We start from the raw sequence: 108,786 nt of genomic DNA, 5'->3' as shown, positions 1-108,786 counted from the left end.
ATCAGGGCCGGCAGCAGGAGCAGCACCCCGGTGAGGGAGACGATCGTCGTCGCGGTGTGCCGCAGCAGCGCCCCGAGACCGAAGCCGGCGAGCGCGCACACCGGCGCGAGGAGCGCCGACGCGGCGACGGCCCGGAGCACGCCCTCGTCGCCGATCGCCATGCCGACGCCCCGGCCGTCGAGCACGGCCTGCGTGGCGGCGAACGAGACCACGGCGACCAGCACCCCGTACACCAGCATCACGACGGCGAGGACGAGCGTCTTCGCGGCGACGACGGCCCGACGGGCCGGGACGGCGGCGAAGGTCGTACGGATCTGCCCCGTGCCGTACTCGCCGACGATCACCAGCGCGCCGATGGAACCGGTCGCGAGGATGAACACCATGGCCCCGCCGAGCGTGAACGCGTCCCGCATCGCCCAGATCGGCACGAAGAGTTCCTTGATGCCGTCCGGGTAGTTCGGGTAGTTGCGGTAGTCGGCGAGGGTCGCGTTGAGGTTGACGCCGAGGGCGGCGACCGCGCCGACGGCGAACGCCCAGGGCGTGGAGCGCAGCGACCACAGCTTCATCCACTCCGCGGCGAGCAGGTCACGAAAACGGGCCTTCGGCATCAGCGGTACTCCACACTGTCGGCGGTGAGCTCCATGAACGCCTCTTCGAGGGAGGAGGCGCGCGGCGTCAGTTCGGCGAGCGGGACGCCGCACCGGAAGGCGACGAGACCGATCCGGTCCGCGTCGATCCCGGTCACGACCAGCCCCCTCTCCTCCGTCCGTACGGTGGCCCCCTCGGCCCTCAGGGCATCGGCGAGGCCCGGGGCGGCGGCCGGCTCCGCGGCCCGCACGCGCACGCTCCGGCGGGTGCCGCGCGCGGCGAAGTCCGCCACGCTCTCGGCGGCGATGAGCCGGCCGCGGCCGATGACGACGAGGTCGTCGGCCGTGTGCTCCATCTCGCTCATCAGATGGCTGGAGACGAACACCGTGCGGCCCTCGGCGGCGAGCCGCCGGAACAACCCCCGCGCCCACAACACGCCCTCCGGGTCGAGGCCGTTGACCGGCTCGTCGAAGAGCAGCACGGGAGGGTCGCCGAGCAGCGCGGCGGCGATTCCGAGGCGCTGCTTCATCCCGAGCGAGTAGCCGCCGATCCGCCGCCGTCCCGCCCCGGCGAGGCCGACCTCCTCCAGGACCTCGACGGCCCGGCGGCGCGGGATGCCGTGGGTGCGGGCGAGCGCGGCGAGGTGCGCCTCGGCGGTCCGGCCGCCGTGCACGTCGTGCGCGTCGAGCAGCGCCCCGACGTCCCTCAACCCGCGCGGCAGGTCCCGGAACCGCCGCCCGCCGACGGTGGCGGTCCCGGAGGTCGGCTCGTTCAGCCCCAGGATCAGCCGCAGGGTCGTCGACTTCCCGGCCCCGTTGGGCCCGAGGAACCCGGTCACACGCCCGGGCCTCACGGCGAAGGTGAGGCGGTCGACGGCGGGGCGGTCGGAGGCGGAGCGGTCGACGGCAGGGCGGTCGGAGGCGGGGCCCGGGCCGGGCGCGGGGCGGCCGCCGGCGGAGACCGGGCCGGCCGGGGTACGGGCGGCGGAGCCCGCGCCCGCCGCGGCGCGGGCCTCGCCGTCGGCGTCATGGGCCGTACCGGCGGAGGGGCGGCCCTTGAGGCGGGACCGGGCCGGCAGGCGGGATGGGCCGAGCAGTCGGGACCGGGCCGGGCTTCGTCGTCCGTAGTGCTTGGTCAGTTCGTGGACTTCGATCATGCGCCCCACGGTCGCGGGCCCGCACCCCCCGGCACATCGGCTCGGCGGCCACAACCGGGGACCGGGGGTGGCCCGGGGGCGTACTCCCCCGGGCCGATGTCCCGCCACGCGGCCGCGCCTACGATCACGACCATGCCCGCCACCACCACCGACCGCCCGTCCCACGGGCGGACACCGGCGGTCCTCGCCTGGGGCGCGGCCGTCGTCCACCCCTTCCTCCTCCTCATGGCCCTGCGGACCGGCCCGTACCGCTCCACCGAGCTGCGGTTCTTCCTCACCTCCGTCACCGTGGGCCTCACCCTGCCCCTGGCGCGCCGCCACCCGCTCGCGGCCCTCGGACTGCTGCTCGCCGGGCTGTTCGCGGCGGCGACCACCCGGCCGGAAGCCGCGCTCCTGTACCTCCCCGTGCTCGCCGCCGACGCCGTCGTCGCCCTGATCGCCGCCACGCGCCCGCTCCGGGTCCTGCTGCCCGCGGCCCTCGGCGCGCTCACCGTGCAGATCGCGGCCGCGACGTACACCACCTCCGGACAGGACGTCTTCGTCAGCACGATCACGGCCCTCGCGCTCGCCCTGCTCACCGCCGGGCTCCTCGGCCGGTCCGTACGCGAACGGCGCAGCCACACGGCGGAGCTGCGGGCCGCGACCGCCGCCGAGGCCGTCGCCGCCGAACGGCTCCGGATCGCCCGCGAGCTGCACGACGTCGTCGCCCACAGCATCGGCGTCATCGCCATCCAGGCGGGCGTCGGCCGCCGGGTCATCGAGACCCAGCCCGCCGAGGCCCGCAACGCGCTCGCCACCATCGAGACCACCAGCCGGGAGACCCTCGCCGGCCTGCGCCGCACCCTGGGCGCGCTGCGGGGCGCCACCGACGACGGCCGTCCGGCACCGCGCGACCCGGCGCCGGGCCTCGCCGACCTGGAACGGCTCACCGCGTCGACGGCGGACGCGGGGGTACGGGTCGAACTGCGGCGCCTCGGCGACCCGGACGTCACGCTCCCGCCGGAGGTCGACCTCGCCGCGTACCGGATCGTGCAGGAGTCCCTCACCAACGTCGTCCGCCACGCGGCCACCCCCACCTGCCGGGTGACGGTGGAGCGGCGCACCGAGACGCTGCTCGTCGAGATCGCCGACGACGGCCGCGGCACGCCCGGCGCGGACCAGGGGGGCGGCTACGGCCTCGTCGGGATGCGCGAGCGCGCCGAGCTCCTCGGCGGCAGCCTCTCCGCGGGGCCCCGCCCCGGCGGCGGCTTCCACGTGACCGCGCTGCTGCCGCTGCCGGCCGGCGCCGCCCAGGAAGGAACCCCCACCGCATGAACCGCGCGATCCGCGTCCTCCTCGTGGACGACCAACCCCTCGTCCGGGCCGGTCTGCGCGTCCTGATGGCCGACAACCCCGACCTCACGGTCGTCGGCGAGGCGGGCACCGGCACGGAGGCGGTCGCCCTGGCCCGGGAGCTCGGGCCCGACGTGGTGGTGATGGACGTCCGGATGCCCGGCATGGACGGCATCGAGGCCACCCGGATCGTCACGGCGGGCCCCGGCGCGCCGCGGGTCCTCGTCCTCACGACCTTCGACGACGACGAGTACGTGTACGGGGCGCTGCGCTCCGGCGCGAGCGGCTTCCTCGTCAAGGACATGGCCCTCGACGACATCCTCGCCGCGATCCGGGTGGTGGCCTCCGGGGACGCCCTGATCGCCCCGGGCGTGACGCGCCGGCTGATCGAGGAGTTCGCGGCGCGCCCCGAGCCCGCGCGCCGACCCTCCCGCGGCCTCGACGGGGTCACCGAGCGCGAACGGGAGGTCCTCACCCTCGTCGGCCGGGGCCTGTCGAACGGCGAGATCGCGGAACGGCTCCACATCAGCACGGCGACCGCGAAGGCGCACGTGGCACGGCTCTTCACGAAGCTGAACGCGCGGGACCGGGTGCAGCTGGTGATCGTCGCGTACGAGACGGGCCTGGTGCCGTGACGCCATCGGCCGCCTGCCGTACGGCACCGGCCCGGCGCCGTGACACCATCACTCACGTGCTCGACATCGGCTACTCCCTCTCGCGTCGCTTCCCCGACCCTCCGCAGACCGACTACCGGCGCGCGGACGTCCACGCGCTGCGCCACGACCTGTTCTGCGGGGACGTGTACCTCGCCGACACCGAGGCGGACCGCGAGGTGTCCACAGCCTGGGGATGGGTGCCGGTGCTCGACTTCGCGTGGGCGCTGTGCGACATCGTCGAGCAGCTCGACCAGGACCCGCGCGGCAGCCGCGCCGCGCAGCCGCAGTACGCGGAGCTCGACTTCACCGAGTCCACGGACCGGATGCTCTTCGAGCGCCGCTTCGGGTGGGTGGACGTCGAGGCGGACTGGATGCCGGGGGACGAGCCGCCGGTCACGTTCAACCACGCGGAACTGCGGCGCGAGGCGCGGGACTTTCTGCACGACCTGATCGCGGACCTCACGGACATGCACGAGGGCCTGGCCGACAACCCGGCAATCTGGTCCCTCCAGTCCCGCTTCCCCCGAGTGCCGTAGGCCCGGCGCCCCCCGTTGTGGGCAGGCGTTCCGCAAGGGGCGGAACGGGTGGGCACAACGGACCCGCGCCCTGTCGGCGCCAGAGGCTTCCGCGCCCTGACCCGCACCCCGTGTGCACCGTCGCTGGTGGTGCGGGTTCAGGCGCGGAACGCGGAGGCGCCGCTAAGGGCGCCGTCCCGTGTGCCCACCCGTCCCGCCTCAGCGGGACGATTGCCCACACGGGGGTGGGCCGAGGCACGCCCTCCAGGGCGCGGGGCCACATGGGCGGGGGCCGGGGCGCCGCCCAGCCGGGCGCGGGCCCACACGGCAGGTGGGCACCGCCCAACGGGGGCGGGGGCACCGCCCCACCGGGTGCCGCCCCGCCCTCAGTCCTCCACCCGCACCCCCAACCGCGCCGCCAGCACCGGCGCCAGGTCCAGCAGCTGCCCCGTGGAGATCACCGCGCCCGACAGCGACTCCACACCCCCCGTGATCTCCAGCCGCTCGGCACCCCGCAGGTCCACGTCCGTGAGTCGCGCCCCCGTGAAGTCCACGCCCTTGAGCACGCAGTCCACGAACTCGACCCGCTGCAGGGTCGCGCCCCCGAAGTCCGGTTCGTTCAGGACGCAGCCCTCGAAGACGACGTCCTTCAGCCTCGCCCCCCGCAGGTTCAGGTAGTCGATCTTGCCGCCCTTGACGACGACCCTCTCCAGGACCGCCCCGTGCAGCTGCGTCCCGCCGAGCCGCGCCTCCAGGAGCACCACGTCCCGCAGCTGCGCCCCGGCGAGCTCCGTGCCCACCCCCCGTACCCCCGTGAGCACCGAGTCCAGGAACCGCGCCGCCGTGAGCCGTGCCCCGTCGAGCCCGCACTCGCGCAGCACGCAGTCCAGGAACCGGGCCCCCTCGCCCGACTGGCCCGTCAGGTCGAGCCCGGCCAGTTCGAGGCCGTCGTAGTCCCCGTCCGGTTCGAGCCCGCCCCCGTACGTCTCCAGCGGAGGCAGCCGCACCTCCGGCCGCCGCGCCCCCGCCACCTTCTTCTTCCGATTCCCGGTCGTCGCCATGCACCCCATCGTGACGTACGCCACTGACAACGCCTCCGATGTCACATCCGGCGGCCCGCTGCCCGTCCCCCGTACGAGACCTTCACGAAGGAGACGGACATGCGGAAGCTCACGATCATCGGCGGCGGTTTCGCCGGACTGACCGCCGCCATCACGGCCGCCGAGGCCGGCACCGAGGTGACCCTCCACGAGGCGCACCGGACGCTCGGCGGCCGGGCCCGCACGGCCGACGGCCCGTACCGCACGAACGAGGGCCCGCACGCCCTCTACAGCGGCGGCCCGCACTGGACCTGGCTGGAGCAGCGCGGCCTCATCGGCGCCCTCGCCTCGCTGCCGCCCGCCGAGGCCGTCCGGTTCCGCGTCCACCGCGACGGCGCCCTGCGCCGCACCCCGCCGCTGGGCCTGTTCCGTCAGGCCCGCCGTACCCCCGAACAGGCGCCCGTCGACGTCGACTTCCGCACCTGGGCCACGGGTCTGGCGGGCGAGCGCACCGCGCGCGTGGCCGCCGCGTACAGCGGGGTCGCGCTCTTCCACCACGACCCCGGCTCCCTCTCCGCCCGCTTCGTGCAGGAGCGACTGCACCGGTCCACCGCCCTGCCGCCCGAGGCGCACTACCCCCGGGGCGGCTGGGGGCAGCTGATCGACCGGATGGCCACGCGCGCGCGTGAGCTGGGCGTACGGATCGAGACCTCGTCCCGGATCGACACCCTGCCGGTGGGCGGCGGGCCGGTGATCGTCGCGACCGCGCTGCCCGCCGCCGCCCGGCTCCTCGGCGACCCGTCGCTGACCTGGGAGAGCGGCCGTACGGTCCTGTTCGACCTGGCGCTGCGCACGCGGAAGGGCGACCCGTTCGTGATCTCCGACCTGGACGTGCCCGGCTGGATCGAGCGGTACACGGCGCAGGACCCCTCGCTGGCCCCGGCCGGGCAGCAGCTGATCCAGGCGCAGCTGCCGATCGGCCCCGAGGCGTCGAAGGCGGACGGCGTCGCCCACGCCGAGCGGCTGCTCGACCTGGGCTTCCCCGGCTGGCGCGAGCGGGAGGTGTGGCGGCGGGAGTCCGTCTCCCAGGGCCGTACGGGCGCGGTGGACCGGCCGGGCACGACCTGGCGCGACCGGCCGGCCGTCGACCGGGGCGACGGGGTGTATCTGGTGGGCGATCAGGTGGCGGCGCCGGGCGTGCTGGCGGAGGTGTCGTTCACGAGCGCGGTGGAGGCGGTGTCGCTCGCCCTGCGCGCGACTCTCCGCAGCAAGGACCGGCTTGACCTCAAGCACGCTTGAGGTTGGAGGCTGGCCGCGTCACAGCGCTCGTCCGCCCGTCCGACGAACAGGGGAACCGTCATGCACGCCATCCGCCTCCACGCCTTCGGCCCCGCCGAGAACCTCACCTACGAGGAGACGCCCGACCCCGTGCCGGGCCCCGGCCAGGTCCGCGTCCGGGTCGCGGCGGCCGGTGTGCACCTCCTCGACACCGCCCTGCGCGAGGGCGCCACGGGCCCCTTCCCCGCGCCCACCGCGCTTCCGACGATCCCCGGCCGCGAGGTCGCCGGCACCGTCGACGCCCTCGGCGAGGGCACCGACCCGGTCTGGCTCGGCCGGCGGGTCGTCGCCCACCTCGGCATGAACCCCGGCGGCTACGCCGAACTCGCCGTCACCGACGCCGCCCGCCTCCATGCCCTGCCCGACCACCTCGGCGAGGCGGAGGCCGTCGCCATGATCGGCACCGGCCGCACCACCCTCGGCATCCTGGGCTTCACCGAGCTCGGCCCCGACTCGGTCGCGATCGTCCCGGCGGCCGCCGGCGGCATCGGCACCCTGCTCGTCCAGTACGCCAAGAACGCCGGCGCCACCGTGATCGGCCTGGCCGGCGGCCCCGCGAAGGTCGCCCTCGTCGAGGCGAACGGCGCGGACCTGGCCGTCGACTACAAGCGGCCCGACTGGCCGGAGAAGGTCCGCGCGTACCTGGGGAACCGCTCGGCGACCGTCGTCTTCGACTCGGTCGGCGGCGACACCGGGCGCGCCGCCGTCGACCTGCTCGGCAAGGGCGGACAGCACCTGGTCTTCGGCTGGTCCGGCGCCGGACTCCACGACGGCGAGCCGCTCGCCTTCACCGAGGAGGAGCTCACCGCTCGCGGGATCACCTCGGAGTCCGTCCTCGGCCCCGTCATGATCCAGAAGGCGGGCGGCGACATCCGTACGCTCGAACTCGCCGCCCTCGACGCGGCGGCCACCGGCACCCTCCGCCCGGCGCTCCACCGCTTCCCGCTCGCCGAGGCGGCGGAGGCCCACCGCGCCCTGGAGACCCGGGGCACGACGGGCAAGGTGGTCCTGGTCCCTTGAGGGGTCAGTGGTACTGGTCCCTTAAGGGGTCAGTGGTCCTGGTCCCCTAAGGGGTCAGACGCCGAGGACGTCCCAGGAGTGCGCCTTGAACTCCTTCGTGAAGTCGGGGTGGTCCTCCCACATCCGGGCGATGGAGCGCAGCACGTCCCAGTTGTGCTCCAGAGCCTGGTCGACGACCTGGCGCAGCTCCGGCGCCGTCTCCCGCTTCTCCACGAGCCCGTTCACCGCCGACGCGGCCTGCACGGTGTAGCGCAGGGCGCGCAGCGCCCGCGACGTGTCGTCCATGCCGAACCCGTGGTCGCTCCCGTTGGCGGGGTCGAAGAGCGGGGTCAGCCGCGCCTCGATGAAGCCGGTGATCCGCTGGAACCGCTGCTCAATGTCCATGCCCCTTTCCTACACCGTCGCCGCGCCCAGCTTCGCCAGGGCCCCGTCGGTCAGGCGGTACACGGTCCACTCGTCCTGCGGGCGGGCGCCCAGGGACTCGTAGAAGTCGATCGAGGGCCGGTTCCAGTTCAGGACCGACCACTCCAGGCGCTCGTAACCGCGCTCGACGCAGATGCGGGCCAGTTCGCGCAGCAGGGCCTTGCCGTGGCCGCCGCCCCGGGCCTCGGGGCGGACGTACAGGTCCTCGAGGTAGATGCCGTGGACTCCGCGCCAGGTCGAGAAGTTGAGGAACCAGAGCGCGAAGCCGACCGCCTCGCCCGTCTCCGTCTCGGCGATGTGCGCGAAGGCAGCGGGCCGCTCGCCGAACAGCGCCTCGTGGAGCATCTCGGGGGTCGCGCGGACCTCGTGGAGGGCCTTCTCGTACTCGGCGAGGTCGCGGATCAGGGCGTGGATGACGGGGACGTCGGCAGGCGTGGCAGTACGGATCATGGCCCCACCCTGCCCCGGATCAGACCCTCCTGGCCAGCAGGATCCGGGCGAGGGCGGCCTGCTCGGCGCCGAGCGCGGTCTCCCCGTCCGCGACGTCCCAGAGCCCGTTCTGAAGCACCCGCCCCAACGTCCACGCAGCCGCACGCCGCCGGTCCCCGACGACCTCGGCCAGCAGATCGAACCGCCACAGCACCTCGTCGGGATCGAGGTCCGGACCCAAGCGGTCCATCAGCGCCGGAAGCAGCTCGAACCCCGGGGCCCCCGCAAGCGGCTTCGGATCGATCGCCAGCCAGGGCTCCCGCTCGCCCGCCAGGACGTTCCCGAGGTGCAGGTCCCAGTGGAGCAGCCGGTCCCCCGGCTCGCCGGCCACGTCCCGTACGACCGCGGCGCAGTCCCGCAGCAGGGCCGCGTCGTCCGCGCCGAGCCGGTCCACCGCCGCGGGCACCCGGTCGAGCATCCGGGCCGCGATGTCACCGAGCGTCCGGAGCCCCTCCGGCGCGGGGACGGCGACGAGCCGGGCGAGCAGGCCCGCGACGATCCGGAGCGCCTCGCGGGTGTCCGCGACCGTGGACAACGGCCGGGCCTCGTCGAGCCGTTCGAGGAGCATCGTCCCGGTCGCGGCATCGTGATCGAGCAGCCGCACCACGCCGCCCCCGTCCCAGGCGCGCAGACCGAGAGGCTCCCCCTCCGTCTCGTCGTCGAGAAGCTGCAACTTCAGAGCGGCACGCGTACCGTCGGCGACCCGCTCGACGGGCAGCACCAGCGAGGCCACCCCGTGCATCGAGGACCCGGTGACCCGCAGCCCCCACCGCCCGAGAAACTCCTCGGCCCGCCCGGGCAGCCCGGCGACGAACGCCCGCCCGGCCTCGCCGTTGTACTTCGCCTGCGACTGGGCCAGTTCCTCCGGTACGTGAATCACCCGGCGAGCGTAGTGACCGGCGCCCGCCCCCGCCTCCGGGTTTCCCCTGTATCCACAGACCCCTGGCCAGGGGTCTTCAACTGCTGGTCTTCAAAGTCGAGTGAGTGAGCGTAACCATGCGTGAGTGAGTGTCGTCGGTCAGGTCATGAATCTCACGGAATGGGCGAAGACGCAGGGCGTGCATCCGCAGACCGCGTATCGCTGGTTCCGCGAGGGGACGCTGCCGGTACCAGCTCAGCGGGTTGGGCCGCGCACGATCCTGGTGAACATCGACGCCAACGCGGCACCGGAAGCCGTGGGTGGTCTGGGCCTGTACGCCCGTGTATCTGCCCACGACCAGAAGAACGACCTTGAGCGTCAGGTGGACCGACTGTCTGCGTGGGCGGCCAAGACCGGGAACAGGGTGGTGCGCATCGAAACCGAGATCGCATCCGGCATGAATGGTGCCCGTTCGAAAGCGCAGCGTCTGCTGGCCGACCCTGCGGTAACCACGGTCGTGGTCGAGCGCAAGGACCGGCTTGGCCGGATGAACGTCGAACTGGTCGAAGCCGCCCTGTCTGCCTCGGGCCGTCACCTGCTTGTTCTTGATGAGGGTGAAGTCGAAGACGACCTGCTGCAGGACATCATGGATGTACTGACATCGTTCTGCGCCCGTCTGCACGGACGCCGCTCCGCGAAGAACCGGGCGAAGAAGGCGCTGGAGGCAGCCCTGCATGGATGACCTCCGTCCGATCGGCGCTCCGTTCGTCGCGCCCGGACCATCCGGTGTGGCGATCCGCGACCGCCTGGAGGGCCTGATACCCGATGATGAGAAGGTGCTGCGCCTGGTGGGCGCTCTTCTCGGATCGCTCGCCTCCCGTGACCTCAGGGCGCGCTGCACCGACGGCCTGGAGCACTCCACCGAGACGTGGGCCTCCCGTAAACGGGAGTTGACGGCCGTGTCGTCGTCCCGCTGGGCTGGGGCGATCACGAAGGCGACGCACGATCAGTGGGCGCTAGCCCGGCGCGGGCAGGCCGCCCACATCCATGGCCTTGAGGCGGGTATCCGCACGATCGCGCACCGGTTGTCCCTCCCCATCGGCGAGAAAGGCAGGAAGCGGGCGCCTGGCGGATACGGCTCCACCCGCGAATGGTTTTACAAGACGCGCCGCCTCCACGTACTCGAAGACCGGCTCGCCGCTGTGCGGGCCGACCGTGAGGCAGGTGTCGTCCACGTGACACGGGGCGGTAAACATCTGGTCAACACCCGCCACAACCTCGACGCGGCGAAGCTGACCGAGGCCGAATGGCGTGAACGCTGGGAAGCAGAGCGCTGGTTCCTCCAGGCTGACGGCGAGTCCGGCAAGCGCTTCGGAAACGAGACGATCCGCGTCACTCCGGATGGCGAGGTGAGTATCAAGCTACCCGCGCACCTCGCCGAACACGCCAACAGCAAGCACGGCCGGTACGTGCTCGCCGCGAAGGTTCGCTTCCCGCACCGGGGGCAGGAGTGGGCCGACCGCGTCCAGGCCAACCGGGCGGTCGCCTACCGAATCCACCTGGACGTCACACGCGAGCGCTGGTATCTGACCGCTTCCTGGACCTTGCCCGTCACCAAGTCGATCCCGATCGAGACCGCACTTGCCGACGGCGTGATCGGCGTGGACACCAATGCGGATCACCTTGCCGCCTGGCGCTTGGACACACACGGCAACCCCGTCGGGCAGCCTCGAAGGTTCTCCTACGACCTCAGCGGGTCGGCCGACCACCGTGACGCGCAGGTACGCCACGCCCTGTCGCGGCTGCTGAACTGGGCCAAGACCTGCGGCGTCGCCGCTGTCGCGGTCGAAGACCTCGACTTCGCCACGGAGAAGACACGGGAGAAGCACGGCCGCAAGCGCCGGTTCAGGCAGCTCATCTCGGGGATGCCCACCAGCAGGCTCCGCGCCCGGCTGACTTCCATGGCCGACGCCACCAGCATCGCGATCATCGTCGTGGACCCGGCCTACACCTCGAAGTGGGGCGCCCAGCACTGGCAGAAACCCCTCACCTCGAAGAAGCGCAAGACCACCCGTCACGATGCGGCGAGCATCGCGATCGGGCGACGCGCCCAAGAGCATCCGATCCGGCGACGGACGGCACCGCCCCGCGACGACCAGAGCGATCGTCGCGGGCATCGGACCATCCAGGCCGGACCGCAGACTCCTGGGCGTGAGGAAACCCGCCCCCACATCCCCGGACCACGGACACGATCCGTACAGCCGGACGCGGCGCGTATGCGGGCGACCAGGACACCCAAAACCGTTCGGAGTGTCCGCAGTGATCAGGTATGGGTCCCATACTCACTCCCGCTCACTGATCAGGAACGGTAACCTCCGGCCACGCACCCGGAAGAGGGATAGAGATGAGCACGGTCAACGGCACCGTCAACGGCGGCATATCGTTCTGGTACGCGCAGGAGGGCGCCCCCGCGCCCCGCGAACCGCTCCCCGGCGACACCACCGCCGACGTCTGCATCGTCGGCGGCGGATACACCGGCCTGTGGACCGCCTACTACCTGAAGAAGGCCGTCCCCTTCCTCAACATCACCGTCCTCGAAGCCAAGTTCTGCGGGTACGGCGCCTCGGGCCGCAACGGCGGCTGGCTCTACAACGGCATCGCAGGCCGCGACCGCTACGCCAAGCTCCACGGCCACGAGGCCGCAGTCCGCCTCCAGCAGGCCATGAACGCCACGGTCACCGAGGTCGTCGACGTCTGCGAGCAGGAGAAGATCGACGCCGACGTCCACCGCGGCGGCGTCCTGGAGGTCGCCCTCTCCCCCGCCCAGCTCGCCCGCCTCAAGGCCTTCCACGCCGCCGAACTCGCCTTCGGCGAGACGGACCGGGAGCTGTACGGCGCCCGTGAGACGGCGGACCGCATCCGCGTCGCCGGAGCCGTCGGCTCCTCCTGGACCCCGCACGGCGCCCGCCTGCACCCGGTCAAGCTGGTCAAGGGCCTCGCGGCGGCCGTCGAGGCGCTCGGCGTCACCATCCACGAGTCGACGCCCGTCACGGAGATCAAGCCGAAGCACGCGATCACCCCGTACGGCACCGTCCGCGCCCCGTACGTGCTGCGCTGCACCGAGGGCTTCACGGCCTCCCTCGCCGGCCAGCGCCGCACCTGGCTCCCCATGAACTCCTCGATGATCGCCACCGAGCCCCTCACCGACGCCCAGTGGGAGTCCCTCGGCTGGGACGGCCGCGAGACCCTCGGCGACATGGCCCACGCCTACATGTACGCCCAGCGCACCGCCGACGGCCGCATCGCGCTGGGCGGCCGGGGCGTCCCGTACCGCTTCGGCTCGAAGACCGACAACGACGGCCGCACCCAGCCGCAGACGATCGAGGCCCTCCGCGAGATCCTGGTCCGCTTCTTCCCGCAGCTGGCGGGCGTACGGGTCGACCACGCCTGGTCCGGCGTCCTCGGCGTCCCCCGCGACTGGTGCGCCACCGTCACCCTCGACCGCTCCACCGGCCTCGGCTGGGCCGGCGGCTACGTCGGCTCCGGCGTCGCCACCGCCAACCTCGCTGCCCGCACCCTCCGCGACCTGATCCAACAGGACTCGGGCCAGTCGGGCCCCACGGACCTGACCGCCCTCCCCTGGGTGAACCACAAGGTCCGCAAGTGGGAACCGGAACCCCTCCGCTGGCTCGGCGTCCAGACGATGTACGCCGCCTTCCGAGGCGCCGACCGCCGCGAGGCCACCACCCACACCGCGAACACGGACCGCGTGGCCGTCCTGGCGAACCGCCTCAGCGGCCGCTGAGACGCCGACGGGGCCCGCCCCGGCGACAAGCGCCGGGACGGGCCCCGAGGAGCCGGACGAAAGGACCGGTCAGAACAGGTAGTTGTACGAGGTGCCCGGGGTGTCGCCCCAGCCCGTGCCGATCTTCACGCGGGTGGTGTACGGGGCCGTCGCGACGCCCGTGCCCTTGTACAGCCAGAACGCGCCGGCCGAGTCGCGGGCCACCAGGTCCGCCTTGCCGTCGTCGGTGAGGTCGCCCGGGCCGGTCAGCTGCGGGTAGCCGCCCCAGCCCGTGCCGATCTTGACGCGGGGCGCGAACGGCGCGGTCGCGTTGCCGGTGCCCTTGTACAGCCACAGCACACCGGCCGTGTCACGGGCGATCAGGTCCGCCTTGCGGTCGCCGGTGAAGTCGCCGGGGCCGGTGAGCTGGTTGTAGATGCCCCAGCCGGCGCCGATCTTCGTACGGGTGGCGAACGGCGCGGTCGTGCCGCCCGTGCCCTTGTACAGCCACAGCACGCCCGCCGTGTCACGGGCGATCAGGTCCGCCCGGGCGTCGCCGGTCACGTCGCCGACACCCGTCAGGTTGTTGTAGATGCCCCAGCCGGCGCCGACCTTGGTCCGCGCGGTGAGCGGCTGCCACTCGTCCCCGGTCGTCCGGTAGTACCAGAGGACACCGGCGGAGTCCCGGCCGACGACACCGCCGCCCTTGGCCTGGACCGTGATCGGCGAGAGCTTGGCGAGGGAGTTGTAGATGCCCCAGCCGTAGCCGACGTTCTCGGCCCAGTCCCGGAAGGGCGCCGTCGCCTTGCCGGTGCCGTGGTGCCACAGCAGGTTGCCGCTCTTGTCCCGGGCGAGCATCGCGTAGTGCGTGGGCACCGGGCGGGAGCTGACGATCGGGAAGGTCGCGGACTTCTCGGGGTTGCCGATGCCGAAGTCGTAGACCTCGTAGACGGCGTAGGCCTCGATGTTCCACGCGGCGGCGGTGGCGCCGGCGCTCAGGGTGTACGAGACGGTGACGTCGGTCGGCCCGGACTGGCCCGGGTCGATCTCGCAGTACACGCCGCCGTAGTCGAGGTCGGTGCTGTGGTCGCAGTCGGCGATCGGCGAGCTGGCGGTGACCCCGGTGATCGAGACCTGCGTCTCGCCCTCCTCCCAGTCCCGCATGCCCTCGGCCGGCATGAACGAGAGGTCGAGCGTGCCCTCGTCCACCACGTGCAGGGTGAGGGACTGGGTGACCGTGGAGCCCGCCGGCAGGGCCGGGGTGTTCAGGGTCAGCTTGTTCTGGGCGACGTGCTCCAGCGTCTTCGCCGTCACCGTACGGGCGGCGTGCTGGCCGTCCTCCGGCAGGCTGCCGACGATCTGCGCGTCCTTGACGCCCTTGGCGAGGTCCCCGCCCCGCGGGACGTAGACGGCCCCGTAGTGGAGCGTGGTGCCGTCGGCGGTCGACGCCGCGGCGTGGATGTTCAGCGAGGGGAACGGGTTGTCCTGGCTGATCGGGCAGGTGTAGACACCGACGACGCCCGCGCGGGCCGTGCAGGTGTCGGACGGCTCCAGGCTCAGCCCGCTGGGCAGACCCGCCTTCGTCCAGGCCGGGTCGGTCAGCGGGGCCTTGCTCAGGGCGTAGACCAGGGTGCCGTCGGGGATGCCCCCGAGGCTGGTCGGGGACAGCTCGGTCCAGCCCTCACCGGGCTGCAGCACCCGGTTCTCCAGCTCGAACTCGACCACTTCCTGACCGGCGGCGGAGGCCGCACCGGCCCCGGTCACCAGACCGGCCACCAGCAGGGCGGCCGTCCCCCCGAGCGCGACGATTCTTCGCACGAATGAAGTTCCTCTGTGCATTCCCGTACCGCCGCACGGCACGGGAGACCACGGGAGCGCACACGGGCGGCCGTCGACCCCCCGCGGCTACGCCAGGCAAAGACCCCTCCCCCCTGGGCGCCTGCGCAACGTACCCCACACCCCTGGTACGGGCGCATCCGGGTTTCCGGAGACGACGGAGGGCCCCGGACGCGTCATGCGTCCGGGGCCCTCCGACTTCCACAGAGCCGCCTGTCGGAATCGAACCGACGACCTCAAGATTACAAGTCAAGCGCTCTAGCCAACTGAGCTAAGGCGGCAGCGAGTGAAGTGTAACCAACCCGGCCCCGGCCACGGTCGGAAATCTCACGGGCCCGTGAGTGCTGACAGATCGGGCACCGCCGGGTAGCGTCACTTGCGGTTCACCCAGGTGGACTAGACCTCAATCCTTCCTTTACTCGGATCGTCCGGCACGTTCCTGCCGGTGAAGGGACACATCACCATGGCTTCCGTCACGTTCGACAAGGCCACCCGGGTCTACCCGGGTGCCACCAAGCCCTCCGTCGACCAGCTCGACATCGAGATCGCGGACGGCGAGTTCCTCGTCCTCGTCGGCCCCTCCGGCTGCGGCAAGTCGACCTCCCTGCGCATGCTCGCGGGTCTCGAGGACGTCAACGCCGGCTCCATCCGCATCGGCGACCGCGACGTCACGCACCTGCCGCCGAAAGACCGGGACATCGCGATGGTGTTCCAGAACTACGCGCTGTACCCGCACATGAGCGTCGCCGACAACATGGGCTTCGCCCTCAAGATCGCCGGCGTGAACAAGTCGGAGATCCGCGCCAAGGTCGAGGAGGCGGCGAAGATCCTCGACCTCACCGAGTACCTCGACCGCAAGCCGAAGGCGCTCTCCGGCGGTCAGCGCCAGCGCGTCGCCATGGGCCGCGCCATCGTCCGCGAGCCGCAGGTCTTCCTCATGGACGAGCCGCTGTCGAACCTCGACGCCAAGCTCCGCGTCTCGACCCGTACGCAGATCGCCGGCCTCCAGCGCCGTCTGGGCATCACCACGGTCTACGTCACCCACGACCAGACCGAGGCCCTCACCATGGGCGACCGGGTCGCCGTCCTGAAGGACGGTCTGCTCCAGCAGGTCGACTCGCCGCGCAACATGTACGACAAGCCCGCCAACCTCTTCGTCGCCGGCTTCATCGGCTCCCCGGCCATGAACCTGGTCGAGGTCCCGATCGTCGACGGCGGCGTGAAGTTCGGCACGAGCGTCGTCCCGGTGACCCGCGACGCCATCGCCGCCGCCTCCGCCGCCGGCGACACCACCGTCACCGTCGGCGTCCGCCCGGAGCACTTCGACGTGCAGAGCGCGACCTCGAAGGACGGCCTGGCCGTCACCGTCAACGTCGTCGAGGAGCTCGGCTCGGACGGCTTCGTGTACGGCTCCACCCGCGTCGGCGGCGAGGACAAGGACCTGGTGGTCCGCGTCGGCGGCCGTGACGTGCCCGCCAAGGGCTCCACGCTGCACGTCGTGCCGCGCGCCGACGAGCTGCACGTCTTCTCGACCTCCACGGGCGCCCGCCTCAGCGACTGAGACCCGCCCACGGGCGCGCGCCTCGACGACCGAGACCGCTCCCGAGCACTGCCGTACGGCCCCGCGTCTGTTGCAGACGCGGGGCCGTTCGTTTAAACGGGCGCGCCGCGGGCGTACAACGGGCTTACCCCGGAAAACCCCGGCATTCAGGGCCCCGCCCGAACCCCCGCGTCAACACGGGATTCGAAAAGACGCCTCGAACCATCCCTCGCGAGAGTGACTAAATGTCGCCATATCACTACCGGCCGCTACGCTCGCCTGCGTGACGCACACTGCCCGCCGAATCGGCCGCTCTCTCGCCCTCGTCCTGCCCGTCGTCCTGGTGCTCTCGGGAACGCTCGCGGTGTCCGCCGTTCCGTGGGCCGGCCAGGACTCCGGGACCCAGCTGACGGCGTCCTCCACGGACGTCTCCACCCGGGCCAAGTCCCGTGCCCCGCAGGATATTCTCCGCGACCAGCTCCTCGCAGAGCTTCAGGAGAAGGACCCCGGCACGGCCCTCACCCACCTCCAGCGCGAGGTGGAGAACCGGCCCTCCCTCGCCCAGCACTGCTTCTCCATCGCCCGCGCCCTCGGCCGCGCCGCCGTCGAGCACTACGGCCCCTCCCGCGCCCAGGCCTACTCCCGCCCGGTCTGCGACACCTCGTACGCGACCGGCGTGATGCGCGCGAGCTGAGCGTCGTCACGCACATCGGACATACGGGGCGCCTATCGTTCCCCGTATGCACACCTCTCCGACGCAGGCCGTGGTCCTGGCGGGCGGCCAGGGCACACGGCTCCGCCCGTACACCGACGACCGCCCCAAGCCGATGGTCGAGATCCCGGGCACCGGGACCCCGATCATCGGCCATCAGCTGTCCTGGCTGGCCGCCGAGGGCGTCACCGACGCCGTCGTCTCCTGCGGCCATCTCGCCGAGGTGCTCCAGGAGTGGCTGGCCTCCGCGAACCTGCCGCTGAAGGTGACGACGGTCGTCGAGACCGAGCCCCTCGGCCGCGGCGGCGGCCTCAAGTACGCCGCCTCGCACCTGCCGGCCCCGGACCAGCCCTGGTACGCCACGAACGGCGACATCTGGACCCGCTTCTCGCTGCGCGAGATGGCCGCCTTCCACACCGAGCGCGACGCCCTCGCGACGCTCGCCCTGGCCCGCCCCCGGATCCCGTGGGGCGCCGTCGAGACCGACACCTTCGGGAACGTCATCGACTTCATCGAGGCGCCGCCGTCGCCGTTCCTCATCAACGCCGGCGTGTACGTCTTCGCCGCGGCCTTCACGGAGCTCCTCCCCGACCTCGGCGACCACGAGCGCACCACCTTCCCCCGCCTCGCTCGCGAGCGGCGCCTGGCGGGCTTCCCGCTGCCCCACGGCGCGTACTGGAGGGCCATCGACACCGCCAAGGACCTGACGGAGGCCGCGAAGGAGCTGGCCGCCCAGAAGACCTGACGGGCGGGCCGACAGCACGAGAAGGGGCGGCACCGCATCCCGCGGTGCCGCCCCTTCCGTGTGCGTCCGTACGTCAGCCCAGCAGGCCGCCGATCGGGTTGTGCGCACCGCCCGACGTCGAGCCGCTCTCCGACGGGGTGCTGGTCGAGCCGGTCGAGCCGCCGCTCGACGTGCCGCCGCTGCTGCTCGGGCTGTCGCTGGTGGACGGCGGGGGCGCCGGCTTCGACTGCGTGGGCGTACGGCTGCTGGTGCCGGTGCTCGTGCCCTGGGTGGCGGTCGGGCGCTGCTCCTGGGTCCGGGTGGACTCGCGGGTCGTCTCGGTGGGCCGGGTGGCCTCCTCGGTCTTCTCGCTCCGGGCCGGGGCCTCGGTGGTCGCGGAGGGCTCGGGCGCCGTCGAGGCGGCCTTCGAGGGGGCGCTGCTCGTCGGCTCCTGCGGGAGCGGCTGGCCGGGGAGGTGGTTGATCGGGTCGTCGTTGGGGCCCGGGACGGTGACCATCTCGGTGGAGCGGACGGCGCCGCCGAGGACGGAGCCGACGAGGAGGGTGAGGCCGACGACGACGGCGGCGAGAAGGGTGCTGCGGCGGGTGACGCGGCGGCGGAGGTCCCAGAGTTCGGCGCGGGGGCCGAGGGTGCGCCAGGCCTCGCCGGCGAGGCGGCCGTCGAGGGAGTAGACGGGGGCGCCGGCGATGATCAGCGGGGACCAGGCGGCCAGGTAGATGATGTCGGCGGAGTCGTAGACCGGGACGGTCTTCCAGCTGACGGTCAGCAGGAGCGCGGCGGAGAGCAGGCCGCCGACGACCGCGGCGACGCGCTGCCAGAGTCCGAGGACGGTGAGGACGCCGACGACGACCTGGAGGAAGGCGACGGTGAGTCCGGCGCCGACGGGGTGCTGGAGGGCGAAGTCGCGCAGCGGTTCGGCGAGGGCCCAGGGGTGGAGGGAGTTGAGCCACTTCACCATGGAGCCGCGCTCGCCGCCGTCGAAGTAGACGGGGTCGCAGAGCTTGCCCATGCCCGCGTAGATGGAGATGAAGCCGAGGAAGACGCGGAGCGGGAGGAGGACCACGCCGAGGTTCATCCGGCGGCCGGGGTAGTAGGCGTGCCGGACGTTGTCCTGGCCGTGGCGCTGGGCGCCCCGGGCGTGCGGCGCGTCGTGCTCGTACGGCTCGGCGGGCTCGGGCCCGAGGTCGTACACCTCGTCGTAGGCGCCCTCGGCGCGGCGCATCGGCGGCAGCAGGGGCGTCTCGGCGGGCACCACGGGGGTGGGCATGGTGGTGTCGAGGCGCGGGATGGCCTGGGTGTCGCCGACGCCGTGCCCGCCGTGTCCGACGGGTTCGAGCGTGGAGACGGACGACTCGCGCACGGCCTGGAGGAGGCCGGTCGCGCCCGGCGCGGACTTTCCGGTCCACACGACGGGGCGACGGCGCGGGCCGCCCGCGCCCACTCCGGACAGGGCGGCCGTACGAGCCGCGAACTTCGGCTGCGGGGCCGGCGCGAGCCGCACACGGAAGCTGGCGTGGTTCACGATCACCTGGGCGGGATCGGAATCCACCTTGACCATGCTCAGCGCGGGCTGATCGTCGAACCCCGGCCGGGGCGTTCTGGTGTCCACACTCATCTAACCGAGTGATGTGCGGTTAGGACACTGCCTTGACGGTTGCCAAATGTCCGAGGCCCGTCAAGATCACGGCCGGGGTGGTTCCCTCGTTCGGGTCAGCCCATGCGGCGGCGGGCCGCCTCGTAGAGCACGACACCGGCGGCGACACCGGCGTTGAGCGACTCGGCGCCGCCCGGCATCGGGATGCGGACGCGGAAGTCGCAGGTCTCGCCGACGAGGCGGGACAGGCCCTTGCCCTCGGAGCCGACGACGATGACGACCGGGCCGGAGAGCGCCTCCAGCTCGTGCACCTCGTGGTCACCGTCGGCGGCGAGGCCGACGACCGTGATGCCGGCCTTCTGGTACTGCTCCAGGCAGCGGGTCAGGTTGGTGGCGCGGGCGACCGGGGTGCGGGCGGCGGTGCCGGCCGAGGTCTTCCAGGCACCGGCGGTCATGCCGGCGGCGCGACGCTCGGGGATGACCACGCCGTGGCCGCCGAAGGCGGCGACGGAGCGGACGACGGCGCCGAGGTTGCGCGGGTCGGTGATGCCGTCGAGGGCGACGATCAGCGGGTCCTCGTGGTCGTCGTACGCCGCCGCGGCGAGGTCCTCGGGGTGCGCGTACTCGTACGGCGGGACCTGGAGGACGAGGCCCTGGTGGTTCAGGCCGTTCGTCATCCGGTCGAGCTCGGGGCGCGGCGCCTCCATGATGTTGATGTTGCCGCGGCCGGTGGCGAGGTTCAGGGCCTCGCGCACGCGCTCGTCGTTGTCGATGAACTGCTGCACGTACAGCGTCGTGGCGGGCACGCCGTCGCGCAGGGCCTCGAAGACCGGGTTGCGGCCGACGACCATCTCGGACAGGCCCTTGCCGCCGCGGCGGGCGACGGGCTTGCGCTTGGCCGCGTTCCGGGCCATCGCGTTGGAGACGCGGAATGCCTTGTGGCCCTTGCGGTCCTCGGCCTTGGGCGTCGGGCCCTTGCCTTCCAGGCCCTTGCGCCGCTGGCCACCGCTGCCGACCGTCGCACCCTTCTTGTTGGACGTGCGACGGTTCCTGCGCTGGCTGTTCCCGGCCATGACTACTACCTGTTTCCTCTGCTGACGTACGAAGTCTGTAACTGAAGTGTGCCGCCCGGTGTCCCGAGCGGCACGTCTTCTAACGGTTGCCCAGCGTCCAGCGGGGGCCGTCGGGGCTGTCCTCGATGGCGAGGCCGGACTGGTTCAGGTGGTCGCGGATCGCGTCCGCGGTCGCCCAGTCCTTGCGCTCGCGCGCCGACTCGCGCTGCTGGAGCACGAGCCGTACGAGGGTGTCGACGACGCCGTGGAGCTCCTCGCCGCCACCGGTCTCCTCGGCCCAGTGCGGGTCGAGGGGGTCCAGGCCGAGGACGCCGAGCATGGCGCGGACCTCGGCGAGGCGGGCGATGGCCTCGTCCTTGTCGTCCGCGGCGAGGGCGCTGTTGCCCTGGCGGACGGTGGTGTGGATGATCGCCAGCGCGTGCGGGACGCCCAGGTCGTCGTCCATGGCCTCGGCGAAGGCCGGCGGCACCTCGGCGGCGGGGGCGACGGTCGTCCCGGCCTTCTCGGTGGCGCGCTGGACGAAGCCCTCGATGCGGGCGAACGCCGACTCGGCCTCGCGCAGGGACTCCTCGCTGTACTCGATCATCGAGCGGTAGTGCGGGGTGCCCAGGTAGTAGCGCAGGACGATGGGGCGCCAGTTCTTCACCATCTCGGACACCAGCACGCTGTTGCCGAGCGACTTCGACATCTTCTCGCCGCTCATGGTGACCCAGGCGTTGTGCACCCAGTACGAGGCGAACTCGTCGCCGAAGGCCTTGGCCTGGGCGATCTCGTTCTCGTGGTGCGGGAAGATCAGGTCGAGGCCGCCGCCGTGGATGTCGAAGGCGGAGCCCAGGTACTTGTGGGCCATGGCCGAGCACTCCAGGTGCCAGCCGGGACGGCCGCGGCCCCACGGAGTCTCCCAGTCGGGCTCACCCGGCTTGGTCGCCTTCCACATGGCGAAGTCGCGCGGGTCGCGCTTGCCGGTGATGCCGTCCTCGGCGGGCTGACGGAGGTCGTCGATGTCCTGGTTGGAGAGCTCCAGGTACCCCGGGAAGGAGCGCACGTCGAAGTAGACGCTGCCGTCCGCCTCGTAGGCGTGGCCGCGCTCGATCAGACCCCGCATCATCTCGATCATCTCGGGGACGTGACCGGTGGCGCGGGGCTCGTAGGTCGGCGGCAGGCAACCGAGGGCGTGGTAGCCGTCGTTGAACGCGCGCTCGTTCTCGTAGCCGATGGACCACCAGGGGCGGCCCTGCTCGGAGCCCTTCCTGATGATCTTGTCGTCGATGTCGGTGACGTTGCGGATGAACGTGACGTCGTAGCCGCGGTACGCGAACCAGCGGCGCATGATGTCGAAGTTCAGCCCCGACCGGATGTGGCCGATGTGCGGGGCCGCCTGCACGGTGGCACCACAGAGGTAGATCGAGACGCAGCCCGGCGTGAGCGGGGTGAAGTCACGGATCTGCCGGGCGCTGGTGTCGTACAGGCGAATAGTCACCACTCCAGGGTAGTGGGCGTGTGGTAGTGCCCCGATACCTGATCGGGGTCACCGATGACGTTTTTCACCGCTGCCGGGGGCTCATGGGCGGGTTAGGGCCTGTCCGGCGGGTCAGGGTCGGATGGGCCGCGGCGTCTGGTGCGGTGCATCGCAAGGCGCCGGAGCGCCTCGATAGCGGAGCTATTGGGGCGTTTCGGCAACGCGGCGAGGTGCCGTGCCAGGCGTCGCGGCCCCGGCCATGACCCGCCGGACAGGCCCTACGGGGTACACGAGGGCGGTCGCGAGGGCGGCGAGTCCCTCGGCGCGGCCGGTGAGGCCGAGTCCGTCCGTGGTGGTGCCGGAGACGGAGACGGGGGCGCCCGCCGCCTCGCTCAGCGCCTTCTGCGCCTCGTCGCGCCGCTTGCCGACCTTGGGGCGGACGCCGACGACCTGCACGGCGATGTTCCCGATCTCGTACCCCTCGGCCCGGACGATCCGGGCGGCCTCGGCGAGCAGGGTGACGCCGGAGGCGCCGGACCACTCGGGGCGCGAGGTGCCGAAGTGGGCGCCGAGGTCGCCGATGCCGGCGGCGGAGAAGAGCGCGTCGCAGGCGGCGTGGGCGGCGACGTCACCGTCGGAGTGCCCGGCGAGCCCGTACCCGTCACTGTCGGAGTCTTCCCAGAGCAGGCCGGCACACCACAGCTCGCGGCCCTTCTCGAAGGCGTGGACGTCGGTGCCGATGCCGGTACGGGGAATCAGGGGGAAATCAGAAGCCATCGTTGGCCCTCCTGCGGGCGAGTACGGCCTCGGCGAGGACGAGGTCGAGGGGGCGGGTCACCTTGAAGGCCTCTTCGTGGCCTGGCACGACGACGACGGGCGCGCCGAGCTTCTCGACCATGCCGGCGTCGTCGGTGGCGCCCTCGCCGGTGAGGGCGACGGTGGCGTGGGCGTTGACCAGGGTGTCGTGGTCGAAGCCCTGCGGGGTCTGGACGGCGCGGAGGCGGGCGCGGACCGGGGTGGCGACGACCTGCTCGGGGTCGCCGGGCTTCTCGGCCGGCTCGACCTCCTTGACGGTGTCGGCGACGGGCAGCGCGGGAACGACGGCGACGGCCCCGTCCCGTACGGCCTCGATGACGGCGTCCACGGTCTCGACGGGGACCAGGGGGCGGGCCGCGTCGTGGACGAGGACGGTGGTGACGCCCTCGGGGAGCGCCTTGAGGCCGAGGTGGACGGACTCCTGGCGGGTGTCGCCGCCGGGGACGACGAGGTAGTCGGTCCGCTCGGGCAGGGCGTGGGCGTCGAGGAGGTTCTTGACCTCGGCGGCGCCGTCGGAGGGCGCGACCACGACGACGAGCGAGACCGCGCGGGAGGCGGCCATCGCGCGGACGGCGTGGATGAGCATGGGGGTGCCGTTCAGCGCGCGGAGCGCCTTGGGGGCGCCCGGGCCGAGGCGTACGCCCCGCCCTGCGGCCGGGATCACCACGGCGGTACGACTGGGACGCACTTCGTCTGACATCGGTTGCACTCCGGCAGGTTTGTTTCCGCGGCCGACATGGGTATGGCCTCACCGTGCCGGACGCACCGCCTTGACCGGGCCCTTTCCGTGACGACGGTCGAGGCGTGGCCGCGTGGGCACAGGGGTTCGGGCGTAGAGAAGTTCAGGGGGTGCGGGTTACTTCAGCGGTGCGGTGACGCGTACGCCCCGCAAACGTACGCGAACATGAGACGCACGCGAACATGCCGCAGCGCCCGACGGCAGCACTGTGTGGATCACAGCACGCCAGCGGGCACCGCGGCATCGCTTCACTGCTTCACTTGGGCACGCGGCCTCAGGACGCGAGGACCTCGTCGAGGAGAGCCTCGGCCTTGTCCTCGTTCGTGTTCTCCGCGAGGGCCAGCTCGCTCACCAGGATCTGACGAGCCTTGGCGAGCATGCGCTTCTCACCTGCGGAAAGTCCGCGCTCGCGCTCACGACGCCACAGGTCGCGCACCACTTCGGCGACCTTGATGACATCGCCGGAGGCGAGCTTCTCGAGATTTGCCTTGTAGCGACGGGACCAGTTCGTCGGCTCTTCGGCGTACGGTGCACGCAGCACCTCGAAGACCCGGTCCAGCCCGTCCTGACCGACCACATCGCGAACACCGACGAACTCCGCATTGTCCGCCGGCACACGAACCGTCAGGTCGCCTTGCGCGACCTTGAGCACCAAGTAGGTCTTGTCCACGCCTTTGATCTGGCGAGTTTCGATGGCCTCGATCAGCGCGGCCCCGTGATGGGGATAGACCACGGTGTCGCCAACCTTGAACGTCATGTGACAGGTACCCCTTCCGTGGCTATCCAGGGTAACACGGATTCGGCTTCTTCTGAATGGCGTTTTCGCAGGTCAGGGCATATCTCGGGGCTTGACAACGGTGACACGAACGTGCTGCGGAGGGCTTCCGGAAGGCGGTATTCGCAGGTCGGAGCGGCTACATGGACGGAGAGAAACGCGCACGTTACACACACCTGGAGGCCCCCGAGGGAGGGGTGATGTCCGGTTTTGTCGGGTTCGGAGTGGCCTTCTTCGCCTAGTCCGTTCGAGGATCGGCCACTCGTACGGATGCATGCCGGGGTGATTCCCGAAATTGATCAATGGACATCAAGCGACATCGGTACGGGATTTTTCCGAGGTCCGTCTCGGGGGAATGCGGGGCCGCCGCCGAATTGATCAAGGCGGTTATGTGAACAACAGGTCAATGGGTCGTGATCCGGCCACGCGGGGTGACGTCCGAGGAGTGCGCGGCGCGCGACGGGAGGGGCGATGCGGCAGGTCCGGGGGACGGCTGTGACCGGTTAGGGGCGGGTCGGGTGCGGGACGCGGAGTGAGGCTCGGTAACCTAAGCGCGCTGACACACCTTTAGCTGTCCCTTAGTTCCACGCCTGTCCGTACGTCCTAGGAGATGCCGCCGCCGTGAGCCGCAGCCTTCGACGCGGCGCCCTCGCCGCCACCGCCATCGTGTTCTCCGTCGCCGCGCTGTCCGCCTGTGGTGCGGGCAACGACGCGCAGACGCTGGAGGTGCGGCCGGACAACGCCGCCGTCACGGTGGACGACGTCAAGATCCAGAACGCGCTGGTCATCACCCAGCCGCTGCCCGGCACCAAGGGCCCGGCCGCCGTCTCCGCCACCGTCTTCAACAACGGCGGCCTGCCGCAGACCATCGACGCGATCCGCCTGCCCGGCACGGCCGCCGTCGTGAAGCTGAAGGCCGCCGAGGGCGCCGGCCCGATCGTCGTCCCGGCCCACGGCTCCGTCGTCATCGGCGGCGAGGGCAACGCCTCCGCCATGATCGAGAACGGCTCCGAGGCCGCCCGTGACGGCGACGCGCAGAAGGTCGTCTTCAAGCTCAGCAAGACCGGCGACGTCAGCCTGAGCGCCTTCGTCGTCCCGTCGAAGAGCTACTTCAAGGAGTACGGCCCGACGGTCGTCCCGGCCCTCCCGGCGGAGGCGGCGACCGCCTCCCCGACCGCCTCCACGTCGCCCTCGGGCGAGGCCTCGCACGGCGCGGAGACCCCGGCCTCGGGCGAGCCGACGACGGCCGGCCACTGACGCCAGGCAGTCCTACGTGAAAGGGCGCCCCCTCAGGGGGGCGCCCCTTCACGCATTCACAGCTGCTGCCGACCGTTACGGCTCTTCACAGCTCTTCACAGCTTTACGGCTCTTTACGGCTCGAACTTGTAGCCCAGGCCGCGGACCGTCACCAGGTACCGGGGCGCGCCCGGGTCCGGCTCGATCTTGGCGCGGAGGCGCTTGACGTGGACGTCGAGGGTCTTGGTGTCGCCGACGTAGTCCGCGCCCCAGACCCGGTCGATGAGCTGCATACGGGTCAGCACGCGGCCCGCGTTGCGCAGCAGCATCTCCAGGAGGTCGAACTCCTTGAGCGGCAGGTCGACCTTGCCGCCGGAGACCGTCACCACGTGGCGGTCGACGTCCATGCGGACCGGGCCGGCCTCCAGGGCCGCCGGGGTGACCTCCTCCGGCTCGCCGCGACGACGCAGCACCGCGCGGATGCGGGCGACCAGCTCCCGCGAGGAGAAGGGCTTGGTCACGTAGTCGTCGGCTCCTATCTCCAGGCCGACGACCTTGTCGATCTCGCTGTCCTTGGCGGTCACCATGATCACCGGGACGTTCGAGCGGCCGCGCAGCTGGCGGCACACCTCGGTACCGGGCAGGCCCGGAAGCATCAGGTCGAGGAGGACGAGGTCGGCTCCGTTGCGCTCGAACTCGTCGAGGCCGTCGGGCCCGGTCGCCGCGACGGCGACCTCGAAGCCCTCCTTGCGGAGCATGTACGACAGGGCGTCGCTGAAGGATTCCTCATCCTCGACGACGAGCACTCGGGTCACGGAAGGACCTCCGGGGCGGGAAGCGGTTCGGTCATGAGATCTGGGGTGGAGGACGAGGCGGGCCGGCGGTCCCGTACGGCGCCCGCCTCGGGCAGCCGCAGGGTGAAGGTGGAGCCCTGGCCCTCGGTGCTCCAGACGGTGACCTCCCCGCCGTGCGAGGCGGCCACGTGCTTGACGATGGCCAGGCCGAGGCCCGTACCGCCGGTGGCACGGGAGCGTGCCGGGTCGACGCGGTAGAAGCGCTCGAAGACGCGCTCCTTGTCCTTGTCCGGGATGCCGATGCCCTGGTCGGTCACGGCTATCTCGATCACGTCGCCGGCGGGCGCGGCGACACGGCGGGCGGCGATGCCCACCCGCGTACGGGCCGGTGAGTAGTTGACGGCGTTCTCGACGAGGTTGCCGAGGGCCGCGGCGAGCTGGCCCCGACTCCCCCACACGTACAGATCGGCGGCGCCCCCGGAGACCATGGTGATCTGCTTGGTGGAGGCCGGCTGCCGGGAGCGGTCGATCGCCTCGGCGACGAGCTCGTCCACGGAGACCGGCTCGGAGTCCTCCAGCGGGTCGTCGTTCTGCACGCGGGAGAGGTCGATGAGCTCCTGTACGAGGTTGGTGAGGCGGGTCGCCTCGATCTGCATCCGGCCGGCGAAGCGGGTGACCGCCTCGGGGTCGTCCGAGGCGTCCATGACCGCCTCGGAGAGCAGGGAGAGTGCGCCGACGGGAGTCTTGAGCTCATGGCTCACGTTGGCGACGAAGTCGCGCCGTACCGCTTCGATACGACGGGCCTCGGTGAGGTCCTCGACCAGGAGCAGCACGAGCCGCGAGCCCAGCGGGGCGACCCGGGCGGAGACGGCGAGGGCCTCGCCGCGTCCGGTGCCGCGCCGGGCCAGGTCCAGCTCGACCTGCCGTATCTCCCCGTCGCGGCGGGTGTCACGGGCCATGTTGAGCATGGGTTCGATGGCCAGCTTGCCGCCCCGGACCAGGCCGAGCGCGTACGCCGCCGAGCTGGCCTTCACCACGGAGTCGCTCTCGTCGAGGACGACCGCGGAGGAGCGCAGCACGGACAGCACGGTGTCGACGCCGGGCGGGAGCACGGCGTCGGTGTGCAGCGAGGTACGGGTCGGTCGCGCCTGGTCGCGTTCGCTCCAGCGGAACGCCAGCATGGCGATCACGCCGGTGCACACGCCGGCGATCGCTGCCAATGCGGCGACCGCCGCGTTCACGTCCATGCCTCCAAGGTTATGCGGGTGCGCAGACACTCTCCCAGCCGTCCGAGTGGCTGCTCGAACAGTCGTCGCCCAGAGTTCACCGTGGAGATGCGGGTGGTTCATTTGCCCCGGGGGCCGGGGTGGCGCGTGTCGCCCAGAGTTCACCTGGGGGAAAGTGCCGGTTCACATCAGGGGGTGGAACCGGACGCGTAGGGGGCCGAACGTGGGAACGTGGGGGTCCGAGCCCCACCCGGACCCCGGAGTTTTGCGTAGAGAGGGACATCCATGCGGGACGCGTACCACGAGGAACTGGACTCGATCGGCGAGGGCCTGGTCGAGATGGCCCGGCTCGTCGGGTCGGCGATCGGGCGCGCCACGACGGCGATGCTCGACGCGGATCTCAAGCTCGCGGAGAGCGTGATCGCGGCGGACCAGAAGGTCGACGACCTCCAGCACGATCTGGAGGCGCGGGCGATAGCGCTGCTCGCCCGGCAGCAGCCAGTGGCGACGGACCTGCGGATCGTGGTGACCTCGCTGCGGATGAGCGCCGACCTGGAGCGCTCCGGCGACCTGGCGCAGCACGTGGCGAAGCTGGCGCGGCTGCGGTTCCCGGACACCGCGGTGCCGCGTGACCTGCACGCGACCATCCTGGAGATGGGTCAGCTGGCGCAGCGCCTGATGGCGAAGGCGGCCGAGGTCATCATCACGAAGGACGTCGACCTGGCGCTCCAGCTGGAGCAGGACGACGACGAGATGGACCTGCTGCACCGGACGCTCTTCCAGCACCTGATGGACGACCGCTGGAAGCACGGCATCGAGACGGCCGTGGACGTGACGCTGCTCGGCCGGTACTACGAGCGGTTCGCGGACCACGCGGTGTCGGTGGCGAAGCGTGTCGTGTACCTGGTGACGGGTGAGCACGCGGACGAGCTGCAGGCGGCCGACGCGCCGGTGGAGGGCGCATAGGCGCACGGGCTCCGATGCGCCGTTGATGCGCCGGTCCGGGTGGGCATGCAATGGGGGGAGGCGACAGTCGCCTCGAAAGGGAGGGACCCCATGGCCGAATCCCCCATGACGACGGACTCCGCGGCGGAGTCACCGCGTGAGGCGGTGTTCCTGCCCGTGCTCGGCGCCTGCGGCTGCGGCTCGGGCTGCGGCTGCGGCTGCCAGTCGGGCGGTTCATGCCAGTGCGGCGGCTGCTCGGGCTGACCGGTGAGGGGGTGGGGTGCGGTGTCCGCACCCCACCCCCTTCCCCTTTATATGTCGAGGACGCCGACGGTCTGGCCGCCGCTGACCTCACCGGTCGTACGGAATCCCAGCCGCTCGTAGAAGGCGCCGGGCCCGTCCTCGCCGGGCTCCCAGGTCACGTGGAAGCGCCGCTCGCCGCGTCGGCGCAGCTCGTCGCGTACGGCCTCGACGGCGAAGCGTCCGTACCCCTTGCCCTGTGCGTCGGCGGAGATGTTGAGCCGCCAGAGGCCGCTGCGCCGGTCGTCCGGGTCCTCCTCCTCGTTCCACGGGATGTCGAGGAAGGCCATCAGGAAGCCGACGAGTTCGTCGCCGTCGAAGATCAGCCGCGGCCAGGCGTTGTCCCCGAAGGCGTACGCCTCCGCGAGGGACTTCACGACGGGGGCGACGTTGCGCTCCTGATGGGGGTGGACGCGCAGGGCGAGTGCGGCGTCGACAGTGGCGGGGGTGACCCGCTCCAAGCGGAGTGACGTGCTCATGTTCTGGACAGTAACGATTGGTCGTGATCTCCGCCCGCGTTTATCGGGCGGACCCAGAATGACGCTCATGACGCCCACGACGCCCACGCTTCGGCCGCGCCGCACGCTCCTGACCGCCGTCGTCGCCCTCACCGCGCTGCTGCCGGCGCTCGCCGGCTGCACCGTCCCGGTCGCGGGCTTCACCGGTGTCACCGTGACCGCCGAGGGGGAGCCGCTGGGCGTGATCCTCGTGTGCCACGACCAGGTCGACGCGGCGGTGCTGTACCCGGACGAGCCGGTCACCGACCCGGACGCGGAGGCCACGGCGGACGCCGAGGAACCGGAGTACACGGACGGCTGGACCGCGGCCGTACCCGTCACCGGATACGCGACCTGGCCCCTGACCACCCCGCCCGGCTTCGACACCGCCACCAACTTCTGGACCCCCGACGCACCCCCGCACGCGCTGAAGCCGGGTCAGCTCTACACCCTCTACGGCGCGACCCGGGACAGCTCGTGGGCGACGGGCCATCACTCCTTCACCCTGGCGGACCTGAAGAAGCTCACGCCGGACCAGGTCTCGTACTCGGTCGGCGACACGGTCCGGACGACGACGGTGGCGGACTTCCGCGCGCACGCGTGCGAGGAGTTCTGAGCGGAAGCCCGCCGGGGCACGCTACGGCCGGGCGCGCTGCGGCCGTAGCGCTACGGGCGGCGCGCTGCGGCCGGTGCACTACGGGCGGCGCGCTACGGCCGGTGCACTACGACCGGCGCGCTACGGCCGGAAGAAGATCACCGAACGCAGCTTCAGCCGCTCGGTGGCCGGCCGGCCGTGGGGCCGGAGGGTCCAGGAGTCACCGGAGCAGTCGGTCTCGGTGAAGACCATCGCGTACTCGTCCGTGTCGTTGTGCGGCGCGAAGGCGGGCTCGGAGGCGTTCGGGTCGGCGGCCTCGGGGATCGTGAGGCACTCGCCGCTCGCCGGGTCCTGCAGCGTGGCCCGCTGTGTGTCGCCGCTGATGCCGACGAACGCGTAGCTGAAGTCGCCGGTGGCGGCGTGGGCGGGGGAGGCCAGGGCGGCGGTGAGGGCGAGGGCGCCGCAGACGGCGGCGACGGAGTGGCGGAGACGCACGGGGTTCTCGTTTCGGTGAAGACGACCAAGGTCACCCCACCCCTAACCCCGCGCTCCGCCCCGTAAGCGGCGCACCGCAGACGGAAGGATTCGCCCTCACCCGACCGGCCCACAGGGGCCCTACGGAGTGAAGACCTCTTCAAGGCGGTGGATCGCGCCGTCGTCCCCGGTCTCGTACCGGAAGACGAGCCCCGAGTCGGGGTGGGCGTTCACCCAGTCGATCAGCTCCTGCACGCCGATCCGCTGGTTCTCGGTGCTGGTGACGATGGGGTTGGTGGCGGTGACGTACGCGGCCTGGTCGAGGGCCCAGCGGCTCTCCTCGCCGGTGACGACGAACGGCCCTCCGTCGGAGTCGGGCGACCCGCAGCCCCAGGCGCCGTGCTGGACGACGAGGTTGACCTTCCCGGTGCTGCCGTCGAGCTCCTCGATCCGGTAGAGCGCGAACTCGTCGGGGTCGACGTCGTCGGGCCCCGGAGCCGAGTCGACACAGCCGGCGGGGGCGGGCGCGGCGGTGGGCTTCGGCTTGGGCGCGGACGTCTTCGGGGCGGAGGTCTTCGGGGCCGAGGGCTTCTTCACGGTGGGCACGGCGCTCGGAACATCGGCCGACCCGGGAGCGGCGCTGCTCGCCGCGGGAGCGCTCGGCGCGCTCGGCGTGCTCGGCGTGCTCGGCGTGCTCGGCGCGGCGGGCGCGGCGGGCGCGGCGGGCGCGGCGGCGGAACCCTTGTCCTGGCATCCGGTGAGCACGGCGGTCAGCGCGACGGCGGCGAGCGCGAGAGCAGCGGGTCTGAGACGGTCGGCGTTCATCGGGAAGTCCCCCTCTTCACGGGCGACCACCGCGGCCGCACCCCTGCCCCGGAACGTAGCAACGCCCCCACCACCGCGAAAGCGCGTGACCTGCCCTGTCACACATCTGGAACCCCCACAGGACACCACCCGAACAAGACGAAGCCCCCAACCCACCGGAAATCCGGCGGACAGGGGGCTCCTTGAGGCGCGGAGACTACTTCTTGCCCTGGTTCTTGCTCCGACCCTCGCCCTCCCACGGCCCAGACACGGCCCGGCGGCCGGCTACTTCTGTTTCTTCTTCGTCTTACGCTTCTGAACTTCGTAGGAGGACCACTCACCGCGGTGACGGTCGCACCTGGAGGCTCCGATCATGGCAAGGCGCTGACACCGAGTCCCCTTCTGCGTGAGCGCTCCGCACTTGGACTGCGTTCGAGCCACTACTCCCCCTGGTGTCATCAGACGGACAGACCAGCCGAGTGTGTCGAGCGCTCCTGGCTCTGCGGAAGGCGCATGCGGGCGCATGCCTCTTGCCCATGGAGGCACTGGGGCGCACGAGAGCTGAGAACACCGATCGGTCATGGGAGGTCACACAGGCTGCCGGGGAGCGTATGGGGTCAGCCTGGAACGCTGCCGGTTGTTGAGGTCGGTGGTCCGCCGGTGGACCGTGCGCGTATCGGTCAGAAGGGAGGTTCGAGATCGCCGCGGCCATCGCTGTGTGGCCCCCAGTCCCAGGGCTCCTCCCGGAAAGGTTCAGGATCGGGGACGTCGTGGCCCCATGCTTTGAGTGCCTTCCGGGCAACGCGCCGGTTGGGGTCGTCACTGCTGGTGTCCAGGATGTGGCGCGCGTGCACGGCGAGGTGATCGCGGTGCTCGGCGAGCGCGGGGTGCTCGGCGAGGATAAGCGCGGCGAGGACGGCGGCTTCGCGCACGTCCTCGTGGCTGTCCTGCAGGAAGGGCGCGACGGCCCGATAAAGCATCGTGCGCAGGTCTCGGAAGGCCGCCACGGCGGTGTCGTGGGTGAGGAAGCCAGGGAAGTACTGCTCGGTGCGGCCAACAATCTCGTCGGAGGCGTCGTAGGCCGTGGAAACCAGCCAGCTCAGCAGCGTCGCGCGGATGGGGACGTTGCGATAGGGCCGGAGGGTCATGGCCGCCGGGTGGGTGAGGATGCCGGCGACATACATAGCGACGGGGGCGGTGGCTTCGTAGATGGTGTTCTGGTGGCCGACCAGCTCACCCAGCTCCGACAAAGCGGTGACCTGAACCTTGGGATCGGGCTCCAACAGCCGCGCCAGGACTCCGGGAAGGTCCTCACCGTTCCCGAAAGCCGTCTGGAGCGAACCCCAATCAGTCTCCGCCAGGACTACCTGGTAGGGCGGCAAGTCAGCCTCGCGGGGCGCCCCGGCGTTGGAACGGCTGTGGTTCACAGGCCAAACCTAGACCAGACTTCTGACGCGATTCCTTTCCGGGTCAACTCGGTCTGCGGTCCTGCCGTAGGCGGCTGATCGGGCACGCATGGGGCACGGCTCGGGGTGCCGATCCGGCCTGACGTTGAGGGTGTACGCGCACCTCATGCCGAGCAGTGCGAGAGCACACCCGAAAAGCCGTGGCTGACGTCTTCCGGGGCACATACGCTTCCCCGTCACTGAAGAACCGGGGGACGAAATGGCTGACGCGGACGTCACCGAGTACTTCACGCTGATCTGCGACGACCCGTCCTACGCCGTCGTCCTCCTCGACTGCGGGCCGCGCGAGATGGACGTGGTGCGGGCCGTGCGTGAGGTGACCGGGCTGAGCCTCTGGCACAGCAGAGTGCTGACGAAGCGGGCCCCGGTCGCTGTCCTTGAGGACCGGCCCCAGGACATGGCCGACGACGCGGTCGCGGTGCTCCGGAGCGTCGGCGCCCTAGCAGAAGCGCGGCAGGAGCAGGATCCCGGACGTCCCGCGGCCCCGACTCTCTGACGGCCCACAAACGGCCCACGGGTACGAAGAAGCCCCCTCCCAGCGGAGAAACCGCAGGTCGGGGGCTCTTTCGTGGCTAAGGGCTACTTCTTGCCCTGGTTCTTGACGGCCTCGATGGCGGCCGCCGCGGCGTCCGGGTCGAGGTAGGTGCCGCCGGGGTTGAGGGGCTTGAAGTTCTCGTCCAGCTCGTAGGACAGCGGGATGCCCGTCGGGATGTTGAGGCCCGCGATGTCGGCGTCCGAGATGCCGTCCAGGTGCTTCACCAGGGCGCGGAGGCTGTTGCCGTGGGCGGCGATCAGGACCGTGCGGCCGGCGAGGAGGTCCGGGACGATGTTGTCGTACCAGTACGGGAGCATCCGCTCGACGACGTCCTTGAGGCACTCGGTCTGCGGGCGCAGCTCCGGCGGGATCGTCTGGTAGCGGGCGTCGTGGGCCTGCGAGTACTCGCTGTCGTCCGAGAGCGCCGGCGGCGGGGTGTCGTACGAGCGGCGCCACAGCATGAACTGCTCCTCGCCGAACTCGGCGAGGGTCTGCGCCTTGTCCTTGCCCTGGAGGGCGCCGTAGTGGCGCTCGTTCAGGCGCCACGAGCGGCTGACCGGGATCCAGTGGCGGTCGGCGGCCTCGAGGGCGAGCTGCGCGGTGCGGATGGCGCGCTTCTGGAGGGAGGTGTGGAGCACGTCGGGCAGCAGGCCGGCGTCCTTGAGCAGCTCGCCGCCGCGCGTCGCCTCCTTCTCGCCCTTGGCGGTGAGGTTCACGTCCACCCATCCGGTGAACAGATTCTTCTCGTTCCACTCGCTCTCGCCGTGGCGGAGGAGGATCAGCTTGTACGGTGCGTCGGCCATGCGTACGAGCCTAATCGACCGCTGACGATTGACGCGCGTCGTCAATTCGCTGGCGTCCGACGTATGAGATGCGTAAGTTACGAGAGCCGGAAGCAGGGCTTACGCACCACAGGGGGGCCGCCACACATGTCCATCGATTCGCTCAGACGATCAGCCCGCGAGACGGTCTCCGGCCTCCCCCCGGGTTTCTGGTGGCTCTGGCTGTCCACCCTGGTCAACCGGACCGGCGCCTTCGTCCTGACCTTCCTCTCCCTCTACCTGACCGTGGAGCTCGGGCACTCCGCCTGGTTCGCCGGACTCGTCGTCGCCCTCCACGGTCTCGGCGGTGTCGCCGGATCCCCGCTCGGCGGTCTGCTCACCGACCGCTGGGGCCGCCGCCCCACCATGGTCACCATGCACCTCGCGGCCGCCGGCTGTGCCGCCGCCCTCTCCGTCGTCACCAGTGCCTGGGGCATCGCCGCCGTCGTGCTCCTCATGGGCGTCGCGATGCAGGCCGTCCGCCCCTCCATCAACGCGACCATCGCCGACATGGTCCCCGCCCACGACGTGCGCCGGGCGTACGCCCTCAACTACTGGGCCCTCAACCTCGGCTTCGCCATCGCCTCCATCGGCGGCGGCGCCGCCGCCTTTCTCGGTTACCGCACCCTCTTCGTCGTCGACGCCGTCGCCACCACCCTCTGCGCCGTCATCGTCTTCCTCCGCCTCCCCGAGACCCGTCCCGAGGCCCGTGTCGGCAAGGCGGGCACGCCGGTCGTCGAGGAGAAGGTCAGCATGCTGACCGTGCTGCGCGACGCGCCCTTCCGCACGCTCGTCCTCCTCAACCTCCTCGTCTGCCTCGTCTTCACCGCCCCCTGGATCGGCCTGCCGCTCACCATGGCGAACCAGGGACTCTCCCCCTCCTCGTACGGCGTCGTCATCGCCGTCAACGGCATCGTGATCGTCGGCTTCCAGCTGCTCGTCAACAAGCTGACCGACAAGCGCTCCCCCGTCGTCCTCCTCACCCTCTCCGCCCTCCTCTTCGCCGTGGGCACCGGCGCCACCGCCCTCGCCGGCTCCCCCGTCGCCTTCGCCGCGACCGTGGTCGTCTGGACGGTCGGCGAGATGATCCACGTCCCGACGAACGCCGCCGCCACCGCCCGCCTCGCCCCCGAGCACGCCCGGGGCCGCTACCAGGGCGTGATGGGCATGTCCTGGGCGGTCGCCGGCTTCGTCGCCCCGATCGGCGCCGGCGCGATCGTCAGCGGGCCCGGGCCGGATGTGCTGTGGGCCGCGACGACGGCGATCGGTGCGATCGCCGCGGTCGGGTACTTCGTCCGCCTCCGGAAGGCCCTCGCCGACGAGTCCGGGGCGGCCGACGCGACCGGCGAGATCGGAGAGAGCGGAGAGAGCGGCGGAGGCACCCCCGTCGTCCCCGCCGCCGAACCTGTTACCGCCGAGGGCGCCTCGTCCTCCTCCGTCAGCGCCTGACCCCCTCCGGGCCGTCGTAGGCCGCCCACCGCACTGGCGCGAAACCCCTCCCGTCCCTGCGTACTTCCGCCGCTCCCGCCCCGGCGAAGTGCGCGGGGACGACCAGTTCCCGCTCGTCCGCCGCCCGTTCGAGGATCCGCCGGCGACTCGCCGCCGCACCCGCCGGATCCAGGCAGAAGCAGCTGGAGCAGCCGGGGGCGGCGAACTGCACCGGGCTGTGGAGGAGATCGCCGACGAAGACCGCGCGGTCGGTCCCCGAGGCGAGCCGCAGCACGCCGGAGCCGGGCGTGTGGCCGGGCGCGGACTCCAGGACGAGGTTCTCGTCGATGCGGTGCGACCCGTCCCAGAGCGTGACGAGCCCGGCGCGGTGCACGGGCGCCACGCTGTCCTCGTAGATCAGCCGGTCCTCCTCCTGGAGGCCGCCGCCGTACGCGTTCCCCGGGCCGAAGTGGGCATCGTCGGCGGCCGGCACGAGGTACTCGGCGTTCGGGAAGGCCGGCGCCCACTCCCCTCCCGCGTCGTACGTGTTCCAGCCGACGTGATCCGCGTGCAGATGGGTGTTCACGACGACGTCGACGTCCTCCGGGCGGATCCCGGCCCGCTCCAGGCGGCCGAGGAAACCGTCCTGCCGGTGGTGGAAGTGCGGCGAGTGCGGGCGCTCGCGCCCGTCGCCCACCCCCGTGTCGACCAGGACCGTCCGGCCCCCGCTGCGCAGCACCCAGCTCTGCAGCGCCATGACCGTGCTGTCGGCGTCCGGCGTCCAGTGGTCGGGCGCCAGCCACTCCTCGTTGTCCTTCCACAGCTCGGCCCCGGCGTCCGGGACGAGGGTGCCGGGCGGGCCGAACGGGCCCTGCCACTCCACGATCCGGACGATCTCGACGTCCCCCAGGACGATGCTCTGTGCGCTCTCGTTCGTCATGCCGTCGACGGTACGGAGGGGAGAGTGAGCCTCTCAATGCGTGATCGGCTCGTTCGGATACGCGGAAGGCTCACACGTCGGGAGTACGCTGCCGCCCCATGGACGTGGTGAGCGACGCGATCTCGACCGTACGTGCCGGGCAGCCATCCTCCGACCGGGTCAGGGTCGGCGGCCGCTGGTGCGCGCGGCTCGATCCGTACGACGGGGCGGGCTTCCACGTCGTCCTGCGCGGCAGCTGCTGGCTGCTGCCCGACGGCGGGGAGCCGGTCGCCCTCCGCGCCGGGGACGCGGTGCTGCTCCCGCACGGCACCGGGCACGTCATCGCCGACGCGCCCGCCGACGCGGAGCGGGTGGCGCGGGCGGTGCCCTTCGACCGGTGGGCCGACGGGACCCTGCCGCACCCTCCCCGTACCGAACCCGGCGAACCCGGCGAACCCGAGGTCGAGATGGTCTGCGGCAAGTACCGGCTCGACCGCAGCCACGTCCACCCGCTCCTCGCCGAGCTCCCGCCGCTCGTCCACCTGCCGGACCGGGCCGGCGGGCGGCCCGAGCTCCGCGCCGCGATCACCCTGCTCGGCGGCGAGCTGGACGAGCGGCGCCCCGGCGCCTGTGTCGCCCTGCCCAGCCTGCTCGACCTGCTGCTCGTCTACATGATCCGGTCCTGGCTGGCCGAGAGCACCGCCGGAGTCTGGCCGGCGGTCCTCGGGGACCCGGTGACCGCCGCCGCGCTGCGCGCGCTGCACTCCGACCCGGCCGCGCCGTGGACCGTCGACCGGCTCGCGGCCGAGGCGGGCGTCTCCCGGCCCACCCTCGCCCGCCGCTTCACCGCTCTCGTGGGCCGGCCCCCGATGGCGTACCTCACCTGGTGGCGGCTGACCCTCGCCGCCACCCTGCTCAGGGACACCGGCGACCCGCTGGCCGCCGTCGCCCGCCACGTCGGCTACGCCTCGCCGTACGCCCTGTCCCACGCCTTCCGCCGCGAGTTCGGCACGACACCGGGTCGGTACCGGAACGCCACCGTCACTCCGGGCTGAGCGCCCGCTGGGCCTCGTACAGGTTCCCGGGGCGGACAGTGTCCGAGGTGCCGTACGCCTCTGCGCGCGCGTGGAGGTCGCCCGTGAAGTCGGGGACGTCGGTCTGGTCGAACTCGCGGACCTCGCTGATGCCGACCGTGGCGCTGTACGGGGCGATGGTGTCGATCTTCACCAGGCCGGCCCGGCCGTTGGTGACCGTCACGTTCCAGTGGGTGAACCGGGCCCCGTAGAGCGGACCGGCGGAGGCGTCGCCGCCGTGGCGGCCGTTGTTCTCGACGGTGATCTCGGTGCGGACGTTGGCGAAGGGCATCCCCCGGTGGGTGTCGAAGGTGCCCATCTCCATGACCCCGCGCGACCAGACGTTGTGGCTGGACAGGCCCTCGACGTTGATGCCGTGGAGCTGGGTGCCGGCCGGCGCGGGGACGGTACGGGCGGCGATGCGGAAGTCCTCGACGAGGTTGTCGTGCGCCCCTTCCCGGCAGAAGTACGGGTGGTGGGAGCCGCGCCCCTCCACGCGCGTGCGGCGCAGGGTGCAGGCGGAGGCGGCGACGAGCCCGAAGCCGTTGTCGACGTGGCGGACGACCACGTCCTCCGCCCAGCAGTCGTACGCGCACTGGAAAGTGACGCCGTTGTAGCCCTTGTCGAGAAGGTGCGGGGACTGCGCGGCCGGCGGCGCTTCCAGGGTCAGACCGGCCACCCCCGCGTCGGTCAGCGGCTCGGCCCCCGAGATCAGTCGGGGGTCCCACTCCGGGCGGAGGTCCAGGGGCAGGGGGCGTTCGAGGGTGACCTCGCGGCCCCGGACCCCTGTGATCCGTACGGGCCACTCGTAGGGGACGTAGCTCGTCAGCTTCGTCTTGTCGTCCCAGGTGTACGCCTCCGGGCCAGGCCCGCCGCCCGCCATGTGCTCCAGGAGGGTGTGACCGGCGTCGTCGGCGAGGCGGAGGACGACCAGCCGGCCGCGCCGGAGCGCCGACGGGTCCTCGACCATGACGCAGCGGTCGCCCCGGCGGGCCGGGCGGACGGCGGTGAGCGTGGTCCACTCGTCGCGGCGGTTCCCGGTCCAGCCCTCGAAGGGCCAGGCCCGGTCGCGTATCGCGGCGGTGAGGGAGGCGTGCCGGGCGTGCGGGGAGAGCCAGATGAGGCCGCCGGCCCAGGACCAGGAGGACTTGTCGCCGCCGTAGCGGGAGCCGTACGGGCCGATCAGCTCGGTCAGGTTCCGGGTGGCGAGCAGGGTCGTACGGCCGGAGCCCGCGCCGCGCAGGACCACCCCGCTGTGGCCGATCCGGAGGTAGTCGTCGATCCGGTACGTCCCCGGCGGCAGCAGGACCGTTCCGCCGCCGCGCTCCCCCGCCTGCGCGAGAGCCCGGTTGATCGCGGGGGCGGAGTCCTGGGAGGCGTCCGGGGTCGCCCCGTAGGTGACGGCGTTCGCCACGACCGGGGGCCGGGGCGCACGGCGGGCACCCGCGTGGGCGCCGGCCCGGCCCACGTAGGGGATCTGGGGGTGGGTGTAGGGGGCGGCCTCGAACTCCCGCCAAAGTGCGGTGGGTTCAGTCGGTCCGGTGGGTTCAGTCAGTCCGGTGAGTTCGGTCGGTCCGGTGGGTTCGGTCGGTCCGGTGGAGGGGGCGAATCCCGCCGTGCCCGTCGCCGCCACGACCGCCACCGCGCCGCCGACGAACTGCCTTCTGCTGAGTGCCATGAACCTGAGCCCTTCACATATATGAACGGTGTTCAGATCTGCGTCGGGCGTGAGCATGGCAGCAGAAGGCCCCTACCGGAAGGGGTCAGGTCAGGGACTTCCGAGCGGGCTACCGCGTCGGCTACTTCGTCGGCTTCTGCGTCAGGTTCTTGAACGCGTCCAGGTTGCGGGTCGACTCGCCGCGCGAGACCCGCCACTCGTACTCCCGCCGGATCGCCGACGCGAAGCCCAGCTCCAGGAGGGTGTTGAAGTCACCGTCCGCCGCCTCCAGGACCGAGCCGAGCAGCCGGTCCAGCTCCTCCGGGGTGACGGCGGCCAGCGGAAGCTTGCCGGCGAGGTAGACGTCGCCGAGGGCGTCGACCGCGTAACTCACCCCGTACAGCTTGAGGTTGCGCTCCAGGAGCCAGCGGTGGACCCCCGCCTCGTTCTCGTCGGGGTGCCGGATGACGAAGGCGTTGAGGGAGACGGAGTGGCGGCCCACCCGCAGCGACAGGGTGGTGAACAGCTTCCGCGTGCCCGGGAGCTTCACGACGTACGAGCCGGGCTCCGGGGACTCCCAGTCCAGCTCCGCGTCCTTGAACGTGTCCTCGACGATCCGCCGGACGACCTCGGTCTCAGCCATGGTGCGAGCGTACGCGACGGCGGTTCTCCCGCAGCCGGTGGTCGTGCATCGCGGCCGTGTACACGTCCGCCGTGCCCGAGGCCGCCGTGTCCCAGCCGAAGGAGCCGGCGTGCAGCGCCGCCGCCTCGCCCATCCGCGCCGACAGCGACGGGTCCGCCACGAAGCGGCCGAGCGCCCGGGCGTAGTCCGCCGGGTCGTGCCCCTGCACGAGGAAACCGGTCACCTCGTCCCGTACGGCCACGGGCAGACCGCCGACCGCCGCCGCGACGACCGGGGTGCCCGCCGCCTGCGCCTCGATCGCGACCAGGCCGAAGGACTCGCTGTACGAGGGCATGACGAGCACGCTGGCCGCGCGGAACCAGTCCGCGAGACGGTCCTGCCCCACCGGCGGGTGGAAACGCACGACGTCCGAGATCCCCAGCCTGGCGGCGAGCTTCTGCAGCTGCTCCGGCTTGGCCAGGCCACTGCCGCTCGGGCCGCCGACCACCGGGACGACCATCCGGCCGCGGAGCGAGGGATCCTGCTCCAGGAGCCGCGCGGCGGCGCTGAGCAGGATGTCCGGGGCCTTCAGCGGCTGTATCCGGCCGGCGAAGACCGGTATGAACGCGTCCTGCGGCAGGCCGAGCCGGGCGCGGGCGGCCGCGCGGCCGTCGGCGGGGCGGAAGTGGTCGAGGTTGACGCCCGGGTGCACCACCGCGATCTTGCCGGGGTCCGCCTCGTAGAAACGGGCCAGCTCGTCGGCCTCCTCGGCCGTGTTCGCGATCAGCCGGTCGGCGGCCGCGACGATCTGCGTCTCGCCGATCACCCGGGCCGCGGGCTCGGGCGTGTCGCCCTCGGCGAGCGCCGCGTTCTTGACCTTCGCCATGGTGTGCATGGCGTGCACGAGTGGGACGCCCCAGCGCTCGGCGGCCAGCCAGCCGACGTGGCCGGAGAGCCAGTAGTGGGAGTGGACCAGGTCGTAGTGGCCGGGGCGGTGACCCGCCCACGCCTGCATCACGCCGTGCGTGAAGGCGCAGAGCTGCGCCGGCAGCTCCTCCTTCGCCAGACCCTCGTACGGGCCCGCGTCCACATGGCGTACGAGCACCCCCGGGGTGAGCTCCACGACCGGGGGGAGACCGCCGGTCGTGGCCCGGGTGAAGATCTCCACCTCGATGTCGATGGCGGCGAGTCGTTTCGCCAGCTCGACGATGTAGACGTTCATGCCGCCCGCGTCGCCCGTGCCGGGCTGGTGCAGCGGCGAGGTGTGGACGCTGAGCATGGCCACGCGCCGGGGGGTGCGGTGCCGGCCGGGGAGCCGGAGCCTGGCCGGCGCCGGGTGCCGGTGCCGGGTGCCGGCGAACCGGGACACGTACTGGCTCACGTCGGCGGTCCTTCCGCTCGGGGGTGGCTGAGCTGGGCGGCTGAGCCCGTCGGGCATGACTGCTGGAGGGCGTGGGACGTCCTCACGGCGTCACAACACCGGAATCCCCCCTTTCATTTCCGGTGGCGACGCCGCTTTGCCAATTCGTTGCCGGGGCCACCGGCCGGAGGAAGGCCGGAGGAGTACCGGAAGAGGGCCGGAGGAGCACCCCTGCCGCCGGGGCGCGGCCGCCTTTCGCACCCCTGCCTGCCGGGGCGGGGCCGCCTATCTCACCCCTTACGCTCATGACATGGCCCCGCGCACCACCCGCCCCGTCGGCACCCCGACCCGCGGGACCACCAACCCGAACCGGCTGCGCCGCATGGACCGCTGGATCGCCGCCGTCCACGGCCCCGCCCTGCGCCGCTCCCCCGAGCCGCCGCTCGCCGTCGACCTCGGGTACGGGGCCGCCCCCTGGACCGCTGTGGAGCTCCTGGCCCGGCTCCGCACCGCCGATCCCCGCACCCTCCTGTACGGGATCGAGATCGAGCCCGCCCGCGTCGAGGCCGCGAAGCCGTACGAGGCGGCGCACGAGGGCCTCGCCTTCCTGCACGGCGGCTTCGAGGTGCCGGTCCCCGGCCGGGTCGCCCTGATCCGGGCCGCGAACGTGCTGCGCCAGTACGACGAGGACCAGGTCGCCGCCGTCTGGGCGCGGCTCCGCGGGCGGCTCGCGCCCGGCGGGCTGCTGGTGGAGGGCACCTGCGACGAGATCGGGCGCCGGCACGTGTGGGTGGCGCTCGACGCGGACGGGCCGCGCACGGTGACCTTCGCGACCCGGCTCGGCTCGCTCGACCGGCCTTCGGACCTCGCGGAACGGCTTCCGAAGGCGCTGATCCACCGGAACGTGCCGGGCGAGCCGGTGCACGCCTTCCTGCGGGACTTCGACCGGGCATGGGCGGCGGCCGCCCCGTACGCCTCCCTGGGCGCCCGGCAGCGGTGGATCCGCTCCGTCCGCGACCTGGCGGCGGACTGGCCGCTGACGGACGGTCCGCGCCGGTGGCGCCAGGGCGAGGTGACGGTGCGGTGGGAGGCGCTGGCGCCGAGGACCTGACGGCGTGTCGGCCGGATCTTTCCCCCGGTTTCCGTAACTCCCCCTGAATTTCCGGTGCAGAGGGAACGTCACACGCACCTCACTCGTCCCCCGTGGGGGGAGCAGGCCCGACAGGCCCCGGTTTCCCCTGTCGTTTTCCGGTTTCGCATGGCACTATCGCCAAGGTCACCAGCAAGTTACTGACGGTAAATCAGATTTGGTCACTCGAGGGGGAGCTCGTGAACCGACGCCGCCACGCCACTGCCGCGATCACTGTGATCTGCGCCCTGACCGTGCTGGCCTCGCCCGCGCTGACCCTCCAGGCCGCCGCAGCGCCGCTCCCCCCTCCGCCGCCGAAGAAGAGCCTGGAGGAGGTGCGCCAGGAGATCGACGAGCTGTACCGGAAGGCCGCCGTCGCGACCGACGCGTACAACCTCGCCGAGGAGAAGACCAAGGAGCAGTCCGCCGAGATCGTCCGGCTCGCCCGGATGATCGTGGACGGCCGCGAGAAGATCGAGGACCTCAAGTCCAAGGCCGGCGCCCAGGCCCGCGCCCAGTACCGCAACGGCGGACTCCCGGACGGCGCGCAGCTCGTCCTCACGAACGACCCGCAGCTCTTCCTCGACGCCGCCGGACGGCTCAAGTCCGGGGCCAAGGCCACCACCGACCTCCTGGGCGAGATGACCCGCACCCAGGCCGAGTTGGACACGTACGCCAAGGACGCCAGCACCAACTGGACCAAGCTGGAAGCCATCCGCGTCAAGCAGGCCAAGGCGAAGAAGGAGATCAACGACAAGATCGCCGCCGCGAAGAAGCTGGAGTCGGAGCTCGCCGCCGAGGAGCGCGAGCGGCTGCGACTCCTGGAGGAGCAGGCCCAGCTCCGGGCCCAGACGACCTGGCTCGACACCGGCGTCCTCGACGGCCCGGCGGCGGGCGCGACCTCGGAGGGCAAGCGGGCGGTCGAGTTCGCGACGGCGCAGATCGGCAAGCCGTACGTCTGGGGCGCGGAGGGACCGCGCTCGTACGACTGCTCCGGGCTGACCCAGCGCGCCTGGGGCGCGGCCGGCCGGGGGATCCCGCGCACCTCGCAGGAGCAGTGGCGACTGCTTCCGCACGTGGACATCAAGGACATGCGGCCCGGCGACCTGATCGTCTACTTCAAGGACGCGAGCCACATCGGGATGTACGTCGGGAAGGGCATGATCGTGCACGCGCCGCGCCCGGGGCGGAACGTGACCCTCGCGGGCGCGGGCTCGATGGAGATCCTCGGAGTCGTCCGCCCTTCGTGACACGAGGCGAGCCGTCCGCCCTTCCTGAGAGAAGGGGCATGACCCGCCCTTCGTGACACAAGGCGAGTCGTCCGCTCTTCCTGACAGGAAGGGCATGGCCCGCCCTTCGTGACAGGAGGGGCGAGGCCCGCCCTTCCTGACACAACGGGCATGGGCCCGCCCTTCGTGACACGAGCCACTTTCCCGGCTGCGGGGGCGGTCCCGAGCGCGTGACGTTTCTCATGGGATCCGGACCCCCGTGCGGACCGTCCGGGGGCAAGTACCTCCCCTTCCGCGGCATATGCCAAGGGCGACGCGCGCTCTCACAGGCTGATCACCATTCCGCTGCGCACCGCCCTACCGCTATGGTCCGGGACGGGCGGGACGCCACCCGGCGCCCTGCGCACCCTCGGGGGGAGGGAAGGAAACCCGGACCGATGCCCGTATCCGTACCGCGCCAGAGAAACGTCTCTGCCGCTGCGGGGCCCGGCGAAGCCACCCCAATGGACGCCACTCCCATGACAGGCACAGTCACAGGAACCGACCGCACCGATCTCACTCTCCTGGTCGTCGAGGACGACCCGGCGGGCGCCTTCGCCGTACCCGAACTGCTCGACGCGGCGGACGCCGCCGGCACCCGGGTCCGCATCCGTACCGCCCGGAACCTCACCGAGGCCGAGCGGCTCCTCACCGACGACGTCCACTGCGTCCTCGTCGACCTGTCCCTGCCCGGCCCGCGCGCCGGGGCCGCCGGCGACGACCCGCTCGCCCCGCTGCGGCACATCCTGCGCCTCGCCCCGCGCCACGCGGTCCTCGCGCTGGCGGGCTCCGCCGACGCCGAGCTGGCGGCCGAGGCCGTACGCGTCGGGGCCCAGGACCACCTCTTCCGTGAGGAGCTCGACGGGCGGCTGCTCAGCCGGGCCATCCGGTACGCCGTCGAGCGCAAGCGGGCCGACGCCGTCCAGGTGAAGCTGGCCGAGTCCCGCCTCCGAGCCCAGGAGAACGCCCGCCTGGAACGCGGGCTGCTCCCCACGCCGCTCCTGGAGGGCTCCGACCTGCGGTTCGCCGCCCACTACCGGCCCGGCCGGTCCCGCGCCCTGCTCGGCGGCGACTTCTACGACGTCGTCCGCACCCCTGACGGCACCGTCCACGCCATGATCGGCGACGTCTGCGGCCACGGCCCCGACGAGGCCGCGCTCGGCGTCGAGCTGCGGATCGCCTGGCGGGCCCTGACCTTCGCGGGCCTCTGCGGGGACGAGCTGCTGTCCACGATGCAGCAGGTCCTGGAGCACGAGCGGGAGAGCGAGGAGATCTTCGCGACCCTCTGCACCGTCGACATCGCGCCCGACGGGCGCCGGGCGGGCCTCTGCCTGGCCGGGCACCCCTCGCCGCTGATCGCCCGGCAGGGGCGGACGGCGCGGCTCCTTCCGTACGAGGACGGCGGCCCGGCCCTCGGACTGCTTCCGCGCGCCCGCTGGCCGCGTCGGCAGGTCGAGCTGGGCGGGTCGTGGAGCCTGCTCATGTACACGGACGGGCTCATCGAGGGCCGCTCGGCGGGCCCCGACTCGCCGCGGCTCGGCCAGGACGGGATGGTCGAGATGATCAACCGCCAGCTGGCCTCGGGTCTGCGGGGCGAGGGTCTCCTGGAGGCGGCCGTGACCGAGGTCCGGTCGTTGAACGGCGGCGAGCTGACGGACGACGTCGCGGTCCTGGCCCTGGAAAGGGACAGGACCCGGGGGTAGTGCCCCGGGTCCTGTGATCGATGTGCGGTGCGGCTACCGGCCGCCGTTGTAGGGACCGTACGGTCCGTCGCTGCTGGAGCCGCCGCCTCGGCGGCCGCCCCGGCCTCCGCCGGAGACCTGCGCGAGCGCGGGGCGCACGTCCACCATGAAGACGATGGCGGCGATCAGCCCGGCGATCTGCAGGAAGAGCATCGGCAGCAGCAGGTTCAGGGCGAGGTTGATGCCCAGGATGATCAGCCAGAACTTCTTCGTCTGCTTCTCGGCGGCCCGGTAGGCGTCCTCGCGCGCCATGGCGGCGAAGACGAGCGCGGCGACGGCGAAGCCGGTGAAGACCAGGAAGATCACCAGGGAGAGAAGGGAGTCGAATCCCGCGCGCAACATGCTGAGCACCGCCTATGGGGATGGAGAAAGAGCGCCTCGCGGTCAAGGTACCCGGTACAACGCACCGGGTACCCGAATTGGTGCCCGGCCCTACTCCTTCTCGGCGGCGACCGTCTTCTTGGCGGGGGCCTTGCGGGCGGTGCTCTTCCGCGCGGGCGCCTTCTTGGCCTCGGGCTCGGCCTCGGCGGCCGGGGTCTCCGCCTCCTCGTCCGCCTTCGCCTCCGGCTCCGGCTCGACGACGACGGCGATCTCGGTGATCTCCTCGGCGACCTCGCCACGCCAGGCCCGGACGGCCTCCTCGCCGTGGGCGGCGACCTCCTCGTACTTCTCGCGCGCCTTGACCGCGTACTCGGCGGCGACGCCGACCCCGCGCAGGGCCAGGTCCTGGGCGGTCTCGCCGAGCTTCTTGAGGTCGGTGTCGAGGTTTCCGACGACCTCGGCGAGCTTCGACTGGACGGTGGCCTGGGCCTCCTTGGCCTGCGTGGACACCTTCTCCTGCACGGCCTTCGGGTCGGTCTTCCGCACGGCGTCGATGCGCGCGGGCGCCTCGGCCGCGAGCTGCTCGATCAGGCCGGGAACCTTCTTGGCCTGCTGGACGGCGAGGTCGGCGGTGCCGGCGGCGAAGTAGAGAGGGGTACGCAGTTCGTCGATGATGGCCATGCTGGTGTTCCTCCCGGACGTGACTACTGGCTCGAAGACGGTGTGGCGTCGGTGTCGGCTGCTGCGGCGGCGTCGGCGGCGTTCTCCTTGCGGAAGGAGTCGTAGATCTGGAGCAGCACCTGCTTCTGCCGCTCGTTGATCGAGGGATCGGCCAGGATGACGGCGCGCGTCTCCAGCTCCTCCCGCTCCTTCTCGTCGAGGATCCCGGCCCGTACGTAGAGCGTCTCGGCGGAGATCCGCAGCGCCTTCGCGACCTGCTGGAGGACCTCGGCGCTGGGCTTGCGCAGCCCGCGCTCGATCTGGCTGAGGTACGGGTTCGACACCCCGGCGGCGTCGGCGAGCTGCCGCAGGGAGAGCTGCGCGGTCCGCCGCTGTTCGCGGAGGTACTCGCCGAGATTGCCGACGTTGAGCGATGCCATGCCCCGACCATGCCAGCCTTTGCTAACTATTGCAAGCAGCTGCTTGCAATAGTCGCGCCCGGGGCGGGGCGTACCGTGCCATGCTGGGCCAGTGGACCTTGAGGACCTGAAACGACTGCGCCGCGCGCGGGACACCATGGACCGCGACTACGCCTCGCCGCTCGACGTACCGGCCCTGGCGAGGGTCGCACTGATGTCGACGGGGCACTTCGCCCGCAGCTTCCGCACCGCGTTCGGCGAGACGCCGTACAGCTATCTGATGACCCGTCGCGTCGAGCGGGCGAAGGCGCTGCTGCGGCGGGGGGACCTGAGCGTGACGGAGGTCTGCTTCGAGGTGGGCTGTACGTCGCTCGGCTCGTTCAGCTCGCGCTTCACGGAGCTGGTCGGCGAGACGCCGAGCGCGTACCGGGCGCGCAGCCACGAGGAGGGCGCGGCGATGCCGGCGTGCGTCGCGAAGGTGCTGACACGGCCGGTGAAGAACGGCGGGCCCGCCGGCGCCGCCGGCTCCGCCGAAGCGATCAGGATCGGAGAAGCGGGATCGAACGCCTCCCCGTAGCGTCGACGGCATGGACAACATCAAGCTCTCCCAGTGCTTCATCACCGTCGACGACGCCGACGCGGCGCTCGGTTTCTACCGCGACGCCCTCGGCCTGGAGGTCCGCAACGACGTCGGCTACGAGGGGATGCGCTGGGTGACCATGGGGTCGCCCGCGCAGCCGGAGGTGGCGGTCGTCCTGGAGACGCCGCTCCCCGACCCCAGCGCCTCGGCGGCCGACCGCGAGGCGGTCACGGACCTCCTCGGCAAGGGCCTGCTGCGCGGCGTGATCTTCTCGACGGAGGACGTCGACGCCACCTTCGAACGCGTCCGGGCGGCCGGCGCCGAGGTGCTCCAGGAGCCGGTCGACCAGCACTACGGCGTCCGCGACTGCGCGTTCCGCGACCCGGCCGGCAACATGATCCGCTTCGCCCAGCCGAAAGCCTGACACGATGGGCCGAAGGCCCAACGGGGAGGGACAGCATGACAGTTGACGAGGGGAACGACGTGGCGGCGCCCAGGCGGCGCGCGGATGTCCTCGACGAGGCGGGGGTCGCGGGGCCGGGGCGGTTCACCGGTCCCACGACGGGGGACGAGCTGCCGATGCTCGCCGGGTTCCTGGCGGACCAGCGGGCGACGCTCGCCCTGAAGTGCGCGGGCCTGGAGGAACAGCTGGCGGTCAGGTCCGTGGAACCGTCGACGCTGTCCCTCCTCGGCCTCGTCCGGCACCTGGCCGACGTCGAGCGCCACTGGTTCCGCGAGATCCTCGCCGGCCAGAAGGACGCGCGCCCTCTCTTCTCCTCCCCGGCCTCCCCCGACGGGGACTTCGACGAGGCCGCACCCGGCCCGGCGGCCGTCACGGAGGCCTGGGAGGCCTGGCGCGCGGCGGTGGACTTCGCGGACCGCTTCACGGCGGAGGCGCCGGACCTGGACGTCTCGGGCGAGGACGGGTGGCGCGGCACGGTGTCGCTCCGCTGGGTCCTGATCCACATGATCGAGGAGTACGCCCGCCACAACGGCCACGCGGACCTCATCCGGGAGCGCATCGACGGCGAGCGGGGGGTGTAATCACCCCCGCCCGCGCCTGTGCCCGTCGGCCTCGGCCCAGGCCGCCAGCGTCTCGAAGTCGGCGGTAGCGAGGCCGGTCCGGGCGTCCACCCGGTGGAGGAGCGCCCGGCCCGGGTGATGGGCGGCGACCCAGGCGCGGTCCGCCACGCCGATCTCGTCGTCCACCCAGGCGAAGGGCCGCCCGGCGGCCCATGCCACGAGGGCCGGCGTCTTCCAGTGGAGGCCGGGCTCCTCGGGGCCGTCGGGCCAGGGGACCAGTGGCAGGGCGGGCAGGCCGAGGCGCGGGGCGACCCAGGTGTTCGCGTCCGCCTCCCAGGTGGTCGCCCACACCAGGTCGTACGGCAGCGCCGCGAGCCGGGGCCCCTGCGCGGGATCGAGCCGCGCGAGGAGCGGACTCACCGACGAGGGCGGCGCAGGCGGGTACGTCGGGTACGCGCCGCCCTCCGCGCCGAAGGGGATCAGCGGTCCGTCCACATCCAGGAAGAGCAGCGCGGTCGTCATGCCTCCATCCTGACCACCCCGACACTCGTCCGCTTCTCGATAATCCGTGACGGATCGATGCTCGCTACCCTGGCAGGTATGACAGCCATGGCACCCACCCGCACCGAACCCGACCTCTCCTACCTCCTCGATCACACCAGCCACGTCCTGCGGACCCGGATGGCCGCCGCGCTCCACACCATCGGGCTCACCGCCCGGATGCACTGCGTGCTGGTGCACGCCCTGGAGGAGGAGCGGACGCAGGCGCAGCTCGCGGAGATCGGCGACATGGACAAGACCACCATGGTCGTGACCGTCGACGCCCTGGAGAAGGCCGGGCTCGCCGAGCGCAGGCCGTCCAGCACCGATCGGCGGGCGCGGATCATCGCGGTCACCGAGGCGGGGGCCGAGGTCGCCCGGCAGAGCCAGAAGATCGTCGACGACGTGCACCAGAGCGCCCTCTCCTCACTCCCCGACGAGGAGCGCACCGTCCTGCTGCGCGCCCTGAACCGGCTGGCCACCGGCCATCTGGAGACCCCCGCGGAGAGCCCGGCACCCGCCCGCCGGGCCCGTCAGCGCGGATAGGACCAGCCGTCAGCGCAGATAGGGCCGACCGTCAGCGCGGATAGGACCGGCCGTCGGCGCAGATAGGGCCGGCCGTCGGCGCAGACAGGGCCGGCCGTCGGCACGGACAGGACCCGGCCGTCACCACGGACAGGACTCGACAAAAGCCGTCCCGTAAAAAATAGTCTGCAACAAAACCATCTGCTAACGTCTCTCCTGTCGCCTCCGTCGAACAGGAGAGATCCCCATGTCTGCCACCAACCCCCGCCTCGCCCTCGGCGTCCTCGCCACCGGCATGCTGATGACCGTCCTCGACGGCAGCATCGTCACCGTCGCGATGCCCGCCATCCAGGGCGACCTCGGCTTCACCCCCGCCGGCCTCAGCTGGGTCGTCAACGCCTACCTCATCGCCTTCGGTTCGCTCCTCCTCCTCGCCGGCCGGCTCGGCGACCTCATCGGCCGCAAGCGGATGTTCCTCGCGGGCACCGCGGTCTTCACCGCCGCCTCCCTCCTCGCCGGCGTCGCCGCCTCCCCCGCCGTCCTCATCGCCGCCCGCTTCCTCCAGGGCGTCGGCAGCGCGATGTCCTCCGCCGTCGGCCTCGGCATCCTCGTCACCCTCTTCACCGCACCCCGCGAACGCGCCCGCGCCATCGCCGTGTTCAGCTTCACCGGCGCCGCCGGAGCCTCCCTCGGCCAGGTCCTCGGCGGTGTCCTCACCGACGCCCTCGCCTGGAACTGGATCTTCTTCATCAACCTGCCCATCGGCGTCGCCACCCTCCTCGTCGCCCTCCGCGCCCTCCCCGCCGACCGCGCCCTGGGCCTGAAGGCCGGCGCCGACGTCACCGGCGCGCTGCTCGTGACCAGCGGCCTGATGGCCGGCATCTACACCGTCGTCAAGATCGAGGAGTACGGGGCCGGTTCGGCGCACACCCTCGGCTTCGGGGCCCTCGCCCTCGCCCTCCTCGCCGGCTTCCTGCTCCGCCAGGCGAAGGCGGCGGTCCCCCTCATGCCGCTGCGGATCCTCCGCTCCCGCGCCGTCGCCGGTGCGAACGCCGTCCAGATGCTGATGGTCGCCGCGCTCTTCTCCTTCCAGGTCCTCGTCGCCCTCTACCTGCAGAAGGTCCTCGGGTACGGGGCCGCCGAGACCGGCTTCGCGATGCTGCCCGCCGCGCTGATCATCGGCGCCGTCTCCCTCGGCGTCTCGGCGCCCCTCATCGCCCGCTTCGGCGAGCGGAACGTCCTGCTCACCGGCCTCCTCCTGCTCGTCGGCGTCCTGGGCCTGCTGACCCGCGTCCCCGTCCACGCCTCGTACGCCACCGACCTGCTCCCCGTGATGCTGCTCGCCGCCGGCTTCGGCCTCGCGCTGCCCTCCCTCACCGCGCTCGCCATGTCCGGCGCGGAGGAGGCGGACGCGGGCCTGGCCTCCGGGCTCTTCAACACCACCCAGCAGATCGGCATGGCCCTCGGCGTCGCGGTCCTCTCCACCCTGGCCGCCGCCCGCACCGAGTCCCTCACGGCAGCCGGAAAGCCCGACGCCGAGGCGCTGACCGGCGGTTACCACCTCGCCTTCGGCGTCGGCGCCGGTCTCCTCCTCCTCGCCCTGACCGTCGCCCTCACCGTCCTGCGCCCGACCGCCACCACCACCAAGCCCCCGCAGATGACAATGGCGGCATGAGAGCCGACCGACTCGTCGCCGCCCTGCTCTTCCTCCAGACGACCCGGCGGCGGGTCACCGCCGCCGAACTCGCCGCCGAACTCGGCGTGTCCGAGCGCACGGCCCGCCGGGATCTCGAAGCGCTCGCGAGCGCCGGGATCCCGGTGTACTCCCAGGCCGGGCAGGGCGGCGGCTGGTCGCTCGTCGGCGGAGCCCGTACCGATCTGACCGGCCTGACGGCCCCCGAGATCCGCGAGCTGTTCCTCCTCACCGGACCGGACGCCGAGGCGAGCCCGCACACCCGGACCGCCCTCCGCAAGCTCGTACGGGCCCTCCCCGCACCCCTCCGCGAGGGCGCCGAGGCCGCCGCCCGCGCCGGGATCACCGACGGCACGGACTGGACGGGCGCGGAGCCCGAGGAAGCCCAACTGGCCGCGCTCCAGCGGGCGGTGGTCGAAGCCCGGGAGCTGCGCATCGGGTACGCCCGCCCCGGCCGCGCGCCGCGCGAGCGGACCGTCCAGCCGCTCGGCATCGCCGTGAAGTCCGGGGTCCGCTACCTCCTCGCGGACACGGCGGACGGCCTGCGCACCTACCGCGTCGCCCGCGTCACCTCGGTGACCGAGACCGGAGCCCCCGCCGTACGCCCCGAGGGCTTCGATCTCGCCACCGCCTGGCGCACGCTCGCCGCCCGCATGGAGGACCGGATGGTCGCCGCGACGGTCCGGGGCCGGGCCGCCCCCGGCACCGAGTCCGTCCTGGAGGGCCTCCTCGGAGGGCGGATACGGTACGGGGAGCGGGCCCCGGACGGCTGGACCTCCTTCGAGGCCGACGGCCCCTCCCCCGAGGTGCTCGCCGCCCGACTGGCCGGCCTCGGCGCCCGCCTGGAGCTCCTCGACCCGCCCGAGGCGCGCACGGCCCTGGCCCGGATCGGCGCCGAACTCACCGCGCTGTATCAGGGGCAAGCCACTCCGGCAGCTCCCGCTCGTGCACCAGCGCGAGGCGCGACACGGCCCGGGTGAGCACCACGTACAGCCGGTTCAGCCCGCGCGCCTCGGCCGCCACGATCGCCGCCGGTTCGACGACCACGACGTGGTCGAACTCCAGGCCCTTGACGACGGTCGCGGGCAGCACGGTCACCCGTTCCCCGTACCCCCTCACCTCCTCGGCCACCGCGTCGACGTGGTGGTCGGCCGTGATCACCCCCACCGAGCCCTCCGTCGCCAGCGCGGCCCGCACCGCCTCGCGCACCCCGGCGGCCAGGTCCGTCGTCCGGTGGACCGTCACCTCGCCGTCCCGGCGCACCGAACGCCCGGCGGGCACGTCGGCGCCGAGCCGCGGCAGGACCCGGTTGGCGAGGTCGACGATCGCCGCCGGCACCCGGTAGCCGAGGGTCAGCGGTACGACCGGCGTCCCGGGCTTGCCCAGGTGGGCCAGCTGCTCGTCCCAGTCGCGGGCCGCCCACGGCGTGGTGCCCTGGGCGAGGTCCCCGAGGACGGTGAGCGAGCCGAACTCGGTGCGGCGGGCGATGGCCCGGCACTGCATGGGCGAGAGGTCCTGGGCCTCGTCGACGACGACGTGCCCGTAGCTCTCGGGGCGTTCGATCAGGCCGGCGAGTTCGTCGAGGAGGACGAGGTCGGCGGCGGTCCACCGCGCCGAGCGGTACGAGCGGGGCGGCCGCGCCCAGCGGACGGCCGCGAGCTCCTCCCCGAACGCAGTAAGCCCGTCGCCGAGCGCCGCGGGATCCTCCCCGAACACCGCAAGCCCGTCCCCGAGCGCCGCGGAATCCTCCCCGAACACCGCAAGCCCGTCCCCGAGCGCCGCGGAATCCTCCCCGAACACCGCAAGCCCGTCGCCGAACGCCGCGAGATCCTCCCCGAACACCGCGAGGTCATCCCCGACCCCCGCAAGCCCCTCCCCGAACACCGCCGGATCCGTCAGGACCTCCGCGAGGACCTCCTCCGGCGTCGTCCTCGGCCAGCACCGGTCGAGGAACGCCGTCACCGCCCGCGCCCGCTCGATCTTCCGGACCCAGGCCGCGCCCATGGGCCCCGAGCGGCGTTCGGCCCGGAGCTGGAGGGCCCGGACGACCCGGGCGCGGACCCGCTCGCGGCCGGTCGCGTAGGGCGGCGCCTCCTCCCGTACCGCCGAGACGATCGCGGCGAGCTCCGCCGCCGGGAGCCGCCAGTGGTACGAGCCGTCCGGGACGGCCAGGTCCTCCGCGGGGGCCGGGTCGACCCTGCCGTACAGCGCGCGGTGCAGCACCTGCGCCATCCGGGCGTCGTGCTTGACCCGGGCCGCCGCCTCGCCGTCCTCGGCCCGGACCGGGTGGCGGGCGATCTCCTCGTCGAGGGTGGCCTGCCGGATGCCGGTCTCGCCGAGCGAGGGCAGCACCTCGGAGATGTACGAGAGGAAGGCCCGGTGGGGGCCGAGGACGAGGAGGCCGGAGCGGCGGATCCGCTGCGGATGCGTGTAGAGGAGGTACGCGGCGCGGTGCAGGCCCACCGCGGTCTTGCCGGTGCCGGGCGCGCCCTGCACGCAGAGGGAGGCGGCGGGCTCGGAGCGTACGAGGTCGTCCTGTTCGGGCTGGATCGTCGCGGCGATGTCCCGCATGGGGCCGACCCGGGGGCGCTCGATCTCCCCGGCGACCAGGGCGCTGACGGTCCCCGCCCCGCCGCCGTCCGTGAGGCGCTCGTCCTCCAGGGCGGTCAGGTCCTCGGTGGCGCCCTCGCTGTGCGGGGCCCAGCCGAAGCGGCGGCGCCGGAGGACGCCCTGCGGGTCGTGCGCGCCGGCCTGGTAGTAGGCGCGGGAGACGGGCGCGCGCCAGTCGACGACGAGCGGCGGGGCGGCCGGGTGCTCGGCGATCCGGCGGCGGCCGATGTGGTGGATCTGGCCGTCCTCGCGGTCGAGGCGGCCGAAGAACAGCGGTCCGGGCGGCTGTTCGCCCATCTCCTTGGCGCGGCTGCGCAGGTGGTGGCCGAGCGCCTCGGCGTCGGCGCCGGAGGCGGCGACGTCCTCGCCGATGACGACCTGATCGGCGACGTCCTCGGTCATGCGGATCAGGGCGGCGCGGCAGGCGTCGTGGTGGGAGCGTTCGCGGGCGAGCTCAAGGTCCAGTGACGTCATTCCGACAAGGCTAGCGGAAAACGTTACTGGGTTACATTTTTTACTTAGACACAGACGATCGGCCTCAGTACGGCAGCCCCTGCCGCAACGACCGGAACGCCGCCTCCACCCCCGCCACCGCGTCCCGCCCCACCTCCTCGATCGGATCGCCGGCCATCAACCGGGCCACGTTCTCGTTCGCCAGGATCCGCAGCACGGCCACGATCTGCCCGGCCGCGAGCCGCGCCACCAGCGGGTCGCCGCCCAGCGCCCGCGCGAGGACCTCCTCCGACCGCTGCTGGTAGCCGTGGATCGCGGCGAGCAGGGCGGGGGTCCCGTACAGCAGCCGGTGGTACGCGAGGACCGCCGGCACATCACACAGCCCGGTGACCGGATCACGCCGCTCCAGGCCTTCGAGGAGATGCGCGTACAGCGCGTCGAGCGGCGCCGCGCCCTGCGCACGCCCCGCCTCCACCACGCGCGCGGACTCGTCCTCGTGGTCGGCGAAGCGGTGGAGGACCAGGTCCTCCTTGGCGGGGAAGTACCGGAAGAGCGTCGGCTTCGACACCTCGGCGGCGGCGGCCACCTCCGCGACGGAGACCCCGTCGAAACCCTTCTCCATGAAGAGCGCGATGGCGGCGTCCGACAGGGCTTGCCGGGTGCGCGCCTTCTTCCGCTCACGCAACCCGGTCGGGTACTCCGGCTTCACGGGACATCTCCTTTGAGAGACGTCCATCCTAGTGAGGGCAGGACTCAGAAGATGTCCGGCGAGAAGGGCCGCAGCGGGGTGCGGAACAGCAGGTCGGCGCGGACGGCCGCACCGGTCGTCAGCTCCTCCACGCGCCCGAGGCGGGACAGCCGTACGGCCGACTCGTCACCGAACGCGAGCGTCCCCAACTCGGCGACGTCGAAGGCGAGATCGGCGGACTCGGTGGTACGGACACAGGCCGCGCCCGCCGCGGAGGCGTCCAGCCGGAACCGCCCGCCGGCGAGCCCGTCGGCATCCCGCACCTCCAGGACGAGGCTCTCCTCCACCGGATACGTCCGGCTCTCCAGGACCCGGACCACGTCCAGGACCCGGACCCACAGCATGTCCGCGTACGTCACCATCCTGGCCGCGCGCGGGTCGGGCAGGAGCAGCGGCAGCGGGTCGTCCGGCGCCCGGTAGCCCGAGCGGACCGTGGCGATCCAGTCGATCGAGCAGAGGTAGTGCCACAGGGCACGCTCGGCGGCCGGGGTCACCGCGACGAGGTCGCGCACGGTCGCCGTGTTCAGGGGCTGCTTCGCGTCGTCCCACTTGTCGTCGGCGGTGTACCCGACGTACCCCTCGACCTCACCGGAGGCCGACCGGTACAGGGCGTAATACGGCTCCCGCCACGGATCGCTCTGGTAACCGAGCCCGGTGCCGCGCTCCCAGTCCCGCTTGTCGCGGTTGGTCACGCCGGCGCGGACACCGGCCAGACGGCGGTGCAGCCCGGGCCCGACCCTGCGGATCTCGTCGCCGTCCGTCAGATCGATCCGGCCGCCGTCCTCCGGGCGGCCCGAGCGGCGCGGGTCGAGACCGGCCCGGCGCACGTCCACGCTCCACTCGGCGGTCCAGCTCGCCGCACCGAAACCGAACCGCCCGTAGATCGGGTACTCGGCGGCGATCAGGGTCGCGATCGCATCGCCCCGCTCCTTCGCGGCAGCGAGGTCGACGGCCATCATCCGGCTCAGCAGACCGCGCCTGCGGTGCGTCGGCGCGACCGTGACCTGAGTGATCGCGTCGGCGACGAGGCTGCCCCCGCCGACCGTGCTGACCTCCTGCCGGAAGGACCGGAACGTGGCGACGATCCGATCCCCGTCGAAGGCCCCGAGCGTCCGCGCGAGGTCCGCGTGGGCCAGCCGGTCGGCGAACTCCTCGTCGGAGACCACCGGCGTCCGGAGGAAGCCGGTGCGCAGCGCCCGCTGCCACTCCCGGAACTCGGACTCCGTCACGGCACGCACGTCGAAGGTCATCCTCCGACCCTACGACCGGCCCGTACGCCCCCGCACCCGACTTTCCCGGTGCTCAGGCCAGCAGGTCGTCGACCTGTGCCTCGCCCTCCCGGTAGCGGCGGGCGATCTCCGCGCTGCAGTCGTCGGCGGTCCGCTGGAGGCGCTGCCGGCGCCGCGAGATCTGCTGCTCGTACCCCGCCAGCCGCCCCATCGCCGCGTGCAGCTCGTCGTCCGTGCGGGCCGTCAGGTCCGAGAGCTCGACCTCCGACAGCATCTCGGTCGCGAGCCGCCGGTACTCCTCGCCGCGCGGCGTCGAAAGCGTCACGTGCCGCGCCGAACTGCGGTGCCGCGAAGGCACGTCGGCGAGGATCTCGGAGAGCCGGTCGAGGACCGGGGCCTCCGGATCGGTCCGTCGCGCCAGCTCGGCCCGCAGGATGTCGATCCGGCCCTGGAGCATCCGGCGTACATAACTCAGGTCGGCCTCGTCGCTCTGCGCGTCCCGGCGCAGCGCGCGCAGCTCGGGCAGCCGCAGGGCACCGAGGTCGGGCTGCGTACGGTCGGGCCGCAGTCGGTCAGTCTGCGTCCGGTCCGCCGGCTCGGCGGTCCGCTGCACGGGTGGGCGTGTCACGGGTCCTCCGCCCGGTCCTCCGCCGCGGGTTCCGGAGCGGATCAGCGGTACGGGCCCGGACGGCGTCGGCCCGGTGCCATGTGCACTCATGAGAATCGTCCCCTCGACCGGTGCTGGTCCCGCACCGCCTCCTCGCATGGTGCCACTCCTGCATGTGCACGTGCAGGCGCTCTGCACCCGTTCGGCCCTCTTCTGTACCGGGTCGGTAGGTTGGTGCGCATGCGAGCTGTGGTGCAGAGAGTCGACGGCGCGAGCGTCGTCGTCGCAGGGGAGACCGTCGGTGAGATCACCGGCGAGGGGCTGTGCGTCCTGGTCGGGGTGACCCACGACGACACCCCGGAGAAGGCCGCCCAATTGGCCAGAAAGCTCTGGTCCGTCCGGGTACTGGACGGCGAGAAGTCGTGCTCCGACGTGAACGCGCCGCTGCTCGTCATCTCCCAGTTCACCCTCTACGGAGACGCCCGCAAGGGCCGCCGCCCCACCTGGAACGCCGCGGCCCCCGGCCCGGTCGCCGAACCCCTCGTCGACGAGGTCGTCGCCCAGCTCCGCGCCCTCGGCGCCCACGTGGAGACGGGCCGCTTCGGAGCGGACATGCGCGTCTCGCTCACGAACCACGGCCCGTTCACAGTGCTGCTCGACGTGTGATCAGGGCTCGACGACGGTCTCCTGCGCGGCCGCCGTCGTCCCGGCGATCAGCGGGGCGTCCACCGGGACGTTCCGCTTGAGCAGGGCGAGGGCGATCGGCCCGAGCTCGTGGTGGCGGACGGCCGTCGTCACGAAGCCGAGCTGCCGGCCCTCCTCCCCGTCGGCCGCAAGCCGGATCGGGGTGCCGTGCGCGGGCAGCAGGACCTCGCTGCCGTCCAGGTGCAGGAAGACCAGACGGCGCGGCGGCTTCCCCAGGTTCTGCACCCGGGCGACGGTCTCCTGGCCCCGGTAGCAGCCCTTCTGGAGGTGGACGGCGCTGCCGATGAGGCCGACCTCGTGCGGGATCGTCCGGTGGTCGGTCTCGAAACCGAGCCGCGGCCGGTGCGCCTCGACCCGCAGCGCCTCGTACGCGAGGATCCCGGCGGCCGGCCCGTGCGAGGCCGCGAAGGACTCCAGGTCGGCGCGGGGCAGGAACAGATCGCGGCCGTGCGGGGTCTCCCGTACGACGACACCCTCGGGCACCTCGGCGATGGAACCGGCCGGCAGATGGACGACGGCGAAGTCCTCCGTCCGGTCGGCGACCTCCACCCGGTAGAAGAACTTCATCGACTCCAGGTACGCGACGAGCTCCTCGCACGTCCCCGGCTCGACGTGCGCCCACACCGTCTCGCCGTCGTCGACGAGGTACAGGGCGTGCTCGATGTGCCCGTTCGCGGACAGGATCAGCGCTTCGGTGGCCTGCCCGGGCGGCAGCTCGGTCATGTGCTGGGTGACGAGCAGGTGCAGCCAGCTCAGCCGGTCGTCACCGGAGACGGCGACGACGCCCCGGTGCGAGAGGTCGACGAAACCGTTGCCTTCGGAGAGGGCACGCTGCTCGCGGAAGAGGTCGCCGTAGTGCGCGGCGACGCCTTCGTCGCGGCCTTCGGCGGGGACGGCGCCGGGCAGGGACAACAGAGGGCTCTTCATGGTGAAAAGCCTACGACTCGGCGGCCGCGTCCTTGTTCGAGCAGTCCCGGCAGCGGCCGAAGATGGCGAAGTGCTTCATGTCCGTCTCGAACCCGAAGGTCTCACGGAGCTTCCCGGTGAACTCGGCCGCCACCTCGACGTCCGCCTCGATCACCTCGGAACAGTCCCGGCACACCAGGTGCAGATGGTGGTGCCGGTCGGCGAGGTGATAGGTCGGCGCCCCGTGCCCCAGATGCGCGTGCGAGACGAGCCCGAGCTCCTCGAGAAGCTCCAGGGTCCGGTACACGGTGGAGATGTTCACCCCGGAGGCCGTCCTGCGGACCTCGACGAGGATGTCGTCCGGGGTCGCGTGCTCCAGCTTGTCCACGGCTTCCAGGACAAGCTGACGCTGCGGCGTCAGCCGATAGCCACGCTGCCGCAGATCGCTCTTCCAGTCGGTGCTCACCACGCCCCCCAGTTTGACATCCTCCGCCCTCGAACGGGGCAGAGTCCCTTCTCAGGCCGCATGCAGCCCGGTGGGTGGTTGACGCTTCACAGACCGGGCATCCCCGAGGTCTCCACGTCCTGACACCGCCTGCCCGGCGGCGTGATCGATGTTGCGTCCCGCATTGGTGTCCGCGTTGGCCTCAAACCCGCAACCAGGGTTCTTGCACACGAAGCGGGCCTGGGTCTCCCGGCTGCCCGAGGTGACGCAGCCGCAGGCGGAGCAGCGGCGGGAGGTGTTCGGGGCGGGGACCTTGACCACGATGCCACCGCGCTCGGCGGCCTTGTACTCCAGCATCGCCACGGTCCGCCCCCACGCCTCTGCGGCAATCGCCCGGTTGAGCCCGGCCTTCTGGCGGACATTGGTGCCGGGGACTTCCACGCTTCCCCTGGCGGACCTGACCATGCCGGCGATGGCCAGGTCTTCCACCCCGATGCGTGAGAAGGTCTCGGCGATCCGGGTGGTGGTCTTGTGCTGCCAGTCGACCGCTCGGCGCTTGGCTGTCGCACGGAGCTGGGCGATCCGGTCATTTGTACGCGCCAGGCGACGCGAGTCCCTCTCGCCAGGCTTGCGAGCCCGGCGCCTCCGCTCTCTGGCCTTCTCCAGTCGGCGCAGCCGCCTCGTCTCACCCTCGGTGAGCCAGGCGCCGTGTTCGCGGAAGGTGCCGTCGGACAGGGCGAGGGGCTTGGCGATGCCCCGGTCGATGCCCACGCTCGGGCCGGTATGCCCGGCCGGTTCGGGTACCTCGCGCTGGACACGGAAGACGACGTACCAGCCGTCCGCCTCCTTCACCAGCCGGGCCCCGGAGACTCTGCTCTCCTTGTCGGCGCGCTTACCGACGGGGAGGTCCCTGGTCCAGCGGAACAGCACGTGCCCGATCTTCGGCGCCCACATTCGACCCCACCGCCGGTTCAGGCGCACGATCTGGAGATCGCGGCCCTGCGGAATGTCGATGGCCATGCGCGAGCGGAAACGGCCCTTGAAGGCCGGGCCTGGGCCCGGCCTTCCCAGCAGTTCCGCCACGCCTGAAAGTACGTCTTCAGCACGGCCTGCGCCGCCTGCGCGGGCAGGACACCGAGCCAGGGAAGATCCTTACGCCCCTGCCGGATCACCGCATCTGCGGCGGCAAGGCTACGGCGCTCTTGGGGAAGCATCGTCCACCAGTCGTGCACAAGGTTCCACAGGGCACGGGCGGCATGCCCCTGATCATCCGCCGCCGACGCTTGACTCGGGGTGAGGCAGAGCCGGGCCTTGTGACCACGGTGACGCTTCAACACCCCTCCCGATCCCACCCGGCGCCCATAAGGCATCGGCCGGGGCGCACCCCCGCCGACATCGTCTGCGACGCTACTCGGCCGCCCCGAACGTAGAGCCTCAATGACGGAGCTCTTCTCATACTGGCTGCAATCCGCACATTCATGCGGCTTTCTGCCATCAGTTCAGCACCGAGTGATCGCCAATGCCGACGTTCCACCAGCACAGTCGGGCGCGGGCAGGGCGTCTCGGAGAGGTACGCCGAGGGCCCACCGGCAGTGAGTCGGTGGGCCCTCGGGACGTGCGTGTCCTACTTGAAGAAGGCGATGCCGTCGTCCGGCATGTCGGGCAGGTTGCGGGCCATCTCCGCGACCTCCTCCGGCGTCACGACCTTCTTCAGGTGCGCCGACATGTACGGGCGGAGCGGGACCTCGGGGGTCGCCTTCTCGCCCACCCACATGAGGTCGCTGTTCACGTAGCCGTAGAGCCGCTTGCCACCGCTGTACGGGCCCGAGGCCGCGGTCCGGGCGACGGCGTCCGTCGCCAGGTCGATCTGCGGCTTCTGGTGGGCCAGCTCGCCGTACCAGATCTCGACGATGCCCTGGTCACGGACCATGACGATCTCGACCTTGCGGTCCTTGTCGATCCGCCAGTAGCCGCTCTCGCTCTCCAGCGGACGGACCTTGTTGCCCTCGTTGTCCAGGACCCAGGAGTGCGAGTGGTACTCGATGAAGTCCCGGCCGTCGTGGCTGAACGTCACGGACTGGCCGAAGTTGCACTTCTCGGCGCCGGGGAAGTCGGACACGCCCGCGCCCTCCCACGTACCGAGCAGGAACGCGAGGGGGACGAGGTCCGGGTTGAGGTCGGACGGGATCTCGATCATGAGCAGCTCTGGCGTTCTCTAGAAGTGGTTACCGCTGGCCCTGGTACAGCTTCTTCACGGTCAGACCGGCGAAGGCGATCACGCCGACGGCGACCAGGACCAGGAGAGTTTCGAAGAAAACGATCACGGGGTGCTCCTCGACTGAGCGGTGAAGGCGGAACGGGCCGGACCCCAGCTTAGTGGGCGGGGGTCCGGCCCACCCTGTGAGGTGGGTCTAGCGGTGTGTGACTAGCCGAGCAGCTGCGCCTGGAGCGCGACCGTCTGCTGGAACGGCACCGTGAGCGCCCCGCCCTTCCGGGTCTGGGTGACCACCGCGAAGGTGTCCCCGGCCTGGATGTAGGCCCAGCGGGTCTGCTCGGGGCCGTACGGCTCGTCCTCCGCGTACGCGTAGAGCGCCTGGTTCGGCACGTCGATGTCCTGTACCGAGGTGTCGATCTCCGACACCTCGACCCCGACGGGCAGCCGGCCGAACTGCGACACCTCCTCCATCGTCTTGTCCTTGAACGCCTCCGAGAACGCCACCGACGAGAACCGCAGCAGGTGGATCCGGGTGGTCGTGCCGTCCGGCGTGGTCCAGCCGCGGGCGGCGACGTGCCGGAGCGCCGAGTCGGTCAGCTCCGCCTTCACCTCGCCCCGGTCCTTCTCCTTGAGGAGCCCTAGGTAGGAGTCGAGCCCGACGAAGCCGCCGTTCAGCTTCGGGTCGACCGTGGCGCCCGCCGGGGCGGGCAGCAGGAGCTTCCGCAGGTCGGCGTGGTGGATCTCGCCGGCGTTGCCGTCGCTGTACGGACGCGGGGCCCCCTCCGGCAGCGCCGGGAGCGCGAGCTTCGGGTACTCCCAGCGCCCGTCGGACTCGGTCGCGAGCCCCGGCACGTCGGTGCGGTCCATGGCGGTGATCCCCATGGCCGTACCGGCGCCGACCCCGCCGCAGACGAGGACGGCGGCGGTCCAGCGGGCGATGCCCCAGAGCAGCGGCTTCCGGGACTTCTTGGGTACGGGGGGTGCGTCCAGCGGGGGTGCGTCCACGGGCTGCGTCTGCGCCGGGATCAGTGCCTCGGTCGGCGTGTGCGGCTGCGTTTCCGTCGGCATCTGCGTCTGCTCGGTCATACGTACTCCCCCGGGGATGCGATGTGGTCGAGCTGCCGCGTCAGCAGCTCGGCCACGGCCGCCTTGTCGAACGGCTTGGCACCCGCCGCCTTCATGGTGACGAGGACCTCGGAGTCGTACGCGAGGCAGATCATCTCCTCCAGCGCCACGGCCCGCTCCTTCTTGTCGAGCGAGTCGTTTACGGGAGCCAGGTAGCAGACCGCGTTCTTGTGGTCCTTGACCTTGGGTCCCTTCGGGAACTTCAGGACGTCCATGACCTCCTTGCGGATCCGGTAGCTGTTCCTGATCTGCTTCTTGTCCTTCATGCTCGCGAGCTCGAAGGTGACGACGACGTCGCTGTTCAGGTCGGCGAAGGAGCGGACCCCGATGCCCCGGATGCCGAGCTTCTCGACGTCCTTGTCGAACGCGCGCCGCTTCTTCCCGGAGAGCCCCTCGCCCGCCTGCTTCATCAGCGCGGTGGCCTCCGCGGCGCCGAGCTCGCCGTCGTTCCCGTACAGCTCCTCGTCGGGGCCGAACTCGTACCCCTCCGGCAGCGGCAGCAGCAGCTTGCTCAGGGGCGTGCCGGCCTTGCCGCGGGCCAGGGCGGCGGCCGGGTCCTCGTCGTCCTGCGCGTCCTCGTCCGTCTCGCCCCACACCTGCGTCGCCGCGGTGCGGTCGGCGGAGGAGACGGTGACGGCGGTGTACGTGACGCCGCCGCCGATCAGTCCGAGGACGAGCACGGAGGGGAGGACGACGCCGAGCAGGATCCGCCGCGCACCCCGCTTCTTCGGCTCCTGGTCCACCACGGGCTCGGTCACGTCGTTCCGGTCCTCACTCACAGGCGCCCCAGCTGTCGCTCGGCCAGCGAACGGATCTCCTTCTCGGAGATCTTCTTGGTGTCGCCGACGAAGATCTCGACGGCGATGTCACCGCGCTGGAAGTAGGCCCTGGCCTCGTAGTAGTCGAGGTAGCCGGCCTTCCGCTGCACGGGGAAGAGGTAGTAGCGGCCGTCGGACGAGCCCTTGAGCTCCTTGCCCTCGTTGTCGGCGTAGTCCTCGTCCGGCATGTAGCGCTGCTGGCTCTCGATGTGCTCCTGCGCGCCGATGGTGTCGCTCGCGCGGTACTGGACCAGCCGGATCTCGGTGGTCTTGTACTCGCCGACCTTCCAGGACTCGGCCGCGACGCGGCGGATCCCCATGTCCAGCTGGTCGTCGAGGGCGCCGCCGGGATTGTTGAACTCCGAGGCGAACTCGTACACCGGCATCCAGCCGTCACGGGGGCCGAACCCGGCCTTCTTCGCTCCGGCGGGCTTGGGCAGGAGCAGCTTCCGCAGGTCGCCCTGGGCCTTGGCCTGGCGGTCCTCGGACGCCGCGAGCGGCTTCGGCGTCTGCCCCTTGGGCAGCGGCTTCGCCGGGTACGCGAGGCCCGGCTGGTTCAGCGGCGGGAGCGCGGTGGGTTCGCGGTCGGCCTGGATGCCGTAGCCGACGGCGGTGCCGCCGACGAGGCCGATGACGGCGGCGACGGCGATGAGCCCGACGGTACGGAGGAGGCGGCGGCGCGGCTTCTGGACCGGAGGGGCGGTTTCCGTGGCCGACTCCGGTTCGGGCGGTGATGTTGTATCCGTATTTTGGATACTTTCTTCGATACTCAAGAGTCCCCCCACGAGACCTGAAGCGCGGATTCCGTCATCCGCGCACACAGCTGACACGTGAGAGGTGCATGAGGTTGCACCGCCCCGCATTACAGTTCGGTATATGGCGAAGAAGCTCGTGATCAAGGTGACCGCAGGGGCCGACGCCCCCGAACGCTGCTCCCAGGCCTTCACGGTGGCCGCCGTCGCCGTCGCCAGCGGCGTCGAGGTCTCGCTCTGGCTGACCGGCGAGTCGTCCTGGTTCGCCCTCCCCGGCCGCGCCGCGGAGTTCGACCTCCCGCACGCCGCGCCGCTGCCGGACCTGATCGACTCGATCCTGGCGGCCGGCCGCATCACGCTCTGCACGCAGTGCGCGGCCCGCCGCGAGATCACGGAGAAGGACGTCCTGGACGGCGTCCGCATCGCCGGCGCGCAGGTCTTCGTCCAGGAAGCGATGTCCGACGAGACCCAGGCCCTCGTCTACTGATCCACAGGATCTACGGCTCGCGGCGTTTCTTGCCGTCCAGCTCGTCCCACCACTCGTCCGACTTCGGGTCGCCCGAGGGATCGTCCCACCAGCGGTCCTCCGGGCCCCGGCGGTTCGCGACCATCGCGGCGAACGGGGGGATGACCATGGCGACGACGCACATGCCGATGGCGACCGGCATCGAGAACAGCCGCACGACGGCCCAGGCGCCCACGAAAAGCACCAGGCAGGCGCCCATCATCCAGAAGTAGACGTGGCGACGTCGTGCGTACACACCTTCAGCGTACGACCGCGTTCCCTGCGCGGACAGATTCCTTGTGCGGACAGATTCCTTGCGCGGACAGACCGGAGGGCCGTGCCTCAAGTCCTGGATTAGGCGTCCAACCCCCCAGGAGGCACGGCCCTCCGGCCGTTCGGGTGCGGTGTGTCACCGCGCTCGCAGATCAGACTGCGATGGCCACGTCCGTCAGGCTGCCGGCCTCGGTGACGACGACCTTGCGGTCGGCCTGGGCACCGGGGACCAGGGCGCGGAGGGTCCACTCGCCGGTCGCCGCGTAGAAGCGGAACTGGCCGGTGGCCGAGGTCGGGACCTCGGCGGTGAACTCGCCGGAGCCGTCGAGGAGGCGCACGTAACCGGTGACGGGCTCGCCGTCCTTGGTCACCTGGCCCTGGATGGCCGTCTCACCGGGCTTGAGCGTGCTGACGTCGGGGCCGCCGACCTGAGCTCCACACATGTTCTCTGTCCTGTCCTAGAGGTTTCGGGGGTCGCGCGACCGGATTACTTGTTGGCGCCGAGCTCGATCGGCACGCCGACGAGGGAGCCGTACTCGGTCCAGGAGCCGTCGTAGTTCTTGACGTTCGTGACCTCGAGGAGCTCGTGCAGGACGAACCAGGTCAGCGCGGAGCGCTCGCCGATGCGGCAGTACGCGATGGTGTCCTTCGCCAGGTCGACCTGCTCGTCCTCGTAGAGGGCCTTGAGCTCGTCGTCCGACTTGAAGGTGCCGTCGTCGTTGGCGTTCTTCGACCACGGGATGTTGCGGGCGCTCGGCACGTGGCCGGGGCGCTGCGACTGCTCCTGCGGGAGGTGCGCCGGGGCGAGCAGCTTGCCGGAGAACTCGTCGGGCGAGCGGACGTCGACCAGGTTCTGGGCGCCGATCGCGGCCACGACGTCGTCGCGGAAGGCGCGGATCGAGGCGTCCTGGGCCTTGGCCTTGTACTCGGTGGCCGGGCGGGCAGGTACGTCGGAACCGTCGACGAGGTCGCGGGAGTCGAGCTCCCACTTCTTGCGGCCGCCGTCGAGGAGCTTGACGTCCTGGTGGCCGTAGAGCTTGAAGTACCAGTAGGCGTAGGAGGCGAACCAGTTGTTGTTGCCGCCGTAGAGGACGACCGTGGTGTCGTTCGCGATGCCCTTGGCCGAGAGGAGCTTCTCGAAGCCCTCCTGGTCGATGAAGTCGCGGCGGACCGGGTCCTGCAGGTCCTTGGTCCAGTCGATACGGATGGCGTTGCGGATGTGGTTCTTCTCGTACGCCGAGGTGTCCTCGTCGACCTCGACGATGGCGACCTGCGGGTTGTCGAGGTTGGCCTCGACCCAGTCCGCGTCGACCAGGACGTCGCTGCGAGCCATGCTGTTCTCCTCCGGGGCAGTGTGCGGGGGTGTGCTGCGGTGGTGCGGGCGTGTGCTGCGGTACGCGTCGTCGCGGGCGTACGGAGATGCGGACGTGCGGACGGCGCTGCACAGGGGCGGCCCAGACGTCAGTCAACGGGCCTGAGGGATACGGGAGTTGGCGTCCCGCTCAGACTGAGCGACAGAGCATGGCGGCGACGCGGCACAGGTCTACTGCCCGCCGCTTCGTGAGATCCGCCTGTCGCTTCATGCCCTCGATCGTAGGGACGGACAGGCGGCCGTGTCACCGGTGTGTCGTATTTTGAGACGCGATCGTCCGAGATGCGAGACGTGATCAGGGTACGAGTCGGCTCCGGACGCCTCCGGGACGAGGTGTCCGCTTCGCCATCTGCGGATCGGACGGCCGTGTCTCAGCATGTGAAAAACGGCCCCGGACGGGCGGTGCTCAGCCCGCCAGGACGACGTCCTTGCCGGTCACCATGACCGCGAGGCCGTCCGGGCGCGGCTCGACCTTCTCCACCTTCATACCGGCGATCAGGCCGATCGGGCGCTCGAAGTCGGTGCGGGCCCGGACCAGGTCCTCCAGGCCCGGGATGCCGCCGCCCGGCACCTCGTCGGCGCGGACCTTGATGGTGTCGCCGTTGACGACGGTGACCGTGGAGAGGACCGAGCGGGTCAGGCTGCGGCCCATGATCTTCACGCTGCCGGTGACCTTCACCTTGCCGTTCCCGCCGTAGGCGACGGTGGCCTCGCGGTCGGAGGCGGCGGTGAGGTCCGCGTACGAGATGAGGGCCGTGCCGCTCGCGGAGCCCGCCTTCGCGCCCGCCCAGTCGCCGGTCACGGCCACGTCCCGCAGGGCCACGGTCAGCTCGCCGACCCGGATGTCCTTGTCGCCCGCCGTCGCCGTGACGCCGGTCGCCTTCACATCGACCTCGTCGAACCGCTTGTCCGCGACCTGGGTGAGGAACGGGAAGCCCTTGATGTCGACCTCGATGGAGTCGCTCTTCGCGGCCGAGAGCTTCACCCGGCTCGACGCCTCCGACTCGGCGTACGACACGGCCAGCCGGTCGATCCCGACGAGGATCCCGCCCAGCACGACGGCCACGATCAACAGAATCCGCAGTGCTCGCATGGGCTGAGCGTCCCCCCGTTTTCGTTCCACCAAAAGTTCCGGCCCCCCGACACGAAGATCGACGTGTCGGGGGGCCGGTTGGTTCCCGTACCCGGAGGCAGCAGGTCAGGCCAGGGCGCGGCCCAGCAGGTAGACGGCGGGCGCGGCGGCGGTGAGCGGCAGCGCGATGCCCGCGGTCATGTGTACGAAGCGCGAGGGGTAGTCGTAGCTGGCGACCCGCAGGCCGACCAGCGCGCAGACCCCGACGCCGAGGCCGAGGAGCGCCCCCGAGGTGCCCAGGTCGGTGAGGCTGCCGGCCGCGATCCCGGCGCCCGCCGAGGCGAGCAGCGCGGCGATCAGGGAGACCGGTCCGGGCAGCGGCAGCGCCCGGGCGAGGACGGTCGCGGCGACCGCGATCCCGCCGACGACCACCGCGTCCGGGGCGGCGCCGAGGTGTCCGGTGGCGACGACGGTCAGGGCGGCGGAGGCGATGGTGGCCATCAGGCCGTACATGCGCTCGTCGGGGTCGGCATGGCTGCGCAGCTGGAGGACGAGGCAGAGCAGCACCCAGACGCCGAGCGTGCCCAGGATCGCAGCGGGCGCGTGGTCGCGGCCGGTGGCGAGGAGGGCGGCGTCGGCGACGAGTCCGCCGAGGAAGGCGAGGGCGATGCCCTGCCGGGCGGGCCACATGCCGTTGAGCCGGAACCAGCCGGCGGCGGTGAGGCCCTGGAGCAGGACGAGCGGGACGAGCAGTCCGTACGAGCCGAGGGAGGCGCCGCCGGCGAGCAGCAGGCCGAGGACGGCGGTGAGGGCGGCGGGCTGCATCCCGGGCTCGATGATCGGCGAGCGGCCTTCGGCACGGGCCCGCTGGGCGTCGGTGATGCGGGCGTTCCCCGAGGTCGTGGGCGGGGAGTAGGCGGGCTCGGCCCCGGGAGCCGGAGCGGGGACCGCCGCGGCCAGGGGCTGGGCCACGGGCTCGGCCACGGGCTCCGCGTAGTACGCCTGCTCGTACGGCTGCTGGTAGCCCTCCTGCGTCCCGTAGGTCACGGGCGGCTGGGCCTGCGCCCGGGCGGCCTGGATCTGCTCGTACGAGACGGCCGGCTGGTACGAGGTGTCCCAGGTCTGGCCCTCCCACGTCTGCGTGACGTCGGCGGGGTTCTGCTGCCCGTTCGCGTTGGCGTTGGCGTACGGGTCGTACTGCTGCCCGCCGTAGTACTGGTCGTTGCTCATGCTCTGGGGTTCACCCTCCTGCGAACGGGGGGAGCACCTCGACCGTGCCGCCCTCGGCAAGCCGTACCGTCTCATGGCTCCGGGTCCCGACGGGGGCGCCGTCGACCAGGAACGAGCACCGCTTGAGCACCTGGACGAGCTCGCCCGGGTGCTTCGCGCGGACGGCGTCGAGGGCCTCGGCCAGGGTCCCGGCGGTGTACGGCTCCTCGGCGACACCGGCGGCGGCCTTGGCCGCGGCCCAGTAGCGGATGGTTCCCGCTGCCATAGCGGCGCTCCCTTCGTTCGTGTGCGCGCCGCCCCCCATCATGGGCTATGCGCGCGTGGGCCCGGTCCAGGGCCGGGCGCGCGTGGGCCCGGTCCAGGGCCGGGCGCGCGTGAGCCGGTCCCGGGCTACGCGCGCGTGAGCCAGTCCCCGAGGCGGGCGAGTAGTTCCTCGTCGGCGGCGTTCTCGGCGTGGCCCATGCCGCGCTCCAGCCAGAGTTCCGCCGGGCCCGCGGCGGCCAGCATGCGCGGGTGGTCGAGCGGGAAGTACGGGTCCCGGTCGCCGTGCACGATGAGGAGCGGGGTCGGCGCGATCAGCGGGACCGCCTCCACGGGAGACAGGGGCACGGGGTCCCAGGCCCTGCTGTCGATCCGGGTGCCGAGCCCGTACCGCCCGACGAGGCGGCCCGCCGGCCGGGTGACCACCCAGTGGACGCGGCGCATCGGGGCCGTACCCCGGTAGTACCAGCGGGCGGGCGCGGACACGGCGGCGACCGCGTCGGCGCGGCCCTCCGCCCCCCGCTCCAGGGCCGCGTGGCGCAGGACGACGGAGCCGCCCATGGAGAAGCCGACCGTCGCCACGCGCGCGTGGCCGAGCTCACGGGCCCAGCGGACGGCGGCGGTCAGATCGAGGACCTCCCGGTCGCCGACGGTGGAGCGGCCACCCGAGCGGCCGTGCCCGCGGAAGGAGAAGGTGACGACGGCCGCGCCGCGCTCCGCGAGGGCGTGGGCGGCGCGCCGGACGGCGGGCCGGTCGGCCGACCCGGTGAAGCCGTGGGCGAGGACGACCGCCGTATCGGTGACACTTGCCCGTGAGGGTTCGTAAACCGCCTCGATCCGGACACCGTCATCGGTACGCAACGTGGACCGCACGGGACCGGAAGTGAGCGAGGAAACATCCAGGATGTGAAATCGACCCTCTGCCTCGGAACTCATGTGGGCTATTCTGCTTGCCAGAGGATCCGGGCAACGCAGCCCCCGGGTCCTTTTGTGTTTTCCGACCGTTGTTACGGACGGATGAACAAAAGCTCTCAGGGCGCGAGAGCAACACGTGAGCACACATAGACGTCCTCGCAGGGACCGAGGAGGAACCGACGTCATGGACGAGCGAACGACGACGCACGACGGATCGACGACGACGCACGGATCGACGACGACTCAGGCAGGTGGGGTGCGATGAGCTCACTGCTGCTCCTGACCAACGCCCTCCAGCCGTCGACCGAGGTGCTGCCGGCACTCGGCCTGCTGCTGCACAACGTGCGCGTGGCCCCCGCAGAGGGCCCCGCGCTCGTCGACACCCCCGGCGCGGACGTGATCCTCGTCGACGGCCGGCGGGATCTCCCGCAGGTCCGCTCGCTCTGCCAGCTGCTCCGCTCCACGGGGCCCGGCTGTCCGCTGATCCTCGTCGTCACGGAGGGCGGTCTCGCGGCCGTCACCGCCGACTGGGGCATCGACGACGTCCTCCTCGACACGGCGGGTCCCGCCGAGGTCGAGGCGCGGCTCCGGCTGGCGATGGGCCGCCAGCAGATCGTCTCGGACGACTCCCCGATGGAGATCCGCAACGGCGACCTGTCGGTCGACGAGGCGACGTACAGCGCGAAGCTGAAGGGCCGGGTCCTGGACCTGACCTTCAAGGAGTTCGAGCTGCTCAAGTACCTGGCCCAGCATCCGGGCCGGGTCTTCACGCGCGCGCAGCTCCTCCAGGAGGTGTGGGGGTACGACTACTTCGGCGGCACCCGTACGGTCGACGTCCACGTACGGCGGCTGCGGGCCAAGCTCGGCCCCGAGCACGAGTCGCTCATCGGCACCGTCCGTAACGTCGGCTACCGCTTCGTCACGCCCGAGAAGGTGGAGCGGGCGGCGGAGGAGGCCCGCAAGGAGGAGGCCCGCGCGGGCGCCCGGGTCAAGGGAGCCACGGAGGACGTCACCCTGCCGGAGGACAGGAACGTGGCGGATGCCACAGTGCGACCTGCCGGTAGGTAGGTCCCCCCGCGTAGACTGCCGCGCGTGGCCAAGGTGACGCGGGATGACGTAGCGCGACTTGCAGGTACTTCTACCGCGGTCGTGAGCTACGTCATCAACAACGGACCCAGGCCGGTCGCCCCGGCCACGCGCGAGCGTGTCCTCGCCGCCATCAAGGAGCTGGGCTACCGGCCCGACCGGGTGGCCCAGGCGATGGCCTCCCGGCGCACCGACCTCATAGGCATGATCGTCCCGGACGCGCGGCAGCCGTTCTTCGCCGAGATGGCGCACGCGGTCGAGCAGGCCGCCGCCGAGCGCGGGAAGATGGTCCTCGTCGGGAACTCCGACTACCGGACCGAGCGCGAGGTCCACTACCTGCGGGCCTTCCTCGGGATGCGGGTCTCCGGGCTGATCCTGGTCAGCCAGGGCATGAGCGAGCAGGCCGCGAGCGAGATCGAGGCCTGGGACGCGCGCGTGGTGCTGCTGCACGAGCGGCCCGAGGCGATCGACGACGTGGCCGTCGTGACCGACGACATCGGCGGCGCCCAGCTCGCCACCCGGCACCTCCTGGAGCACGGCCACCCGTACGTGGCGTGCCTCGGCGGCATCCCGAACACCCCGGCCGTCGGCGACCCCGTCGCCGACCACGAGGAGGGCTGGCGGCGGGCCATGCTGGAAGCGGGCCTCTCGATCGAGGGCCGGCTCTTCCAGGCGCCGTACAACCGCTACGACGCCTACCAGGTCGCGCTGAAGCTGCTGTCCGGCCCCGACCGGCCGCCGGCCATCTTCTGCTCCACCGACGACCAGGCCTTCGGTGTCCTCCGCGCCGCCCGCGAGCTGCGCATCGAGGTGCCGACGGAGCTGGCGGTCGCGGGCTTCGACGACGTGAAGGAGGCGGCGCTCACCGATCCGCCGCTGACCACGGTCTCCTCGGACCGCCCCGCGATGGCCCGGGCGGCCGTGGACCTGGTCCTCGACGACTCGATCCGCGTGGCGGGCTCGCGCCGCGAGCGGGTGAAGCTCTTCCCGTCGGCGCTGGTCGTCCGCCGCTCCTGCGGTTGCCACGAGTAGACCCGCGAGACCCGTCTTTATACGGGACATACGGGGTTCTGTCGGGCTTCTCAGCCGCTCCTCAGACGGTTCTCATGTACGGCTCCGAGAGTCATAGCCATGACGGACTTCCAGGAGCAGCAGCCGCAGCAGCAGCCGTACTACCCGCCGAGGCCACCGTACGAGCCGACGCGGCCGGCGCAGGCGGCGCAGGCGGCGCAGGCGGCGCAGGGACCGTACGAGCAGACGCAGGCGGCGCAGGGACCGTACGGGCAGACGCAGCCGACGCAGGGACCGTACGAGCCCACCCAGCCGATCACCACCGAGCCGGGCACGACCATCTGGCCCTCCGGCGGTCACGTGCCGCCGCCGGTGGACCCGCCCCTCGTCGCCACCGTCCCCGCCCCCGCGCCCTCGCCCCGCCGCCGCGCCAAGCGCGGGGTCGGGCTCATGGCGGCCGTCGCCATCGCCGCCGCGGCGATCGGCGGCGGCGCGGCCACGCTGGTGCAGCAGCTCACCTCCGACTCGGTCGCGACCGCCTCCTCCCCCGTCGTGAGCGGCACCAACGTCTCCACCGGCAGCAAGGGCACGGTCGCCGGGGTCGCCGAGGCGGTCTCCCCCTCCATCGTGGAGATCTCCGCGACCTCGAACGCCGGCAAGTCCACCGGCTCGGGCGTGATCATCACCTCTGACGGCGAGATCGTCACCAACAACCACGTGATCTCCGGCGCCTCCTCGGTCACCGTCCAGCTCAGCAACGGCAAGACGTACGAGGCCGAGGTCGTCGGCACGGACCCCGACAAGGACCTCGCCCTGATCAAGCTCAGGGGCGCCTCCGGGCTCAAGGCCGCCACGCTCGGCGACTCCTCCAAGGTGAAGGTCGGCGAGGAGGTCGTCGCGATCGGCTCCCCCGAGGGCCTGACCGGCACCGTCACCAGCGGCATCGTGTCCGCGCTCGACCGGGACGTGACCGTCGCCAAGGACGACGACAGCCAGAACCAGCAGCAGGACCAGCAGCAGTACGACCCGCGACAGGGCTGGCCGTTCGAGTTCGGCGGACAGCAGTTCAACGGCGACACCGGCTCGTCGAAGACCACGTACAAGGCGATCCAGACCGACGCCTCGCTCAATCCGGGGAATTCCGGCGGCGCGTTGATCAATATGAACGGCGAGATCATCGCAATCAATTCGGCCATGTATTCGCCCAGTTCTTCGAGCGGCTCCACCGCCGGAAGCGTCGGCCTCGGATTCGCGATCCCGATCGACACCGTGAAGGCCGACCTGGACAGTCTCCGCTCGGGCGGCGACAACTGAGCACGTGGGACGCTGACCCCATGACGGGACAGTCTTTGCCGGGACAGCAGAACGAAGCCGAGCGCATCCTCATCGTCGACGACGAGCCCGCCGTGCGGGAGGCCCTGCGCCGCAGCCTCGCCTTCGAGGGGTACGCGACCAAGGACGCTGTCGACGGCCTCGACGCGCTCGCCGCGATGGAGACGTACGCCCCCGATCTCGTCGTCCTCGACGTCCAGATGCCCCGCATGGACGGGCTCACGGCGGCCCGCCGGATCCGGGCCGCCGGCTCGACCGTGCCGATCCTCATGCTCACCGCCCGCGACACGGTCGGCGACCGGGTCACCGGCCTCGACGCCGGCGCGGACGACTACCTGGTGAAGCCCTTCGAGCTGGACGAGCTGTTCGCCCGCATCCGGGCCCTGCTCCGCCGCAGCTCCTACGCCGCCGCGTCCGCCGCCGCCCCCGCCGAGGACGACGTCCTGGCCTTCGAGGACCTGCGGATGAACCTGGCCACGCGCGAGGTGACCCGGGGCGGGCGGACCGTGGAGCTGACCCGGACCGAGTTCACCCTCCTGGAGATGTTCCTCGCGCACCCGCGCCAGGTCCTCACCCGGGAGCAGATCCTGAAGGCCGTGTGGGGCTTCGACTTCGAGCCCAGTTCCAACTCGCTGGACGTGTACGTGATGTATCTGCGGCGCAAGACCGAGGCCGGCGGCGAACCGCGCCTCGTCCACACCGTACGGGGCGTGGGCTACGCGCTGCGTGGAGGAGGCGGGGAGTGACAGGCCCCTTGAGAACGGCCATCCCCTTGAGGAACTGGTTCCGCTCGCGACCGCTGCGCTCGCGGCTCGCGCTGCTGACCGCGGCCGCCGTGGCGTTCGCGGTGGCGGCCGTGTCGCTGGCCTGCTGGTTCGTGACGCGGGCCCAGCTGGAGGCCGAGCTGGACTCCTCGCTGCGCAGCACCCGCCTGGAAACGGACGGCGTGCAGGCCCTGCTCGCCCTGTGCCGCCAGGGCACGCCCCCGCCGCCCATGGCGGTCCCGTACACGGTGCAGATCGTCTTCGCCAACGGCAGCGTGTGCACCTCGGGCGAGGCCGCGATCCCCGTCGGATCCAGCGACCTCGCGGTGGCGCGCGGGCAGCTGGACGACGTCCTGCACACGGTGAAGGACGAAGCGGGCCGCGAGATGCGGGTCTACACCTACCCGCAGGGCGGCCCCGCCGGGCTCGCGGTCTCCCTCGCCCGCCCTCTCTCCGAGATCGACAACTCGATGTCCACCCTTCGCTGGGTGCTGCTCCTGGTCTCCGGGATCGGTGTCGTCGGCGCGGGCGCGGCCGGCCTGTGGGTCGCGCGGACAGGTCTGGAGCCGGTGAACCGGCTGACCGACGCTGTCGAGCACGTCGCCGCGACCGAGGACCTGACCGTCCGCATCCCGGTGGAGGGCGAGGACGAGATCGCCCGCCTGTCCCGCTCCTTCAACGCGATGACGGCGGCGCTCGCGAGCTCCCGGGACCGGCAGGCGCAGCTCATCGCGGACGCGGGCCACGAGCTGCGGACGCCGCTGACCTCCCTCCGTACCAACGTCGAGCTGCTCGCGCGCAGCGAGGAGACCGGCCGGGCGCTCCCGCCGGACGACCGGCGGGCCCTGATGGCCTCGGTGAAGGCGCAGATGACGGAGCTGGCCGCGCTGATCGGCGACCTCCAGGAGCTGGCCCGCCCGGACGCGGTGCAGCCGGGCCCGCTCGAAGTGGTGCCGCTGCACACGATCCTGCGGAACGCCCTGGACCGGGCGCGGCTGCGCGGCCCGGAGCTGACCTTCGTCACCGACCTCGCGCCCTGGTACGTACGGGGGGAGACGCCGGCGCTCGAACGGGCCCTGGTGAACGTCCTGGACAACGCGGTGAAGTTCTCGCCGCCCCGGGGCACGGTCGAGGTGACCCTGATGCGGGGCGAGCTGACCGTCCGCGACCAGGGCCCCGGCATCACCCCGGAGGAACTCCCGCACGTCTTCGACCGCTTCTGGCGCTCCCCGTCGGCCCGCAGCCTGCCGGGCTCGGGCCTGGGCCTGTCGATCGTGGCGCGTACGGTGCAGCAGGCGGGCGGCACGGTGTCGCTCGCCCCGGCGGAGGGCGGCGGCACGGTGGCGACGCTCCGGTTGCCGGGGGCGCCGACGCCACCGCCGGAGCTGTGAAAACGGGTTCGCCGTCGGGCGGCCCGGGGTCCAGGGTGGACCCATGGACGACGACCGCGGCCTGAACCCCGACGGAACGATCGCGCGCGAGGGCGCCCTGGACCGCGTACCGGCGGAGTTCGCGCCGGTCGTCGAGGCGGCGCGGGCCCGGATCCCTGAGGCGTTCGGCCCGGACCGGCTGCACAGCGCGTACCTGTACGGGAGCGTGCCCCGGGGCACGGCGGTGGCCGGCGTCTCCGACCTGGACGTGCAGCTGGCCCTGCACGGGGAGCCCACGGAGGCGGACCGTGCCGCCGCGCGGGAGGCGGAGGCGGCGCTCGACCGGGAGCTGCCGCAGATCGACGGGGTCGGGATCCTGCTGAGCAGCACCGGGACGCTCCTCAGCGAGCCGGAACGCCACGACCTGGGCTTCTTCGTGGCCTGCCTGTGCACCCCGCTCCTGGGCCCGGACCTGGCCGCCGAGCTGCCCCCGTACCGCCCCACGTCCCTGCTCGCACGCGAGACGAACGGCGATCTGGCGCTGCTCCTGCCGGGCTGGCGTGCACAGCCCGCAGACCGTGCCCTGGGCCGCAGGGTCGGCCGCCGCCTGGTCCGTACAGGCTTCACGCTGGTCATGCCGCGGTGGGGCGGGTGGACGAGCGACCTGGACCGCTCGGCGGCGGTCTTCGGCGCGTTCTACCCGGAGCGGGCGGAGCAGATGCGCCTGGCGGCGGAGGTGGGCAGGTCACCGTCCCCGGATCCGGCGGTCCTGGGGCTCCTGATCGAGGACCTGGCCCCGTGGCTGGCGGCCGAGTACACCGCCGTGCACGGCGCGAAGACTCCGCGCTAGTTGTGCCGGAGCAGCGCCTCCACCAGCCCCGCCCGGGTGTTGGGAAAGTCCATGGGCACGATCCCGAGCCCGGCCTTCCCGGCGAGCTCGGCGCTGTCGAGGAACCCGTGCACCCATGGGTTCAGCCGGTCGGAGTTCCAGCGGGGCGGGAGGTAGGCGGAGGTGCTGACGAAGTTCACGTAGAGCCGGCCGGGCTGGGAGACGGCGGCGCGGAAGTGGGCCTGGATCTTGGGGTACTTGGCGTCGGGGAGGGCGTTCCAGTCGTCCTGGACGGCGAAGACGGCGGGGTCGGCCCACCGGAGTCCGGGCAGCCCGCCGTTGTCGGCGAGCAGCACGACCCGCCCTCGGGCCTCGCCGAGCAGCGGCAGCGAGTCCCCGATCCGGAAGAGGGACCGCCAGCCGCGCCGGTCGAGGTAGTCGTCGAAGACGGCGCGGAAGGTGGCGTCGGACTCCTCGGAGTACTCCTGCTTGACGCGCATGAGGACGGTCTCGGAGGGGTGCGCGGCGAGGAAGTCCCGGCAGGCGACGAGTACGTCCCCGAACATCATGTTCTGGTAGGAGGCGCCGTGGTGGATGGCGAACGACCCGCCGGTCACCCGGCACCGCACGTCCAGGAATCGGACACCGCTGTCCAGCTGCTGGGCGATGGTGGTGTTCTGGCACTCGCTCCAGGCCCCGCCGAACCGGGCCCCTGAGTCATGGGTCCCGGGAATGGTCAGCCGCCGCAGATCGGTCCCGTCCCCCTGCGCCCCCATCCATGCGCGCACGTCCACGGCCGAGGCGGCGGGCGCTCCCACGAACAGAGCGGCACCGGCACCCGCGGCCCCCACGAGGAATCGTCGTCGGTCCATGGATCGGGACTATGACAGGTCCACAACAACATCACCAGGGCGCGAACACGACAGAAGGGGCGGCGGTCCGCCGAAGCGAACACGACAGAGGGGGCGGCGGTCCGCCGAAGCGGGACCGCCGCCCCCTCTCAGGAGCTACCGGGAGTTACTTCACGACCGTGATGCGGTCCGCGGCCGGGACCGGGAGCGGGTTGGCCGCCGAGGAGTGGGCCGCCAGGTAGGCGTTGAAGACGTCGAGGTCCGAGGCGCCGACCAGCTTGTTCGTGCCGGTGGCCAGGGCGCCGAAGCCGTCGCCGCCGCCCGCGAGGAACTCGTTCATCGCGACGCGGTAGGTCTTCGCCGGGTCGATCGCCTCGCCGTTCAGCTTGATCGTGCCGTCGACGACGCGGTCCGCGCCGGTCTTCGTCATGTCGAGCGTGTAGGTGAGGCCCTTCGAGACCTGGAGGATCTTGACCGAGTTCAGGTTCGAGCCGCTGACCTGCTGCTTCAGGGCGGTGATGAGGTTGGCGCCGGACAGGTCGACCACGTTCATCATGTTGGTGAAGGGCTGCACGGTGAAGGACTCGCCGTACGTCACCACACCGTCGCCCTCGGCGCCGGACTGCTTGTAGACGAGGTCGGCGCGGATGCCGCCCGGGTTCATCAGGGCCAGCTGCGCGCCGCCCTTGTCCGCCGGGGCCAGGCCCTCCAGCTGCGCGTCGGCGATCACGTCGCCGAGCGGCTTCTCGAACGCCGTGGAGCCGCGGCCGTTGATGTCGGCGGCGATGAAGCCCTGCGGGCGGTTCGCGACCGGGGCGGCGAGCGCCTTCCAGTCGGCGATGAGCTGCGAGATGTCCGCGGCCTTCGGCACGTCGCGCGAGACGACGTGGTTGGCGGAGGCGACGGCCGTGCGCACGATGTCCTTGGTGGCGCGGTCGTAGGTCAGCGTCGTGTCCGTGTACAGCTTGCCGAACGAGGACGCCGAGGTGACCAGGCGCGGGTTGCCCGCCGGGTCCGGGATGGAGCACACGTACGCCTGGTGCGTGTGACCCGTGACCAGCGCGTCGACCTGCGGGGAGACGTTCTTCGCGATGTCGACGATCGCGCCGGAGACGCCCTCGCCGTCACCGTCGCCGTCACCGTCGCAGTTGTAGTTGTACGAGGCGGAGGCCGGCATGCCGCCCTCGTGGACCAGGGCGACGATGGACTTGACGCCCTTGCGCTCCAGGATCTTCGTGTACTTGTTGATCGTCTCGACCTCGTCGCCGAACTTGAGGCCCTTGACGCCCTCGGCCGTGACGACGTTCGGGGTGCCCTCCAGGGTCACGCCGATGAAGCCGATCTTGACGCCGTCCTTCTCCCAGACGAAGTACGGGTCGAGCAGCGGCCTGCCGGTCTTCTCGTCCGTCACGTTGGCCGCGAGGTACGGGAAGTCGGCGCCCCCGAAGGTCTTGCCCTCGACGAAACATCCGGCGGTCGGGTGACAGCCGCCGTTCTGCATCCGGGCCAGCTCGCGCGCGCCCTCGTCGAACTCGTGGTTGCCGACCGAGGTGACGTCCAGGTCGAGGTCGTTCAGGGCCTCGATCGTCGGCTCGTCGTGGAAGAGGCCGGACAGCAGCGGCGAGGCACCGATCATGTCACCGGCCGCCGCCGTGATGGAGTAACGGTTCCCCTCACGCGCCTGGCGCAGGTGCGTCGCCAGGTACTCGACACCACCGGCGTCGACCTTCTCCGTCGTCCCGTCCGGCTTGGTCCGGGTGACCTGCCCGGACGAACCGGCCGGCGGCTCCAGGTTGCCGTGCAGGTCGTTGAAGGACAGCAGCTGGACGTCGACCATCCGGCCCCATCCCTTGCCGTTCGTCCCCTGCCCGACGGCGTACTCGTCCCCGGCCGCACCGGCCGACGGCATCGCGGCGACGAGCGCCCCGACGGTCGCAAGCCCCGCACCGGCGGCGAGAATTCGCCGTGCCGTCTTGTTCTTCCTCGGTGTCGCTGCCATCTCTCCCCTAGTCCCCTTGCCCCGTTTCGCGGCCTTGATCTACGCCCCCGTTGCGCGTGCAGCCTAGAGTCAACGCGCGTAGCGCAACAGGGGGTGGCCGGTTACAAGACAGTTGCCGATGGCTGACGAAGTGTCGCCGTAGGCTCGTAGCCATGACTTCCGACACGGCGCCGGCCCTCGAACCGGGACGGCAGATCCACACGTATGACGAGCTCACGCCCGAGCAGATCCAGGACGTACTGGAGCTGCTCGAGGCCGCCGACCACGCCGACGGCCTGCACGCCGTGTCCGAGCAGGGGCGGCTCTACCTGCGTCACGGCAGGCGCGAGGGCGTGCGTCACTTCCTTCTCACCGTCGGCTCCCACCTCTACGGCTACGCCCAGCTGGAGGAGACCGACCCGATCGAGGCCCCGGCCGCCGAGCTGGTCGTCCACCCCTCCCACCGGGGGCGCGGCCATGGCCGGGCGCTCGGCACCGCCCTGCTCGCCGCCTCCGGCAAGCGGCTGCGCGTCTGGGCGCACGGCGGCAAGTCGGCGGCCCGGCACCTCGCGCAGGTCCTCGGCCTGACGCTCTTCCGCGAGCTGCGCCAGCTGCGCCGGCCCCTGGTGCCGCTCGACATCCCGGAGCCGGTGCTGCCCGAGGGCGTCACCGTCCGGACCTTCACGCCCGGCGTCGACGACACGGCCTGGCTCGCCGTCAACGCCGCCGCGTTCGCGCACCACCCGGAGCAGGGCTCGCTCACGCAGCGGGATCTGGACGACCGGATCGCCGAGCCGTGGTTCGACCCGAAGGGCTTCTTCCTGGCGGAGAAGGACGGGCGCCTGATCGGCTTCCACTGGACGAAGACGCACGCCGAGGAGCAGCTCGGCGAGGTGTACGTGGTGGGCATCCTGCCGGACGCCCAGGGCGGCGGCCTCGGCAAGGCGCTGACGGCGATCGGCCTGCGGCACCTGGCGGCGCAGGGCCTGCCGACGGCGATGCTGTACGTGGACGCGGACAACACGGCGGCGGTGACGGTGTACGAGCGGCTCGGGTTCACGACGCACGAGGTGGACCTGATGTACCGCACGGAGTCCTGAACACGGAGATGACAGGGGGCGGTTGACACCGCCCCCTTCTTTCCACCACCCTTTCACTACTTGATTAGTGAAAGGGTGGTGGAAGGGATCGTGGTCGAGTACCGCATCGATCGGCGCAGTGGCGTCGCCACCTACCTCCAGATCGTCCAGCAGACGAAGCAGGCCCTCCGGATGGGCCTCCTGGAACCCGGCGACCGACTGCCCACCGCACGCGAGGTCGTCGAAGCGACGGCCATCAACCCCAACACGGTCCTCAAGGCCTACCGCGAGCTCGAACGCGAAGGCCTCGTCGAGGCCCGCCGCGGCCTCGGCACCTTCGTCCGCGCCACCCTCGGCACCGGCCCCGCCGACTCGCCCCTGCGCGGCGAACTCACCGACTGGGCCCGCCGGGCACGCGCCGCGGGACTCGAGCGGGAGGACGTGGCCGCGCTCTTCACATCCGTACTGAAGGAACACTTCGAGGGGGAAGACGACCGATGACGAAGGACACAGCCCTGGAGGCCCGCCTCCTGGGCAAGCGATACGGGGGAAGAGGGCGCGGCTGGGCCCTGCGGGAGTGCGACTTCGCCCTCCCCGCCGGCCGGATCTGCGCCCTCGTCGGGCCCAACGGCGCCGGCAAGTCCACCCTCCTCGCCCTCGCCGCCGGCTTGCTCCGCCCCACCGAGGGCACGATCCACGCCCCGGCCCGCGAGCACCTCGCGTACGTCGCCCAGGACAAGCCGCTCCACCCCCGGCTCAGCGTCGCCGACACCCTCCGCATGGGCCGCGAGCTCAACCCGGGGCGCTGGGACGAGGCCGTCGCCCGGCGGGTGATCGCCGATGAACTCGATCCGCGCGCCCTCGTACGCGAACTCTCCGGCGGTCAGCGCACCCGCGTCGCCCTCGCACTCGCCCTCGGCAAGCGGCCCGAACTGCTGCTCCTCGACGAGCCGATGGCCGACCTCGACCCGCTCGCCCGCCACCAGCTGATGGGCCTGCTCATGGCCGACGCCGCCGAAAACGGCACGACCGTCGTCATGTCCTCGCACATCCTCACCGAGCTGGAGGGCGCCTGCGACCACCTCCTCCTGCTCCACGGCGGCAAGGTCCGCCTCGACGGCCCCGTCGAGGACCTCCTCGCCGCCCACACCCTGCTCACCGGCCCGATCGCCGACCTCGCCCCGCACACGGTCGTCGAGTCCCGCACGACGGGCCGTCAGCTCACCGCCCTGGTACGCCACGAAGGCCCCGTCGAAGGCCCCTGGGACACCACGGCACCCTCCCTGGAGGACCTCCTCCTCGCCCACCTCCGCACCACCGAAGGAGCCCCGGCATGAGCACCATCACCCTGAAGGGCCCCTACTGGGTGACGGTCCGCCAGTACCGGCGGACGCTGTGGCTGGCGGTCGCGGCGGTGGCCGTGTCCCTCGCGGTGATCGGCGGGCTGCGGATCTGGGACGCGCAGACGCCGGACCGGTACCTCGCTGACGGACGGCGGTACTTCCCCGACGACAACTTCGCCTACGAGATGCTGCGCGTGGCCACCGAGTCCGGCGGCGGGTACCTGCTCTTCCTGCCGCTGCTCGCCGGGGCATTCGTCGCGGGCCCGCTCGTCGCCCGCGAGTTCGAGTCGGGGACGTTCAAGCTCTCCCTCACCCAGTCGGTGAACCCGGCGGCCTGGCTCCGCGCCAAGCTCCTCACCGCGAGCGCCGTCGCCCTGCTCACCACGCTCGCCCTCACGGGCGTCTTCCGGATCGGCTGGGTCCGCGTCTCCGGCAGCTACCGCCTCACCTGGGCCGACCCGGGCCCGTACGAGGCGACCGGCATCGTCCTCTTCGCGTACGTCCTCGCCGCGGTCGCCGTCGGCGCCCTCATCGGCCTGCTGATCCGCCGCACCCTCGTCGCGATGGCGGCCACGGGCCTGACCATGGGCGTGGTCCTGCTCGTCCTCGGCACGTACCGCTGGTCCTTCCTTCCGGTGAAGACGATCACGGGCCCCATGGACTTGGACAAGGGCCCCCTCTTCGTCCCGGGCAACGGGCTGATGATGGACACGGGGCTGCTCACCCGCGATGGGAGCCGCATCGCGGAGTGGTCCTGCTACGAGGAGGGCAAGAGCGTCCCGGAATGCCTCGCTGGGAAGAACGTCACCGGCCAGTACCTCGACTACCACCCGCAGTCCCACTTCTGGCCCACCCAGCTCATCGAGTCCGGCATCCTCCTCGCCCTCGCCGCCCTCGCGGCCCTCGCCGCCTTCCGCGTCCTGCGCGCCCGGCACCCGTAGGGCCGACCCGCGGAGGACACCGCGCCCGGCAGCCGTAGAGGACACCCGCGGACACGCGTAGACATACCGGGGGCGGGGCCCCGACAAGGGCCCCGCCCCCGATTCCCGTACGACATGTCGTCGTTACCGGCCATTCAGACGCGCTTGCGACGCTCACGCAATGAAGCGCTCCGTGTCCACACCCGGCAGGGTGGTCCTCCCCAAAGGGAGACTTCCTTCCCCCACGGCCCGCTCCGACGCGCCCGACCACCCCTTCGCGCGGAAGAATGGGGCCATGAGCCAGCAGCCCGCCGAGGTCCCGGTCCAGTCCTCCGCCACGCCGTCCGCCCCGTCGAACGGAACGTCGTCCTTCGGTTCCATAACCGCGCACCGCGCGCACGTGGTGAACGGGGCCGTCGTCACCGACATCGACGCCGATCTCGACGCGGATCCCGACACCTACAAGGACGACGGCGCGCTCGGCGACGAGCTGCCGCAGGGGCGTTTCCTCGACCGTGAGCGCAGCTGGCTCGCCTTCAACGAGCGCGTCCTCGAACTCGCCGAGGACCCGACGACCCCCCTCCTCGAACGGGCGAACTTCCTCGCGATCTTCGCCTCGAACCTCGACGAGTTCTTCATGGTCCGGGTCGCCGGCCTCAAGCGCCGCATCGCCACCGGCGTCGCCACCCGCTCCGCCTCCGGCCTCCAGCCGCGCGAGGTCCTGGAACTGATCTGGACGCGCTCGCGCGAGCTCATGGCCCGGCACGCCGCCTGCTACCAGCAGGACGTCGCCCCGGCCCTCGCCGACGAGGGCATCCACCTGATCCGCTGGCCCGAGCTCACCGAGAAGGAGCAGGCCCGGCTCTTCACCCTCTTCCGGCAGCAGATCTTCCCGGTCCTCACCCCGCTGGCCGTGGACCCGGCCCACCCCTTCCCGTACATCTCGGGACTCTCCCTCAACCTCGCCGTCGTCGTGCGCAACCCGGTCAGCGGCCACCGCCACTTCGCGCGCGTCAAGGTGCCGCCGCTGCTCTCCCGCTTCCTGGAGGCCTCCCCACAGCGGTACGTCCCCCTGGAGGACGTCATCGCCGCGCACCTGGAGGAGCTGTTCCCCGGCATGGAGGTGCTCGCGCACCACATGTTCCGGGTGACCAGGAACGAGGACCTGGAGGTCGAGGAGGACGACGCCGAGAACCTGCTCCAGGCGCTGGAGAAGGAGCTCATGCGGCGCCGCTTCGGGCCGCCGGTGCGCCTGGAGGTCGAGGAGTCCATCGACCCGTACGTCCTCGACCTGCTGGTCCGCGAGCTGAAGATCTCCGACGCCGAGGTGTACCCGCTGCCCGGCCCGCTCGACCTCACCGGGCTCTTCGGGATCGCCGGGCAGGACCGGCCGGAGCTGAAGTACCCGAAGTTCGTCGCCGGCACCCACCGGGACCTCGCCGAGGTCGAGTCGGCGTCCGCGCCCGACATCTTCGCGGCGCTGCGCGAGCGGGACGTGCTCCTGCACCACCCGTACGACTCGTTCTCGACGTCCGTGCAGGCCTTCCTGGAGCAGGCGGCCGCCGACCCGGACGTCCTCGCCATCAAGCAGACGCTGTACCGGACCTCCGGCGACTCCCCGATAGTGGACGCCCTCATCGACGCCGCCGAGTCCGGCAAGCAGGTCCTCGTCCTCGTCGAGATCAAGGCCCGCTTCGACGAGCAGGCCAACATCAAGTGGGCGCGGAAGCTGGAGGAGGCCGGCTGCCACGTCGTGTACGGCCTCGTCGGCCTGAAGACCCACTGCAAGCTGTCGCTCGTCGTACGGCAGGAGGGCGAGCTCCTCCGCCGGTACTCGCACGTCGGCACCGGCAACTACCACCCGAAGACGGCCCGGCTCTACGAGGACCTGGGCCTGCTCACCGCCGACCCGCAGGTCGGCGCGGACCTCTCCGACCTGTTCAACCGGCTCTCCGGCTACTCCCGCCGCGAGACGTACCGCCGCCTGCTCACCGCCCCGAAGTCGCTGCGCGACGGGCTGGTCTCCCGGATCACCAAGGAGATCGCGCACCACCGCGCAGGCCGGCCCGCGTACGTCCGCATCAAGGTCAACTCGATGGTCGACGAAGCGATCATCGACGCCTGCTACCAGGCCTCGCGGGCCGGCGTCCCGGTCGACATCTGGGTCCGCGGCATCTGCGCCGTACGCCCCGGGGTCACCGGCCTCTCGGAGAACATCCGGGTCCGCTCGATCCTCGGCCGCTTCCTGGAGCACTCCCGGATCTTCGCCTTCGGCAACGGCGGCGAACCCGAGGTCTGGCTCGGCAGCGCCGACATGATGCACCGCAACCTGGACCGCCGGATCGAGGCCCTCGTACGGGTCTCCGACCCGGCGCACCGGGCCGCTCTCACCCGGCTCCTGGAGACCGGGATGTCCGACACCACCTCCTCCTGGCACCTCGGCCCCGACGGGAACTGGACGCGGCACGCGACCGACCCCGAAGGCCGGCCCCTGCGGCACGTCCAGGAGATGCTCATCGACGCGCGGAGGCGCCGGCGTGCACAACCCTGACCACTCGCAGGACGTCACGGCGGGCGAGGTCCTGGCCCCCTACCTGCACGCCCGGGCCGCGGACTTCCTCCGCGGCCTGCGGCTGCACCGCGAGAGCGGCTCCGACACGGCCGGGGCGGAGGAGGCCGCCCGTACGCTGCGGGGCGCGGCCCGCCGGATCAGCGGCACCCTCCACACCTTCCGGCCGCTGCTCGACACGGCCTGGGCCGACCAGCTGCGCACCGAGCTCGCCTGGCTCTCGGGGACGCTGGCCCTCGAACAGGCCTGTACGTCCCGACTCGTCCGCCTGGTGGACGCGCTGTCCCGCCTGTCGAACACCAGCGGGCCGGTGCCGGCGGCCCGCGGCTCGGAGGGCGCCGGGCTCACGGTCGGCGCGGCCCGGGCGGGCGCCCTGCTGGAACGCCAGCTGACCCTGGCCCGTACGCGCGCCCACTCGGCCTCCCTCCAGGCGCTCGGCTCCGCCCGCTTCCACGCGGTCGCGGACGCCGTGGCGCTCCTGGCCTCCGAGGTGCCGCTCGGGCCGGCGGGCGCGGCCCCGGCCGTCGAGGTCATCGACGCCCCCGCCGAGCTCGCCGAGCGGCGCCTCCTCGACGCGGTGGCGGCGCTCCCCCTCACCCGGGCGGCCCACCCGTACAACGCGGACGCCCTCGCGCTCGCCGCCGCCGAGAGCCAGGACGCGCCCTGGCACCAGACACGGCTCCTGCTGCGGCTGCACCGGTACGCCACCGAGGCCCTGCACACCGGCGGCCAACCGGACTCCGTCCTGTACGAGGCGGCCAGGGCCCTGGACCGGCACCGCGACGCGGCCGAGGCCGCTTCTGCGGCCGCCACGGCGGCCCGCACGCCGCGCATCGCCCCGGCCACCGCCTACGCCCTGGGCGTCCTCCACGCCGACCAACGCCACGAGGTGGAGGCGGCACGCTTCGCCTTCCAGCGCGCGTGGCGGCCAACAACGGCCCCGGTCCCATGACCACCCCGATCCTGGCGGCGGGCTGCGTCCTGTGGCGCCCGGCGATTTCCGGCCACGGCGTCGAGATCGCCCTGGTCCACCGGCCGAAGTGGGACGACTGGTCGCACCCGAAGGGCAAGCGGAAGCGCGGCGAGACGGCGGAGGCGTGCGCGCTGCGCGAGGTCCTGGAGGAGACGGGCCGCCGCTGCGAACTCGGCCCCCGCCTGCCGACGGCCCACTACACGGTCGACGGCCGCCCCAAGGAGGTCGCGTACTGGGCGGCCCGTGCCCTGGAGGGCGGCTTCGTCCCCACGAGGGAGGTCGACGCCCTGCTCTGGCTCCCGCCGTCCTCGGCCCGCCACCGCCTGACCCAACCAAGAGACCGCGACCTCCTGGACGCAGCAATGGCAACCACCCACCCTTGACGAGCCCACCCGCCTTCCGCGTGGGCCCCGCCCGTGTGGGCCCGCGCCCGGCTGGGCGGCGCCCCCGCCCGTGTGGGCCCGCGCCCGGCTGGGCGGCGCCCCCGCCCGTGTGGGCAATCGTCCCGCAGGGCGGGACGGGTGGGCACACGGGACGGCGCCCTCCAGCGGCGCCTCCGCCTTCCGCGCCTGGACCCGCACCCCAGCGGCGGCGCACAACGTGGTGCGGGCCAGGGCACAGAAGCCTCCGGCGCCGGCAGGGCGCGGGTCCGTTGCGCCCACCCGTTCCGCCCCAGCGGAACGATTGCCCACAACGGGGGCGGAGCCGGGGCGCCGCCGGAAGCCTCGCCCCACAACGGCCGCCGTCCGCCCAAGGCCCCCGCACCCGGGCTTCCGGCACGGTTCACTTCCCGTTCACTCTCCCCCGCCGACGGCTTCACCTGTTCTGCCTAATTTCGGCCTTACACGGTGCACGGAGCACAGCGCGCACCCACCAACCGACACACGCCGCCGTAGAACGGTCAGGACAACACGGTCCGCGACAAGGCGGCTTCTGGAAGGAACACCCGAAAGTGAAGCTTTCGCGCAAGAACGGGCTTCGCGCCTCCGCGATCGGTGCCCTCGTCGTCTCCGGTGCGCTCGTCCTCTCGGCGTGTGGCTCGGACAACAACACGGAGACCCCGACCAAGGACGGCGGCAGCAAGACCTCCGCCGCCGCGTCGAACATCGCGTGTGACGGTGCCAAGGGCCAGCTCCTGGCCGCCGGTTCCAGCGCCCAGAAGAACGCGATGGACCTGTGGGTCAAGAACTTCCAGGCCGCGTGCTCCGGCGTCGAGGTCAACTACCAGGCCATCGGCTCGGGCGGCGGCATCACCAAGTTCAACCAGGGCCAGGTGACCTTCGCCGGCTCCGACTCCGCCCTCAAGGACGAAGAGGTCGCCGAGTCGCAGAAGATCTGCAAGGGCGGCAAGGGCGTCAACCTGCCCATGGTCGGCGGCCCGATCGCCATCGGCTATAAGCTGGACGGTGTGGACAATCTGGTCCTGGACGCCCCCACGCTGGCCAAGATCTTCGACACGAAGATCACCAAGTGGAACGACCCGGCCATCGTCAAGCTGAACCCGGGCGCCAAGCTCCCCGACACCACGATCCAGGCCTTCCACCGCTCGGACGAGTCGGGCACCACCCAGAACCTCGGCAAGTACCTCTCGGCCACCGCGAAGGCCGACTGGAAGTACGACCCGAAGACGAAGTCGTGGCCCGCCCCGGGTGGCCAGGCCGCCAACGGCTCCTCCGGTGTCGCCACCGCGGTCAAGGACGCCGAGGGCTCCATCGGCTACTTCGAGCTCTCCTACGCGACGGCCAACAAGATCTCCACGGTCAGCATCAACACCGGTGCCGCCGCCCCGGTCGCCGCCACCACCGAGAACGCCTCGAAGGCCATCGCCGCCGCCAAGGTCAAGGGCACCGGCAGCGACCTGGCCCTCTCCCTCGACTACACCACCAAGGCCGAGGGCGCCTACCCGATCACCCTGGTCACGTACGAGATCGCCTGCGACAAGGGCAACAAGGCGGAGACCCTGCCGACCCTGAAGGCCTTCCTCACCTACACCGCCAGCGAGGAGGGCCAGAAGGTCCTCTCCGACGCCGGCTACGCCCCGCTCCCGGCCGAGATCGCGGCCAAGGTCCGCGCGATCGTCCCCACCCTGTCCTGACCCCCGGCCGGGCCCGGCCCCTCACCTCCCGTGGAGGGGCCGGTCCCGGCATCCGGTGCACCGCCGCCAGGGACCCGTACTCCCCGTACAGGACCCGCAGACCGGAGAAAACCGATGGCTACCACCTCACCTGACATACAGAGGAGCCGGCGCGCCAAGAGCGCGACCCGCCCCGGGGACCGCATCTTCAGCGGCCTCTCCCGCGGCTCCGGCATCACCCTCCTCGTGATCATGGCCGCGATCGCGGTCTTCCTCACCTACCGCGCCGTCCTCGCCATCTCGAAGGACAGCACGAACTTCTTCACCACCTTCGAGTGGATGCCGGCGAACACCCCGCCGGTCTTCGGCATCGCCGTCCTCGCCTTCGGCACGATCGTCTCCTCGATCATCGCGATGCTCATCGCCGTGCCCGTCGCGATCGGCATCGCCCTCTTCATCTCGCACTACGCCCCGCGCAAGCTGGCCAAGCCGCTCGCGTACGTCGTCGACCTGCTCGCCGCCGTGCCCAGCATCATCTACGGCCTCTGGGGCGCGATCTTCCTCGTCCCGTACCTGGACGGCCTCAACAAGTGGCTCGACCAGTACCTGGGCTGGACGTACATCTTCGACAAGTCCAGCGACGGCGTCGCCCGCAACCTCTTCACCGTGGGCATCCTGCTGGCGATCATGATCCTTCCGATCATCACCAACGTGACCCGCGAGGTCTTCCTCCAGGTCCCGAAGATGCACGAGGAAGCCGCCCTCGCCCTCGGCGCCACGCGCTGGGAGGTCATCCGCATGTCGGTGCTGCCCTTCGGCCGCTCCGGCATCATCTCCGCCTCCATGCTGGGCCTCGGCCGCGCACTCGGCGAGACGATGGCCGTCGCCGTCGTCCTCTCCCCCAGCTTCGTCCTCTCGGGCCACCTGCTCGACCCGGGCGGCGGCACCTTCGCGCAGAACATCGCCGCCAAGTTCAACGAGGCCAACGAGTTCGGCCGGGACGCCCTGATCGCCTCCGGTCTCGTCCTCTTCGTCATCACCCTGCTGGTCAACGGCGCCGCCCGCTGGATCATCGGCCGCCGCAAGGAGTACTCGGGGGCCGCGGCATGAGCCACGCCATACAGGATCGTCCGGTCGCGGCTGCCCCGCGCCGCCAGCCCCTCTCCCACGCCCGGCTCCCGCGCTGGACCCCGGCCGCCGTCGCCGCAGGATCGATCGCCGGAGGCATCGGCATCGGCCTCGCCGCCGGCTGGCACAGCAAGGTCCAGTGGGGCCTGATCGCCGCGCTGCTCTTCGTCCTCGTCACCTTCGCCGTGACCACCAAGGTCGAGGGCCGGCGCCAGGCCAAGGACCGCGTCGCCACCAGCCTCGTCTGGGTCTGCTTCGTCCTCGCCGTCATCCCGCTGATCTCCCTGGCCTGGGTCACGATCAGCAAGGGCGCACAGGTCCTCGACGTCTACTTCCTGACCCACTCGATGAACGGCGTCCTCGACGCCGAGGCCGGCGGCGGCGTCTACCACGCGCTGCTCGGCACCATCGAGCAGGTCGGCATCGCGACCCTGATCGCCGCGCCCATCGGCCTGCTCACCGCGGTCTACCTCGTCGAGTACGGCGGCGGCAGCAGGCTCGCCAAGGCCGTCACCTTCTTCGTCGACGTCATGACGGGCATCCCGTCGATCGTCGCCGGCCTCTTCATCCTCGCCACCTGGAACCTGATCCTGGGCTTCGGCCCCTCCGGTTTCGCCGGCGCGATGGCCCTCGCCATCCTGATGATGCCGGTCGTGGTCCGCTCCACCGAGGAGATGCTCAAGCTCGTCCCGAACGAGCTCCGCGAGGCCTCCCTCGCCCTCGGCATCCCCAAGTGGCGCACCATCCTGAAGGTGGTCCTGCCCACCGCGATCGGCGGCATCACCACGGGCGTCATGCTCGCGGTCGCCCGCATCACCGGTGAGACGGCCCCGGTCCTGCTCCTCGTGTTCGGTACGAAGCTCATCAACCCGAACCCCTTCGAAGGCGCCCAGTCCTCCCTGCCGCTCTACGTGTACGAGCAGTACGCGGTCGGCACCGACGCCGCCGTGGCCCGCGCCTGGGCCGCCGCGCTCGTCCTGATCGCCTTCGTCATGATCCTCAACCTGGTGGCCCGCGGCATCGCCCGCTGGAAGGCCCCGAAGACCGGCCGCTGACCAGCGGCAATTGGAAGTGATTCACATGGCCAAGCGAATCGACGTCAGCGGCCTCTCCGCCTACTACGGCGCCCACAAGGCGATCGACGACATCTCGATGACCGTCGAGCCCCGCTCCGTGACGGCCTTCATCGGCCCCTCCGGCTGCGGCAAGTCCACCTTCCTGCGCACCCTGAACCGGATGCACGAGGTCACCCCCGGCGGCCGCGTCGAGGGCAAGGTGATGCTGGACGACGAGAACCTGTACGGCACGAACGTCGACCCGGTCGCCGTGCGCCGCACGGTCGGCATGGTCTTCCAGCGCCCCAACCCCTTCCCCACCATGTCGATCTTCGACAACGTGGCGGCGGGCCTGCGCCTCAACGGCAGCTACAAGAAGTCCCAGCTGAACGACATCGTCGAGCGGTCCCTCAAGGGCGCCAACCTCTGGAACGAGGTCAAGGACCGCCTGAACAAGCCGGGCTCCGGCCTCTCCGGCGGCCAGCAGCAGCGTCTGTGCATCGCCCGCGCGATCGCCGTCGAGCCCGACGTCCTGCTCATGGACGAGCCCTGCTCCGCCCTCGACCCGATCTCCACCCTCGCCATCGAGGACCTGATCGGCGAGCTGAAGGAGCGCTTCACCATCGTCATCGTGACGCACAACATGCAGCAGGCCGCCCGCGTCTCGGACCGTACGGCCTTCTTCAACCTGGCGGCCGTCGGCCAGCCGGGCAAGCTGATCGAGCTCGACGACACCGAGCGCATCTTCTCCAACCCGAGCGTCCAGGCGACCGAGGACTACATCTCCGGCCGCTTCGGATAAAGACCGTCCTGCGGTGCTGCATGGCGGTGCCACCGCACGACGAAGGGCCCGGCTCCCCCACAGGGGAGCCGGGCCCAACCATTTCGTACGAGCCTGCTCGGCTTCGTACGAGCCTGCTCAGCTTCGTACGAGCCTGCTCAGCCGAAGATCAACCGCACCACGTAATAGCTCGCCGCAGCGACGAGCGCGGCCGCCGGCATCGTGATGAACCAGCCCAGGATGATGTTCTTGGCGACGCCCCAGCGGACCGCGTTGACCCGCTTCGTCGCGCCGACGCCCATGATCGCGGAGGTGATGACGTGCGTCGTCGAGATCGGCGCCTTGAAGACGAACGCCGTCAGGAACATGATCGACGCACCGGTCGTCTCCGCCGCGAAGCCCTGCGGCGGGTCCAGCTCGATGATCTTGCGGCCGAGGGTCCGCATGATGCGCCAGCCGCCCGCGTACGTACCGAGCGAGAGCATCACGGCGCAGGCGATCTTCACCCACACCGGGATCGGCGCGTCCGCGCTCTGCACGTCACCGATGACCAGGGCCATCACCACGATGCCCATCGTCTTCTGGGCGTCCTGGAGGCCGTGGCCGAGCGCCATGCCGGCCGCCGACACGGTCTGCGCGATACGGAAGCCGCGCTTGGCCTTGTGCGGGTTCGCCTTGCGGAACATCCACAGGATCGCGGTCATCACCAGGTAACCGACGATGAGGCCGACGACCGGGGACAGGAACATCGGGATGACGATCTTCTCCAGGACACCCGACCAGATGACCTCCGTGCCACCCGCGAGCGCCGCGCCCACCATGCCGCCGAACAGCGCGTGCGAGGAGGACGAGGGAAGACCGAAGTACCAGGTGACCAGGTTCCAGACGATCGCGCCGAGCAGGGCGGCGAAGAGGATGCCCATCCCCTGGTCGCCGGTGGGCGTCTCGATGATGCCGCTGCTGACGGTGTGCGCGACCCCCTGGCCGAGGAAGGCACCGGCGAGGTTCATGACCGCGGCCATCGCGAGCGCGGCCCGGGGGGTCAGCGCACGGGTCGACACCGAGGTGGCGATGGCGTTGGCGGAATCGTGGAAGCCGTTCGTATACGTGAAGCCGAGCGCGACACCAATGGTCACGATCAGAGCGAAGGTGTCCACGAAGCTCAGGACTCCTTGACCGCGATGGTCTCCACGGTGTTCGCCACGTGCTCGAAGGCGTCGGCCGCCTCTTCCAGCACATCCACGACCTGCTTGAGCTTCAGCACCTCGATGGCGTCGTACTTGCCGTTGAAGAGGTGGGCGAGCAGCTTGCGGTGGATCTGGTCCGCCTGGTTCTCGAGACGGTTGACCTCGATCCAGTACTCCGTGAGGTTGGCCATCGTCCGCAGGTTCGGCATGGCCTCCGCCGTCAGCTCGGCCGCCCGGGCCAGGACCTCGATCTGCTGCTCGACACCCTTGGGGAGCTCTTCGATGTTGTAGAGGACGACCAGGTCGACGGCCTCCTCCATGAAGTCCATGATGTCGTCGAGGGACGAAGCGAGGGAGTAGATGTCCTCGCGGTCGAACGGCGTGATGAAGGAGGAGTTGAGCTGGTGGAAGATCGCGTGGGTGGCGTCGTCACCGGCGTGCTCCGCTGCCCGCATCCGCTCCGCGATCTCGGCCCGGGCGGAAGGCTCCGCTCCGAGCAGTTCCATCAGGAGCTTGGAGCCCGTGACGATGTTGTCCGCGGACGCGGCAAACATGTCGTAGAAGCTCGTCTCCCTGGGGGTCAGACGAAATCGCACGTGAGGTCCTCGGGGTGCTGGGTTTCGGTCAGGCTGATGCTAGGCGCATCATCCGGCCACGGCTAACCGGCGTATCTCAGTGTCGCCCATCAGGCACAGTGAACTGCACGGGCCCCCGCCCGGATCGGCGGGGATCGGTACCATATACCCACGAGGGGTATACACCCCCTTATTGGACAACGGGAGGACGCGATGACGACCACCGAGGCGGACCAGGTCACCCCCCAGGCCGTCGAGACCGCCGAGGCCGTCGAGGCGGCCGACCACGGGCACGGCGTGCACGGCTACCACAAGCAGAAGGACGAGCACCTCAAGCGGCTCCGCCGGATCGAGGGCCAGATCCGCGGTCTGCAGCGGATGGTCGACGAGGACGTCTACTGCATCGACATACTCACGCAGGTCTCCGCCTCGACGAAGGCGCTCCAGTCCTTCGCCCTCCAGCTCCTGGAGGAGCACCTGCGGCACTGCGTCGCGGACGCGGCGGCCACGGGCGCGGGCATCGACGAGAAGGTCGAGGAGGCCACGAAGGCCATCGCCCGCATGATGCGCACCTGACAGGCAGGGGTGGACCGGGCCTCCCTCTCAGAGGTCCGCCGCCACCCGCAGCACTTCGTCGATCCGGTCGGCGCTGAGCCGTTCCCCGTCCGCGGCCGACGCCGCGATGATCAGTTCGCCGCAGAGCTCGATCTCGGCGAGGGCGACACAGTCCGGGTCTGCGGGCACGGTTGCTGTACCGGGCGGGGCCACGCGCATCCACCTCTTCCTGCCGGCGTCGGTCTCCCAGCGGTCTCCCAGCGTAGGGACGGGGCCACGTATCGCGCATGACACGTCCGGACCATTTGCCGATGGTCCGCGCCGCCACCGGGCCGGGTCAGGCCTTGATCTTCCCGGTGTAGATGTCCCGGCGGTCCGGGAGCGTCACCTCGACGGGAACCCCGAAGCCGTACAGCAGGGTCGTCGAGGCGACCGCGACCGTCCGGCCCTGGTTGCTGAAGCTGAACTGGTGGCGCACCTTCCGCAGCCTCCCCTCCGCGTCGAGGTACGCGTCGAAGGGCACGGTGTCCTTGGCGAACCCTTTCGCCGCCGCGGCGAGCGCCCCGCGCAGCTGCGGCGAGGCGGCGCGGGCGGCGTGGGCGATGTCGGCGACTCCCCGGTAGTGGCCGACTTTCACCCCTGCGAGCTCGACCTCGCCGAGGTACGTGACCTCGCGGGCGCCCCGTAGCAGCTCGGCCGCGGCGGCCGGATCGGTGGCGCCGTTGGTGACGAGGTTCCCGTCGTCGAGGGTCGTCGTGTCGACCCGTACCCACTTGTCGGCGGGGACTCCGGCGCCCCGGTTCTTCATGTACAGCGCGCCGGGGGTGAGGAGCTCGGTGATCGGCCGGTGTTCGCTCGCCCCCGCCGGGTCCTTCGGCAGCAGCACCTGGAGGTGTCCGGTGCGGCGCCGGAAGTCGTAGCCGCCCTCGCCCCGGATGGTGACCCGGGTCCCGCCGGCGGCCATCTCCATGGAGGTGCTCGCCTTGGACGTGCCGGCCTTCGCGAGGGCGTCGGCGGCGTTCCGTACGGCGAGGGCGGGGTCGGCCGCCGGCTTCGGGTCGTCGGGGGCGGCGCACCCGGAGAGCGCGGCCGTCCCGACGAGGGAGCCGACCAGGACGACGGTGACGGTGACCGCCCCGCGACCGAGACCGTGCGGACGCCCGTACCGCTGCACCATCATCGCCGCCAACCCCCAACGCCTCACCGCTGTTTGCCCGGGACCCGCCCTTCCCCGGGCCCTCGGGCCCGGGGACACCCGATCCGCATAACGACGGTCGGGGCCTGTCGTCACGCGCAGTACGGTGGTGGGGTGCAGGCGCAGGGATCCCCCCACACCACGACGACGACGGAGCGCGGCTCGTTCGCGCTGGCACGGTGCAGCTGTGGCTGGACGGGCCCGGCCCGCAGATCCCGCGACAAGGCCCGTACGGACGCGGCGGAGCACCTCCGTACGAACGGCTCCTAGGCGGCCAGGTCGTTCTGGCCTGTACCGGCGCCGGGCCCGCCGAGGCGGGGCTCGGAGATGCCGACGGCCTCGGGGCGGCGCGCCGCGTCGGCCCGGCGGGAGCGGACGAGCCGGGCGCCGCGGCCGGAGCGGGCGACGGCGGAGACGACGGGCGTGAGCAGGGCGAGCGCGACGGGGGCGAGGAGCAGCGCCACGGCGGTGCCGAGGGCGAAGCCGCCGATCACGTCGGTCGGGTAGTGGACGCCCATGTAGACGCGGGCGAAACCCTCGCCGAGCGCGAGGGCGATGGCGGCGAGGCCGAACCTGCGGTGGGCGACGAAGAGGCCGACGCCGAGGGCCATCGCGAGGGTGGCGTGGTCGCTGACGAAGGAGAAGTCGGTCTTCCCGTCGACGAGGACTTCGAGTCCCTGATGGTCCTTGAAGGGTCTGGGGCGCTCGACGAAGCCGCGGATGGGGATGTTGACCAGCAGGGCGACGCCGGCGGCCAGCGGGGCCCAGACGAGTCCGGCGACGGCCGAGACGGAGTCGTTGAGGCTGCCGCGCCGGCGGACGCTCCACCAGCACCAGAGCACGACGAGGACCATGGCGAGCACGATCCCGTACTCGCCGACGAACTCCATGACGCGGTCGAACCACGGCGGAGCGGCCTTGGCCAGTCCGTTGATGTCGTAGAGCAGGCCGACATCGGGGTTCACGCCGTCCGATGCGAGTCCAGCCATCTGCTGCGGCCCCTTGCTCTCGTGTCTGGTTTCCAACCCCCGTGGTCAGAGTGGTCGGATCAGGGAACGAACCGCCTGAGGCGCACGTTCCGCTCTCTCCGGTGGATCACGCCGACGTTATCGAAGAGTGACGGTGCACCGCAGCTCAGGGCCTGTGCATGACGGAGAGTTCCAGCCATGCCCGATACGCCCCGAAGGCCCGCCCGACGGCCCGTCTGCTTCCCTCAGGACTGCGGAAGATGGGTGGGCAGCGCCGCCGCGCCCTCCTTGGTGACCCGGGTGGCGCCGAAGTAGTCGGGGGTGTCGATCCGGTCGAAGCGGATCACCGCGCCGGTGCGGGGGGCGTCGATCATGTAGCCGCCGCCGACGTAGATGCCGACGTGCCGGATGGCCCGCGAGTTGGTCAGGTCGTCCGAGAAGAACACGAGGTCGCCCGGGAGCAGCTCGCCGCGGCTCGGGTGCGGACCGGCGTTGTACTGGTCGTTGGCGACGCGCGGCAGCTGCACGCCGACGCTGTCGTACGCGGCCTGGGTGAGCCCGGAGCAGTCGAAGCGCCCGTTCTGCGCGGCCGTGCCCGTACCGCCCCAGAGATACGGGGTGCCCAGCTTCTCCTGCGCGTACGTGATGGCGGCGGCGGCCTGCTGCGAGGGCGCGACGCGGCCCACCGGCCGGGCGAAGCTCTTCTCCAGGGACCGGATGATGCGGACGTAGTTCTGCGTCTCGCTGATGGGCGGCACTCCGCCGTGCTTGATCACCCGGTACGCGCCCGCGTTGTACGCGGCCAGCATGTTGTTCGCCGGGTCGCCGGGCACGTCCTTGACGTATCCGGCGAGCTCGCAGTCGTACGAGGCGGCCGACGGAATGGCGTCCTGCGGGTCCCAGATGTCCCGGTCGCCGTCCCCATCACCGTCGATGCCGTGCCCGGCCCAGGTGCCGGGGATGAACTGGGCGATGCCCCGGGCATCGGCCGGGGAGATCGCCCGCGGGTTCCAGCCGCTCTCCTGGTAGAGCTGGGCGGCGAGCAGAGCCGGGTTGATGGCGGGGCACAGATTCCCCCACCGCTGCACGAGCCCCTGATAGAGCGCGGGGACGGCCCCCTTGGCGAGAGCGACGGCACCGCCCTGTGCACCGCTCGCACCGGCGATCCCGGCGGCCGCGGAGTACGTGCCGATGACGAGCAGTGCGACGAAGCCGAGACAGACCCCGAGGACCCCACCGGCCCACAGCCACGCCTTGCCAGCCCTACGCACCGTCAACCACCCCTCGGCTCATGGCAGTACGCCAGGGCCGCCAGTCTAGGTGCCACCTGACGCCGCCCCAAGAGTGCAACAACGACAATCATTGCCCGGAGTCACTCTCCGTGATACACAGAGTGACCATACGCTTCTTCGCATGGAAACCGGCCATACCGTCGCAGGTCAAGACGGTCAGATCGGTCAAGTGTGCGGGGATCGGGTAAAGAGAGCCGCCAAGCCGTCACACGTGAGCGGTTTCATCAGCGAAGATAGGGCGATGACCCATGCCGTCCGGCAGGGGGAACCAAGTACCCAACAGGGGCGGTGAGTTACATGTACCTGGCGGCCGAGAAGGGCGACATCACCACCATCATCGGTGGAATCGCCCCGAACTGGGGACCTTTCGGGAGCCTGGGCAACGAGGCCAAGGTGATGGTCGAGGTCGTGATGGCCGTGGCCATCCTGCTCTGCCTCGGCATCGCCATCTGGGGAGCGGCCAAGCAGCGCATCGGCGCGACCGCCCTCCGTGACACGTTCAGCGCGGAACAGGGCAAGGGCCTGATCGTCGCCGGTCTGACCGGCGTCTTCATCATCGGATCGCTGGGGACGCTGTTCACCATCGTGTACGGGATGGCCGTCTGATCTCCCGTCGGACCCGACCCTCCTGAGAATGCGTTCCCTGATGCCCAGTCATGTTGAAGCACGGCCGTACCCGCGAACGAGTGAGGGGGCGTACCCGGCATGAGTCCCGGCGACGAGCACGACAGCTTCGGCGGCGTGGGCGGCTCGGGCCAGACCCGGACCCGCCTGCCCGAGGGCAACAGCGGCGACGTCTACGGCGGCGCCCGCCGCCCCGTCCGCAGCTCCCGATCCCTCATCACGGTCGTGGGCGTGGTGGTCCTCCTCGTCGCCGCCATCGCCTTCGCCAACCGCGGCGGCGGCGAACCGGCCGACGCGTCCGGCGCCCGCGCCGGCACCCCGGGCAGAACGACCCCTACATCCGCGACGGGCGTCCGCCCGGTCACCGGCAAAAACGGCCAGATCCCCACGGGCTACGCCCACGACGACCAGGGCGCACAGAGCGCGGCGACGAACTACGCGGTGGCGCTGGGGTCGGTCGAGATGTTCCAGGCCGCTTCCAGGGAACAGATCGTCCGTACCACCCACGCCCCCGCGATCGTGGACGACCTCGTGAAGCGGCTGGACGCCTCGTACTCGGCCGACTTCCTCGCGAGCATCGGGCTCGACGCGAACGGCGCCGCCCCGTCCGGCATGACCTTCGTGTCCCGCACGATCCCGGTCGGCGCCAAGGTCCGGGACTACACGGACACGTCCGCGACCGTCGAGGTCTGGTGCGCCGGCCTGGTCGGCCTCGCCGGCCCGGGCTCGACCAAGCCCGTCACGTCCACCTGGTTCACCATCACGGAGAAGCTCACGTGGGTCGGGGGCGACTGGCGCGTGGAGTCCTCCACCCAGAACGAGGGCCCCACCCCGGTCAACGGGGACAACCGCGCCTCCATGGCCGACGAGATCGCCGCGGCCGTCGAGGGATACGGAGGGTTCACCTATGCCCGCTAGCCGAAGCCTGGCGGGTCGCGCGACGGCCACACTCGCCGTCGCCTTCCTCAGCGCACCGCTCCTGCTCGCCTCGAACGCCCAGGCGGCCCCCACACCGACCCCGTCGACGCCCACGCCGACCCCGAGCAGCACCGACAACCCCTGCGCCCTCATCGTGGGGCAGGCCCGCGAGTACTGCGAGAAGGGACAGGCCGGCGGCGCAGCCGACAAGGCTCCCGTCGCCGACCCCACCGCCCTCGACCCCCTCTCCTCCCTCGCCCGAGGCTTCGCCGACGCCGCCGTCGCGACCATCGACTACCTCTCCAAGGCCGTCAAAGAAACCGCCGACGTCGACTTCACCAACCTGCAGTTCCTCGGCCGCTACGCCATCGTCTTCGCCGCCGCCACCTTCCTCACCCTCCTCCTCTGGCTCCTCGCCGTCGCCAAGCGGGCCGTCCGTGGCGTCCCCCTCACCACGGCCCTCTCCGAGGCCATCGGCTTCCTCTGGCTGACGGTCCTCGCCTCCGCGTTCACGCCGCTGATCCTCTACACCGTCGTCAACGCCACCGACGCCATCACCGAGGTCATCGCCTCCGGCACCGGCAAACAGACCGACATCTTCTTCGGCAGCTTCAAGGAGGCCCTGCAGAAGGGCGACAGCATCGGTGGCGGCCCCATCATGCTGATCATCGTGTCCCTGGTGACCGTCCTCGCGGCCGGCGTGCTCTACCTGGAGCTGTTCCTCCGCGCCGTCCTGCTGTACGTCGGCGCCCTCCTCGGCGTCGTCGTCTACTCCGGCCTCGTCGACAAGAACATGTGGGGCCACGTCCGCCGCTGGGCCGGCATCATGATCGCGATCATCCTGGTCAAACCGGTCATCGTGATCGTCCTCGGCCTGGCCGGCGCGCTCTCCTCCGACGACGGCCCCGACTCCGTCTCCGCCGTCGTGTCCGGCCTCTCGATCATCCTGCTCGCCATCTTCGCGTCCGCAATGATCTACCGCTTCGTCCCCGGCTTCGGCGACGAGATCGCCGCCTCCCGCAACAACCGCCTCCACCGCGCCGGCGAGAACGCGGCCGCGGCCGTCATCTCCTCCCCCGCGTCCCTCGTCTCCCAGGGCATCAAGACCCACAGCACCCGCGACAGCGGCGGAGGCGGCTCCCAGGGCTCCGCGCCCCGCCCCGCCAACGCCGTGTCCGGCGGCATGGCCGCGCACAGCAGCCGCGGCGGAGGCGGCTCCACCGGCGGCTCGACGCCCCCGCCCCGTAGCAGCAGTCCCACCGCGGGTACCCCGCACAGCAACCGCAAGAACTCTGGAGGTGCAGGGCGTTGACGACCCAGTCCCAGCCGGTCGCGCCCCGCCGCACGTATCTCGTCGGCCGTGCCCGGCCGAACGCGATCGTCGGCAAGAACCGCGAGACCGGCGAGATCGCCCTGATCATCGTCGGCGCCTTCCTCGGCATGATGAGCGGACTCCTCGTCCCCGCCCTCCCCCTGCGGATCGCGCTCCTCGCGGGCCTGCCCATGCTCGCGATCGCCGCCGTGTACCTCCCGTACAAGCACCGCACGTTCTACAAGTGGTTCGAGATCAACCGCAGCTACAAGCGGATGCTCAAGCGCGGCACCGCCTACCGCTCCGTCGCCTACGAGGCCGGCACCCGCCTCGACGGCCGCGAGGTCGAGGTCGGCCCGCCCCCCGGCATCGGCCGCGTCGGCTGGCTCGCCGCCCCCTTCGGCCCGGACGAGATCGCCGTCCTCCTGCACGCCGACCGCCGCACCGTCACCGCCGCCATCGAGATCGAGGGCCCCGGTGTCGGCCTGCGCGACAGCGAGGACCAGGAGGCCCTGGTCGACCGCTTCGGCACCCTCCTGAAGCACGTCGCCAACGGCGACGGCTTCGTGACCCGCCTCCAGATGCTCGCCCGTACGCTCCCCGCCGACCCCGACGCGCACGCCAAGGACGTCGGCCAGCGCGGCGACCCGCACGCGCCCGCGTGGCTCCAGGAGTCCTACGACCAGCTCCAGTCGATGGTCTCCACCTCCAGCGAGCAGCACCGCGCCTACCTCGTCGCCTGCATGCACTACACCCGCGAGCTCGCCGCCGAGGCCAACGCCATGGCCCGCGCCGCCCGCCACGCCTCCGGCGCCCGCAAGCTCGACCGCGACGCCGGCCTCGCCGTCGTCATGGCCCGCGAGCTCACCGACATCTGCGCCCGCCTCGCCGAGGCGGACATCCGCGTCCGCCAGCCCCTCGGCCAGTCCCGCCTCGCGTCCCTCGTGCACTCCATGTACGACCCGGACCACCCCATCGACCACATCCAGGCCATGACGAAACGAAACGCTTGGCCGGCCGAACTCGACGCGATGGAACCGACGTACCTCCAGGCCAAGACCCGCGAGTCCTCCACCCGCGCCCCCTGGTGCCACGCCACCGCCTGGGTGAAGGAGTGGCCGATGACCCCGGTCGGCGTGAACTTCCTCGCCCCGCTCCTCGTCCACACCCCCGACGTCATCCGCACGGTCGCGGTCACCATGGACCTGGAGCCCACCGAGGTCGCCATCGAGCGCATGCTCACCGAGAAGACCAACGACGAGGCCGACGCCAGCCGCGCCGCCAAGATGAACCGCACGGTCGACCCGCGCGACATCGCCGCCCACGGCCGGCTCGACCAGCGGGGTGAAGATCTCGCCAGCGGCGCGGCAGGAGTGAACCTCGTCGGGTACATCACGGTGTCGTCGCGTTCGCCCGAGGCCCTCGCCCGGGACAAGCGCACGATCAGGGCCTCCGCCGGCAAGTCGTATCTGAAGCTGGAGTGGTGCGACCGCGAGCACCACCGGGCCTTTGTGAACACCCTGCCGTTCGCGACCGGCATCCGCCGCTAGGGCCGAAGGGGCACAGACCCATGCGAGATCCGCTGTCCGTCCTCACCGAAGCCTTCACCGCCTTCCTCTTCGGGAAGGTGGAGACGACCCGCCTGCCCGTCCGCACCTCCACCGGGCAGGCCCAGGCCGTCTACCTGCCGACCGCCGCGCCCGGACTCGGCGACTCCGGCGTCATCATCGGCCGCGAGGTCTACAGCGGCAAGGGCTACATCTACGACCCCTTCCAGCTGTACGGGCAGCAGCTCCCCGCCCCGCACTGGCTGGTCCTGGGCGAGTCCGGCAACGGAAAGTCGGCCCTCGAGAAGACGTACGTGCTCCGCCAGCTCCGCTTCCGCGACCGGCAGGTCGTCGTCCTCGACGCCCAGGGTGAGGACGGCGTCGGCGAATGGAACCTCATCGCCCAGGAGCTGGGGATAACTCCCATCCGCCTGGACCCGATGGTCGCCAACGACGCCGGGATCCGTCTCAACCCCCTGGACCCGTCGATCACCACGACGGGCCAGCTGGCCCTGCTCCGCACCATCATCGAGGTGGCGATGGGCCACGGCCTCGACGAGCGCGCCGGCTTCGCGCTCAAGGTCGCCCACGCCTACGTCACCGAGCACACCACCGACCGTCAGCCGATCCTCACCGACATCGTCGAGCGCCTGCGCCACCCGGAGGCCGAATCGGCGGAGGCGATGAACGTCGACATAGACGACGTACGGGCCTGGGGCCTCGACGTCGCGCTCGTCCTCGACCGCCTGGTGGACGGTGACCTGCGCGGCATGTTCGACGGCCCGACCACGGTCGGCATCGACCTGGACGCCCCGCTCATCGTCTTCGACCTGTCCCACATCGACCGCAACTCCATCGCCATGCCCATCCTCATGGCGATCGTCGGCGTCTGGCTGGAACACACCTGGATCCGCCCCGACCGGAAGAAGCGCATCTTCCTGGTCGAGGAGGCCTGGCACATCATCAACAGCCCGTTCGTGGCCCAGCTGTTCCAGCGCCTCCTCAAGTTCGGCCGCCGCCTCGGCCTGTCCTTCGTCGCGGTCGTCCACCACCTCTCCGACGTCGTCGACGGAGCGGCGGCGAAAGAAGCGGCGGCGATCCTCAAGATGGCCTCCACCCGGACCATCTACGCCCAGAAAGCCGACGAGGCACGCAACACGGGCCGAGTCCTGGGCCTCCCCCGCTGGGCGGTCGAGATCATCCCGACCCTCACCCCCGGCATCGCGGTCTGGGACGTCAACGGCAACGTGCAGGTGGTCAAACACCTCATCACCGAGAAGGAACGCCCGCTCGTCTACACCGACCGCGCCATGACGGAGTCCTCCGTCACGGACCCGGAGCTGGAGTGGGAGACCGAGCAGCGGGCGATCCTCATCGAGCAGCAGATGAACGGCACTTCGCAGTCGACGGTGGCGTAGATGGAACCGGCGCGGAAGGGAGGCGGAGGGATCTCCGACGGGCTGCTCCTCAGCCTGTTCGCCCTCCTCCTCTGCCTCACGGTCCTGGTGTGGACGGCGACGGGCCTGGCGGGCCTGTTCGCCCACGGCGCTTGGCCGCAGGGGGTCGTCTTCACGGGCACCCCGTCGGCCCTGCGCGCCCTGGCGACGGCCCCGACGGACCTCCCGGCGGCCTGGCCGGCCACCCCGCCGACCCAGCTCTCCGGGTACGGCCTCTTCTGGGGCCTGCTGATCGGCGAGGCGATGATCCTGATGGTCCTCGCGATCTTCGTCCTCGGCACGGTGACCCGCTGGCGCGCAGTCCGCGCGAACCGGAAGGCGGGGGCGTACAAGACGACTCCCGCACGGGTACGGGAGAAGGCGGAGGTACGGGAGAAGGCAGAGGTACGGAAGGACTCAGAGGTACGGGAAGACACGGAGGTACGGGAGGAGCGCACCGCACCCCCGGCCCCGCGCCGCCCGGCGGAGGAGCACGCACCGGCCCCGGCCCCCGTGCCGGCCCCCGCGGCAGAGGCACCACCGGTCACCCCGGCTCCAGCCGCCTCGACCCCCACCCCCATAACCACCCCCGGCACGCTCTACGGCCCCCCGGAGACCCGCCGCCCGGCCGCCGTGCAGGCGATCCTGGACGCGGAGGGCCCGGTCCTCGTCGTCACCTCCGACCCCGAGGTCTGGTCCTCGACCAAGGACGCCCGCGGCAAACTCGGCCCGGTCCTGGTCCACGACCCCGGCCACCTCTGCGACACCCCCGCCCGGCTCCACTGGTCACCGTCCGAGCGCTGCGAGGACCCGGCGGTGGCGCAGGAACGCGCGATCGCCCTGCTCGCCCCCGTACGCCCGCACTCCCGCCTCGACGCGGCCACCGCCGACACCGCGGAGACGCTCCTGCGCTGCTGGCTGCACGCCGCGGCCGTCGACGGCCGCCCCTTCCGGCAGGTGCACCGCTGGGCGCAGGGCGCGGGGGCCCACGAGCCCGTACGCATCCTCCGCAGCCACCCGAAGGCCGCCTCGGGCCTGGCGGGCCTCCTGGAGTCGGCGCTGACGGCACACCCGGAAAGCCGCCGCCTGGCCCAGGAACTGACGGCCCGTGCGCTGGCGTCGCTGTCCTCGATCCACATCAGGGAGGCGTGCGTACCGAATCGAACTGATTCGCTGGCGCTCGCATCTTTCCTCGCCGAACAGGGCACGCTCTACGTGGTGGGCGAGGCGATCGAGGATCCCCGCACCCACCCCGGCGCGATGCCGCTCCTGACGGCCCTCGCCGCAAGCGTGGTCGAGCACGGCCGCCGCATGGCCGCACGGTCATCCGACGGTCGGCTCGACCCACCACTGACGCTCGTCCTCGAAGACGTCGCCGCAGTGGCCCCGCTCCCCCAACTCCCGGACCTCCTGGCCACCGGCCACCACCAGGGCCTCCCGACCCTGGCCCTGATGCGCTCGGAAGAACAGGCCAGGTACCGGTGGCCCACCGGGTGGGCAATCGTCCCGCAGGGCGGGACGGGTGGGCACACGGGACGGCGCCCCGGGCCGGGCCTGGGCTCCCGCGCCTGAACGGCTACCCGACGACACGGCACCGCCCAACCGCACCCCCCTAACGGGAGCTCGGCCGCACGAACTCGTACTCCAGCTCCTGGGCCGAGTCGTCCCCCGGCATCGCCACGGCGTCCCCGGTGGCGACAAACCCGAACCGCCGATAGAACGCCGCGGCCCGCGCGTTCTCCTCGTGCACATACAGCCGCACCCGCGCCACCGCCGGCTCCGGCAGCGTCCAGGACCACTCCACGCCCGCCCGGAACAGGGCGTCGATCACACCGGTCCCCCGCGCCTCGGGACGTACGTACACGCCGACGATGTGCGTCTGGTCGACCTTCGCCGCCTCACCGAAGCGCACCTCGTCCGACGGCCGCTCCACGAGCAGCGAGATCGTGCCCGCCCAGCTCCCGTCCGGGGCCTCGGCCACGAACTGCCGCGCCTTCCCCTCGCCGGTCTCGGACGCGCCCTCCGCCCGGTCCTTCCAGAAGGCGTCGGGCCGCTCGACCGCGTCCTCGTACGTGTCGAGGAACGCCAGGTGCGCGACCGGGTCCTGGAGAGCGGCCAGCCGGATCTCGCGGGTCCGCTCCCACTCGTCGGCGCGGATGGTGCGTATCGAATAGTCCATGACGTCGATCCTGACGACCCACGACACCCCCTGACAAGGGCATTTCCCCGAGACCATGGCCACCCCGTCGTACCCCGGTACCACCCCCGCCCCGGCACACCCACCCCGAGTCCGACGCCCGGCCCCCGCCCGCTCCCTAGCGTCGAAGGCATGATCCGAGCAGAGAACCTCACCAAGCGGTACGGGGACACCACCGTCGTCCAGGACCTCAGCTTCACCGTCCGCCCGGGCTCCGTCACCGGCTTCCTCGGCCCCAACGGCGCCGGAAAGTCCACCACCCTCCGCATGATCCTCGGCCTCGACGCCCCCACCCGCGGCCACGCCACCGTCGACGGCCGCCCCTACGCCGCCCACCGCGCCCCGCTCACCCACGTCGGCGCCCTTCTGGAAGCCCGCTCCGTGCACCCCGGCCGCTCCGCCCACCACCACCTCATGGCACTGGCCCACACGCACGGCATCCCACGCGCCCGCGTGGAGCGGGTTCTGGCCCTCGCGGGCCTCACCCACGTCGCCCACAAGCGCGTCAAAGGCTTCTCCCTCGGCATGGGCCAGCGCCTCGGCATCGCCGCCGCGCTCCTCGGCGACCCGGCCACCGTCGTCCTCGACGAACCGGTCAACGGCCTCGACCCGGAGGGCGTCCTCTGGATCCGTACCCTCCTCAAGAACCTGGCGGCCGAGGGCCGTACCGTCCTCGTCTCCTCCCACCTGATGAGCGAGATGGCGCTCACCGCCGACCACCTGATCGTCATCGGCAAGGGCCGGCTCCTCGCGGACACCACGGTCGACGAGCTCGTACGAACCTCGGGCGGAGCGAGCGTCAAAGTCGTCACCCCGGAGGCGGACCGCCTGCGCACGCTCCTCCCCGGCACCCGCATCACCACACAGGCCCCGGACACCCTCCTCGTCACCGGCCTGGAGGCCCCGGAGATCGGCCGCGCGGCCGCGGCCCACGCCGTGCCCCTCCACGAACTCACCCCGCAGGCCGCGTCCCTGGAGCAGGCGTTCATGGACCTCACCCGCGACTCCGTCGAATACCAGGGAGCCCCCGCATGACGACGACAACGACCACCACAACGACCACGAGGACAACCGCTCCCGAGATCAAGATCAAGATCACCCCGTCCCGGGTCCTCCGCTCGGAGTGGCACAAGCTGTGGACGGTCCGCTCCACCTGGATCACCGTCCTCACCTCCGCCGCGCTCCTCCTCGGCGTCGGCGTCCTCATGGGCGCCACGTACACCTCCGACGGCGGCGACTCCGACGTCGACACCGTCGTCCTCACCCTGTACGGCTCCCAGCTCGGCGGCATCGCCCTCGCCGTCCTCGGCATCCTCGTCACCGCCGGCGAGTACGCGACGGGCATGATCCGCGCGACCCTCACCGCCGTCCCGAGCCGACTCCCGGTCCTCTGGGCAAAGGCAACGATCTACACGACCACCGTCTTCACCGTCTCCTTCCTCACCGCCCTCCTGACCTTCCTCACCGCCCAGATCTTCCTCTCCGACACCGACCAGGCCGCCTCCCTCACCGACGACGGCGTCCTCGCCGCCGTCGCGGGCAACGCCGCCGGCGTCACCCTCCTCGGCCTGATCGCCCTCGGCCTCGGCGCCGCCCTCCGCTCGGTGCCGGGCGCGATCGGCGCCTTCGTCGGCGGGGTCCTGATCGTCCCGGAGATCCTCGGGATGCTCCCGTACGAGGTGATGGACACGGTCGTCCGGTACTTCCCCACACAGGCGGCCGGCGCCCTCGGCTCCGCGACCCCGCTCCCCGGCGCCGCCTCACCCGGCGCGGCCCTCCTGGCCCTGCTCCTGTGGGCGGCCGCGGCACTCGCCGTCCCGGCGCTGCTGCTCAAGCGCCGCGACGTATAGGGATGATGACGGAGTGACGACGGAGACGACAGGCCCGAGCCGGTACGCCCGGCAGCTCATGGCCCGGGTCCGGGCCTTCGACACGGCCCGCCCCTGGGTCTGGGACGCCACGCTCACCACTGTGTGGACGGCAGCGGCCCTGGTGGACGCGGCCGGCGGCTGGCGGAACACCGCCCGGGACCCGTCCGTCCCCGTCTGGCTCGTCGTCACCCTGACCCTCGGGCTCTCCGTCCCCCTGTACTGGCGCCGCCGCCACCCCATGACAGCCCTGGCGGTGATGGCCGGCGCGGCCCTCGTCAGCGACGCCTCAGGGGCCTTCCTCCAGGCGTCGTACCTCCAGATGCTCCCGGTCTACCACCTGGCACTCAGCCGCCCGCCGCGCGCGCTCCTGTGGTCCCTGGCCCTGATCGCCCCGCCCCTGGTCACCGGCGCCCTCCGCTTCCGGTCGGAGTCCTGGGACCAACGCGTTGTCCCCACCCTGTGGGCGTACGCACTCGTCGCCCTCCTCGGCATCGCGGTCCGCTCCCGCAGGGACGACCGCGCCCACGAGGTCCGCCTCGCCGCCACCGCCGAACGCGCCCGGATCGCCCGGGAGATGCACGACATCATCGGCCACAACCTGTCCGTCATCACCGGCCTGGCGGACGGCGGCCGGTACGCGGCGGCGAAGAACCCGGAGCGCGCCGCCCAGGCCCTCGACGCCATCGGCACGACGAGCCGCCAGGCCCTCGCCGAACTCCGCCGTCTCCTGAGCGTCCTGCACGAGGACGAGGAGACGGCGACCCGCGCCCCCCAGCCGAGCCTGACCGACCTGGAACCCCTCATCGCAGGCGTACGGAGAGCAGGTCTGCCGGTCCACACCGATCTGCCCCCGGACGCACCCGCGCTCTCGGCCGGCGCCCAACTGACGGTCTACCGCGTGCTCCAGGAGGCCCTGACGAACACCCTGAAGCACGCGGGCGCCGGCGCGGAGGCGAACGTCCGCCTCTCGTACGGCCCCAAGGCCCTGGAGCTGGTCGTCACCGACACGGGCACGACATCGCCCACCCCCGGCCGGGGCCACGGCCTCACCGGAATGCACGAGCGCGCGGCCCGCTACGACGGCACACTCGAGACCGGCCCGCTGCCGACCGGCGGCGGCTGGCGCGTACGGCTCCGACTTCCCCTGGAGGACTCCCCCTCGTGACGACCGTTCTCATCGCGGACGACCAGCCGATGCAGCGCTTCGGCTTCCGCATGCTGCTGGAGAGCCAGGACGACATGACGGTCGTCGGCGAGGCGTCGAACGGCACCGAGGCGATCCGCCTGGTCGACCGGCACCACCCCGACGTCGTCCTGATGGACATCCGGATGCCCGGCCTGGACGGCATCGAGGCCACGCGCCGCATCATCGCGACGGGCGCCCGCACCCGCATCCTGATCGTCACGACCTTCGACCTCGACGAGTACGCGTACGACGGGCTCCGCGCCGGCGCGAGCGGCTTCCTGGTGAAGGACGCCCAGCCCGAGGAACTCCTCGCGGGCATCCGCGCGGTGGCCGCCGGCGACGCGGTCGTCGCCCCGAGCCTGACCCGCCGCCTCCTGGACGCCTATATCCACCACCTCCCCCCGACGACAGCCCAGGCCCCGGAGGAAGACCCCCGCCTCGCTCCCCTCACGGACCGGGAACGCGAAATCCTCACGGTCATCGGCAAGGGCTGGAGCAACACGGAAATCGCGGAACGCCTCCACCTGGCGGAATCCACGGTCAAAACCCACGTGGGCCGCATCCTCGCGAAAACGGGCACCCGAGACCGCGTCCAGGCAGTGATCCTGGCCTACGACACCCACCTGGTCACGCCGGCCTGACGGCCGAGACCGCCGGCCTACCCGACAAGCCCGCGCCAGAACTCCACAGTCGCCTCGGCCTCCCGCACCGTGGGGTACTCATAGGCCTCGTCGAACTCGCGACTGATGTAGTCGGCGAGGTCCTCTCCGTAGTAGATGATGTCGGTCCCCCAGACCGACAACACAGGATGCCCCTCCGTCCCGCGCCCTGCGGGAAGGAATCGGTGCGCGTAGACAGGGATCAGCTGAGGCACTTTGGCCAGCTCCACCACTGCCACGGCCAGGGCATCCGCCGCCTCGGAGGGCCGCTCACCCCACGAGCGCTCCCAGTAGGACCCGTGCTCGACCTCCCACAGCACCCCGTCCACGGGCCACGCCAGGTGCGAACGGAGTTCGCCGGGGTCACCGTTGCGCCAGTCGGGCCACGGCTTCTCCCACGTGGCCCCTTCTTCCGGCGGCGCCCAGACGGGCAGGCCGGCGGCGAGAAAGGCCCTGTGGTCGTCGGAGAACCGGATGCCGTACGCAGCCTCGACGCACTCGAACTCCTCGTCGGTCAGACCAGGCTCGATCGTGCAGCAGTCGGCCTCCCTCAAGCGACGAAGAGCTTCGGCCCCCAGGCGGGCTCCATCACTGTTGATCACGCCGGGAACTGTAAACGCAGCCTCCCGACCACCGAAAGGTAATAAACGCAGAAAAGCCCCGCACCATGAGGTGCGGGGCTTTCCCACAATGATTGTTCGGCGGCGTCCTACTCTCCCACAGGGTCCCCCCTGCAGTA

General features: G+C 71.6%; 115 protein-coding genes and 1 tRNA gene (1 of these 116 only partly in view). 58 read left to right on the top strand and 58 right to left on the bottom strand.

Translation table 11 applies throughout. The features are described from left to right. Together AC07AW_RS36620 and AC07AW_RS36615 are read right to left on the bottom strand one after the other, a co-directional pair. Nucleotides 1-608 carry the 5' portion of an ABC transporter permease subunit gene (locus tag AC07AW_RS36620; RefSeq protein WP_478819776.1) on the bottom strand. 199 nt of this gene lie to the left of the window's left edge, so the window shows 608 of its 807 coding nt (coding positions 1-608); it begins with the start codon at nt 606-608; its stop codon lies beyond the left edge, outside the window. Continuing rightward, nucleotides 608-1,744 (bottom strand): ATP-binding cassette domain-containing protein, encoded by a 1,137-nt coding sequence (locus AC07AW_RS36615; protein WP_478819775.1) that lies wholly within the window; start codon nt 1,742-1,744, stop codon nt 608-610. Before AC07AW_RS36615 ends, AC07AW_RS36620 begins: the two co-directional genes overlap by 1 nt. A gap of 132 nt (nt 1,745-1,876) precedes the next feature. Here AC07AW_RS36615 and AC07AW_RS36610 point away from each other — a divergent pair, with 132 nt between their 5' ends. From AC07AW_RS36610 to AC07AW_RS36600, 3 genes are read left to right on the top strand one after another with little or no spacing between them, the layout of a single operon-like run. Then, nucleotides 1,877-3,058, top strand: a complete 1,182-nt coding sequence (locus AC07AW_RS36610; protein WP_478819774.1) for a sensor histidine kinase — start codon at nt 1,877-1,879, stop codon at nt 3,056-3,058. Beyond that, nucleotides 3,055-3,711, top strand: a complete 657-nt coding sequence (locus AC07AW_RS36605) for a response regulator (protein WP_478819773.1) — start codon at nt 3,055-3,057, stop codon at nt 3,709-3,711. The genes AC07AW_RS36610 and AC07AW_RS36605 overlap by 4 nt, the downstream gene beginning before the upstream one ends. Nucleotides 3,712-3,767: 56 nt before the next feature. Further along, nucleotides 3,768-4,268, top strand: coding sequence for a hypothetical protein (locus tag AC07AW_RS36600; RefSeq protein WP_478819772.1), 501 nt, complete (start codon nt 3,768-3,770; stop codon nt 4,266-4,268). 365 nt (nt 4,269-4,633) lie between these two features. On the opposite strand, the gene AC07AW_RS36595 is transcribed toward AC07AW_RS36600, so the two are convergent. Beyond that, on the bottom strand, nt 4,634-5,308 hold the full coding sequence (locus AC07AW_RS36595) for a pentapeptide repeat-containing protein (RefSeq protein WP_478819771.1): 675 nt from the start codon (nt 5,306-5,308) through the stop codon (nt 4,634-4,636). A gap of 99 nt (nt 5,309-5,407) precedes the next feature. Between AC07AW_RS36595 and AC07AW_RS36590 the strand changes: the two genes are divergently transcribed. After that, nucleotides 5,408-6,586 carry a phytoene desaturase family protein gene (locus tag AC07AW_RS36590; RefSeq protein WP_478819770.1) on the top strand — a complete coding sequence of 393 codons (1,179 nt, stop codon included), beginning with the start codon at nt 5,408-5,410 and terminating at the stop codon, nt 6,584-6,586. A gap of 60 nt (nt 6,587-6,646) precedes the next feature. After that, nucleotides 6,647-7,645: a zinc-binding dehydrogenase gene (locus AC07AW_RS36585; protein ID WP_478819769.1), complete on the top strand. Its 999-nt coding sequence runs from the start codon at nt 6,647-6,649 to the stop codon at nt 7,643-7,645. 54 nt (nt 7,646-7,699) lie between these two features. On the opposite strand, the gene AC07AW_RS36580 is transcribed toward AC07AW_RS36585, so the two are convergent. From AC07AW_RS36580 to AC07AW_RS36570, 3 genes are read right to left on the bottom strand one after another with little or no spacing between them, the layout of a single operon-like run. After that, entirely contained in the window at nt 7,700-8,029 is a 330-nt protein-coding gene (locus tag AC07AW_RS36580; RefSeq protein WP_030691147.1) for a hypothetical protein, read from the bottom strand. A 9-nt stretch (nt 8,030-8,038) separates the two neighbouring features. Beyond that, entirely contained in the window at nt 8,039-8,518 is a 480-nt protein-coding gene (locus tag AC07AW_RS36575) for an N-acetyltransferase family protein (protein ID WP_478819768.1), read from the bottom strand. Nucleotides 8,519-8,537: 19 nt separating this feature from the next. Next, nucleotides 8,538-9,437, bottom strand: a complete 900-nt coding sequence (locus AC07AW_RS36570) for an aminoglycoside phosphotransferase family protein (RefSeq protein ID WP_478819767.1) — start codon at nt 9,435-9,437, stop codon at nt 8,538-8,540. Between the two features lie 145 nt (nt 9,438-9,582). Between AC07AW_RS36570 and AC07AW_RS36565 the strand changes: the two genes are divergently transcribed. From AC07AW_RS36565 to AC07AW_RS36555, 3 genes are read left to right on the top strand one after another with little or no spacing between them, the layout of a single operon-like run. After that, nucleotides 9,583-10,158 (top strand): IS607 family transposase, encoded by a 576-nt coding sequence (locus AC07AW_RS36565; protein ID WP_478819832.1) that lies wholly within the window; start codon nt 9,583-9,585, stop codon nt 10,156-10,158. Then, complete coding sequence (locus AC07AW_RS36560) at nt 10,151-11,788, top strand: nuclease/transposase family protein (protein WP_478819766.1); 1,638 nt, start codon at nt 10,151-10,153, stop codon at nt 11,786-11,788. Before AC07AW_RS36565 ends, AC07AW_RS36560 begins: the two co-directional genes overlap by 8 nt. Nucleotides 11,789-11,820: 32 nt before the next feature. Next, nucleotides 11,821-13,221: an NAD(P)/FAD-dependent oxidoreductase gene (locus AC07AW_RS36555; protein WP_478819765.1), complete on the top strand. Its 1,401-nt coding sequence runs from the start codon at nt 11,821-11,823 to the stop codon at nt 13,219-13,221. A gap of 69 nt (nt 13,222-13,290) precedes the next feature. On the opposite strand, the gene AC07AW_RS36550 is transcribed toward AC07AW_RS36555, so the two are convergent. Next, nucleotides 13,291-15,018 carry an FG-GAP repeat domain-containing protein gene (locus AC07AW_RS36550; RefSeq protein ID WP_478819764.1) on the bottom strand — a complete coding sequence of 576 codons (1,728 nt, stop codon included), beginning with the start codon at nt 15,016-15,018 and terminating at the stop codon, nt 13,291-13,293. Nucleotides 15,019-15,243: 225 nt separating this feature from the next. Further along, nucleotides 15,244-15,317 (bottom strand) — tRNA-Thr (locus tag AC07AW_RS36545). 182 nt (nt 15,318-15,499) lie between these two features. Between AC07AW_RS36545 and AC07AW_RS36540 the strand changes: the two genes are divergently transcribed. The 3 genes from AC07AW_RS36540 (at nt 15,500) to AC07AW_RS36530 (ending at nt 18,033) form a co-directional block, all read left to right on the top strand. Further along, nucleotides 15,500-16,597 carry an ABC transporter ATP-binding protein gene (locus AC07AW_RS36540; protein WP_478819763.1) on the top strand — a complete coding sequence of 366 codons (1,098 nt, stop codon included), beginning with the start codon at nt 15,500-15,502 and terminating at the stop codon, nt 16,595-16,597. A 262-nt stretch (nt 16,598-16,859) separates the two neighbouring features. After that, entirely contained in the window at nt 16,860-17,270 is a 411-nt protein-coding gene (locus AC07AW_RS36535) for a hypothetical protein (RefSeq protein WP_392159212.1), read from the top strand. Between the two features lie 46 nt (nt 17,271-17,316). Then, the gene (locus AC07AW_RS36530) at nt 17,317-18,033 is read left to right on the top strand and encodes a nucleotidyltransferase family protein (RefSeq protein ID WP_478819762.1); all 717 of its coding nucleotides are present in this window, start codon (nt 17,317-17,319) and stop codon (nt 18,031-18,033) included. Between the two features lie 73 nt (nt 18,034-18,106). Here the strand turns inward: AC07AW_RS36530 and AC07AW_RS36525 are convergent, their stop codons facing one another. The 6 genes from AC07AW_RS36525 to AC07AW_RS36500 all read right to left on the bottom strand — a co-directional run bounded on the left by AC07AW_RS36525 (nt 18,107) and on the right by AC07AW_RS36500 (nt 24,471). Continuing rightward, a complete protein-coding gene (locus tag AC07AW_RS36525) occupies nt 18,107-19,648 on the bottom strand; it encodes a DoxX family membrane protein (RefSeq protein ID WP_478819761.1) in 1,542 nt (513 codons plus the stop codon). Between the two features lie 95 nt (nt 19,649-19,743). Next, the gene (gene rlmB, locus AC07AW_RS36520; protein ID WP_478819760.1) at nt 19,744-20,700 is read right to left on the bottom strand and encodes a 23S rRNA (guanosine(2251)-2'-O)-methyltransferase RlmB; all 957 of its coding nucleotides are present in this window, start codon (nt 20,698-20,700) and stop codon (nt 19,744-19,746) included. A gap of 79 nt (nt 20,701-20,779) precedes the next feature. After that, nucleotides 20,780-22,180, bottom strand: a complete 1,401-nt coding sequence (gene cysS, locus AC07AW_RS36515; protein ID WP_478819759.1) for a cysteine--tRNA ligase — start codon at nt 22,178-22,180, stop codon at nt 20,780-20,782. A 180-nt stretch (nt 22,181-22,360) separates the two neighbouring features. Continuing rightward, complete coding sequence (gene ispF / locus AC07AW_RS36510; protein ID WP_478819758.1) at nt 22,361-22,936, bottom strand: 2-C-methyl-D-erythritol 2,4-cyclodiphosphate synthase; 576 nt, start codon at nt 22,934-22,936, stop codon at nt 22,361-22,363. Next, nucleotides 22,926-23,675 carry a 2-C-methyl-D-erythritol 4-phosphate cytidylyltransferase gene (gene ispD / locus AC07AW_RS36505; RefSeq protein ID WP_478819757.1) on the bottom strand — a complete coding sequence of 250 codons (750 nt, stop codon included), beginning with the start codon at nt 23,673-23,675 and terminating at the stop codon, nt 22,926-22,928. Before ispD ends, ispF begins: the two co-directional genes overlap by 11 nt. Nucleotides 23,676-23,988: 313 nt before the next feature. Continuing rightward, nucleotides 23,989-24,471 carry a CarD family transcriptional regulator gene (locus AC07AW_RS36500; protein ID WP_003953493.1) on the bottom strand — a complete coding sequence of 161 codons (483 nt, stop codon included), beginning with the start codon at nt 24,469-24,471 and terminating at the stop codon, nt 23,989-23,991. A gap of 639 nt (nt 24,472-25,110) precedes the next feature. Here AC07AW_RS36500 and AC07AW_RS36495 point away from each other — a divergent pair. Beyond that, nucleotides 25,111-25,746, top strand: a complete 636-nt coding sequence (locus AC07AW_RS36495) for a DUF461 domain-containing protein (protein WP_478819756.1) — start codon at nt 25,111-25,113, stop codon at nt 25,744-25,746. A 113-nt stretch (nt 25,747-25,859) separates the two neighbouring features. Here the strand turns inward: AC07AW_RS36495 and phoP are convergent, their stop codons facing one another. Both phoP and phoR read right to left on the bottom strand, forming a co-directional pair. Beyond that, nucleotides 25,860-26,531 (bottom strand): two-component system response regulator PhoP, encoded by a 672-nt coding sequence (gene phoP / locus AC07AW_RS36490; RefSeq protein WP_465270246.1) that lies wholly within the window; start codon nt 26,529-26,531, stop codon nt 25,860-25,862. Nucleotides 26,532-26,536: 5 nt separating this feature from the next. Then, a complete protein-coding gene (gene phoR / locus AC07AW_RS36485) occupies nt 26,537-27,766 on the bottom strand; it encodes a two-component system sensor histidine kinase PhoR (protein ID WP_478819755.1) in 1,230 nt (409 codons plus the stop codon). Nucleotides 27,767-28,030: 264 nt separating this feature from the next. Here phoR and phoU point away from each other — a divergent pair, with 264 nt between their 5' ends. Together phoU and AC07AW_RS36475 are read left to right on the top strand one after the other, a co-directional pair. Then, the gene (phoU, locus tag AC07AW_RS36480) at nt 28,031-28,711 is read left to right on the top strand and encodes a phosphate signaling complex protein PhoU (protein ID WP_041130440.1); all 681 of its coding nucleotides are present in this window, start codon (nt 28,031-28,033) and stop codon (nt 28,709-28,711) included. 90 nt (nt 28,712-28,801) lie between these two features. Beyond that, a complete protein-coding gene (locus AC07AW_RS36475) occupies nt 28,802-28,954 on the top strand; it encodes a hypothetical protein (protein WP_478819754.1) in 153 nt (50 codons plus the stop codon). A 47-nt stretch (nt 28,955-29,001) separates the two neighbouring features. Here the strand turns inward: AC07AW_RS36475 and AC07AW_RS36470 are convergent, their stop codons facing one another. Continuing rightward, nucleotides 29,002-29,469 carry a GNAT family N-acetyltransferase gene (locus AC07AW_RS36470; protein WP_478819753.1) on the bottom strand — a complete coding sequence of 156 codons (468 nt, stop codon included), beginning with the start codon at nt 29,467-29,469 and terminating at the stop codon, nt 29,002-29,004. Nucleotides 29,470-29,536: 67 nt separating this feature from the next. Between AC07AW_RS36470 and AC07AW_RS36465 the strand changes: the two genes are divergently transcribed. Then, a complete protein-coding gene (locus tag AC07AW_RS36465) occupies nt 29,537-30,103 on the top strand; it encodes a hypothetical protein (protein WP_478819752.1) in 567 nt (188 codons plus the stop codon). Between the two features lie 120 nt (nt 30,104-30,223). Here AC07AW_RS36465 and AC07AW_RS36460 read toward each other — a convergent pair whose 3' ends face one another. From AC07AW_RS36460 to AC07AW_RS36450, 3 genes are all read right to left on the bottom strand, one after another. Beyond that, nucleotides 30,224-30,577 (bottom strand): hypothetical protein, encoded by a 354-nt coding sequence (locus tag AC07AW_RS36460; RefSeq protein ID WP_478819751.1) that lies wholly within the window; start codon nt 30,575-30,577, stop codon nt 30,224-30,226. Nucleotides 30,578-30,697: 120 nt separating this feature from the next. Further along, nucleotides 30,698-31,381 (bottom strand): hypothetical protein, encoded by a 684-nt coding sequence (locus AC07AW_RS36455; RefSeq protein ID WP_478819750.1) that lies wholly within the window; start codon nt 31,379-31,381, stop codon nt 30,698-30,700. Nucleotides 31,382-32,040: 659 nt separating this feature from the next. Then, nucleotides 32,041-32,787 (bottom strand): hypothetical protein, encoded by a 747-nt coding sequence (locus AC07AW_RS36450; protein WP_478819749.1) that lies wholly within the window; start codon nt 32,785-32,787, stop codon nt 32,041-32,043. A 238-nt stretch (nt 32,788-33,025) separates the two neighbouring features. Here AC07AW_RS36450 and AC07AW_RS36445 point away from each other — a divergent pair, with 238 nt between their 5' ends. After that, nucleotides 33,026-33,322 carry a ribosomal protein L7/L12 gene (locus tag AC07AW_RS36445; RefSeq protein WP_478819748.1) on the top strand — a complete coding sequence of 99 codons (297 nt, stop codon included), beginning with the start codon at nt 33,026-33,028 and terminating at the stop codon, nt 33,320-33,322. 83 nt (nt 33,323-33,405) lie between these two features. On the opposite strand, the gene AC07AW_RS36440 is transcribed toward AC07AW_RS36445, so the two are convergent. Continuing rightward, a complete protein-coding gene (locus AC07AW_RS36440; RefSeq protein WP_478819747.1) occupies nt 33,406-34,164 on the bottom strand; it encodes a phosphoglyceromutase in 759 nt (252 codons plus the stop codon). A 126-nt stretch (nt 34,165-34,290) separates the two neighbouring features. Here AC07AW_RS36440 and AC07AW_RS36435 point away from each other — a divergent pair, with 126 nt between their 5' ends. Next, nucleotides 34,291-35,631, top strand: a complete 1,341-nt coding sequence (locus AC07AW_RS36435; RefSeq protein WP_478819746.1) for an MDR family MFS transporter — start codon at nt 34,291-34,293, stop codon at nt 35,629-35,631. Here the strand turns inward: AC07AW_RS36435 and AC07AW_RS36430 are convergent. After that, nucleotides 35,621-36,550: an MBL fold metallo-hydrolase gene (locus AC07AW_RS36430; protein WP_478819745.1), complete on the bottom strand. Its 930-nt coding sequence runs from the start codon at nt 36,548-36,550 to the stop codon at nt 35,621-35,623. The genes AC07AW_RS36435 and AC07AW_RS36430 overlap by 11 nt on opposite strands. Before the next feature lie 98 nt (nt 36,551-36,648). On the opposite strand from AC07AW_RS36430, the gene AC07AW_RS36425 reads away from it, so the two are divergent. Further along, nucleotides 36,649-37,584 (top strand): AraC family transcriptional regulator, encoded by a 936-nt coding sequence (locus AC07AW_RS36425; RefSeq protein ID WP_478819744.1) that lies wholly within the window; start codon nt 36,649-36,651, stop codon nt 37,582-37,584. Here the strand turns inward: AC07AW_RS36425 and AC07AW_RS36420 are convergent. The 3 genes from AC07AW_RS36420 to mshA form a co-directional block, all read right to left on the bottom strand. After that, the gene (locus AC07AW_RS36420) at nt 37,571-39,280 is read right to left on the bottom strand and encodes a glycosyl hydrolase family 28-related protein (protein ID WP_478819743.1); all 1,710 of its coding nucleotides are present in this window, start codon (nt 39,278-39,280) and stop codon (nt 37,571-37,573) included. The two genes, AC07AW_RS36425 and AC07AW_RS36420, sit on opposite strands and share 14 nt — an antisense overlap. Nucleotides 39,281-39,401: 121 nt before the next feature. Continuing rightward, nucleotides 39,402-39,902 (bottom strand): type III secretion system chaperone family protein, encoded by a 501-nt coding sequence (locus AC07AW_RS36415; protein WP_478819742.1) that lies wholly within the window; start codon nt 39,900-39,902, stop codon nt 39,402-39,404. Beyond that, nucleotides 39,895-41,262, bottom strand: a complete 1,368-nt coding sequence (gene mshA / locus AC07AW_RS36410) for a D-inositol-3-phosphate glycosyltransferase (protein ID WP_478819741.1) — start codon at nt 41,260-41,262, stop codon at nt 39,895-39,897. The genes AC07AW_RS36415 and mshA overlap by 8 nt, the downstream gene beginning before the upstream one ends. 289 nt (nt 41,263-41,551) lie before the next feature. Between mshA and AC07AW_RS36405 the strand changes: the two genes are divergently transcribed. The 3 genes from AC07AW_RS36405 to AC07AW_RS36395 all read left to right on the top strand — a co-directional run bounded on the left by AC07AW_RS36405 (nt 41,552) and on the right by AC07AW_RS36395 (nt 45,341). Next, entirely contained in the window at nt 41,552-42,352 is an 801-nt protein-coding gene (locus tag AC07AW_RS36405) for a class I SAM-dependent methyltransferase (RefSeq protein ID WP_478819740.1), read from the top strand. A gap of 218 nt (nt 42,353-42,570) precedes the next feature. Beyond that, the gene (locus tag AC07AW_RS36400; RefSeq protein WP_478819739.1) at nt 42,571-43,620 is read left to right on the top strand and encodes a C40 family peptidase; all 1,050 of its coding nucleotides are present in this window, start codon (nt 42,571-42,573) and stop codon (nt 43,618-43,620) included. 482 nt (nt 43,621-44,102) lie between these two features. Further along, the gene (locus tag AC07AW_RS36395) at nt 44,103-45,341 is read left to right on the top strand and encodes a PP2C family protein-serine/threonine phosphatase (RefSeq protein ID WP_478819738.1); all 1,239 of its coding nucleotides are present in this window, start codon (nt 44,103-44,105) and stop codon (nt 45,339-45,341) included. A 33-nt stretch (nt 45,342-45,374) separates the two neighbouring features. On the opposite strand, the gene AC07AW_RS36390 is transcribed toward AC07AW_RS36395, so the two are convergent. The 3 genes from AC07AW_RS36390 to AC07AW_RS36380 all read right to left on the bottom strand — a co-directional run bounded on the left by AC07AW_RS36390 (nt 45,375) and on the right by AC07AW_RS36380 (nt 46,801). Continuing rightward, entirely contained in the window at nt 45,375-45,722 is a 348-nt protein-coding gene (locus AC07AW_RS36390; protein ID WP_478819737.1) for a DUF2516 family protein, read from the bottom strand. 90 nt (nt 45,723-45,812) lie between these two features. After that, nucleotides 45,813-46,382: a hypothetical protein gene (locus AC07AW_RS36385; protein ID WP_478819736.1), complete on the bottom strand. Its 570-nt coding sequence runs from the start codon at nt 46,380-46,382 to the stop codon at nt 45,813-45,815. A gap of 23 nt (nt 46,383-46,405) precedes the next feature. Continuing rightward, nucleotides 46,406-46,801: a helix-turn-helix domain-containing protein gene (locus tag AC07AW_RS36380; RefSeq protein ID WP_478819735.1), complete on the bottom strand. Its 396-nt coding sequence runs from the start codon at nt 46,799-46,801 to the stop codon at nt 46,406-46,408. Nucleotides 46,802-46,892: 91 nt separating this feature from the next. Here AC07AW_RS36380 and AC07AW_RS36375 point away from each other — a divergent pair, with 91 nt between their 5' ends. Genes AC07AW_RS36375 through AC07AW_RS36365 form a run of 3 tightly spaced genes read left to right on the top strand, consistent with a single transcriptional unit; the run spans nt 46,893 to nt 48,404 of the window. Continuing rightward, nucleotides 46,893-47,357 carry a helix-turn-helix domain-containing protein gene (locus AC07AW_RS36375; protein WP_478819734.1) on the top strand — a complete coding sequence of 155 codons (465 nt, stop codon included), beginning with the start codon at nt 46,893-46,895 and terminating at the stop codon, nt 47,355-47,357. 10 nt (nt 47,358-47,367) lie between these two features. Beyond that, a complete protein-coding gene (locus AC07AW_RS36370; RefSeq protein WP_478819733.1) occupies nt 47,368-47,784 on the top strand; it encodes a VOC family protein in 417 nt (138 codons plus the stop codon). A gap of 35 nt (nt 47,785-47,819) precedes the next feature. Then, nucleotides 47,820-48,404, top strand: a complete 585-nt coding sequence (locus tag AC07AW_RS36365) for a DinB family protein (RefSeq protein WP_478819732.1) — start codon at nt 47,820-47,822, stop codon at nt 48,402-48,404. On the opposite strand, the gene AC07AW_RS36360 is transcribed toward AC07AW_RS36365, so the two are convergent. Beyond that, nucleotides 48,405-48,905 (bottom strand): HAD domain-containing protein, encoded by a 501-nt coding sequence (locus tag AC07AW_RS36360; RefSeq protein WP_478819731.1) that lies wholly within the window; start codon nt 48,903-48,905, stop codon nt 48,405-48,407. Nucleotides 48,906-48,983: 78 nt separating this feature from the next. On the opposite strand from AC07AW_RS36360, the gene AC07AW_RS36355 reads away from it, so the two are divergent. The 3 genes from AC07AW_RS36355 (at nt 48,984) to AC07AW_RS36345 (ending at nt 52,121) form a co-directional block, all read left to right on the top strand. Further along, nucleotides 48,984-49,469 carry a MarR family winged helix-turn-helix transcriptional regulator gene (locus AC07AW_RS36355; RefSeq protein ID WP_478819730.1) on the top strand — a complete coding sequence of 162 codons (486 nt, stop codon included), beginning with the start codon at nt 48,984-48,986 and terminating at the stop codon, nt 49,467-49,469. Nucleotides 49,470-49,695: 226 nt separating this feature from the next. Continuing rightward, nucleotides 49,696-51,123 carry an MFS transporter gene (locus tag AC07AW_RS36350; RefSeq protein ID WP_478819729.1) on the top strand — a complete coding sequence of 476 codons (1,428 nt, stop codon included), beginning with the start codon at nt 49,696-49,698 and terminating at the stop codon, nt 51,121-51,123. Then, nucleotides 51,120-52,121 (top strand): helix-turn-helix transcriptional regulator, encoded by a 1,002-nt coding sequence (locus AC07AW_RS36345; RefSeq protein ID WP_478819728.1) that lies wholly within the window; start codon nt 51,120-51,122, stop codon nt 52,119-52,121. Before AC07AW_RS36350 ends, AC07AW_RS36345 begins: the two co-directional genes overlap by 4 nt. Here the strand turns inward: AC07AW_RS36345 and AC07AW_RS36340 are convergent. The 4 genes from AC07AW_RS36340 to AC07AW_RS36325 form a co-directional block, all read right to left on the bottom strand. Further along, the gene (locus AC07AW_RS36340) at nt 52,042-54,225 is read right to left on the bottom strand and encodes a HelD family protein (protein ID WP_478819727.1); all 2,184 of its coding nucleotides are present in this window, start codon (nt 54,223-54,225) and stop codon (nt 52,042-52,044) included. The two genes, AC07AW_RS36345 and AC07AW_RS36340, sit on opposite strands and share 80 nt — an antisense overlap. 64 nt (nt 54,226-54,289) lie before the next feature. Further along, nucleotides 54,290-54,913 carry a TetR/AcrR family transcriptional regulator gene (locus AC07AW_RS36335; protein WP_478819726.1) on the bottom strand — a complete coding sequence of 208 codons (624 nt, stop codon included), beginning with the start codon at nt 54,911-54,913 and terminating at the stop codon, nt 54,290-54,292. 44 nt (nt 54,914-54,957) lie between these two features. Further along, nucleotides 54,958-56,202, bottom strand: coding sequence for a GNAT family N-acetyltransferase (locus tag AC07AW_RS36330; RefSeq protein WP_478819725.1), 1,245 nt, complete (start codon nt 56,200-56,202; stop codon nt 54,958-54,960). A 52-nt stretch (nt 56,203-56,254) separates the two neighbouring features. Then, complete coding sequence (locus tag AC07AW_RS36325) at nt 56,255-56,899, bottom strand: RsiG family protein (protein WP_478819724.1); 645 nt, start codon at nt 56,897-56,899, stop codon at nt 56,255-56,257. Nucleotides 56,900-57,028: 129 nt separating this feature from the next. Between AC07AW_RS36325 and dtd the strand changes: the two genes are divergently transcribed. Then, nucleotides 57,029-57,454 carry a D-aminoacyl-tRNA deacylase gene (gene dtd, locus AC07AW_RS36320; RefSeq protein WP_478819723.1) on the top strand — a complete coding sequence of 142 codons (426 nt, stop codon included), beginning with the start codon at nt 57,029-57,031 and terminating at the stop codon, nt 57,452-57,454. Here the strand turns inward: dtd and ygfZ are convergent, their stop codons facing one another. The 7 genes from ygfZ to AC07AW_RS36285 all read right to left on the bottom strand — a co-directional run bounded on the left by ygfZ (nt 57,455) and on the right by AC07AW_RS36285 (nt 63,775). Further along, nucleotides 57,455-58,420: a CAF17-like 4Fe-4S cluster assembly/insertion protein YgfZ gene (gene ygfZ / locus AC07AW_RS36315; protein WP_478819722.1), complete on the bottom strand. Its 966-nt coding sequence runs from the start codon at nt 58,418-58,420 to the stop codon at nt 57,455-57,457. A 10-nt stretch (nt 58,421-58,430) separates the two neighbouring features. Next, nucleotides 58,431-58,868: a Fur family transcriptional regulator gene (locus AC07AW_RS36310; RefSeq protein WP_383663138.1), complete on the bottom strand. Its 438-nt coding sequence runs from the start codon at nt 58,866-58,868 to the stop codon at nt 58,431-58,433. 48 nt (nt 58,869-58,916) lie between these two features. Further along, nucleotides 58,917-59,927, bottom strand: a complete 1,011-nt coding sequence (locus tag AC07AW_RS36305; RefSeq protein ID WP_478819721.1) for an RNA-guided endonuclease InsQ/TnpB family protein — start codon at nt 59,925-59,927, stop codon at nt 58,917-58,919. 541 nt (nt 59,928-60,468) lie between these two features. Beyond that, a complete protein-coding gene (locus tag AC07AW_RS36300; protein WP_478819720.1) occupies nt 60,469-61,041 on the bottom strand; it encodes a heme-binding beta-barrel domain-containing protein in 573 nt (190 codons plus the stop codon). A 228-nt stretch (nt 61,042-61,269) separates the two neighbouring features. Continuing rightward, complete coding sequence (locus AC07AW_RS36295; RefSeq protein ID WP_478819719.1) at nt 61,270-62,145, bottom strand: hypothetical protein; 876 nt, start codon at nt 62,143-62,145, stop codon at nt 61,270-61,272. Then, nucleotides 62,142-62,942, bottom strand: a complete 801-nt coding sequence (locus AC07AW_RS36290) for a hypothetical protein (RefSeq protein ID WP_478819718.1) — start codon at nt 62,940-62,942, stop codon at nt 62,142-62,144. Before AC07AW_RS36290 ends, AC07AW_RS36295 begins: the two co-directional genes overlap by 4 nt. A gap of 17 nt (nt 62,943-62,959) precedes the next feature. Further along, nucleotides 62,960-63,775, bottom strand: a complete 816-nt coding sequence (locus AC07AW_RS36285) for a hypothetical protein (RefSeq protein WP_478819717.1) — start codon at nt 63,773-63,775, stop codon at nt 62,960-62,962. Between the two features lie 103 nt (nt 63,776-63,878). Between AC07AW_RS36285 and AC07AW_RS36280 the strand changes: the two genes are divergently transcribed. Further along, nucleotides 63,879-64,241, top strand: a complete 363-nt coding sequence (locus AC07AW_RS36280; protein ID WP_478819716.1) for a DsrE family protein — start codon at nt 63,879-63,881, stop codon at nt 64,239-64,241. A 10-nt stretch (nt 64,242-64,251) separates the two neighbouring features. Here AC07AW_RS36280 and AC07AW_RS36275 read toward each other — a convergent pair whose 3' ends face one another. The 8 genes from AC07AW_RS36275 to AC07AW_RS36240 all read right to left on the bottom strand — a co-directional run bounded on the left by AC07AW_RS36275 (nt 64,252) and on the right by AC07AW_RS36240 (nt 69,403). Continuing rightward, nucleotides 64,252-64,551 carry a DUF3099 domain-containing protein gene (locus AC07AW_RS36275; protein WP_478819831.1) on the bottom strand — a complete coding sequence of 100 codons (300 nt, stop codon included), beginning with the start codon at nt 64,549-64,551 and terminating at the stop codon, nt 64,252-64,254. Between the two features lie 133 nt (nt 64,552-64,684). After that, the gene (locus AC07AW_RS36270) at nt 64,685-64,975 is read right to left on the bottom strand and encodes a DUF1416 domain-containing protein (protein ID WP_030693674.1); all 291 of its coding nucleotides are present in this window, start codon (nt 64,973-64,975) and stop codon (nt 64,685-64,687) included. A gap of 44 nt (nt 64,976-65,019) precedes the next feature. Beyond that, nucleotides 65,020-65,865 (bottom strand): sulfurtransferase, encoded by an 846-nt coding sequence (locus AC07AW_RS36265; RefSeq protein ID WP_478819715.1) that lies wholly within the window; start codon nt 65,863-65,865, stop codon nt 65,020-65,022. A gap of 169 nt (nt 65,866-66,034) precedes the next feature. Next, nucleotides 66,035-66,115, bottom strand: coding sequence for a putative leader peptide (locus AC07AW_RS36260; RefSeq protein WP_350497993.1), 81 nt, complete (start codon nt 66,113-66,115; stop codon nt 66,035-66,037). A 195-nt stretch (nt 66,116-66,310) separates the two neighbouring features. Next, complete coding sequence (locus AC07AW_RS36255; RefSeq protein ID WP_478819714.1) at nt 66,311-66,997, bottom strand: LmeA family phospholipid-binding protein; 687 nt, start codon at nt 66,995-66,997, stop codon at nt 66,311-66,313. 105 nt (nt 66,998-67,102) lie between these two features. After that, a complete protein-coding gene (locus AC07AW_RS36250; RefSeq protein ID WP_478819713.1) occupies nt 67,103-68,206 on the bottom strand; it encodes a hypothetical protein in 1,104 nt (367 codons plus the stop codon). 10 nt (nt 68,207-68,216) lie between these two features. Further along, nucleotides 68,217-68,471, bottom strand: coding sequence for a MoaD/ThiS family protein (locus tag AC07AW_RS36245; protein ID WP_478819712.1), 255 nt, complete (start codon nt 68,469-68,471; stop codon nt 68,217-68,219). 125 nt (nt 68,472-68,596) lie between these two features. Continuing rightward, nucleotides 68,597-69,403, bottom strand: a complete 807-nt coding sequence (locus tag AC07AW_RS36240) for an alpha/beta hydrolase (RefSeq protein WP_478819711.1) — start codon at nt 69,401-69,403, stop codon at nt 68,597-68,599. Between the two features lie 240 nt (nt 69,404-69,643). Here AC07AW_RS36240 and AC07AW_RS36235 point away from each other — a divergent pair, with 240 nt between their 5' ends. The 6 genes from AC07AW_RS36235 to AC07AW_RS36210 all read left to right on the top strand — a co-directional run bounded on the left by AC07AW_RS36235 (nt 69,644) and on the right by AC07AW_RS36210 (nt 75,795). Next, nucleotides 69,644-70,450 carry a response regulator transcription factor gene (locus AC07AW_RS36235; RefSeq protein ID WP_478819710.1) on the top strand — a complete coding sequence of 269 codons (807 nt, stop codon included), beginning with the start codon at nt 69,644-69,646 and terminating at the stop codon, nt 70,448-70,450. A 24-nt stretch (nt 70,451-70,474) separates the two neighbouring features. Further along, nucleotides 70,475-71,500, top strand: a complete 1,026-nt coding sequence (locus AC07AW_RS36230; RefSeq protein WP_392159162.1) for a LacI family DNA-binding transcriptional regulator — start codon at nt 70,475-70,477, stop codon at nt 71,498-71,500. 99 nt (nt 71,501-71,599) lie between these two features. After that, entirely contained in the window at nt 71,600-72,793 is a 1,194-nt protein-coding gene (locus tag AC07AW_RS36225; protein ID WP_478819709.1) for a S1C family serine protease, read from the top strand. Nucleotides 72,794-72,813: 20 nt separating this feature from the next. Then, entirely contained in the window at nt 72,814-73,557 is a 744-nt protein-coding gene (locus AC07AW_RS36220) for a response regulator transcription factor (RefSeq protein ID WP_478819708.1), read from the top strand. An 8-nt stretch (nt 73,558-73,565) separates the two neighbouring features. Beyond that, nucleotides 73,566-74,966: a sensor histidine kinase gene (locus tag AC07AW_RS36215; protein ID WP_478819707.1), complete on the top strand. Its 1,401-nt coding sequence runs from the start codon at nt 73,566-73,568 to the stop codon at nt 74,964-74,966. Nucleotides 74,967-75,009: 43 nt separating this feature from the next. Further along, nucleotides 75,010-75,795 carry a nucleotidyltransferase gene (locus AC07AW_RS36210; protein WP_478819706.1) on the top strand — a complete coding sequence of 262 codons (786 nt, stop codon included), beginning with the start codon at nt 75,010-75,012 and terminating at the stop codon, nt 75,793-75,795. Here the strand turns inward: AC07AW_RS36210 and AC07AW_RS36205 are convergent. Both AC07AW_RS36205 and AC07AW_RS36200 read right to left on the bottom strand, forming a co-directional pair. Beyond that, nucleotides 75,792-76,646: a phosphatidylinositol-specific phospholipase C gene (locus AC07AW_RS36205; RefSeq protein WP_478819705.1), complete on the bottom strand. Its 855-nt coding sequence runs from the start codon at nt 76,644-76,646 to the stop codon at nt 75,792-75,794. The genes AC07AW_RS36210 and AC07AW_RS36205 overlap by 4 nt on opposite strands. Nucleotides 76,647-76,791: 145 nt before the next feature. After that, nucleotides 76,792-78,624, bottom strand: coding sequence for a bifunctional metallophosphatase/5'-nucleotidase (locus AC07AW_RS36200; RefSeq protein ID WP_478819704.1), 1,833 nt, complete (start codon nt 78,622-78,624; stop codon nt 76,792-76,794). 152 nt (nt 78,625-78,776) lie between these two features. Here AC07AW_RS36200 and mshD point away from each other — a divergent pair, with 152 nt between their 5' ends. The 11 genes from mshD (at nt 78,777) to pstB (ending at nt 90,546) form a co-directional block, all read left to right on the top strand. Next, nucleotides 78,777-79,703 (top strand): mycothiol synthase, encoded by a 927-nt coding sequence (gene mshD, locus AC07AW_RS36195; RefSeq protein ID WP_478819703.1) that lies wholly within the window; start codon nt 78,777-78,779, stop codon nt 79,701-79,703. 90 nt (nt 79,704-79,793) lie between these two features. Continuing rightward, nucleotides 79,794-80,183, top strand: coding sequence for a GntR family transcriptional regulator (locus AC07AW_RS36190; protein WP_478819702.1), 390 nt, complete (start codon nt 79,794-79,796; stop codon nt 80,181-80,183). Further along, nucleotides 80,180-81,019 carry an ABC transporter ATP-binding protein gene (locus AC07AW_RS36185; RefSeq protein ID WP_478819701.1) on the top strand — a complete coding sequence of 280 codons (840 nt, stop codon included), beginning with the start codon at nt 80,180-80,182 and terminating at the stop codon, nt 81,017-81,019. Before AC07AW_RS36190 ends, AC07AW_RS36185 begins: the two co-directional genes overlap by 4 nt. Beyond that, on the top strand, nt 81,016-81,966 hold the full coding sequence (locus AC07AW_RS36180; protein WP_478819700.1) for an ABC transporter permease: 951 nt from the start codon (nt 81,016-81,018) through the stop codon (nt 81,964-81,966). Before AC07AW_RS36185 ends, AC07AW_RS36180 begins: the two co-directional genes overlap by 4 nt. A 274-nt stretch (nt 81,967-82,240) precedes the next feature. Further along, complete coding sequence (locus tag AC07AW_RS36175; protein WP_478819699.1) at nt 82,241-84,496, top strand: RNA degradosome polyphosphate kinase; 2,256 nt, start codon at nt 82,241-82,243, stop codon at nt 84,494-84,496. Further along, nucleotides 84,483-85,466, top strand: coding sequence for a CHAD domain-containing protein (locus AC07AW_RS36170; protein ID WP_478819698.1), 984 nt, complete (start codon nt 84,483-84,485; stop codon nt 85,464-85,466). Before AC07AW_RS36175 ends, AC07AW_RS36170 begins: the two co-directional genes overlap by 14 nt. Next, entirely contained in the window at nt 85,463-85,870 is a 408-nt protein-coding gene (locus AC07AW_RS36165) for an NUDIX hydrolase (protein WP_478819697.1), read from the top strand. Before AC07AW_RS36170 ends, AC07AW_RS36165 begins: the two co-directional genes overlap by 4 nt. Before the next feature lie 569 nt (nt 85,871-86,439). Then, a complete protein-coding gene (pstS, locus tag AC07AW_RS36160) occupies nt 86,440-87,582 on the top strand; it encodes a phosphate ABC transporter substrate-binding protein PstS (protein ID WP_478819696.1) in 1,143 nt (380 codons plus the stop codon). Nucleotides 87,583-87,696: 114 nt separating this feature from the next. Then, entirely contained in the window at nt 87,697-88,671 is a 975-nt protein-coding gene (gene pstC, locus AC07AW_RS36155) for a phosphate ABC transporter permease subunit PstC (protein ID WP_478819695.1), read from the top strand. Continuing rightward, nucleotides 88,668-89,744, top strand: a complete 1,077-nt coding sequence (gene pstA, locus AC07AW_RS36150) for a phosphate ABC transporter permease PstA (RefSeq protein ID WP_478819694.1) — start codon at nt 88,668-88,670, stop codon at nt 89,742-89,744. The genes pstC and pstA overlap by 4 nt, the downstream gene beginning before the upstream one ends. A 25-nt stretch (nt 89,745-89,769) precedes the next feature. Further along, nucleotides 89,770-90,546, top strand: coding sequence for a phosphate ABC transporter ATP-binding protein PstB (gene pstB, locus AC07AW_RS36145; protein WP_376487454.1), 777 nt, complete (start codon nt 89,770-89,772; stop codon nt 90,544-90,546). Between the two features lie 137 nt (nt 90,547-90,683). On the opposite strand, the gene AC07AW_RS36140 is transcribed toward pstB, so the two are convergent. Then, nucleotides 90,684-91,682, bottom strand: a complete 999-nt coding sequence (locus AC07AW_RS36140; protein ID WP_478819693.1) for an inorganic phosphate transporter — start codon at nt 91,680-91,682, stop codon at nt 90,684-90,686. A 5-nt stretch (nt 91,683-91,687) separates the two neighbouring features. Beyond that, entirely contained in the window at nt 91,688-92,308 is a 621-nt protein-coding gene (locus tag AC07AW_RS36135; RefSeq protein ID WP_116159771.1) for a DUF47 domain-containing protein, read from the bottom strand. A gap of 192 nt (nt 92,309-92,500) precedes the next feature. On the opposite strand from AC07AW_RS36135, the gene AC07AW_RS36130 reads away from it, so the two are divergent. Then, complete coding sequence (locus AC07AW_RS36130; protein ID WP_478819692.1) at nt 92,501-92,863, top strand: metal-sensitive transcriptional regulator; 363 nt, start codon at nt 92,501-92,503, stop codon at nt 92,861-92,863. A gap of 27 nt (nt 92,864-92,890) precedes the next feature. Here AC07AW_RS36130 and AC07AW_RS36125 read toward each other — a convergent pair whose 3' ends face one another. Beyond that, nucleotides 92,891-93,061: a hypothetical protein gene (locus tag AC07AW_RS36125; protein ID WP_356905731.1), complete on the bottom strand. Its 171-nt coding sequence runs from the start codon at nt 93,059-93,061 to the stop codon at nt 92,891-92,893. 118 nt (nt 93,062-93,179) lie between these two features. After that, the gene (locus tag AC07AW_RS36120) at nt 93,180-94,022 is read right to left on the bottom strand and encodes an SCO4651 family lipoprotein (RefSeq protein ID WP_478819691.1); all 843 of its coding nucleotides are present in this window, start codon (nt 94,020-94,022) and stop codon (nt 93,180-93,182) included. Nucleotides 94,023-94,151: 129 nt separating this feature from the next. Here AC07AW_RS36120 and AC07AW_RS36115 point away from each other — a divergent pair, with 129 nt between their 5' ends. Continuing rightward, nucleotides 94,152-94,307 carry a hypothetical protein gene (locus AC07AW_RS36115; protein WP_478819690.1) on the top strand — a complete coding sequence of 52 codons (156 nt, stop codon included), beginning with the start codon at nt 94,152-94,154 and terminating at the stop codon, nt 94,305-94,307. On the opposite strand, the gene AC07AW_RS36110 is transcribed toward AC07AW_RS36115, so the two are convergent. Then, nucleotides 94,304-95,026, bottom strand: a complete 723-nt coding sequence (locus AC07AW_RS36110) for a phosphatase PAP2 family protein (protein ID WP_478819689.1) — start codon at nt 95,024-95,026, stop codon at nt 94,304-94,306. The two genes, AC07AW_RS36115 and AC07AW_RS36110, sit on opposite strands and share 4 nt — an antisense overlap. Nucleotides 95,027-95,250: 224 nt before the next feature. Then, the gene (locus tag AC07AW_RS36105; protein ID WP_478819688.1) at nt 95,251-96,276 is read right to left on the bottom strand and encodes a C40 family peptidase; all 1,026 of its coding nucleotides are present in this window, start codon (nt 96,274-96,276) and stop codon (nt 95,251-95,253) included. Nucleotides 96,277-96,594: 318 nt separating this feature from the next. Here AC07AW_RS36105 and AC07AW_RS36100 point away from each other — a divergent pair, with 318 nt between their 5' ends. From AC07AW_RS36100 to AC07AW_RS36075, 6 genes are all read left to right on the top strand, one after another. Then, nucleotides 96,595-96,903: a hypothetical protein gene (locus AC07AW_RS36100; protein ID WP_366038879.1), complete on the top strand. Its 309-nt coding sequence runs from the start codon at nt 96,595-96,597 to the stop codon at nt 96,901-96,903. Between the two features lie 99 nt (nt 96,904-97,002). After that, complete coding sequence (locus tag AC07AW_RS36095; RefSeq protein WP_478819687.1) at nt 97,003-97,839, top strand: DUF8175 domain-containg protein; 837 nt, start codon at nt 97,003-97,005, stop codon at nt 97,837-97,839. Next, nucleotides 97,829-99,151 carry a hypothetical protein gene (locus AC07AW_RS36090; protein ID WP_478819686.1) on the top strand — a complete coding sequence of 441 codons (1,323 nt, stop codon included), beginning with the start codon at nt 97,829-97,831 and terminating at the stop codon, nt 99,149-99,151. The genes AC07AW_RS36095 and AC07AW_RS36090 overlap by 11 nt, the downstream gene beginning before the upstream one ends. After that, the gene (locus tag AC07AW_RS36085) at nt 99,148-100,701 is read left to right on the top strand and encodes an SCO6880 family protein (protein ID WP_478819685.1); all 1,554 of its coding nucleotides are present in this window, start codon (nt 99,148-99,150) and stop codon (nt 100,699-100,701) included. The genes AC07AW_RS36090 and AC07AW_RS36085 overlap by 4 nt, the downstream gene beginning before the upstream one ends. 20 nt (nt 100,702-100,721) lie before the next feature. Then, entirely contained in the window at nt 100,722-102,116 is a 1,395-nt protein-coding gene (locus AC07AW_RS36080; RefSeq protein WP_478819684.1) for an ATP-binding protein, read from the top strand. Beyond that, on the top strand, nt 102,117-103,706 hold the full coding sequence (locus AC07AW_RS36075) for a P-loop NTPase family protein (RefSeq protein WP_478819683.1): 1,590 nt from the start codon (nt 102,117-102,119) through the stop codon (nt 103,704-103,706). A gap of 40 nt (nt 103,707-103,746) precedes the next feature. Here AC07AW_RS36075 and AC07AW_RS36070 read toward each other — a convergent pair whose 3' ends face one another. Continuing rightward, nucleotides 103,747-104,313, bottom strand: a complete 567-nt coding sequence (locus tag AC07AW_RS36070) for a GNAT family N-acetyltransferase (protein ID WP_478819682.1) — start codon at nt 104,311-104,313, stop codon at nt 103,747-103,749. 150 nt (nt 104,314-104,463) lie between these two features. Here AC07AW_RS36070 and AC07AW_RS36065 point away from each other — a divergent pair, with 150 nt between their 5' ends. The 4 genes from AC07AW_RS36065 to AC07AW_RS36050 are packed head-to-tail and all read left to right on the top strand — an operon-like array spanning nt 104,464 to nt 108,029. Next, on the top strand, nt 104,464-105,366 hold the full coding sequence (locus tag AC07AW_RS36065) for an ABC transporter ATP-binding protein (RefSeq protein ID WP_478819681.1): 903 nt from the start codon (nt 104,464-104,466) through the stop codon (nt 105,364-105,366). Further along, nucleotides 105,363-106,181 (top strand): ABC transporter permease, encoded by an 819-nt coding sequence (locus tag AC07AW_RS36060; protein ID WP_478819680.1) that lies wholly within the window; start codon nt 105,363-105,365, stop codon nt 106,179-106,181. Before AC07AW_RS36065 ends, AC07AW_RS36060 begins: the two co-directional genes overlap by 4 nt. 13 nt (nt 106,182-106,194) lie before the next feature. After that, the gene (locus AC07AW_RS36055) at nt 106,195-107,367 is read left to right on the top strand and encodes a sensor histidine kinase (protein WP_478819679.1); all 1,173 of its coding nucleotides are present in this window, start codon (nt 106,195-106,197) and stop codon (nt 107,365-107,367) included. Further along, nucleotides 107,364-108,029, top strand: coding sequence for a response regulator (locus AC07AW_RS36050; RefSeq protein ID WP_478819678.1), 666 nt, complete (start codon nt 107,364-107,366; stop codon nt 108,027-108,029). Before AC07AW_RS36055 ends, AC07AW_RS36050 begins: the two co-directional genes overlap by 4 nt. Nucleotides 108,030-108,046: 17 nt before the next feature. On the opposite strand, the gene AC07AW_RS36045 is transcribed toward AC07AW_RS36050, so the two are convergent. After that, a complete protein-coding gene (locus tag AC07AW_RS36045; RefSeq protein ID WP_478819677.1) occupies nt 108,047-108,649 on the bottom strand; it encodes a hypothetical protein in 603 nt (200 codons plus the stop codon). Nucleotides 108,650-108,786 lie beyond the last annotated feature (137 nt).

The organism is Streptomyces sp. NPDC044003 (assembly GCF_056435185.1).
Note: the sequence above shows the minus strand (reverse complement) of the source record. Positions and strands in the feature narration are given on the sequence as shown.

Excerpts from the sequence above, each read along its gene's own strand:
- AC07AW_RS36615 (WP_478819775.1), bottom strand. The coding sequence starts at position 1,744 with ATGATCGAAGTCCACGAACTGACCAAGCACTACGGACGACGAAGCCCG.
- AC07AW_RS36610 (WP_478819774.1), top strand. The coding sequence starts at position 1,877 with ATGCCCGCCACCACCACCGACCGCCCGTCCCACGGGCGGACACCGGCG.
- AC07AW_RS36605 (WP_478819773.1), top strand. The coding sequence starts at position 3,055 with ATGAACCGCGCGATCCGCGTCCTCCTCGTGGACGACCAACCCCTCGTC.
- AC07AW_RS36595 (WP_478819771.1), bottom strand. The coding sequence starts at position 5,308 with ATGGCGACGACCGGGAATCGGAAGAAGAAGGTGGCGGGGGCGCGGCGG.
- AC07AW_RS36590 (WP_478819770.1), top strand. The coding sequence starts at position 5,408 with ATGCGGAAGCTCACGATCATCGGCGGCGGTTTCGCCGGACTGACCGCC.
- AC07AW_RS36585 (WP_478819769.1), top strand. The coding sequence starts at position 6,647 with ATGCACGCCATCCGCCTCCACGCCTTCGGCCCCGCCGAGAACCTCACC.
- AC07AW_RS36580 (WP_030691147.1), bottom strand. The coding sequence starts at position 8,029 with ATGGACATTGAGCAGCGGTTCCAGCGGATCACCGGCTTCATCGAGGCG.
- AC07AW_RS36575 (WP_478819768.1), bottom strand. The coding sequence starts at position 8,518 with ATGATCCGTACTGCCACGCCTGCCGACGTCCCCGTCATCCACGCCCTG.
- AC07AW_RS36565 (WP_478819832.1), top strand. The coding sequence starts at position 9,583 with ATGAATCTCACGGAATGGGCGAAGACGCAGGGCGTGCATCCGCAGACC.
- AC07AW_RS36560 (WP_478819766.1), top strand. The coding sequence starts at position 10,151 with ATGGATGACCTCCGTCCGATCGGCGCTCCGTTCGTCGCGCCCGGACCA.
- AC07AW_RS36555 (WP_478819765.1), top strand. The coding sequence starts at position 11,821 with ATGAGCACGGTCAACGGCACCGTCAACGGCGGCATATCGTTCTGGTAC.
- AC07AW_RS36540 (WP_478819763.1), top strand. The coding sequence starts at position 15,500 with ATGGCTTCCGTCACGTTCGACAAGGCCACCCGGGTCTACCCGGGTGCC.
- AC07AW_RS36530 (WP_478819762.1), top strand. The coding sequence starts at position 17,317 with ATGCACACCTCTCCGACGCAGGCCGTGGTCCTGGCGGGCGGCCAGGGC.
- AC07AW_RS36525 (WP_478819761.1), bottom strand. The coding sequence starts at position 19,648 with ATGAGTGTGGACACCAGAACGCCCCGGCCGGGGTTCGACGATCAGCCC.
- rlmB (WP_478819760.1), bottom strand. The coding sequence starts at position 20,700 with ATGGCCGGGAACAGCCAGCGCAGGAACCGTCGCACGTCCAACAAGAAG.
- ispF (WP_478819758.1), bottom strand. The coding sequence starts at position 22,936 with ATGGCTTCTGATTTCCCCCTGATTCCCCGTACCGGCATCGGCACCGAC.
- ispD (WP_478819757.1), bottom strand. The coding sequence starts at position 23,675 with ATGTCAGACGAAGTGCGTCCCAGTCGTACCGCCGTGGTGATCCCGGCC.
- AC07AW_RS36500 (WP_003953493.1), bottom strand. The coding sequence starts at position 24,471 with ATGACGTTCAAGGTTGGCGACACCGTGGTCTATCCCCATCACGGGGCC.
- phoR (WP_478819755.1), bottom strand. The coding sequence starts at position 27,766 with ATGGACGTGAACGCGGCGGTCGCCGCATTGGCAGCGATCGCCGGCGTG.
- phoU (WP_041130440.1), top strand. The coding sequence starts at position 28,031 with ATGCGGGACGCGTACCACGAGGAACTGGACTCGATCGGCGAGGGCCTG.
- AC07AW_RS36475 (WP_478819754.1), top strand. The coding sequence starts at position 28,802 with ATGGCCGAATCCCCCATGACGACGGACTCCGCGGCGGAGTCACCGCGT.
- AC07AW_RS36470 (WP_478819753.1), bottom strand. The coding sequence starts at position 29,469 with ATGAGCACGTCACTCCGCTTGGAGCGGGTCACCCCCGCCACTGTCGAC.
- AC07AW_RS36465 (WP_478819752.1), top strand. The coding sequence starts at position 29,537 with ATGACGCCCACGACGCCCACGCTTCGGCCGCGCCGCACGCTCCTGACC.
- AC07AW_RS36455 (WP_478819750.1), bottom strand. The coding sequence starts at position 31,381 with ATGAACGCCGACCGTCTCAGACCCGCTGCTCTCGCGCTCGCCGCCGTC.
- AC07AW_RS36445 (WP_478819748.1), top strand. The coding sequence starts at position 33,026 with ATGGCTGACGCGGACGTCACCGAGTACTTCACGCTGATCTGCGACGAC.
- AC07AW_RS36440 (WP_478819747.1), bottom strand. The coding sequence starts at position 34,164 with ATGGCCGACGCACCGTACAAGCTGATCCTCCTCCGCCACGGCGAGAGC.
- AC07AW_RS36435 (WP_478819746.1), top strand. The coding sequence starts at position 34,291 with ATGTCCATCGATTCGCTCAGACGATCAGCCCGCGAGACGGTCTCCGGC.
- AC07AW_RS36430 (WP_478819745.1), bottom strand. The coding sequence starts at position 36,550 with ATGACGAACGAGAGCGCACAGAGCATCGTCCTGGGGGACGTCGAGATC.
- AC07AW_RS36425 (WP_478819744.1), top strand. The coding sequence starts at position 36,649 with ATGGACGTGGTGAGCGACGCGATCTCGACCGTACGTGCCGGGCAGCCA.
- AC07AW_RS36420 (WP_478819743.1), bottom strand. The coding sequence starts at position 39,280 with ATGGCACTCAGCAGAAGGCAGTTCGTCGGCGGCGCGGTGGCGGTCGTG.
- AC07AW_RS36415 (WP_478819742.1), bottom strand. The coding sequence starts at position 39,902 with ATGGCTGAGACCGAGGTCGTCCGGCGGATCGTCGAGGACACGTTCAAG.
- AC07AW_RS36405 (WP_478819740.1), top strand. The coding sequence starts at position 41,552 with ATGGCCCCGCGCACCACCCGCCCCGTCGGCACCCCGACCCGCGGGACC.
- AC07AW_RS36395 (WP_478819738.1), top strand. The coding sequence starts at position 44,103 with ATGGACGCCACTCCCATGACAGGCACAGTCACAGGAACCGACCGCACC.
- AC07AW_RS36390 (WP_478819737.1), bottom strand. The coding sequence starts at position 45,722 with ATGTTGCGCGCGGGATTCGACTCCCTTCTCTCCCTGGTGATCTTCCTG.
- AC07AW_RS36385 (WP_478819736.1), bottom strand. The coding sequence starts at position 46,382 with ATGGCCATCATCGACGAACTGCGTACCCCTCTCTACTTCGCCGCCGGC.
- AC07AW_RS36380 (WP_478819735.1), bottom strand. The coding sequence starts at position 46,801 with ATGGCATCGCTCAACGTCGGCAATCTCGGCGAGTACCTCCGCGAACAG.
- AC07AW_RS36370 (WP_478819733.1), top strand. The coding sequence starts at position 47,368 with ATGGACAACATCAAGCTCTCCCAGTGCTTCATCACCGTCGACGACGCC.
- AC07AW_RS36365 (WP_478819732.1), top strand. The coding sequence starts at position 47,820 with ATGACAGTTGACGAGGGGAACGACGTGGCGGCGCCCAGGCGGCGCGCG.
- AC07AW_RS36360 (WP_478819731.1), bottom strand. The coding sequence starts at position 48,905 with ATGACGACCGCGCTGCTCTTCCTGGATGTGGACGGACCGCTGATCCCC.
- AC07AW_RS36355 (WP_478819730.1), top strand. The coding sequence starts at position 48,984 with ATGACAGCCATGGCACCCACCCGCACCGAACCCGACCTCTCCTACCTC.
- AC07AW_RS36350 (WP_478819729.1), top strand. The coding sequence starts at position 49,696 with ATGTCTGCCACCAACCCCCGCCTCGCCCTCGGCGTCCTCGCCACCGGC.
- AC07AW_RS36345 (WP_478819728.1), top strand. The coding sequence starts at position 51,120 with ATGAGAGCCGACCGACTCGTCGCCGCCCTGCTCTTCCTCCAGACGACC.
- AC07AW_RS36340 (WP_478819727.1), bottom strand. The coding sequence starts at position 54,225 with ATGACGTCACTGGACCTTGAGCTCGCCCGCGAACGCTCCCACCACGAC.
- AC07AW_RS36330 (WP_478819725.1), bottom strand. The coding sequence starts at position 56,202 with ATGACCTTCGACGTGCGTGCCGTGACGGAGTCCGAGTTCCGGGAGTGG.
- AC07AW_RS36325 (WP_478819724.1), bottom strand. The coding sequence starts at position 56,899 with ATGAGTGCACATGGCACCGGGCCGACGCCGTCCGGGCCCGTACCGCTG.
- dtd (WP_478819723.1), top strand. The coding sequence starts at position 57,029 with ATGCGAGCTGTGGTGCAGAGAGTCGACGGCGCGAGCGTCGTCGTCGCA.
- ygfZ (WP_478819722.1), bottom strand. The coding sequence starts at position 58,420 with ATGAAGAGCCCTCTGTTGTCCCTGCCCGGCGCCGTCCCCGCCGAAGGC.
- AC07AW_RS36300 (WP_478819720.1), bottom strand. The coding sequence starts at position 61,041 with ATGATCGAGATCCCGTCCGACCTCAACCCGGACCTCGTCCCCCTCGCG.
- AC07AW_RS36295 (WP_478819719.1), bottom strand. The coding sequence starts at position 62,145 with ATGACCGAGCAGACGCAGATGCCGACGGAAACGCAGCCGCACACGCCG.
- AC07AW_RS36280 (WP_478819716.1), top strand. The coding sequence starts at position 63,879 with ATGGCGAAGAAGCTCGTGATCAAGGTGACCGCAGGGGCCGACGCCCCC.
- AC07AW_RS36270 (WP_030693674.1), bottom strand. The coding sequence starts at position 64,975 with ATGTGTGGAGCTCAGGTCGGCGGCCCCGACGTCAGCACGCTCAAGCCC.
- AC07AW_RS36265 (WP_478819715.1), bottom strand. The coding sequence starts at position 65,865 with ATGGCTCGCAGCGACGTCCTGGTCGACGCGGACTGGGTCGAGGCCAAC.
- AC07AW_RS36260 (WP_350497993.1), bottom strand. The coding sequence starts at position 66,115 with ATGAAGCGACAGGCGGATCTCACGAAGCGGCGGGCAGTAGACCTGTGC.
- AC07AW_RS36255 (WP_478819714.1), bottom strand. The coding sequence starts at position 66,997 with ATGCGAGCACTGCGGATTCTGTTGATCGTGGCCGTCGTGCTGGGCGGG.
- AC07AW_RS36250 (WP_478819713.1), bottom strand. The coding sequence starts at position 68,206 with ATGAGCAACGACCAGTACTACGGCGGGCAGCAGTACGACCCGTACGCC.
- AC07AW_RS36245 (WP_478819712.1), bottom strand. The coding sequence starts at position 68,471 with ATGGCAGCGGGAACCATCCGCTACTGGGCCGCGGCCAAGGCCGCCGCC.
- AC07AW_RS36240 (WP_478819711.1), bottom strand. The coding sequence starts at position 69,403 with ATGAGTTCCGAGGCAGAGGGTCGATTTCACATCCTGGATGTTTCCTCG.
- AC07AW_RS36235 (WP_478819710.1), top strand. The coding sequence starts at position 69,644 with ATGAGCTCACTGCTGCTCCTGACCAACGCCCTCCAGCCGTCGACCGAG.
- AC07AW_RS36225 (WP_478819709.1), top strand. The coding sequence starts at position 71,600 with ATGACGGACTTCCAGGAGCAGCAGCCGCAGCAGCAGCCGTACTACCCG.
- AC07AW_RS36220 (WP_478819708.1), top strand. The coding sequence starts at position 72,814 with ATGACGGGACAGTCTTTGCCGGGACAGCAGAACGAAGCCGAGCGCATC.
- AC07AW_RS36210 (WP_478819706.1), top strand. The coding sequence starts at position 75,010 with ATGGACGACGACCGCGGCCTGAACCCCGACGGAACGATCGCGCGCGAG.
- AC07AW_RS36205 (WP_478819705.1), bottom strand. The coding sequence starts at position 76,646 with ATGGACCGACGACGATTCCTCGTGGGGGCCGCGGGTGCCGGTGCCGCT.
- AC07AW_RS36200 (WP_478819704.1), bottom strand. The coding sequence starts at position 78,624 with ATGGCAGCGACACCGAGGAAGAACAAGACGGCACGGCGAATTCTCGCC.
- mshD (WP_478819703.1), top strand. The coding sequence starts at position 78,777 with ATGACTTCCGACACGGCGCCGGCCCTCGAACCGGGACGGCAGATCCAC.
- AC07AW_RS36185 (WP_478819701.1), top strand. The coding sequence starts at position 80,180 with ATGACGAAGGACACAGCCCTGGAGGCCCGCCTCCTGGGCAAGCGATAC.
- AC07AW_RS36180 (WP_478819700.1), top strand. The coding sequence starts at position 81,016 with ATGAGCACCATCACCCTGAAGGGCCCCTACTGGGTGACGGTCCGCCAG.
- AC07AW_RS36175 (WP_478819699.1), top strand. The coding sequence starts at position 82,241 with ATGAGCCAGCAGCCCGCCGAGGTCCCGGTCCAGTCCTCCGCCACGCCG.
- AC07AW_RS36165 (WP_478819697.1), top strand. The coding sequence starts at position 85,463 with ATGACCACCCCGATCCTGGCGGCGGGCTGCGTCCTGTGGCGCCCGGCG.
- pstC (WP_478819695.1), top strand. The coding sequence starts at position 87,697 with ATGGCTACCACCTCACCTGACATACAGAGGAGCCGGCGCGCCAAGAGC.
- pstA (WP_478819694.1), top strand. The coding sequence starts at position 88,668 with ATGAGCCACGCCATACAGGATCGTCCGGTCGCGGCTGCCCCGCGCCGC.
- pstB (WP_376487454.1), top strand. The coding sequence starts at position 89,770 with ATGGCCAAGCGAATCGACGTCAGCGGCCTCTCCGCCTACTACGGCGCC.
- AC07AW_RS36130 (WP_478819692.1), top strand. The coding sequence starts at position 92,501 with ATGACGACCACCGAGGCGGACCAGGTCACCCCCCAGGCCGTCGAGACC.
- AC07AW_RS36125 (WP_356905731.1), bottom strand. The coding sequence starts at position 93,061 with ATGCGCGTGGCCCCGCCCGGTACAGCAACCGTGCCCGCAGACCCGGAC.
- AC07AW_RS36120 (WP_478819691.1), bottom strand. The coding sequence starts at position 94,022 with ATGATGGTGCAGCGGTACGGGCGTCCGCACGGTCTCGGTCGCGGGGCG.
- AC07AW_RS36110 (WP_478819689.1), bottom strand. The coding sequence starts at position 95,026 with ATGGCTGGACTCGCATCGGACGGCGTGAACCCCGATGTCGGCCTGCTC.
- AC07AW_RS36100 (WP_366038879.1), top strand. The coding sequence starts at position 96,595 with ATGTACCTGGCGGCCGAGAAGGGCGACATCACCACCATCATCGGTGGA.
- AC07AW_RS36095 (WP_478819687.1), top strand. The coding sequence starts at position 97,003 with ATGAGTCCCGGCGACGAGCACGACAGCTTCGGCGGCGTGGGCGGCTCG.
- AC07AW_RS36090 (WP_478819686.1), top strand. The coding sequence starts at position 97,829 with ATGCCCGCTAGCCGAAGCCTGGCGGGTCGCGCGACGGCCACACTCGCC.
- AC07AW_RS36080 (WP_478819684.1), top strand. The coding sequence starts at position 100,722 with ATGCGAGATCCGCTGTCCGTCCTCACCGAAGCCTTCACCGCCTTCCTC.
- AC07AW_RS36075 (WP_478819683.1), top strand. The coding sequence starts at position 102,117 with ATGGAACCGGCGCGGAAGGGAGGCGGAGGGATCTCCGACGGGCTGCTC.
- AC07AW_RS36070 (WP_478819682.1), bottom strand. The coding sequence starts at position 104,313 with ATGGACTATTCGATACGCACCATCCGCGCCGACGAGTGGGAGCGGACC.
- AC07AW_RS36065 (WP_478819681.1), top strand. The coding sequence starts at position 104,464 with ATGATCCGAGCAGAGAACCTCACCAAGCGGTACGGGGACACCACCGTC.
- AC07AW_RS36060 (WP_478819680.1), top strand. The coding sequence starts at position 105,363 with ATGACGACGACAACGACCACCACAACGACCACGAGGACAACCGCTCCC.